This is a genomic window from Devosia salina (assembly GCF_019504385.1).
Classification (GTDB): Bacteria; Pseudomonadota; Alphaproteobacteria; order Rhizobiales; family Devosiaceae; genus Devosia; species Devosia salina.
Genome location: NZ_CP080590.1, coordinates 2,772,076 through 2,881,052, shown reverse-complemented (window position 1 = coordinate 2,881,052; position 108,977 = coordinate 2,772,076). Strand labels below are relative to the sequence as shown.

The window sequence follows — 108,977 nt, the reverse complement described above, 5'->3', positions numbered from 1 at the left end:
CCCCAGCCGCTTCCGAGGCGGAATAGACGCCATAGGGCTGCACCTTGGTGGCGCGATAATAGTGGTCGAGCCGGTCAAGCGTGGCCTGGGCGGTATAGGAGCCGCCGGCGTTTTCGAAGAAGGCCTGACCTGCCAGGCTGGGCTCGGAGAAGGCCGGGAAGAGAGAGCGGATGCGCGCGGGATCGAGGGGGAGACGGGTCATGGACGGCCTGCAGGGAGTGGTACCCTTCTCGTAGTCGAGGCGCAGGCAAAAGCAAACCCCGGCTGTTGAGAGCCGGGGTTCGGCAGCACCCACAATAATGGGGGCGGAGGGGGTGCCGCTATGGCCGCCGACGAAGGAGCGCGGCGGCCGGTTCTCGCTGGCCTAGCGGTTGCCCTGACCCATGGGGCGATGGCTGCCGTCGCGTTGGCCGGGGCCACCCTGCTGCATGCCCATCTGTCCCATGCGCTCGCCACGCTCGGGGATGAGGGCCGCCTTCTGCTCGTCAGTCAGGCTGTCGAAGAAGGCGGTGAAGGCGGGCTGCACGGCTTCGAGGGCCGCAAGACGGGCGGTCTCGATGGCGATGCGATTGTCGAAACGCTCGGAGATGTCCGGGACCGCGGCCGTGTCGCCCTGGGCCGGAGGGGTGGGGCGCAGACCCTCGGTGGCGGCATCGAAGGCGGAAGCGGCAGCCAAGGCATCGGTCTTGAGGGCCTCGAGCAGCACAGTCTGCTCGTCGGTCAAATCGATGGCATGGCTGAGCCGGACAATGGCAATCTCGATGGCTTCCGCGCCGTGCTCGATGCTGAACAGGCCGCCGCCCATCATGCCGCCGCCCTGGCGCATGCCCGGACCTTTGCGGAAGCCGTGTTCGGCGCCGGGGGCCGAGGCGTCAGACTGGGACTGTGCGGCCGGCGTCGCCGGAGTGGCATTCTGGGCCATAGCCGGCGCCACGGCACCAAGGCCGATGGAGGCGGTCATCAGGGCCACGATGGCAGTGGTGGAAATCGTCTTCATGGTCGTTCATCCTTTGCATGGGATCGCCGGGAACCGGCATGAGCACGACCATAGGCAAGGCAAGCTCTTCACGACCTTGCGACTGAATGAAGCTTTGGAGAGGTTGGTAAGGTGGGCAGCGCGATCAGCTATGGCATTGGCGAGCGGCTAGAGCTCGATACCCTGGCGGCATTCTGGCGTCGCTCCTGGGGCGCGCCGCCGCCGACGGATTACGGGGCCGTGTTGGCCCGGAGCCTTGCCTATGTGATTGCGCGCGATGGCGATCGGCTTGTCGGCTTTGTCAATGTCGCCTGGGATGGCGGCATTCACGCCTTCATCCTCGATACGGCGGTGGATCCTGATTATCGCCGGCGGGGCATCGCAACCGAACTGGTGCGGCGCGCGGTCGAAACTGCCCGTCAACAGGGCGTGCATTGGCTGCACGTGGATTTCGAACTCCGGCTCGAGGGCTTCTATCGGGCGTGCGGGTTCGCGCCCACCAGTGCCGGGTTGATGCGGCTGGCTCCCTGAGACCCGAGACCGCTAGCCGGCGATATATTCGCGCAGCGACTCGGCCTCGTGCTCGACCTCGGCGATCTTGAGCTTGACGACGTCGCCGATCGAGATGATGCCGATCAGCTTGCCGTCCGCGGCCACCGGCATGTGGCGGATGCGACGCTGGGTCATCGATTCCATGACATCGTCTATGGTGGTGGTGCGTTCGCACGTGACCACGCCTTTGGTCATGCAATCAGCGATGGACAGGGACAGCGCGCCGCTGGGATTCTTGCCCAACTGGCGGACAATGTCGCGCTCGGACAGGATGCCGACGATGCGGCCTGCATCCTCGGTAATGACGATGGCGCCGATATTGTGAGCGTTGAGCATGGCAACCGCGTCTGCCAGCGTGCCCGTCCTGGGCAAGGTAAAGACGTCTGACCCTTTGGTCTTCAGGATGGCATCGACATGCATTGGTCATTCCTCCTGGTGAGACCGGAAGTGTGGACCCGAGCCGGGTCCACCGCAATAGGCCGAAAGTCAAAAAGAATGGCCGACGCAAGCGCCGGCCAAGTCATTCGTCAGGGGGAAACACAGTCAAGCGGCTCGATTGTCCTCCGGCGAACGGGCCCAATCGGTGGGGCGCGGCGCGCGGGCGGGTGCGTGAGCCGGAAGTGTGCCGCGCCAGGCAAAGCGCGCCACCTCGAAAAGCAGGACCAGCACGAGCAGGGTCAGCGGCACCATGAAGACCGCAATCTGTGTATCAGGCTGCGTGGCAAATTCGGCGGCCTGGGCGGGTGAAACGCCGACAAACAGCGCTCCCGCCATTGCCAGGGTCGCACCGAATGCGCCGAAGGCGGCCGTCAGCCTGAAACTTTTGCGCTGGGGGGACGTAGATTTGTGCATGGGATCGACGTCGTATCCTCGTTTCCGATGGTGGTAAGATCACCACGCAAAAACGGTTCGACTATGAACCGAAGGGGGACAGGGCGGGACCATTTGAGGGCAGAACTGTGGCAGCCGGCCGGCTGTCCGAGCCAAGGGAGGCTGAGTGATGCGCGTATTTCTGGGACTGTTACTGAGTGTTTTGATGCTGATGCCAGGCTGGGCGCAGGAGGCCGAAGCGGCCTGGCGCGCCACGGTCACCGGCCAGATCGTGGCACTGCGCGATGGCGACGCTGAAGCGGCCCTGTCCTTTGCGGGGGCAGGGTTCCGGGCCGCCTACCAAGGCGATCCGCAGCGCTTCGCAGACGATATTGCCCGCTCCGGCTATGCCCCGATTGCCACGTCGCGATCCCATAGCTTCGGTGCGTTCCGCGAGCTCGCGCCGGGCGTGGTGGTGCAATCGGTCGAGCTGGTCGACAAGGACGGTCGCGTCTGGGAGGCGATCTATCAGCTCGCGGACGAGCGCGACGAAGGCTGGCGGGTGCAGGGCGTGGTGCTGCGCAGCACGTCCGGTATCGGAATTTGACCGGCAGAGCCACTTACCCCCTTCGCAGTCCCTGCTCGGGCCGCTAGAAGCGGAACGGCTGTGTGCATGCGGGGCCATGATGCTGCGTCTTGGCCCGTGACATGCCGAATGGGAGGCGTAGATGGGTTTCTTGTCCGATGCACTGGGGCGCGTGGCGCCGTCAGCAACCGTGGCGATCAGCCAGAAGGCGCGGGTGATGGCCGCCGAGGGCAAGGACATCATCGCGCTTTCGGCGGGTGAACCGGATTTCGACACGCCGGAGAACGTCCGTGACGCCGCCAAGCGGGCCATGGACGAGGGCAAGACGCGCTATACCAATGTGGATGGCATTGCCGAGCTCAAGGAAGCGGTGGCGGCAAAATTCCGGCGCGACAACGGGCTCGACGTAACGGCGGCAGACTGCTTTGTCGGGTCGGGTGGAAAGCAGATCATTTTCAATGCCTTGATGGCGACGCTCAATCCGGGCGACGAGGTCGTGGTGCCGGTGCCCTATTGGGTGAGCTACCCCGAAATCGTGCGGTTGTGTGGGGCGGAGCCGGTGTTTGCGGTGGCGGATGCCTTGACCGGGTTCAAGCTGACGCCCGAGGCGCTGGAGGCGGCGATCTCGGAAAAGACCAAGTGGCTGATCCTCAATACGCCGTCCAACCCGACGGGCGCGGCCTATTCGGCTAATGAATTGAAGGGGTTGGCGGAGGTGCTGATGCGCCATCCGCATGTGCATATCCTCACCGACGACATCTACGAAGTGCTGGTCTATGACGGCAAGACCTTCGCCACGATCGCCCAGGTGGAGCCCCGGCTGCAGGCCAGGACCCTCACCATGAACGGCGTTTCCAAGTCGCATGCCATGACGGGCTGGCGCATCGGCTATTGCACGGGGCCCAAGGAATTGCTGGCCGCGATGGTGAAGCTGCAGAGCCAGTCGACCACCAATCCCAGCTCGATCTCGCAATGGGCGGCGGTCGAGGCGCTGAACGGGCCGCAGGATTTCCTCAAGGAGTGGCGGGACGCGTTCCAGGCGCGGCGCGATCTTGTGGTGGCGGGGCTCAATGCCAATACCGGGCTCGACTGCCTGACGCCGGAGGGAGCGTTCTATGTGTTCCCCTCGTGCCAGCGGCTGCTGGGCAAGACCAGTGCCGGGGGCACGAAACTCGATACCGACGAGGATTTCGTGCTGGCGCTGCTCGAAGAGACCGGCGTGGCGCTGGTGCATGGCACGGCTTTCGGCCTGCCGGGGCATTTCCGCCTCAGCTATGCGGCCAGCAATGCGGAACTGGAAGAGGCGGTCAAGCGGATCCAGGCGTTCTGCGCCGGGATCCACTGAACCCTTATTGTGCCCAGGGTGGCGTGAAAGGTGCCTGTCCGGGCAGGATGGCCTGGCCGCCAACGGGGAATATGGTCACGGCGCAGAAATCCGTGTTGCCGACATTGGTGAGCGTCAGGTCAGTATCGGGCGGGACGATCAGGGTGTCGCCCTCTTCGATGTCGTGGGTCTCGGTGCCGATCTGCGCCGAGCCTTGCCCCGCAGTGCAGACGAATATTTCCTCATGGGTGAGGCGATGTGGCGTTGCCTTGGTGCCGGGCGCGATGCGCAGGTGCCAGACGGCGTTGCTGGTTGAGCCGCGGCTGGGCGAGGCCAGTCCGGTGAAGATCGTGCCAGGTAGCTGGAAGGTCGGCGCGGCCGAAGCCTTGGTGATGGGCATGGATGTGACTCATGTCAGTTGAACTGGACGGCAGCGGCTGCTATTCCGTCAAGCAACTTGACTAATAGAGGATTTCAATTTGGTCAAGCAACTTGACGATAATTTGCCGCCGCTCATCGATCATATCGGCTGGCGGCTGACGCGGTTGAGCCGCCTTTGGAAGGCAGAGTTCGACGCGGCAATGGTGGCGCGTGGTCATGACTGGATGACCCAGGCCCAGGGCAGTGTCGTGGGGCATCTGCGCAATGCCGGGGTGCCACAGGGCAAGCTGGCGGGGTTGCTGGGGATCAGCAAACAGGCTGTGCAGCAGCATGTCGACGACCTGGTGGCGCTGGGCGTGGTGGAAAGGGTGCCCGATCCTGCCGACGCCCGCGCGCGCCTTGTGCGCCTGACGGAGAAGGGGGCTGCGGCCCTGGGGGACAGCAATGCAATCAAGCTCGACATTGAGGCGCGGTATCGGGCCCGGTTGGGCGACGACGCGTTTGCGGCGCTGGAGCAGGCGCTCGACCAATTATCCGAGGCGGGATCAGGCACGACTTCCTGATGTGGACCGATAGCGCCGGTGAGAAACTGCGGCCAACGCTGCGGTTAAAAAAATGGCCCCGCCCGAGGGGATGGGCGGGGCCGTTCGGCCTACGGCAGAGCCGCTGACCTTGGAGGGGCGGGTCACCACGAACGCCGCCGTTGAGGGCAATATCCAACAAGGCCGCCTGCGGCACAAACGCGCAATGGGAAGTGCTGCCATGCAGATTCGCGAGGGGCACGGCCCGGGCGCGAATGGCCGGAAAGGCACCCGTCCGTCGCGTGCTGAAGCCCTGGGTTGCGGGCAAAAAAAGAGGCTCCAACCGAAGTTGGAGCCTGATGATAGGGCCGAAGCCAAATCGCAAGTTTTGGTCCTGCGCATGGGAGGAGGATATGCGCCAGACCGGTGGATCGTCGCCGAGGGAGGAGGATTCGGTTTCGATCCGGTGTCGCAAGAAGCGGGTCCGAGGGAGGAGGATACGGAGCGGCTTCACCAGCGACGTTTACGAATATAGGTTTTGACCGTTTGGTCAGCAATGCATGGATCGTCATGACAGCTATGCAATAGGCACAGCGACAAACTGTCCAATTTCTAGGCAACGAGACAGGGTGGCGACAGGTTCCCGCCTGGCGGCGCCGGGACGAAAAAAAGGCCCCATCCGAGGATGGGGCCTGATGATTGGGCCGGAGCCAAATCGAAAGTGGGGCAGAGAGCAAGGGAGGAGGAGTATGCCGCTCTGCCATGGACCTCGGATCAAGGGAGGAGGAGATGATCCTAAGTCCGCTGTTGCGATACGGGGTCCGAAGGGAGGAGGAGATCGGAGCGCGCCTCAGCAACGAGACCTATATGAACTCTACTGGTTTGATAGACAATCCCGAAACTGACATGTCAGCCATGCGTTTTTGCGGGGGACTGTCATGGCACCGGACAAAAAAGAAAGGCCCCGCTCGAGGGGAGAGCGGAGCCCTAAGGAGGACAGGTCAGGGACCTGTCAGGAGGGAACGCAGCAGGCGCAAGGGAGGGAGGAGAAAACACCCGCTGTGATGAAGGGGCATATAGGGGTGTCCGGTGGTTTCGCCAATCCGGCTGGGGTTATGTCAGCCATGCGCCTTGCGCATGCGAGGCGAAATTTCGCAACAATTTCAATGCTACCACTTTAGGCTGCGGCGGGCTGCCACAGGGGTCTCGGGGCTCGAAGGCGGATTCCAGAAGGCCGCGCAATGTCAGGTTGTCGGTCAGGACGATATTGTCGAGGGCCCAGACCTCCCCCTGCTGCAGCAGGATCAGCGTATCGGTATAGGTCGCCTCCGGTGCACCGGCGAAGCCATAGGTGACGTTGACCATGGCCGCGCCATCATAGGCTTCGGTGACTTCCGTCTCGCAAGTGTCAGGCTTGTCCGGCCAGCTCGACCAGGGAACGCCATCGCCCAAAGGCGGCTTCTCGTCGGGCGCGGCGGCCTGCAGTTCGGCATTGCGGGCCATGGCGACCTCTATCGCCTGGTTCAGTGAAGGCGTGAGCAGATCCAGGGGATCGGCCGTGCCGTCCATCATGGCGACGCAAAAGGCGCTGCCCAACGCGTCGGGGGTGGATGGGGCGGCGAGGGCGGGGGTGGCCACGGCAAAGGCGAGGGCGACGACAAGCAGGCTTCGATGCATCTGTGCCTCCAGAATGGCGGCAGACTAGCGCAAGGCCTCAAACCGGTCGATGGCGCTCTGAAGCTGGCCGAGATGTTCGATGCGGGTATAGCGCGGCTCGCCCTCCGGCTCCTCGGCATGTTCATAGGACCAGGTGAGGTCGTGCGGGACATAGGCGGCGCAGGCGCCCGTCGCCAGGGCCGGCAGGATGTCGGATTTGAGCGAATTGCCGGCCATGATGGTGTGTTCGGGCCCCTCGGTGTGACGCTCGAAGATGCGGCGATAGACGGCCTCGGTCTTGTCGGCGACCACTTCGACCGCGGCGAAGTAATCGGCCAGGCCCGAGGCGGCCAGCTTGCGTTCCTGATCGAAAATGTCGCCCTTGGTGACCAGGATCAGCCGGTAGCGGTCCTGCAGGTGCTCAAGCGCCTGGTCGACATAGGGCAGGGTCTCGATGGGAAAGTTCAAGAGTTCGCGGCCGGCGGCGAGGATTTCGGCGATGACGGTGCCGGGCACGCGATGCTCGGTGACCTCCAGCGCCGTCTCGACCATGGAGAGCGCAAATCCCTTGGCGCCGAAACCGTAGAACTGCAGGTTGCGGGCGGTGGCGGAAATCAGCCGTTCGGTGAGGTCCGGTGCGTCGGTGTAATCGCGCAGCAGATCGGAAAAGCGCTGCTCGGTGAGGCGGAAGAACTGCTCGTTCTGCCAGAGGGTGTCGTCGGCATCGAGGGCGATGGTGGTGATGCGGGGCATGTGCAGTCCTCGCGGAAAGGACACCCCCACCCTGCTCGATTCAACGGACTTAGCGAAGGGCCAAGTCCTATCTCGCTTCCCTCCCCACAGGGGGGGGAGGGTGGTGATGGGGCCGAGAGATTGAAGTCGGATCAGGCGGGTGTCAGAACGACCACTCGCGGGCCTTGGAGACCAGGAAGTCGCGGAAAACGCCGACGCGCTTGGAGTTTTTGAGGGCGGGCGGATAGACGAAATAGGCTTCGTAGGCGGGCAATTCGATCTCGGGGAGAATCTGGACGAGGCCATCTTCCTTCTCGGTCACATAGTCGGGCAGCATGGCGATGCCGATGCCGGCACGACAGGCCTGCATCATGCCATAGATGGCGTTGACGCGCAGGGCAGCGCGGCGCGGGCTGGAATCGGCGCGGCCCATGCGTTCGAGATAGTTGATGTCGCCCAGATAGGAGGGCACCGGCTCACCGAAGCTGATGATGCGGTGATTGTCGAGGTCCTCGGGCGATTTGGGCATGCCGTGCTCGTCCACATAGGTGTCGGCGGCATAGAAATGGTTGTGCACGGTGAACAGCTTGCGCTGGATCATTTCGGACTGGTTGGGCCGGTGCAGGCGGATGGCCACGTCGGCCTCGCGCATGGCCAGGTCCAGTTCGGCGTCGTTGAGGCGGATTTCAAGCTGGATCAGGGGATAGAGCTTGAGGAATTCGTCGAGCCGCGAGGAGAGCCAGGTGGAACCGATACCCACGGTGGTGGTGACGATCAGCGGTCCGGTGGGGACGTCCTGGCTTTCGGACATCTGGGTTTCCACCTGCTGCAATTCCCAGTGCATGCGGTGGGCGGTGCGGAACAGCTGCTCGCCCACCTCGGTCAGCACCAGGCCGCGGGCGTGGCGGATGAAGAGCTTGAGGCCCAGATCATCTTCCAGGGCGGAAATTTGCCGACTGACGGCGGACTGGCTCATGCCGAGCTTTTCCGCGGCATGGGTGAAACTGCCCGACTCGGCGGCGGTGTGGAAGATCCGTAGCTTGTCCCAGTCGAGCATGGTGGTGACGCTTTCCCTGTATTTTCTCAGCCAGGTCGAACACTGCCCCTCGCCTGCGGCGAGGGAGGCACAGGAATTGTGACAGCAGCGTGACTTGGCCTTTGATTTTGCACGTCTATTCGGCTGCCTCCGCCAATTCGTGCGCGGCGAGGAACCGTTCGGCATCAAGCGCGGCCATACAGCCCATCCCGGCGGCGGTGACGGCCTGGCGGTAGACATCATCGGTCACGTCGCCAGCGGCAAAGACGCCGGGCACATTGGTCTCGGTGGAGCCGGGCTTCACCTGCAGATAACCGCCGGGCTTCATGTCGAGCTTGCCCGCAAAGATGGCAGTGGCCGGAGCATGGCCGATGGCGACGAAGATGCCGTCAATCGGCTGCTCATAGGTCTCGCCGGTGATGGTATTGCGCAGAGTGACGGTATTGACCGATGGCGGCATGGGCGTGCCGCCGACTTCGGCCACTTCGGTGTTCCAGCGCACCTCGATCTTGGGGTTCTTGAACAGGCGGTCCTGCAGGATGCGTTCGGCGCGGAATTCGTCCCGGCGATGCACCACGATGACCTTCTCGGCGAAATTGGTGAGGAACAGGGCTTCCTCGACGGCGGTATTGCCGCCGCCGACCACCAGGACCTGCTTGCCGCGATAGAAAAAGCCATCGCAGGTGGCGCAGGCGGAAACGCCAAAGCCCTGGAATTTCTGCTCGGAAGGCAGGCCGAGCCACTTGGCCTGGGCGCCGGTGGCGATGATCAGGCTGTCGGCGGTGTAGGTGTCGCCGCTGTCGCCATGCAGCACGAAGGGCCGGACATCGAGATCGACCGAGGCGATGATGTCGTTGACGATGCGCGTGCCGACATGTTCGGCCTGCGCCTTCATCTGGTCCATCAGCCAGGGGCCCTGGATGACATCGGCAAAGCCGGGATAGTTCTCGACATCGGTGGTGATGGTCAGCTGGCCGCCGGGCTGCAGGCCCTGGATCATCACCGGTTCGAGCATGGCGCGCGCCGCATAGATGGCAGCGGTGTAGCCGGCCGGGCCGGAGCCAATGATGATGACTTTCGCGTGCATCGCGACGCCTCTCCAACAGATTCCAGGAATTCTCCCTCGCCTCTAATTAATGGTCGAAGGGGAGAGGTTTCAAGGCAAACTCACTCCCGCAGGGCAGTTGCTCGCGGGAGTGCACATGAAAGACACAGATATTTGCGGAGATGCCCAATAAACCGGCACCTGAGACGCGATGGAACGCGCCGGGCGGCGAAAATGCGGGCTGCTCACCCCGCCGGGCGGCGCCGATTCTCAGATATAGCGAATCTTGAGGATCTCGTAGCTCCGGGAGCCGCCCGGGGCGGCCACTTCGAACGAATCGCCTTCTTCCTTGCCGATCATGGCGCGGGCGATGGGCGAGGAGATCGAAATGCGTCCGGCCGAGGCGTCGGCCTCCGGATCGCCGACGACCTGATAGGTCTTTTCTTCCTCGGTATCCTCATCGATATAGGTGACGGTGGCGCCGAACTTGACCTTGTCGCCGCTGAGCTTGGTCACGTCGATGATGTCGGCCAGCGCCAGGATGGTCTCGAGTTCCTTGATCCGGCCCTCGTTGAGGCTCTGCTGTTCCTTGGCGGCGGAATATTCGGCGTTTTCGGACAAATCGCCGTGGGCGCGCGCTTCGGCGATGGCGTCGATGATGCGGCGACGCTCGGTGCTGGTGCGGTGCTCGAACTCTGCGGAAAGGGCCTTGTGGCCCTGAACCGTCATCGGGATCTTGTCCATAATTGTGCTGCCTCCAATCGGCTCGGCATAACAAGAACCGCCGCGTGGCCGGGTTTGCCGGGCCGCGACAGGTCATAAATGATGTGGGGCCCTGCCGGTGCATCCTGGCTCCGGCATGGCGTCTCCCTGCCAAGCTGCGTTCGGCCACTGCTTCACGACACGTCTTTTCGGGAGATGGGACAAGCTTGCCCGCGCCGCGCCTTGCGGTCAAGCCGCCGTTCGACAAGCGCGCGGGGTCTCCACATTCTCGTGCGGGGCTGTGGACGATGCGGGCCGAAGTGGCGGTCGCCGTTCAAAATTGCGTTGTCGCCTTGCCCCTGCCATGGCGGCAGGGTGTCTGCAGGGACAGGCCAACGAAGCGGAGGACGGACGCAGGATGTTTCAACGAGGGATCGCCGCCACGCTCGCCCTTGCCGGATTGCTGGCGCTGCCGCCGGCCGGGGTGCAGGCGCAGACAATCGGGAGCAGCGCCGGGCGGGTGCAGGCCATGGTGCTGGCGGAGGGGCTCGACCATCCCTGGGCGCTGGCTTTCCTGCCCGATGGGCGGTTTCTGGTGACCGAGCGGTCCGGCCAGTTACGCATTGTCAGCGATGGCGCAATCGGTCCGCCAGTGGAGGGCGTGCCCGCTGTGGTCGCGCGGGGGCAGGGCGGATTGCTTGACGTGACGCTGGCGCGCGATTTTGAGGAGAGCGGCAGGCTCTATATGAGCTTTTCCGAGCCCGCCGCCGATGCGGGAATGGACAGCGGTTCCGGCACTGCGGTGCTCTCCGCGCGGCTCGACCTATCCGGTGAGCGGGCGCGGCTGGTGGATCAGCAGGTCATCTTCCGGATGAACCATTTCGATGGTTCGACGCGGCATTTCGGGTCGCGCGCGGTGGTGGGCAATGACGGCAATCTGTTCGTGACGCTGGGCGAGCGTGGCACCGCTGCACGTGCGCAGGACCCGCAGGACCTGGCTGGCGCGGTGGTGCGCATTGCGCCCGACGGATCGGTGCCGGCGGATAATCCGAAGCCTGAGGGCTGGGCGCCGGAATTGTGGAGCATTGGCCATCGCAATCCGCAGGGCGCGGCGGTGCGGGACAGCGACGGCGCGCTGTTCGCGGTGGAGCATGGCGCGCGGGGCGGGGACGAACTGAACCTGGTCCGGCCGGGGCGCAATTACGGCTGGCCGGAGATCGCCTATGGCACCAATTATGATGGCTCGCCGATCGGCGTCGGGCAGGCCCAGCCGGGCCTGGAACAGCCGCTGCACTTTTGGGATCCCTCTATCTCGCCGTCGGGCCTGGCCTTTTATGAAGGCGAGCTGTTTCCCGCATGGAACGGGGATTTGCTGCTGGGCGGGCTGAGTGGCCAGCTATTGGTGCGGCTCGACATGGAAGGCGATGCCGTGGTCGGGGAGGAGCGGTTGTTCGAAGGGCAGCTGGGGCGCATCCGCGATGTCGGGGTGGGCCCCGATGGCGCCATTTACCTGGTGACCGATGCGGACAATGGCCGGCTCATACGGGTGGCGCCGGAAGGAGAGTGAGGCGCAGTCGACGGGCTGCTAGCGGCGGACGGCCTGCCAGGCGGCATCGGCGAAGAGGTCGGCAATGCGTTCCGCCGCGTCCGGTGCGGTTGGTGGCGCCTGGCGCAGATAGCTATAGACCGGGCCAAGCATCAGTGAATGGGCGATCTCGAAGGGCAGGTCGCGGACGGTGCCCTCCGACTGCATCTGGGCGAAACGTGCCGCAGCGGCGGCGTGGCCCTCGGTGAGCAGCGCCCTGATGGCCCCCAGTTCAGGGTCGATCATTGCCAGGCCGCGCAGTTCATCGAGAAAGCGCGCCTGATCGGGATGGGCCAGTCCCCAGAGTGCGAGCCCCCGCACCGACGCCTTGATGTCCGCCTCGGCGGACTGGCCTGGCAAGACCGTTCGCTCCGACCAGCCGGCAATGGCCTCGCGCAGCAGGGCCTCGGCCAGGCCGGCCTTGCCGGCAAAGAAGTGGTAGATGCTGCCGGTGCTGGCGCCACTGCGTTGCCTTATGTCGCTCATGGAGGTCGCCAGATATCCCTTGGCCAGGAAACAGGCGAGGGCTGCGTCAAGAATCTGGCGGCGACGGTCTGGTGCGGACTTGGGCATGCTGAAGACTAGACGATCCTAGAATGCTGTTCTAGTGTGTTTTCTAGAACGCCGTTCCAGGGAGGGTGCAATGATCGATGCCGTAGCGCTAGTGCAAGCCTATATCCGGGCCGTCGAGGCCTTCGATGCGGAGGCGGCGGCGCCGCTGCTCGCCGAGGAGATGCAGTTCGAGGAATTGCCCAACCGCATCCGGCCCAAGGGCGGAGTGGATGGAAAGGCCGCCATGATGGCGGCGCTGAGGCGCTCCGGCGAGCGCAAGCTCCTTTCGGGGCAGCGTTATGTGCTGGGCGACATCATCGCCAGCGGCGAGCGGGTGGTGGTGGAAGCGCGGTGGGAGGGCGACCTCGTGGTGCCCGTGGGAGCGTTGCCGGCCGGCGGCACAATGGTGGCGCATATCTGCATGGTGTTCGAGGTCCAGCAGGGGCGCATCGTGCAGCAGCGCAATTATGACTGCTACGAACCGTTCGAGGCGGTCTGAGGTCAAAGCAAGGGGCGCGCCCGTTGCCAGGCGCGCCCCTTGTCATTCTGTGCGGATGGATCAGGAGGCCGTGAGATTGTCGGCCGCGGACTTGCCGGTCCGCTTGTCCTTGACGATCTCGTAGCTGATCTTCTGGCCTTCATCCAGGCCATTGAGACCCGAGCGCTGGACGGCGGAGATGTGGACGAACACGTCCGCCCCACCCTCGTCAGGCTGAATGAAGCCATAGCCTTTTTGGCCGTTGAACCATTTAACGGTACCAGTTGCCATGATGCGCGTTCCCTCGTGCAGTCGCTGCTGGAGCGGCCCTGGCCATGCACCCGGCCAGAACCTAGTTGATATCGAAATATCGGAAGATGACGTCAGCAGTTGCGAATGGAATTCGCGTCTTCAGATCAGTCGGCCGCAATATTCGATGCAGGGAAGCGTAGCCTGAAATGCGCGAGGCATCAATATGTCGTGTAGGCGCTACAAAACGCCCGGCGGAACAGGAAGTTCTGACGGGGCGACAACCACTTAGGCTCAATGGCATCCGGCGTCGAGAGGACCCGGACGGGCCGACGCGAAGGTGCGTAGCGGCCAATCGCGAGGCGGATGCGCCGCCGGGGATTGGTCGCCTTCCATTCTAGACGAGTCTGTGTGGATGGAAAGTGAACATTTGCCCAATTACCGGCAAATGCAATTTGCTTGCGTTTCGTCGCGCTTTGCGGCACATCCCGCGCGCCGCGCCAGACGGGCCGGTGTTCTCGAAAGCATTTCGTCTTGACCAAGGCGTTCTTTTCTTCCGGCGACGTGATCGCCGACCGGCGCGCGGACTATGCCCGCATGCTGGCCGAACAGGGTGACCATGCGGCTGCGGCCGAGCTGATGGGCCAGGCACTGGAGCTGGCGCCGGACTGGGCCGCGGGCTGGGACCTGGCGGGCAGCTACCATGAGAAGGCGGGCAATCTGTCGGCGGCGATCGCTGCCTGGCGGCATCTTGAAGCGCTGGACGACGATGGCGTGTTCGGTGCGCGGCTGAAGCTTGCGGCGCATGATGCCGGTCCTGCGGGCGAGGGGACGGCGGTGGGCTATGTCGAGGCGCTGTTCGACCAATATGCTCCGCAATTCGAGGCAGCGCTGGTGGGCAAGCTCGGCTATCGCGTGCCGGACATGCTCGACGCGCTGGTGGACGAAGAGATGGCGCGTCTTGGCATTGCGCATTTCCAGCGCGCGCTGGACCTGGGCTGCGGCACCGGGCTGATGGGGGAGCGGCTGCGCAAGAAGGTCGGCTATCTCGAAGGGATCGACATTTCCGCCGCAATGATCGCGGAGACGGCGCGCAAGGGCATTTATGACAGCCTGCAGAAGGCGGAACTGGTCGCGGCGCTCAACGCGCGGCGGGCCGATGCGGACCTGATGACGGCGGCAGACGTGCTGATCTATTGCGGCGCGCTGCAACCGGTGCTGGCGGCGCTGGTGCCGGCCTTGAAGGCGGGCGGGCTGGTGGCCTTTTCGCTGGAGGCCCACGACGGCGCCGAAGAGGTGTTCCTGCGCCCCAGCCTGCGCTATGCGCATGGCGTGGAAGCCACGCGGAACGCGCTGGTTGTTGCCGGGCTGGAAGTGTTGCGGTTCGAGACCGCGGTGCTGCGTTTCGACCGCGGCGCTCCGATCACAGGCATTCTCGTGGTGGCCCGCAAGCCGGTGGTGGAACTGACCGCCGCCAATGACGAAGCCGAGGGCGGCGACGTCGCGGCCTAGCAATTTGCGCCCGGGCTTGGCAGAAGGGGGAGGATTCTTCGGGAGCCTGCCATGAATGCCATTCGCTACGATTTCCGGTCCGACACGGTGACCAAGCCCAGCGCCGGAATGCGTGCGGCCATGGCCGCGGCCGAAGTGGGCGACGATGTGTTTGGCGATGATCCGACCGTCAACCGGCTGGAACAGCGCATGGCCGGCATGCTGGGGAAGGACGCGGCGCTGTTCGTGCCCTCGGGGACGATGTCGAACCTTTTGGCCCTGATGAGCCATTGCGGTCGCGGTGACGAGTTCATCGCCGGGCAGAATGCGCATTGCTACAAGTATGAAGCCGGGGGCGCGGCGGTATTGGGCTCGATCCAGCCGCAGCCGATTGCGCACCGGGCGGATGGCACGATGGAACTCAATGACATCGAAGCGGCGATAAAATCTGGCGACAGCCACTTCGCCACGACACGGGTCATTGCGCTGGAGAATACCTTTGGCGGGCGGGTGCTGCCGGTGGCCTATATGAAGGCGGTTGCAGAGATTGCCGGGCGGCATGGGCTGGGGCTGCATCTGGATGGTGCGCGCGCCTTCAATGCCTGCGTGGCACTTGGCCTGGATATCAAGGATTTTGCCGCGCCCTTCGATACGGTTTCGATCTGCCTGTCCAAGGGACTCGGCGCGCCCGTGGGATCGGTGCTGGTGGGCCGGGGTGACCTGATCGAGACCGCAAGGCGCAATCGCAAGATGCTGGGCGGAGGGTTGAGGCAGTCGGGCGTGCTCGCAGCAGCCGGGCTCTTTGCAGTTGAGCATAATGTGGCGCGTCTGGCCGATGACCACAGGCGTGCCAAGGCGCTGGCGGAGGGCCTGGCGCGACACGAGGCGCTGCGGGTGACGATGCCCGACACGAATATCCTCTGGATCGACATGGATGCGGCCCTGGGCGAGCGATTCACCGCCTATCTGGGAGAGAATGGCGTGGGCATCACAGGTCGCTATGGCCAGCAACGCTGGGTGAGCCACCTCGATGCCGGCGACGCGGATGTGGCCGCCGCGCTGGCGCTGGTCGACCGGTTTTTCAGTTGAGCGATCTGCTCAGCGCGAAACGCTGGATCGCATGAGATAGACCGTGCCGCCGACTTCGGCGCGGCGGAAGGCGATCTCCGAGAGGGCGTCGTCATTGAGCAGGGTTTCCTGCCAGACCGCGTCGATCGAGGCTTCCTGGCCCAGGTTTCGGTCGATGCCGATGAAACGATAGGGCTCGGCGCCGCGCGCAGCCTCGGGGTGCTCGCCACCGGTCCACTGGTAGTCGCCGCTCTCGGCATTGGCCCAGAAACCGAATACCGCCAGTTGGGCAATTGCATGGGCCGGGGTCGAGGTCTCGTCGGACTGGGTCGCATAGAGTTCGGGCCAGTCGGCGACCTGGCCCTCGATTTCGGTCCATTCGACGGTGTCAAAACCGGCATAGGGGTCGAGGCAGGGCCGGCCCATGCAATCGGCCTTGCTGGCTTCCTTGTCGGAAATGATGCGGCTGCTGGCCTCGAGCAGGATGGCGGCATTGTTCATTTCCGGCGTGAAGACGAAGCGCCAAGCCATATGCGGCCCGCGGCCGAACTCCTCGACCGGCGCGGTGTTTTCGATGCCATAGGCGTCCGCGGTTTCGGCGTGGATGACGGCGGCCATGTTGTAGTGGCGGACTTCGATGAAGCTGTAGGGCGCACCGTTCTCGGCGATCATTTCGCCATAGGCGATGGCGGTGCGGGTGCGGCCGCTTTCGATGGACTTGTCGGCAATCAGCATGGCTTTTTCGAGCGGACCGACGGTGCCGCCGGGCGTGGTGACCGTGAGATCGAACCACTGGTCGATCAGCCGCACCTCGAGCCCTGGGATATCTTCGGCGGCAAAGCCTTGCGCATAGATGAAATCATGGATTGCTTGGTCCAGCGGCTGGGCCGCGGCCAGGGTCGTGGTGGCGAGCAGGATGGCGGCGGTAGCGGCAGCAGTGCGGATCATCGTGTCCCCCGGGCGTGATACGCCTTGATAGCGCGAGGAAAATGAACCGGAGATGACCGGGAAGGGAAGAGAGCTTGACAGTGTCTCCAATTAGTGAGTTAGTTGAATAACTAAATTTACGGGAGCAGGATGAATGGGCATGGAAAAGTGGATGGTGCGGCTCGACGCAAGGCGGTTCGGGCCGTGGGCGGTGGTGACGGGTGCCAGTTCCGGGATCGGGCGCGAATTTGCCCGGCAGATTGCCGCATCGGGGATCAACCTGGTGCTGGTTTCGCGGCGCGCGGAAGCGCTGGAGACCGTCGGGCAGGACCTGAGCCGCGAGCACGGGATCGACTATCGGGTGGTTGCGGCCGACCTCGGCGAGCCGGGAAACGAGCACCTGGTGATGGACCAGACTGAGGACCTCGAGATCGGCCTGTTCGTCTCCGCCGCCGGGACGGGGCAGCCGGGGGCATTCCTGGCGTTCCAGCCAGCTCAATTGCTCCGCCAGACCCAGCTGATGGGCGTGTCGCACATGCTGTTGACCCATCACTTCAGCCGGCGCTTTGCGGCCCGAAAACGGGGTGCGACATTGCTGGTTTCGGCGCTGGGGGCGGATAGCGGTATTCCCTTCCACGCCAATCCAGCGGCGGCGAAAGGCATGGTCAATGCGCTGGGGCGGAGCCTGCATGCCGAACTCAGGGAGCATGGCGTCGGCATAACGGTGCTGATCGTCACTCCGACCGAAACGCCGCTGATCAAGAAGATGGGGCTCGATGCCTCACCCATGCCGATGAAGCCGATGCCGGTGGCCCAATGCGTCGGCGAGGCGCTGGAGGGGGTGAAGCGGCGCAAAATGGTGGTGGTGCCCGGGCGGCTTTACAGGATCATGAATGCGGTGATGCCGCACAGCTTGGTGCGGGCGATGACCGCGAATATGATGCGGCAAAGCACGACATTCGTTGGTTAGGAGCAGCCCTTGGCTGACAAGAGCAAACCGGCCCCTCGCGGCAAACGCGAGCGGCTAACCCAGGCGGCGGTAGAGCTGGCGCATCGGCAGGGCTACCGGAGCACGACATTGGCCGACCTGGCGCAGGCCTCGGACGTGCCGCTGGGCAATATCTACTATTACTTCAAGAGCAAGGACGATATCGGCCGGGCGGTGCTGGAGCAGCGGCTAGGCGAAGTCGCCATGATGGAGCAGATGCTGTCGGCACTGCCCTCGCCGCTGGAGCGGTTGCTGGCCTTCGTCGAAAACTCGATCGGCAATGCGGCGCTGGTGGCAGAGCTTGGGTGCCCGTTGGGCACGCTGAGCGCAGAACTCAGCAAGGATGAGGGTGACTGGACGGCGCCGGCCAGGGGGCTGCTGGGTGGCCCGATGACTTGGATGGAAAGCCAGTTTGCCGAGATGGGGTTCGGCGGGGAAGCCGCCGACCTGGCGCTACAGCTGCAATCGTCATTGCAGGGGGCGTCGATCCTGGCGCATAGCCTGGGTGATCCGGACCTGCTGGTGCGCGAGGGGCGGCGATTGCAGGGATGGTTGCGGGGGCTGGCGACGAACGCCCCGCTTAGTTCTGCCAGGCCCTTTGGGCCGAGTGGCGCTACCTCCCCCTGAGAAGGGGGAGGCGCGCAGGAGCCGCCGGTTCAGCGCCAGAACGCGTAAAGGCCGGCAATATCGGCCGAGGTGAGCAGCGGCATGGCTGAAGTGAGGCTCTCGACCGGCCAGTCCCACCAGGCCAATTCCAGCAGCATGCCGATTTCAGCGTCGCTGAAGCGCTTGCGGATGGGTTTCGCCGGGTTGCCGCCGACGATCGTGTAGGGCTCGACATCCCTGGTCACCAGGGCGCGGGTGCCGATGATGGCGCCATGGCCGATGGTGACGCCGGGCATGATGATGGCTTCCGAACCGATCCAGACATCGTTGCCGATGACGGTGTCGCCGGCGGGCCGAAAGGCATTGTTGGCCGTGGCGAATTCGGGCGCATCGGGGACGAAGGCGAAGGGGAAGGTCGAGATCCAGTCGTTCCGGTGGCCCTGATTGCCCGCCATGATGAAGGCGGCACCCGAGCCGATGGAGCAGAAGGCGCCGACAATGAGCCGATCGACGCCGGGCGTCGTCATCAGGTAGCGGGCGCAGTCGTCAAAGGAATGGCCGTGATAATAGCCCGAATAGTAGCTGTAGCGGCCGACCACGATGTTGGGATTGGTGACCTGGCGGTCGAGCGGGATGCCCAGGAACGGGCTTTCGAAGAAATTGGACATGATTGTTCCATGAAGGTGCGCCGGATGGCGCGGATGTGCAGAGAACCGGATGCGCAGCAGCAATCGCCGGCGCGTCGGCCGGTGAAAGGGCGCTTCCTCCCGCCTGTCATGCGGGCAGAAGCGCTATGCGCTGGTTCGGTCTGCGGACTTCATGGTGGGGTGGTTGTAAGCCCGAAACCCAGAGGTGTCGAGGGTCGGCTAAGGCGTCGTAATTCCAAGCGCGCGAATGGCCCATGGAAAGGCCGTTGACAATTGCTGCTGCTGGACGCGACGGACAAAGGGGGCATCGGGTATCGTCGGCTGGCCGGCACGGGCAGCGAAATACCCTGAGATCAGCGCAGCAACTTCAGGGGCATCTGGCATGACCTGATCGGGTAAGGGGCCACCTTCATACGCCAGGCTTGGCAGGAATCCACCAAGATCTACGGCGGGATTGCCGAGGCCCGCTTCGCTCCAGTCTATGAACTTGACCCCGTCGGGCGCGATACAGATGTTGTCGCTTCTGAGATCGAGATGAACGAGTGCGTCGCCGGTCTGGACGCAAGCTGCCTCGGCGTCAACGAGCGTTTGCAGCCATCTGTCCAGCCAGGCGGACGTGACCAGATTCAGAGAGAGAAAGGGATCGGGGTCCCTGGCAATTTGAGGCCATCCTGCGTGCTGGCCGGACAGAGTTCCTGCAGCCGGGAGCGCAGCGGTGGTTTGATGGAGTTGGGCGATCGCATCGAAAACCTGCCGAATGTGGGGTTTTGTCCAGGGCGGCGGCCAAGTCGCGTCGCTCAGGTCTTCAATGACCAGCATGGGCCGGTCCGTGTCGGCATCCACGCCATACAGCGGCGGCATGAATGGCGCTGAGATCGAGTCGTAGGCCTTGATCTCACGATGTAACATGGCTGCGGTCGTCGGGGTGGTGGCGATTTTGACGAACGCGCTGCGCCTTTCGTCGCTCACCCGAAAGCGAGCGGCAGCCGTGTAACCTCCGGCGACCGGTCGCCAATCGTCTGGCCGCCAGCCAAGAATGCGAGTGATGCGCGCCTCCACTTCGGGCGAAGGCGCGCCCGAACTCATGCCGCGAAGTAGTCCTGCAGGGCGCGGACCTGCAGGCCGCCCTGGCGGTAGGCGATGATCCCTTCCACGGCGGCGAGGGCGCCGTCGATGGTGGTGTAATAGGGGATCTTGGACAGGAGCGCGGTGCGGCGGATGTCGCGGCTGTCGGAGATCGACTTGAGACCATCGGTGGTGTTGATGACCAGCTGCACGCCGCCATTCTTCATGGAGTCGACGATGTGCGGACGGCCTTCGAGCACCTTGTTGATCTTGGTGGCCGGGACATTGTTGTCGACCAGATAGCGCTGGGTGCCGCCGGTGGCGAGGATTTCGAACCCGGCTTCCACCAGGTGACGGGCCATATCGACGATATGTTCCTTGTCGGCATCGCGAACCGAAATGAAGGCCTTGCCCGAGGCGGGAACCTTGGAGCCGGCACCCATCTGCGATTTGGCGAAGGCCATGGCGAAATCGGTGTCCAGCCCGATGACTTCGCCGGTCGACTTCATCTCGGGGCCGAGGACGGTATCGACGCCGGGGAAGCGGTTGAACGGGAACACGGCTTCCTTGACGGCGATGTGCGCGAGCTTCTTTTCGACGAGGCCGAAGCTGGCCAGGCTCTCGCCGGCCATGATGCGCGAGGCAATCTTGGCGATAGGCTGGCCGATCACCTTGGCGACGAAGGGCACGGTACGGGAGGCGCGCGGATTGACCTCGATGAGGTAGATGGTGTCGTCCTTATAGGCGAACTGCACGTTCATCAGGCCGCCGACCTTGAGCGCGAAGGCCAGTTCGCGGGTCTGGCGCTTGAGCTCGTCGATGATCGCGGGCGGCAGGGTGCGCGGGGGCAGCGAGCAGGCCGAGTCACCCGAGTGGATGCCGGCTTCTTCGATATGCTCCATGATGCCGGCGACGAAGACATCCGTGCCATCGGAGAGGGCATCGACGTCGATTTCGGTGGCGCCGGAGAGATAGGCGTCGAACAGCAGCGGGTTGTCGGAGAGGACCGAGTTGATCTGGCCGGTCTTGTCGTTGGGATAGCGCTGGAGAATATCGGGCGGGACCAGGCCGGTGAGGGTGTCCTGCACATAGCGCTCGAACTCGCTGGCTGAATGGACGATGGCCATGGCGCGGCCGCCCAGCACATAGGACGGGCGGATGACCAGCGGATAGCCCAGGCGCTCGGCGACGAGGCGGGCCTGTTCGAGGCTATAGGCAATGCCATTCTTGGGCTGGGTCAGCTCGAGCTTGTTCAAGAGCTTCATGAAGAGGTCGCGGTCTTCGGCCAGATCGATGGCCTCCGGCTGGGTGCCCAGGATCGGCACACCGGCCTTGGCGACGGCTTCGGCCAGGTTCAGCGGGGTCTGGCCGCCGAACTGCACGATGACGCCGTGAAGGGTGCCATTCTGCTTTTCGGTGAGCAGGATCTCGATGACGTCTTCCTCGGTCAGCGGCTCGAAATAGAGGCGGTCGGAGGTGTCATAGTCGGTCGAGACGGTTTCGGGATTGCAGTTGACCATGATGGTCTCGTAGCCGGCATCGGCCAGCGCGAAGGCGGCATGGCAGCAGCAATAGTCGAATTCGATGCCCTGGCCGATGCGGTTCGGGCCGCCGCCGAGAATGACGACCTTCTTGCGGTCGGAGGGGCGGGCCTCGTCATCGACCTTGCCGGCGAAGGGGGCTTCATAGGTCGAATACATATAGGCGGTGGGCGAAGCGAATTCGGCCGCGGAGGTGTCGATACGCTTGTAGGCGGGACGCACTTCGAGGCTGTGGCGCAGCTTGCGGACGTCGGAGGGCTTGAGGCCAGCCAACTGGGCGAGGCGCGCATCGGAGAAGCCCATGGACTTGAGCTGGCGCAGGGTCGCTGCGTCCTGCGGCAGGCCGTACTCCTTGACCTTGGCTTCCATGTCGACGATGCCGCGCATCTGTTCGAGGAACCAGGGGTCGATCTTGCAGGCTTCGTAGATGTCCTCGTTGGAGACGCCCAGGCGCATGGCTTCGGCCACGTGCAGCAGGCGCTGGGGCGTGGCGGTGCCGAGGGCGGCCTTGATGGCGTTCTTGTCCTCGCCTTCGCCGAGGCCCGGAATGCCGACCTCGTTGAGGCCGGTGAGGCCGGTTTCGAGCGAACGCAGGGCCTTTTGCAGCGATTCCTGGAAGGTGCGGCCGATGGCCATGGCTTCGCCCACCGACTTCATCGAGGTGGTAAGGCGATTGTCCGAGCCGGGGAATTTTTCGAAGGCGAAACGCGGAATTTTGGTGACGACATAGTCGATGGTGGGCTCGAACGAGGCCGGGGTGGCGCCGCCGGTGATGTCGTTTTCGAGTTCATCGAGCGTATAGCCGACGGCGAGGCGCGCCGCGACCTTGGCAATGGGGAAGCCGGTGGCCTTGGAGGCCAGTGCCGAGGAGCGCGAGACGCGCGGGTTCATCTCGATGACGACCATGCGGCCGTCCTTGGGATTGATGCCGAACTGGACGTTGGAGCCGCCGGTTTCCACCCCGATCTCGCGCAGAACCGCCAGCGAGGCGTCGCGCATGATCTGGTATTCCTTGTCGGTCAGCGTCAGGGCCGGGGCGACGGTGATCGAGTCGCCGGTATGGACGCCCATCGGGTCGATGTTCTCGATCGAGCAGATGATGATGCAGTTGTCCTTCTTGTCGCGGACAACTTCCATTTCGTACTCTTTCCAGCCGAGCACGCTTTCTTCGACGAGCACTTCATTGGTGGGCGAGGCGTCGATGCCGCTTTCGCAGATGGCAAGATATTCCTCGCGATTGTAGGCAATGCCGCCGCCGGTGCCGCCGAGGGTGAAGCTGGGGCGGATGATGGCGGGCAGGCCAATGACTTCGAGCGCCTGCAGGGCTTCGATGGTGTTGTGGGCGAGCATGGAGCGCGGGGTTTCGAGCCCGATCTTCTTCATGGCGTCGCGGAACAGCTCGCGGTCCTCGGCCTTGTCGATGGCCTCGGCGGTGGCGCCGATCATCTCGACGCCGAATTTTTCGAGCACACCCATTTTGCGCAGCGAGAGGGCGCAGTTGAGCGCAGTCTGGCCGCCCATGGTGGGGAGCAGCGCGTCGGGGCGCTCCTTCTCGATGATTTTTGCGACCACTTCGGGGGTGATCGGCTCCATATAGGTGGCGTCGGCCAGGTCCGGATCGGTCATGATCGTCGCCGGGTTCGAGTTCACCAGAATGATCCGGTAGCCCTCTTCCTTGAGCGCCTTGCAGGCCTGGGTGCCCGAATAGTCGAACTCGCAGGCCTGGCCGATGATGATCGGGCCGGCACCGATGATGAGGATCGATTTGATGTCGGTACGCTTTGGCATTCGGGGCTCGCTCTGGCTCGTTCAGTTCACTGTTGGTCGCGCTGCCGAACCAAAAAGTGGGAGCCACTTTTTCTGGCAACGCTCCGGAACCGGACGACAGGGAGAATCGCCCGGACACACCCGTCCGCGCGAAACCCGCGCTGCAGTTGAGCACTGCGCCGCAGGGGAAAAGACCGAACATGGTGGTTAAGCGGGCTGTCTAGCGGAAGAGGAGGCGGAAGGGAAGGGGGGAGGGTTCAATCGGGCACCTGTGCAATGCGGTCCTCGCCAACGAGGTCCTCATAACCATGTTTGGGCATGGGGAAGCCGTAGCCATCTCCCGGCTTGTCCCAGCGCAGGGCCCCCGACGCGTGGTAGCGGCTGCCATAGATTTCCACGGCGATGCGCTGCAGGGTAAGATAGACGGCCTGCACGCTGTCGTACCCCCGCACGATGCCCATGCGTTGACCCTCGGGCCAACTGATTGAGTAGCTGCACTCCCAGCATCGGTCGCCTTCGGTGGGGGCTTGGATGTGGATGGGAACGGCAACGTTACCGTGAGGCGTTGTGGCGGTCAGAATTCGGGTGATCAAAGTCATCTGAATCTAGAACCTCAGTTTGGGAACGAAGTTGCCCTTCATGCATGCTGCGTGCCTATCCATTGAGAGGGACCAGCATTTCGCGCTTCCGGCCATTCTGCACAGCTCCTCGTCCAACTGAAGTTGGGCATCGCATAGCTCGGCGCGAGCGGGATCATACCTGCCGGCTACATGAATGCTTTCGACATTGGCGTCGCCAAAAGTCCATTGTCCACCATCAGGATTGCCAGCCGGAACTCTCGGCTGGTCCGGCCGATACTTGCTCAGCAACGACTGAATTTGAAGGGACAGGGCGTGCATCTTCAAGTCTAGCAGCGAACTGCGAGCACTTAGAAGATATTCCAGGGTGGGGAGCTTCGTCATCGTCGTCACCGTCGTCACCGTTTGTATTTTCAAGCGATGTTCTCACCGGTCGAGACAGCGGGGATAAATCGTGTTGTGGGTGGGTCTGTCTGGAACGCTTCGCGGCACATCAAGCTGAGGGCCGTGGCTCATCAAATCGCCGGCTTGATGTAACTACCCCAATGGGGTATATGTTCTTTCATGCAGACCGTTGCTGAAACCTCTCTTTTCGTCCGCCAAGCCGAGCGTCTGTTCGATCCGGATGAGAAGGCGGCGGTAATCGCGTTTCTGGCGAGCAATCCCTATGCCGGCGATGAAATCCCCGGCACGGCGGGTGTGCGCAAGGTTCGTGTGGCGGCGCATGGCAGGGGCAAGCGGGGCGGTGCGCGCGTCATCTATTATGTGTTCGACGAGAACGCGCCGATTTTTGCCCTGCTGGTCTATGGCAAGGGCGACAAGACCAATCTGACGGCTGACGAAAAGGCGGCCGTCAAGGCGATCGCGGTCGCGATCAAGACTGCATACAGGAGCAAGGCATGAGCAAGTTTGGCAAAGACCTGATCGAGGCGATGGGTGAAGCGCTGGCACATGTCGAGGGCGCGAAAACGGGTGTGGTCGAGCATCGGGTCGATCTTGAAGCCATTGATGCCCGGTCTATCCGCAAGTCGCTCAACCTGACGCAGGAGCAGATGGCGCTCATGCTGGGCACTAGCACGTCTGGCTATCGCAAGTGGGAGCAGGGGGAGCGGCAGCCAAGCGGCGCGGCGCGGACGCTGTTGCGGGTGATGGAGAAGGAGCCTGAGGCGGTTTTGCGGGCGCTTACGGAGGCTTAGCTCTCGCGAGATGTCGTGCGCGTCGGCACCCCCTCCTAGCTCTGCTACGGCCCTTTGGGCCTAGCGGCGCTACCTCCCCCGTCAAGGGGGAGGTGAAGATCGCACTCCCATCACCCGATCCCCACAATCTCCACCTCGGCCTCGCCTAGCGTGGCCACATCCCCCACAGCCTTGCCCATCAGCGCCCGGGCCAGGGGCGAAGCGAAGGACAAGGTGCCCGCCTTGGGGTCGGCTTCGTCTTCGCCGACGATAGTGAAGGTCTGGGTGCGGCCGTCGTCGCGTTGAAACGTCACGCGGGAGCCGAAGGCGACGGTGTCGTTGCTTTCAGGCGGCGGGACGAGCTGGGCGGTGCGGATGCGCTCGTTGAGGTAGCGCAGGTCGCGCCAGGGATTGGCGGAATGGCGGCGGCGCTCGTTGATGTCTTCGATGGCGAGGGCGGCTTCATAAGCGGCACTGGCTTCGGCCAGTTGTCGCTGGAGTTGCGCCAGCCCGTTGGCGGTCACGAGATTCGGGCCGGCGGGCACGGGCTTTTCCGGCAGCATGGTTTCGGCGGCCGTCTCGGCGCTGTCTTCCTTGGTAAAAGCTACGCTCACTGAGAAAATCCTGGTTCAAGCTTAGGCGAGGGGGCCTCGGGCACGCATTATCGCGGCGCAGGCTGGGGTCGCCATTATGTAGGCGGTCTGGGGATGATGTGAAACGGCCGGCGCGGGGGCGGCTGTCATTTTGAGAGTGTGCGCACCCCCACCTAGCTTTGCTACGGCCCTGCGGGCCTAGCGACGCTACCTCCCCCATCCAGGGGGAGGAGAAAGGGGTTGGGGCGGGTGCGTGCAACGCGGTGCTAGTTGCGAAGTATCTTTTCCATCGGGCGGCCCTTGGCGAGTTCGTCGACGAGTTTGTCGAGGTAGCGGATTTCGCGCATGGTTTCTTCCTCGATCTCCTCGATGCGGACGCCGCAGATGGTGCCCTTGATGAGGGATCTATTGGGGTTGAGCGCGGGGGCCCTGGAGAAGAAGTCCTCGAAGCTGGTCTTGCTGTCCAGCTCGGTCTCGAGCGCGGCCTGGTCGAAGCCGGTGAGCCAGCGGATGACCTGATCGACCTCGTCCTTGCTGCGGCCCTTGCGCTCGACCTTCTTGATATAGAGCGGGTAAACGCTGGCGACGCTCATGGCATAGATCTTGTGCCCGGGCATGGCTTGCCCCTCCAAGCGGTGTCGGTTGTGCGGGAAAGCTAGCATGGTTGGGACGACAAAAAAGTCCGGTCGGTGAACCGGGCCCTTTTCATGATCAGGGATCGATCAGTTCATCTGGCTGGACCAGTCGTCCACTTCCTTGCGGACGTCGTCCTTGGCCTTGCCATAGCGCTCCTGGATCTTGCCTTCGAGCTGCTCGCGATTGCCGTTGATCTGGGCGATATCGTCATCGGTAAGCTTGCCCCAGTTTTCCTTGGCCTTGCCCGAAAACTGTTTCCAGCTGCCTTCGATACGGTTCCAGTCCATGATCAAACTCCTTGTTTGGGTGTGGTGGAAGAACGTCCGGGCTCGGGGGACGTTCCAATAAGTGATCGGATCGGGGAGATGCGGATGCCGGGGCGACGCTCAGGCGGCGCGGCACAAGGCCTGGCGGCGGAGGGCGGCGAGGATGGCGTCGACCGAATAGGGCTTGGCGATGAACATGGCGCCGGGCGGCAGTTCGGCCGGGCTGGGGCAGATGCCGCCGGAGACCACCACGATGGGCAGGCCGGGATGGGCGCGGGCGGCAAGCCGCGCCAGAGCGAGGCCATCGGGACCACTGCCCAGTTCGATATCGGTGACCAGCGCGTCAATCCCGGTATCGAGGAGCCGTGCGGCGGTGCGCGCGCTGCCGGCGGGCAGGGCCTCGAAGCCCAGCTCGGCCAACTGGTCGATGAGATCGAGCAGCAGCAGGGGCTGATCCTCGACGACAAGTATGCGCGACAGCTCGGTCATTTCGGTTCCCCTCGTTACGCGGTACCTGGGAGGGGAAGCCGCTGGGAGGCCAATCGTTGCATGCGCGCGCCGCATGGCTGATCACATGGTTAGCATTTGGTTCAAATTGTCACGGATATGGCGGCGCGCAGGTCACGACGGTCGCTTAAGGATTCCCGGATAGGCTTTGGTCCAATGGAGAGGAAAGCCATGGACGAGCGGAACATCCATCTGTCTGAAGTGGTCGGGGCGCTGAGCTTTGCGCTCGATATCACCGAGGGGCAGCCGGTGGGCCATAGCCTGAGATGCTGCTGGATCGGCATGCATGTGGGCCGGGGCCTCGGCCTGGATGAGGCCGCGCTGTCGGACCTCTATTATACGCTTCTGCTCAAGGATATCGGCTGCAGCTCCAACGCCGCCCGTATCTGCCAGCTCTATCTGGCCGACGATCTGAGCTTCAAGGGCGCCTACAAGGTCGTCGACAACAAGCTGCCCGAAATCCTGCGGTTCCTTCTGGCCAACACGGCGCGGAAATCGGGCTTTGTCGAACGGTTGCAGACGCTGGTGCACATAGCGCGCAATGGCGGGGAAATCTCGAAGGAACTGATCGAAACGCGCTGCCAGCGCGGCGCCGAGATCGCGCGCAGCATGCGGTTCTCCGAAGCGGTGGCGCAGGGCATTCTCGACCTCGACGAACACTGGGACGGCAGCGGGCAACCGCTGGGGCTGGCAGGCCCGGCAATTTCGCTGTTTGGGCGGATCGCGCTTTTGGCGCAGGTGCTGGATGTGTTCTTCATGCGGGGCGGAGCCGAGGCGGCGCTGGCCGAAGTCACGGAGCGGGCCGGGCGCTGGTTCGATCCGGCGCTGGTGGAGCAGATTGTGGCCCTGCGCGCGGATGATGCGTTCTGGTCGGCGTTGCTGGCCAATGACCTGGCCGAGCGGGTGGTCGCGCTGGAACCGGCCGCCCTGGCCCGGGCCGTGGATGAGGATTATCTCGATGATATCGCGGCCGGGTTTGCCCAGGTGGTGGACGCCAAGAGCCCGTTCACGGCCGGACACAGCGACCGGGTGGCGCTGTTTACCGAGCTGATCGCCGAGGAGATGGGGTATGCCCCGGAGCGGCGGCGCTGGCTGAAACGGGCGGCGCTGCTGCATGATATCGGCAAGCTGGGCGTGTCCAACAGCGTGCTCGACAAGAACGGCAAGCCGGACGAGGACGAATGGGCCCAGATCCGCCGGCACCCGGAACTTGGGCGGGTGATCCTGAACAAGATCGCGGCCTTTCAGGACCTGGCCCGCATTGCCGGAGACCACCACGAAAAGCTTGATGGGCGGGGTTATCCGCGCGGGATCAGGGCGGAGGTCATCGACCTCGATACGCGCATCGTGACGGTGGCCGACATTTTCGACGCGCTGACGGCAGACCGGCCCTATCGCAAGGCAATGCCGGTTTCGGCGGCCTTCGAGATCATGGAAAAAGAAGTCGGCTCCGGCATTGACCCGGACGTGTTCGCGGCACTGCAGCGTGGTTTTGTTCGCCTCGAGGGCGTGGCCGAAGCCGGGGAACAGGCGGCCTAGAGACTGGCCCGATAAAGCGCCACGCGGATGCCGCCATGCAGGACGGGTGGCAATGGCGTATCGAAACTCAGGCCGGTGGCCTGGGCCAACTGCTTGTCCGCGGTGACAATGCCGACGCGCCAGCCGGCAAAGCGGGTCTTGAGCACTGTGCCAAGGGTGCGGTGCAGGCCGATCAGCGGCCCCTTGCTGCCGATGCGCGTGCCATAGGGCGGATTGACGATGACCAGGCCGGCCGGGCCATCGGGCGGGGTCAAATCCTCGATGGATTTCTGTTCGAAACGCGTGAGGTCCGCGACGCCGGCGCGCGCGGCGTTCTCGGTGGCCATGCGGATGGCGCCGGGATCGCGGTCGGTGCCATGGAAGCGCAGCGCGGTCGGGGTCAGCGCGGCGGGCTTGCGCAGATCGGTCCAGGCATCGGGGTCGAAACCGGGGAGGTGCTCGAAGGCAAAATCGCGCTCGCGACCGGGGCGCAGACCCAGGGCAATCTCGGCCGCCTCGATGACGAAGGTGGCCGAGCCACACATGGGATCGAGCACGGGTTCGGTGCCGGAATATCCGCATTGCCTGAGGAACATCGCGGCCATGGTTTCGCGCATCGGGGCCTTGGCGACGCCCTCCTTGAAGCCGCGTTTGTGGAGGGAGGCGCCGGTGGTGTCGATGCTGATGGTGACGAGGTCATCCTCGATCCGCACCAGCATGCGCAGGGCTGCATCCTCGGCGATCGGGGCGCCCAGGGTTTGCGTGATGGCGGTGGCGACGCGCTGGGCGGCCGCCCCGGCGTGATAGATGCGCGAGCGCCTGCAACTGGCTTCGACATGCACGGGAATATCGGGTCGCAGCACGCTGGTCCAGTCGACCTTGCGCGCCCGCTTGTCGAGCTGGGCGAGGTGCATGGCGCGGAAGGACGCGACCCGCGCCAGGACCCGGGTGGCGCCGCGAAGCATCAGATTGGCGCGCCACACATCGGGCCAGGTGCCCGGAAAAGTGACGCCGCCATCGGTCACGACAGCGCCGGAGAAGCCCGCGGCAAGGGCTTCTTCGCACAGCGGTGCCTCGAGGCCGGGCGTGGCAACCAGGAAGATGTCGAAGGGGTCGTGGGAGGCGGGGCTGTGCATGGCTGACCAGTAGCTGTGCGCGGATCGACTGGCAAGGTTGCGGAGGAGTGGGTTACGGCCGCGACTTTCTGTGCTTATATCGGTGAAAGGCGATGGATGAATCGCCAGCAATCAGCACACAGCCGGAGAGCCTCGTCATGAACGAATACGTGCCGCCCAAAGTCTGGACCTGGGACAAGGAAAACGGAGGCGCCTTCGCCAGTACCAACAGACCCATTGCCGGGGCGACGCACGACAAGGAGCTGCCACGCGGCAAGCATCCGCTGCAGCTCTATTCGCTGGCGACCCCGAACGGGCAGAAGGTGACCATACTGCTCGAAGAGCTTCTGGCAGCTGGGCATGATGCGGAATATGACGCCTATCTCATCAATATCGGCAAGGGTGACCAGTTCGGCTCGGGCTTTGTTTCGGTGAACCCGAACTCGAAGATCCCGGCGATGGTTGACTACGGTCCGGCCGAGCCAATCCGCCTGTTCGAGAGCGGGTCGATGATGGTCTATCTCGCCGACAAGTTCGACGCCTTCCTGTCCAAGGACATCGCACAACGTACCGAGACGCTGAACTGGCTGTTCTGGCAGATGGGCAGTGCGCCGTTTGTCGGGGGCGGGTTCGGGCACTTCTACGCCTATGCGCCGACCAAGCAAGAATATCCGATCAACCGCTATGCCATGGAGACCAAGCGCCAGCTTGACGTGCTGGACCGGCAGTTGGGCGAGCAGGAATATGTCTCGGGCAGCGCGTACACCATTGCCGACATGGCCATCTTTCCCTGGTATGGCGGGCTGGTGCTGGGCCGTTCCTACAATGCGGCCGAATTCCTCGATGTGGGCACCTACAAGAATGTGCTGCGCTGGGCCAAGCAGGTCGATGCACGCGAGCCGGTGAAACGCGGCCGCTGTGTCAATGCCGGGAATGGCCCGGAAGACGAGCAATTGCATGAGCGCCACTCGGCTGCAGACATCGACAAGGTGCTGGCCGTGCGCAAGGCGCGCGGAACGGTCTAGGGACCGGGCGCCAGGGCGGCGCAACATCGATCTGTCCCCGGGGGGCGACCCGGGGACCGCTGGCCGCGGCCCGCGCAGATGGTTGGAACGCCCAAAAAGTCGGGATGCCTGTCGAAATCTGCCGCCCTCGTTCGTCGCATGACCAGAAGCAGAAATGGAGGACGCGATGCGTTTCATGGCCCTGGTCTATTTCGAACCCGGTTCGATGGATCATCTGACGGCAGAGGATTTCCGGCAGCTCGATGACGCGACGATCGCGCATGACCACAAGCTGCGCCAAAGCGGGCACCTGATCTACGCCTCACCACTGGCCGGACTGGAGACAGCGCGCAGCCTGCGCTTCCAGGATGGAGCGCTTATTTCCATCGACGGTCCCTATGCCGAGGCCAAGGAAGTGGTCGGCGGGTTTCTGCTGCTCGAGGCGGAGAGCATGGAGGCACTCATGCCGCTGTTCGAGGATGACCCGATCCTCAAATACGGCCGAATGGAGATCCGGCCCCTGGTGGTGCACACGCATAGCCGGAGCGGAGAGCAGAGGCCGGAGTTTGCGCTGGACCGCGACTGACTGCCGCGCAGGCCCATCATACACCCCCTGTTAAGCCTGACTGAACCAATATGGCCGCGCGGAGGGGGCGTGTTCCTGCCCCGGTCCTGCGCTTGTTGCGTTCGAGTTCGAGTAAGTCCATGCGTCTGATTGCCGGTATTGTCGTCGTCTTTGCCTGTGTGTTCGGCGGCTATTCGGCGATGGGTGGGCATGTGGAGGTGCTATGGCAGCCCTTCGAATTCGTCATCATTCTGGGCGCTGCGATCGGCGCCTTCATCATCGGCAATACTGGCCCGGTCCTCAAGGCCGTCCCTTCAATGTTCGGTACACTGTTCAAGGGACCGAAGTATAACAAGGCCGCCTATGTCGAGCTGCTGGGCCTGCAGTTCTCAATGTACAAGCTGATCCAGCAGAAGGGTATTCTGGGGATCGAGCCGCATATCGAGGACCCGCACAACTCGACCCTGTTCAACGCCTTTCCCACTTTCGCCAAGAACCACCACGCGGTGGAATTCGTGTGCGACTACATGCGCATGGTGACCATGGGGTCCAACAATGTGCATGAGATGGAAGCCTTGATGGACGAGGAACTGGAGACCCATCATCAGGAGCAGGAACGGATCGTATCGGCCATGCAGTCGATTGCCGACGGCACGCCAGCACTGGGTATCGTGGCCGCCGTGCTGGGCGTGATCAAGACCATGGGTGCCATTACCGAACCGCCCGAGGTGCTGGGCCACCTGATCGGCGGCGCGCTGGTGGGTACCTTCTTCGGTGTTTTCGTTGCCTATGGCTTTTTCGGCCCGATGGCCCAATCGCTCAAGAACATCTTCGAGGCGGAGTCGAAATACTACCTCTCGCTCAAGGTGGGTCTGCTCGCCCATATCGGCGGACAGCCACCAGTGATGGCCATCGAATTTGCGCGCAAGGCACTGATGAGCGAGGTGCGTCCGACCTTTGCCGAAGTGGAGGCCGCCACGGCCGCCCTGCCGGCCACCACCTGATCCTTCCAGAAAGCCGGTAAGCCAGAATGGCGAATTACGACCAGCCGATCATCATCAAGAAGGTCAAGAAGAAGGGGCACGCTCATCATGGCGGCGCCTGGAAGATCGCCTATGCCGACTTCGTGACGGCGATGATGGCATTCTTCCTGCTCATGTGGCTCATCAGCATGACCACGCCTGAGCAGAAGGAAGGGCTGGCCAACTACTTCGCGCCCGCTTCGCTAAGCATGACCACCAGCGGCGCCGGCGGGGTCATGGGCGGCAATGCCATGGACAATTCGGGCAATCAGATGTCCGGCTCGTCGGCCGACATCATCAAGGATGCGCCTGCGTCGCCCCAGAGCTCGACCGACGGAACCGTGGAAACCCATATCGGTGGGCCGGCCCGCGAACAGGGCAGTGAACGTAAGGCCAGCAGCGACAGCGAATTCAACCTCAAGTCCATCGATGCCCAGGCGTTCCATAGCGCCGCCGCCAGTATCAAGCAGGCCTGGCAGTCGCTGCCGGAAGTGACGCCCTTCATGGACAATCTGCTGATCGAGGAGACCGAAGAGGGCCTCGATATCCAGATCATAGACCAGCAGGGGCGGCCGATGTTCCCGGAAGGGTCCAAATATCCGCTCGAGCAGACGCGCGCCGCCATTGCCGCGATCGGGCCAATCCTGCAGCAGCTCAATGCGCAGGTGACGATATCGGGGCACACTGCCGCCGGTGGGCGCTATGACAATCCGCGCTATGGCCCGTGGGAATTATCGGCCGACCGGGCCAATGTGGTGCGCTCGATACTGGGCGAGTTCGGCATGAGCGAGGATCGCTTCAAGGCGGTCTCGGGTCGGGCCACCGATGAACCGTTCTTCCCCAATGATCCCTATATGGCCGCCAATGAGCGGGTTCGGATCACGGTGCTGCACGCGCCGCCGCCGGTGCCGACGGGACTGGAACCCTGAAACACCGGGATAATTCCGGTAGCTGGCATTAACCCTCACTGCGAACGTGAGTGCTCCGACGGCCGCCCAAGCGCCCCCGCTAGGACCCGGTTAACGGTTCAGGCCGCGAAATAGCCTCCAAAACACGGGCAGGAGCCCGATCTGGAGGTAGGAACCATGCATTTCGGCAAGACGGCCCTTCTGGCCGCGCTCATCTTCTCGTCTGTCAGCACGTCGGCCTTGGCCGAGGACTGGATCGCCGAGCGCTTGCGCGGTCAGGTGCTGCAGTTCGAGCATGGGGACTGGACGGCGCTGGAGCGGGGCGACGTCGTGCCGGATGGCCGCAAGATCCGAACCGGGGCGAGTGGCCGGGTCGAACTGGTGCGTGGCGCGGAGCGGATCGCCCTCGCCGGCAATACGGAAGTGGCGGTGCGCGATGCCGGCGGGCAAAGGATGACCAGCGTCCTGCAGTTCCACGGCAGCGTCACCATCGAGGCCGAACGGCGCAATGTGCAGCATTTTTCAGTACAGACGCCCGTGCTCGCCGCCGTCGTCAAGGGCACGCAGTTCACCGTGACCTATCGCAATGGACTGGCCCGTGTGGACGTGGACCGCGGCGTGGTGCAGGTGCAGGACAACGGCCATGACATGGTCGTGGACGTGACGCCGGGCCAAGCAGCGGAAGCCAGCCAGACGGCGCCGGTGGATGTGAGCGGGCCCGGCTCGGACCGGGTGGTTTATCTCATCGAGGGCAATGTGGTGCCGGCGGCGGCGCGTGAAGCCGTGTTGCGCGGCGATGTGGCGGCGGAAGACGCGCTGGACGCGGTGCGGAACGGTCATGTCCCCAATGAGCACGCCAATGCCAATGCGCGGGCCCATGCCGGGGGGCAGGGCAATGCGGTAAGCGCCAATGCACGGACCAGCAATAATGGGAACGGCAATGGCGCAAGCACGAAAGAGAACGGCAACGGGAACAACGGAAACGGCAACGGGAACGGAAACGGCAACAGCGGCAACGGGAACGGAAACGGGAACGGGAACGACGCGGGCAGCGACGGCAACGGGACCAACGGAAACGGCAACGGGAACAGCGGCAACGGCAACGGCAATGGTGGCGGCAACGGAAACGGCAATAGTGGCAAGGGCAATAGCGGGAAGAGTTGACGGGCCGGGCCCGCTGGCCGATTAGCCGATCGCGCGCTTGTTGGCCTCGCTCAGCAGGGCCGCGAAATCCGCGGCCGGTATCGGGCGGCTGAAATGATAGCCCTGGCCGAGGGTGCAGCCCATTTTCGCCAGCATGGCTGCCGTCGCTTCGTCCTCAATGCCCTCGGCAATGGTCATTTTGCCGAGGCTGTGGGCGAGCCCGATGATGCCCGCCAGAAGTGCGTCGTCCGTTGGCCCGGAGCGGCCGCGCACAAAGCTCTGGTCGATCTTGACGATCTCGAACGGGAGATCGCGGAAATAGCTGAGCGAAGAATAGCCGGTTCCGAAATCGTCGATGGATAGACGCACCCCTAGCTCCTGAAGGCGGCCGATAACCGCGCGGGTGCGGCCGGGCTCGGCGATGCGCTCACTCTCGGTGATCTCGAGCTCCAGGCGTGACGCCGGCAGGCCGGAGCGCCGCAGTGCCGCCTCGACAGTGGCCATCATGTCGGCCTGCTGGAACTGTACCGGTGACACGTTGACGGCCACCGTGATCGGCTCCGGCCAAAGCATCGCCTGCTCGCATGCAGCCCACATGACCCAACGCCCGATATCGACGATGAGGCCTGTTTCCTCGGCCAGCGGGATGAATTCTGCGGGCGAGATCATGCCCAGTTCTGGGTGTTTCCAGCGGAGCAGCGTTTCCGCGCCCGTGATCCGGCGGCTGCGCAGGTCGACCTGAGGCTGGAACACGAGATGAAGCTGGTTGCGGTCCAGGGCCTGGCGCAGATCGCGGTCGAGGCGGCCCTGGCGGTCCAGTGCCACCTGGTCGGCGGGGGTGAAACCGCGCGTGGCCATGCGGTTTGTACGCGCCTGAATGAGGGCGATTTCGGCCTGGTTGAGCAATTCGGTACGCGAGCGGGATCCGGCGGCATAGCCGGCGAGCACCTCAACGTGCAGGCTGTGGCCGGCGACGGTGTAGATACCCGAATATTCACCCTGGAGCTGCCTCACTGCGGCGGCGAGACGATCACTGTCGCCATCGTCCATATCGACAAGGGCGAAATTGGCCGGAGCGGTCCGGGCGGTTTGCTGGAAGCCGGCATGGGCAAGGCGATGGGAAAAGCGGACGAGCAGCCGTTCGACCACTTCATGCCCCAGCGTGGCGCGCAACTCGTCCAGGCCCTGGATCTGCAGCAGGACCAATACCAGGCGGACATTGGTGTCAGGCCGGTCGAGCAGACCCTGACGGGACAGCAGCCCGGTCTCGGGATCGTGGGTCGCCAGGAATTCCAGGCGCTGCTGTGCGGTCCGGCGCGCCAGAAAATGGTGATAGCCGTTGTCGGCCAGGGCCAGGCCAAAGAGGAAGGTCAGGCCGATATGGAGGCTGGCCGTGTCGATCATGATGCCGGACTGGCCGTAGGCGAAGAAGGCCAAGGCTTCTCCGAAGATCGCGGTCACCACGAAAAGCAGGGCGGCAAAGGGAATGCTGAGCCGGCGGCGTCGAAGCAGCAGAGCGAAGCCCAGGATAGCGGTGACAAAGATGCCTGGGGCGCTGCCCCAATTGTCGGGGATGCGGCCGATCTTGAGCGTTTCAAGCGCCAGCGCCTGAAGCATCGGTCCCGGGATCACGCCATAGCGCGGGACCGTGAAGAAGTCGCGCAGTTCGATGGCACTGGCGCCGACAAGGACCTGCTTACCCGCGAGGATGGCCGGGTCCACACGCCCATAGAGGACATCGGTGAAGCTCAGACGCTCGATGGCGGAGAGGTCGATGCCGAAATCGATGTCCAGTACTTCCGGCAGCGTATCTGCCGGCCGGGCGAGCTGGACGGCCAGCGCCGGGATAGTGCCCTCGTCGTCGGACGCGGCGGTTGGGATGCTGCGGGCGCGGGCTGTCATGGGGTCGAGCAGCACATTGACCAGAACCGGGTCGGCAACCGCGGCAAATTCGGACAGCGGGCGGGCAAAGGCCATCGTACCATTGGCCTCGGCCTGGGCGAAGGCGGCCAGCCAGGCGTAACCGCCGGCCCGCTCCAGGGCGGCGGCGAAGATGGCGTCGTCGAAGGTGTTGCTGGCGCTGGAGAAGTCGATGTCGAAGGCGACCTCGTCGGCGCCGGCGTCCATAAGCCGGTCGAGCAGGCTGGCATAGAGGGTGCGCGGCCAGGGCCAGACGCCGACTTCTTCAAGGCTCTGGCTGTCGATCGCGACGACGACGGTGTTGCCCGACGGCGCGATGGCGTGGCCGGCGAGGCGCCAGTCACCAAGGCGGCTGTCGAGCGATGCCAGCATGCCGCCCTGGGCGAGAGCCCACAGCGCCAGCATCGCTGCCAGGGCAGCGCTCCATCTGATCAATTGCCGCACGCGTACCGCCTCCAAGCGCCCTAATGTGACAGTGGGGCACTGACAGCAGGTTAAGGAGTGCCGGCGTTTGCGCGCATGCATGGAACGCACGGACGGTGCGGTCCGTTCTCAAAATGTTCAAACAGGAAGGCCGGACCGAACCATGCTGCAATTGCTGCTTATCCTCATCGTCGTGGCGCTGGTCGCCGGTGCCATGGGCTTCACCGGCCTTGCGGGGGCCGCCGCGACACTGGCCAAGGTGGTGGCCGGCATCATGTTGATCGGCATCGTGCTCATCCTGCTCCTCGCCTTCATGGGACTGGCTGTGCTGTTCTAGGCCCGGCGCGTCTCAGAAGTAGAGCTTGAACCCTTCATGCGAGGCGGCAAAGCCCAGGCGCTTATAGAAGCGATGGGCGTCGAGCCTGACCTTGTTGGAGGTCAGCTGCACCATGCCGCAACCGGCCTCACGGCACTGCTGAACCGCCCAGAGCACCATTTCCGATCCCAGACCATTGCCGCGCTGATCGGCACGGATATGGACGTTTTCGAGCAGGCCGCGCGTCATGCCGAAGCGGGGCAGGCCGGGGATCATGGTGATCTGGAGCGTGCCCACCACCTGCCCATCGCGCTCGGCGACGATCAGGCGAGTGTTGGGATCGGCTGCTATGGCCTCGAAGGCGGCACGATAGCGCGGATCGGCTAGCGTTGCGGGGTCAAGCGGTGGCGTGTCTGGCCCTCGCGCGTCACCGGCATGGCTGAGTTCGAGCATGGTGCCGATATCGGCCGGATTAGCGTCGCGAAATGTGAGAACAGGCATTCAGGGCTTCCCGGGCGCGAGTAGCCGAGCCAGGCCGAGCACGGCAAGTGCAAGTAGGGCCGGGCCGATGGCCAGTATGGAGTCTGCGGCCCAGAGCGCTCCGGTGGCGGCCCAGAGGATTGAGGAAAAGGCCTCGCTGAGCGTCGCTGCCCGGGAGGCGACCTGGCGGCGGCGGAACATGGACCGCTTGGCGGCGATGCGGAACCAGAGCTGGATGGCGGTGGAAGCCGAGGCAGCGAGGAGGGCGCAGACGGCAGTGACCACGGCCATCGGCCAGGCGGCGAGCGTCAGCAGTATCAGGATGGGCACCAGAACGGCGAGGATCACGGCCAGCACGGCCTCGATCTTGGCGCGCAGGATGGTGCCCGGACGCAGCGGGGCGGTGGCGACCAGATCGTGCGCGTCTTCACCCGAAATGGCCAGCCAGGCGAGGCCGCCGGCCAGTTGTCCGCAAGCCATGACCAGAACCGGAACGATGACCACGAAGCTGGCCTCGCCCGAACCCGCGCCATAGTTGACCCAGAGCAGCAGGGCCGGCGGCACCAGATAGAGAAGCTGCATCAGGGTTTGGGAGAGAAGCCATGGGTCGCGCTGGAGCAGCTTCCATTCCTTGCGGCGGAGCGCCTGACGTTGGGTCGTTGCGGCGAAGGCGTGCCTGGGGGCGCGGCGCTGGCTGCCGACATGATTGAGACCGGCGGCCGACGTGGCAAGGAGCCCATAGCTGGGGGCGACGAGGGCTATGGTGACGCCCAGGATGGCCAATGCGGTGACCACAAGCAGGAGGGCCGACACTGGTTCACCCAAAGCGGCGCGGACCGGAAGCCAAAGGAGGCTATCCGGCGCGGGCGCGGCGGCGATCAGCGTTTCGGACTGGAAGAAGGCGAGGCGGGAAAACCCCTCATGCGAGAGGATCGCAGCCGCCTGTATGCCAATGACAAAACCGGCGCCGACAATGCCGGCGACGATCTGGGCGATGAGACGGGTGCGGCGGGGTCCGGCGAGGCGAAACAGCAGGCGGGTGATTGCCATGGCAAGGGCGACGGACAGGGCCGCCAGGGCGGCCAGCACCAGGAAAGCGGATAGCCAGCGCGGCCCGTCCTGCAGGGCGAGGGCGATGACCAGCGGGCTGACAAGCACGGCGCCGAGCGCTGCGGTCGAAACGAAGACGGCGCCAGCACGCACGGCAAAGAGCCGGTTGCTGGAGGTGGGCGAGGACAGGATGAGGTCCAGGTCGGAGCGGCCATAGTAGACGCGGGTCACCGCTTCGAGTGCCTGCGACAGGGTGACGGCCCAGAACAGGGCACCCATGCCGGAAATCAGCACCAGGGCCTGTTTGTCGAGGATGATCCCCGCCGCGGTCCAGGGGCGGATGGAAAACCAGGCGATGACCAGCATAAGCCCATAGATGGCGCCCCCGCCGACGATCCAGCCGACGAGGCGCGTGCGCCGGCCGCCCGTCATCATCGCCATGGCGTCGCGCCAGGCGAGGCGGAGTTCATGGGCGGCAAGCCAGGGCAGGGAGGCGGGGGCGAAGCTCACGCGGCGTCCTGATCTTCGTCCTGACCCTGGGCGACCAGATCGAGGAAGATGTCTTCGAGCGAGGATTCGCGGCCCAGGCGGGTTCGGAGTTCAGCCAGGTTGCCCTCTGCGATCAGACGACCCTGGGCGATGATGCCGATGCGCTCGGCCATGCGTTCGGCCACCTCGAGAATGTGGGTGGTCATGATCACCGTGACGCCCGCTGCGGTGCGCTGGCGCAAAACGTCCTTGACCTGGCGGGCGGAGCCGGCATCGAGACCTGTCAGCGGTTCGTCGAGAATGATCAATTGCGGGTCGTGTACCAGGGCACCGGCCAGGGCGACTTTTTGCAGCATGCCCTTGGAGAAACCGCCGCAGAGTTCATTGGCATGCGGGCCAAGGCCGAGCCAGTCGATCAGGTCATTGGCGGACTGGCGGGCGCGGGCGGGCTCGACCTGCCAGAGCCCGGCAACGAAGTCGAGATATTCAAGGGGTGTCAGCCGGTCATAAACCATCGGTTCGTCAGACACCCAAGCCATGACGCGCTTGGCGGAGACGGGGTCGGACAGTGCATCGACACCGAAGACCGAGATCGAGCCCGCATCGGGCTTCAGAAGGCCGGCGACCATGCGCAAGATCGTGGTCTTGCCCGCGCCATTGGGGCCGAGCAGGGCATAGAATTCGCCGGACTGGATGGTCAGGTCAACGCCCTTGACCACGGGCCTGTCGAAGGCCTTTTCGAGTCCGGAAATGGCAAGGGCGGCGGGCATGGCGTGCTCCAATAAGTGCGGAGACGCTATCCTCGCCGCCCTTTCGGGCCGATGAACGGCAATCGTTAACGAAATGGATCAGGCGGCTTCGAGCGCGCTGTCGACGACAGTCAGCGTGACATCGACATTGCCGCGGGTGGCGTTGGAATAGGGGCAGACCTGGTGGGCCTTGTGGGCCAGGTCTTCGGCCTGGGCCGGCTCGAAACCGGGAATGGTCACCTTGAGTTCGACCGCGATGTTATAGCCCGCACCACTAGCGTTCTCGCCGAAGGAAATGGCAGCGTCGATGGTGGTATCGTCGGGAATCTTGACCTTTTCGCCACGGGCGACGGCCTTGAGGGCGCCCAGGAAACAGGCCGAGTAACCGGCCGCGAAGAGCTGTTCGGGATTGGTGCCGGGGCCATCATTGCCGCCCATGGCCTTTGGCGTGTCCAGGCTGACCTCGAGCCGCCCATCGTCGGTCCTGCTGGTGCCGGTGCGGCCGCCGGTGGTGTGGGCATGGGCGGTGTAGATGGCTGACTTGATGCTCATTGGGGAACTCCCTGTTGGTGATGACAAGATACATAGTGCACAATTGAATTGTGTACAATAGAATTTTGTGTGCTAGATTTGGTGAAAGGAGCGGGGCGCGCAATGACCGAAGAAACGATGCCGACGATCGACCAGATGCTGTGTTTTGCCGTGTACTCGGCGGGGCATGCCTTTACGCGGTTCTACAAGCCGCGGCTCGATGCGCTGGAGCTGACCTATCCCCAATATCTCGTCTTCCTGGTGCTGTGGGAGAAGGATGATCTCACGGTCAAGGCGCTGGGGGACAAGTTGTTTCTCGACTCCGGGACCATCACGCCGCTGATCAAGAGGCTGGAGGCCCGTGGCCTTGTCGAGCGCCGACGCGATGAGGACGATGAGCGGCAGGTTCGCATTCGTCTGACCGGCGAGGGCAGGGCCCTCAAGGCCAGGGCCGCTGCCATTCCGCTCGCGGCGGTCGAGGGAAGCGGGCTGTCGCTGGAAGGCGTCGATGCGCTGCGGCGCGAATTGCTGGCGCTGCGGGAGCGGCTGGACAGCGTCGCCGGATAGCGTCGATTACGCTTCGCTAACCATGGCGGCAATCCCAGGTAACGGCGGGGAAGGGAAGAGCGAATAGGCTGGGAACGAATGGAGGTCGCCGTGCAGGTCGGTACCGATTATCCCAGACCCGTAATGGTCAATGGCTACCCATGCCACAATTGCAAGGACGTCAGCGCGGCCAAGCGGGGCGAGGATCCGGCGCAGGCCGCCGGGCACGTCGATCCGGCGGTTGCCTTCGGGGGTAGCCTGGCGGGGCGCAGTGTGTCGCCCGTGCCCGCCGCAGCGGGACCGCAGGCGCTGGTGGACCGGCTGGTCTAGCATCGCAGCTCGGCTGCCTCAGCGCAGCCCGACGGCATCGACCTGCCCCGACCGACAGTCGCTGTCCGCCGGATCGGCCGCCAGCATCAGCGCGCCGAGGTCGTCGGGCCCCGTGATGTCGCCGGTGAGATTGATCTGCAGTTCGGTGATGAGGATGCGGTTGCCATCCCTTTCGCAGGAAAGACTGACGCGTTCGCCGGCTCCCGGACCGAAAGTGGCATCGAAGGCTTCGCGAATCTGGGCCAGAGTGACGCGCTTGCCGATATTGCCGGCGAAGAGTTCGACGACCCTGGAGGTATTGAGCGCCAGCATGAGGTCGAGCGAGTCAGCTATGTATTCACGCTGATCGGCGCCGTAGCAGGTGCCGTGCTTGGTCCATTCGTGCCGGTCGAGACCTGACCGGCTGCCCGGCATGACCTGATCAAGATCGCGGCGCTGGGCGATAGTGAGGTCGAGCCGCGGCAGATCGTGCCAGCGGCCATCGCGGCTGGCCCAGATGTCGCGATCGGACACGCCGCAATATTCATTGTTGCGCGGCTGCGGCCATAGGCCGTGCAGGGTGAAATGACTGGCCTCGAAGCTGTTCGGGCGCTGGTCGCGGCATTCGGTCACCTGCGGTGCCGTCTCGCAAAAGGCGGGTTGCCAGTTGATCGCCAGCACATATTGGGTGCCGCGATAGGTGGGCGACAAGGACGGCTCCGAGGATGTCGCACCGAGATCGGCAGTGGTGGTGCCGCAGGCGGTTTCGACCCAGCGGCGGTCCGGCTGGGCGCCGGGCACGACGACCCAGAGATGGGTTGCCGGTGTCTTGTTGGCGGCGACGAGCGTGTAGGACCGCCCGGGGACGAGGGCGACGTCGCCGGGATTGGTCTGGCGGCTGATGGACTGGTAGGCCGGGCAGGGCCGGGTCGCCACAAGGGTGCCGGAGAGGGGCACTTCGGCATTGGCCGGGATGACGCCGAGGCCGAGGGCGAGCAGGATCAGCAGATGTTTCAACATGTTGGCTCCTCGACCGCCGGGCCCCGGTGGTGGTGGACCGGAACCATGGCAGGGTGGTTGCCGTTGTTGTGTCACATTCAATGGAGGCATGACATGTCTGAACCGGATCGTGAAACCGTTATCGTTGACCGCGGCGGCAGTGGCGCCGGCATGCTGGTTGGCATCATCGTCGTGGTGGCGCTGCTGGCAATCGGATATCTGGTGTTCTTCAATGGCGATGGATCGGGCGGTGGCACGGTCGATGTGGATGTCCCGGCGGTCAGTGTCGATGTGGCTCCGGACGGTCAATAGGCAGAGCCAAGCCGGAAAAATAGTTCGGGCGCCCTGATGGGGCGCCCGTTTTTATGTGCGGTTCGGCTCAGAGCGTGATGCGGTAGATGCCGAAGCCGGCCTCGTCGGTTTCACCGGTCGCCTCGATGCTGACGGCGGTGACGTCGGCAACATGTTCGGCGGCCTTGGGACCGGTGGCGAAGAGCACCGTGGTGTCCCCGATGGGGGCCAGCGACCAATTGCTGTCCGCCTTGGGGTTGATGGTGCCGTTCTCGATGATGAAGCGGACAATGATGTCGCGATTGGTATCGGGGCCGATGAAGATGATGTTTTCGGCACCGGTGCCGGGGAAAGAACCGCCGCCGCCAGCACGGTAGTTGTTGGAGGCGATGACGAATTTCTGGGCCGGGTCGATCGGCTTGCCGTCGAACATCAGGTCGACGATGCGGTTGGCGTCGGGATTGAGAACTTCCTTGCCGTCCGAAGAATATTTCGAGGGCTGGGTCAGGTCGATCTTATAGGTGACCCCATCGATGACGTCGAAATTGTAGGACGGGAAATCGGGGTTGATCAGGGCCGCATCGGTGGCGCCAGCCTCGACCTGGTTGAAGATGCCGGCCGAGCGCTCGAGCCAGTTCTTGACATTCTCGCCGGTGACGACCAGCGCCTGGATGGTGTTGGGGTAGAGGTAGAGGTCGGCCACGTTCTTGATGGCGACAGGACCCACCGGCACATCGGTATAATATTCCGGGCCGCCACGGCCACCGGCCTTGAAGGGCGCGGCCGCCGAGAGGATCGGCAGGCCCTCCCATTCGGTCCCCTTCATCATCTGCTCGATGTACCAGGACTGGGCCTGGGAGACGATCTGCACGGACGGATCGTCGGCAACGAGCGCGAAATAGGAATGCAGCGGCGCGGCGGTTTCGCCAACCGGGCGACGAATATAGTCAAGTGTCTCGGTGTGCTCGTCGGCGACGGCTTCCTCGACCACGGGCAGGGATTCGACGGTCGGCACGTTCTTGTTGTCAACGCGCTCGACGATCGGGCGGGCCTCGGCGGTGTGCGAGACGACCGACCATTTGCCATCGGCATCGACTTCGAGCAGCAGATCGACCAGGCCCATATGCGAGCCCCAGAAGCCGGGCATGACGGCCGGCTTGCCATTGAGCGTACCAGCGACGGTGTCGACGCCTTCGATGCCCTCATAGTTCGGACCGGGGAAGACCAGGTGATGGTGGCCGGTGAGAACCACGTCGATGCCTTCGACGGCCGCGAGCTGGAGCGAGGCGTTTTCCATGCCCGGGACGTGTTCACCGCCGGTGATGCCGGAGTGGGAGAGCGCCACGACGATATCGGCGCCTTCCTCGCGAATTTTCGGTACCCAGGCCTGGGCGGTCTCGACGATGTCGCGGACCACGACCTTGCCGGTCAGGTGGGTCGCGTCCCAGGTCATGATCTGGGGCGGCAGGAAGCCGATGACGCCGATGCGAATGGTGTGGGTGGCGCCCGAGCCGTCGGTCAGTTCCTTCTCGAAGATGCGGTAGGGTTCGAGATAGGTTTCGTCATTGGTGGGGTCTTCGCCAAGATCGGTGCCGCGCACGAGGTTGGCCGAGACCAGCGGGAAGTTGGCGCCTTCCAGGGCACGGTCGAGGAAGTCGAGGCCATAATTGAATTCGTGATTGCCCAGGGTAGCGGCGTCATAGCCGAGCGTGTTGAGCGCGGCGACAGCGGGGTGGACGTCGCCCTGGTTGAGGCCCTTCTCATAGGCCATGTAATCGCCCATCGGGTTGCCCTGGATCAGGTCGCCATTGTCGAAGAGCACGGCATTGCCGGCTTCGGCGCGGATGGATTCGATGATCGAGGCGGTGCGCGCCAGACCCATCGTGTCGTTGGGGGCGTCGGCATAATAGTCATAGGGCAGGATGGCGACGTGAATATCGGTCGTCTCGATGATGCGCAGATGCGCCTGGTTGGCCTGGGCCAGGACCGCGAAGGGGTGCATGGCGACCATGGCGCCGACGCTGGCCGAGCCCGCGAGGAAGCTGCGCCGCGAAATATTCGGGAAGAAGTTCATCTGATCGTCTCCAATGAAGTGCCGCTACGCCGGGGGCGTGCTCCCGGCTGCCGGTTTTCGACCGGTTCTTGGCGCTTCCCCGTCCACGGGGAGCAGACCGCTCATGCCCTCTTCAAATGACGGGCGGATGACGGCTGAGGCGAGACGCTATGAAGTTTTTACCGATTGGTCAATTTATGACATTTGGATGACAGTGAGGGCATGGCTGAGCGCCGGCCGGCCTTCGCCTCCGGTTGTCCTGGGTGTGGACGTATCCCGAGGCGCGTGCGTCTCAGTAAGTTTTAATAGATAGAGACGTCGCCGCCTCGGGATGCCGGTTTTTCGTAAAGGTCTCGGCCCCCATTGAACGCTCGTCGCAGGGTGACCGCTTCCTGGACGCGCAACTGGAGCGACCCGGTTGCGCCCGGCTCCCCCCGCAAAGTTCGCTGCAGTCCGTCCGCGCGGGAGTGATGGGGGGAGTATGGGGGATGGTTGAGGGGGCGGGGATATCTTCATTGCTGACGGTAGACACCGGGGGGGTGAACAAGGGTGGAGGTGGGTGCGGGTTCCTCCCAAGCTTGCGGGGGAGGGGGACCACGCCTAGCGTGGTGGAAGGGGACGCAATGGCGGGAGGCATGGTTGCGGGCACCAGACTTTATCCGGGAGCGTGCCAAGTCTCTGCGGCGGTCGATGACAGGCCCGGAACGGACCCTATGGGCGTTGCTTCGACGGGATCAGCTCAACCTGCACTTTAGGCGGCAGCACCCGATTGGGCCGTTCATCCTCGACTTCTATTGCGCGAAGGCGAAGCTTTGTGTCGAGATTGATGGTCCGGTGCATATGGAACAGGCAGAATATGACCAGCGCTGGACTGAATGGCTCGAGCGAGAGGGCATTCGTGTTCTGAGGTTTACTGCGGAGGATGTGGAGCGTCGGCCTGCGGTCGTCGTGGCTGGCATCGTGCGGGCGGCACCCCCCTCCACCGCCTGATGGCGGTCCCCCTCCCCCGCTCGCGGGGGAGGTAGGGTCGGTGTTCTTCTACTGCACCAGCTTTGGATCGACCAATGCGCCCTTGTGGCCGATGACGATGCCGGCGGTGCGATGGGCGGCCGCGGCGGCTTCGCGCAGGGACTTGCCGTTGAGGCGGGCCGAGAGATAGGCGCCGTTGAAGCTGTCGCCAGCGCCGGTGGCGTCCACCACTTTCGCTCCGGGTGGCGGGGCGAGGCGCACGCGTTCGCTGGCGGTGGCGATCAGGGCTTCCTTGGCGCCGTCCTTGACCACGACTTCCTCAACGCCGAGTTCGAGATAACGATCTGCGGTGTCGTCAATGGACTTGTCACCGAAGAGGGGAGCCTCGTCGGTATGGGTGGGCAGGACGATGTCGCAAAGGCTCGCGGCGGCGGTGAGGACGCCGGCCATGACGCGGGGCGAGGACCATAGGGCGGGGCGGAGGTTCGTGTCGAAGGCGATCTTTGCGCCATTGTCGCGCGCCTTGACGATGGCGCCGAGCAGGCGACCGCGGGCGCGGGGGGCGAGGATGGCGAGGGTAATGCCCGAGAAATAAACGAGTTCTGCGCCCTCGACGGCCCGGGCGAGCGCCGGCTTGTCGTCGGCGAGAAGCTTGGCGGCGGAGGTGTCGCGCCAATAGGTGAAGTGCCGGTCACCCTTTTCCTGGTGGATCAAATAGAGGCCAGGACGGCGATTATGAACGGTCTGAATATGGCCGGTGCCGATCCCGTTAGCATCCAGGAAGTCCCGGATGTCGCCGGAGTAGCGGTCTTCGCCGAGCGCAGTGGCGTAATCGACCGACCAGTCCTTGTCGAGCAGGGCCCGCAGGTACCAGGCGGTGTTGAGCGTGTCGCCGGCATAGCCGAGGCGATAGGAGCGGTCTTCGCCGCCGCTCATCTCGATCATGCATTCCCCGATTGAGACGATGCGCCTGGTCAATGCCTGCTCCTCCGAAAGCTCCACTGGCTTATGCCGCTGCGGGCTTGCCCCGGCAAGGGCTTCCCACTAAAGAGGCTCCTAACCCGCGTCAAACTTCCATACAAGATGGCGCGCAAAGATTGGGAGAGATGCCGTGAGCAGCGTACGCCTTAGCAACAAGAGTCTTGCCAGCGTCGCCAAGGGGACCAAGGTCCCCGGCTATGACCGGAGCAAGGTGACGCCGGGCATCGTGCATCTGGGGATCGGGGCGTTCCATCGCGCACATATGGCGGTCTATGTCGACGATCTGCTGGCCAAGGACCCAAGCTGGGGCATTGTGGGCGCCAGTCTGAGGCGTCCCGACACCAAGGAGGCGCTGGAGCCGCAGGACGGGCTCTACACCATTGCCGTGCGCGATGCGGAGGGGACGCATCCGCGGGTGATCGGGTCGATCCTGTCGGTCATGGATGCCAATAGCGAGCGCGAGGAGCTGCTGGCGCTGATGGCGGACCCGGCCATTCGCATTGTGTCGCTAACGGTGACGGAAAAGGGCTATTGCCACGATCCGGCCACGGGGGAACTGGACCAGAAGCACCCGGACATCGTCCATGACCTGGCCAATCCGACGACGCCGAAATCGGCGCCGGGCATGCTGGTCGAGGCGCTGGCGCGGCGCAAGGCGGCGGGCGTGGCGCCATTCACGGTGATGAGCTGCGACAACCTGCCGAGCAATGGCGAGACGGCCAAGCGGATCGTGACGAAATTTGCCGCGCTGCGGGATGCCAGCCTGGGCGCGTGGGTCAAGGATGTGGCTTTCCCCTCGACAATGGTGGACCGGATCGTACCCTCGACCACCGATGCCGACCGGGCGGAGGTGGCCGGGTTGATCGGGGCAGAGGATGCCTGGCCGATCATGACCGAGCCGTTTACCCAATGGGTGATCGAGGATTATTTCCCAGGTGGCCGGCCGGCGTTCGAAACGGTGGGGGCGCAACTGGTCGAGGATGTCGAGCCCTTCGAGCACATGAAGCTGAGGATGCTCAATGGCTCGCATTCGACCATGGCCTATACGGGCTATCTGGGCGGCTACGAATATATCGCCGAGGTGATGGGCGACCCGGCCTATGTGAAGCTGATCCACGGGTTGATGACCGAGGAGGCCATGCCGACGCTGGACATGCCGGGCGTCGACCTGGGCGCCTATCGCGACCAGTTGCTGGAGCGGTTCCGCAATCCGGCGCTGAAGCACCGGACCTGGCAGATTGCCATGGACGGGAGCCAGAAGCTGCCGCAGCGCCTGCTCGGCACGATCCGCGACAGGCTCAAGGCGGGGCAGGGGATCGAGCGGCTGGCGCTGGGGGTGGCGGCGTGGATGCGCTATGTGACCGGCGTGGCGGAGGACGGCAGCGAGATCGATGTGCGTGACCCGCATGCGCTCAAGATGCATGCCATTGCCGCCGATGCCGGTGACGACCCCGAGGCGCTGTTCGACGGGCTGGTGGCGCTGAGCGAGGTGTTTGGAAGTGACCTTGCCGGGAATGCGGTGTTCCGGGCGGCCGTGATCGGGCATCTGGAGAGCCTGTTCGACGAGGGTGCGCGGGCGACGGTGAAGAAGGTGGCGGGCTAGGCACCAGCCTTCTCCTCTCCCTTTGAGGGAGAAGGGAAGTGGAACCCGTTTCCCCGCGCCACACTTACTGCTAGCGTCCAGCGGGATTTCTGAAAGGCGTCGAGCATGAAGTGGCAGGGTCGGGAGCGCAGCTCCAATATCGAGGATCGGCGCGGACAACGGACGGGCGGGCTCGGCGGCCTGGGTGGCCTTGGCGGGCTCGGGGGCAATCGCGGCGGCTTTCGCATTCCTACGGGCGGGCGTGGCTCGCGCGGCGGGATTTCGAGCCTGATCGGCATCGTGGTGGTGCTGGGCATCATCTGGTTCGCGACCGGCCAGAACCCGCTCGACATGCTCACCGGTGGCTCCGGCGTGGGGCCATCGTCGAGTGCGACATCGACGCAATTGCCGGCCCAGGGCGAGGACGAACTGGCCGATTTCGTCGGCGTGGTGGTCAAGGAAACAGAGAATCTCTGGAACGAGCAATTCGCAGCGATCGGGGAGGACTATCCGGAACCCAAGGTGGTGCTGTTCACCGATGCGGTGAATACCGCCTGCGGCGCGGCGGATGCCTCGACGGGGCCGTTCTACTGTCCGGGCGACCAGAAGGTCTATATCGACCTCAGCTTCTACGACCAGCTGCATCGGCAGTTCGGCGCGCCGGGCGATTTCGCGCAGGCCTACGTGCTGGCCCATGAAGTGGGCCACCATGTACAGAACCTGACCGGGGTGCTGCCCGATTTCAACCAGCGCCGCCAATCCATGAGCCAGGCGGAGGCCAATGCCTGGTCGGTGCGCGTGGAGTTGCAGGCCGACTGCTATGCGGGGGTCTGGGCCAACTATGCCGGGCAGGAGAACCTGCTCGAGAGCGGCGATGTCGCGGAGGCGCTCAACGCAGCCGAGCAGATCGGCGACGACACGTTGCAGAAGCGCATGCAGGGCTATGCGGTGCCCAAGACCTTCAACCACGGCACCTCGGAACAGCGCCGGACATGGTTCGAGCGCGGCTATCGCTCCGGCAATCCAGGAGATTGCGACACGTTTTCGGGCAGTGTCTGAGCGAGCCGGCCGGCAGGACGCACTGTTGGGGTAGCCGGGCGGGCCTTTGCTGGGTAAACCCGGCAGGTCCCTCACGCACCGGTCGGCCATGATCCCCAAGCTTCTCCATTTCACCTGGAAATCCGAACAGCTCCCCCGCCAGATGCAGGCCTATTACGACGCCTGGCGGCGGCTGCACCCGGATTGGGACATCCGTTTGTGGACGGATGAGAGCATGCGGGCTTTCGTCGCCAGCACCTATCCGGAATTCCTCGCCACCTATGACGGCTATCCCAAGATGATCCAGCGGGCGGATGCCTTCCGCTATCTGGTGCTGGGGGCGCTGGGCGGGGTCTATGCCGATCTCGACGTGGAGCCGCTGCAGTCCATCGAGAGACTGCTGGCCTATCCGTGCTTTCTCGGCATCGAGCCGCTGGAGCATATCTTTCCGGACCGCCACCACCAGGGCGTGCCATTCCTCCTGACCAATGCCTTCATGGGCTCGGTGCCCGGGCATCGGCTGTGGCGTGAGATCATCTCGCGACTGCCGAGTCTTGCCGACCAGGAGACCTTCTATTCCACCGGCCCATCCATGGTGACGGCGTCGGTGTTGCGGTTGAAGCAGGAGGACCGGCCAACGCTGCTGTCACCGCTTGTCTGGTCGCCTTTGCTGGCGGACGGGCGCAGGACGCAGCGCGATGCCGAAGCGATCGCGATGCTCGAGCCGATCGGGACCGTGGTCCCCGCCAGCGGCGGCACGCTGGTGTCGCATGTGTGGATGACGACCTGGGTGCCCTGGCACAAGCGCAGCAATCGTATGGTGGACATCCTGCAATTGCCCACATTGGCCAAGTGGGCGTGGCGCCGCCTGCGCAATCCGTCGTTTGCCAATGTCGTCATTCCCGACCCCATCCGCCCCTATACGGACCAGATCGTGGTGCCTGCATCGGAACGGCCACCTATCCAGGTGGCGGTTCGGATTGGAGAGGGTGGTCTTGCGCCGGAACTGGCGCGGGCCCTTGCGGGGCTGGACTATCCGCGGGATCGGCTGACGGTGACAATTCACGGTCCGGCCGGGATGGAGCGGGACGCGATCTCGGCAGTGCTGGGGGGCGCCGGTGTCGAGGCCAGAATTGTGGACCATGCGGTGACCGCCAACGCCGTGCGGGACAATGGTATTCTGGACGGGATGATGCCCGAGGCGGAGCATGTGCTGCTGGTGGATGGCGCGGTGCGGTCCATTCCCGCAGACGCTCTGCAGCGGATGCTGGGGACGGGACGGCCGGTGGTGGCCGCCAATGTGATCGATGCGGCTGGTGCGCCCGCCGACGACCAATTGTTCCGCTACGAGAAAGGTGCGCCGTTCAAGGTGCTTTACAAGGATGGCGGTCGGGACGGCGTGGTGCGGCGTGACAAAGGCTTCCGGACACAGCTCACCGACCAGAGGACCTTCGTGCTGCTGCCGCTCGATGGCGTGGGTGAGAGCTTCGTGCTGATTGCCCGGCCGGTTGTCGAGGCGGGCGTACGCTTTGGCGTGACGCCATACAAACTCCATCTCGGCGCCGAGGCCTTCGGGATCATGGCGCGGGACCGAGGCTTTGAAGTGTGCGGCCTGACCGACCTTGAGGTGGTTCGGACGTCCCCGGAGGCCGCCGGCGGGTAGAGGCCGCGAAGGGTTGAGCTCATGGGCTGCCGATGTGCCGGAACATCGCGGCGTGCGCAACGTTGCCACCAGGACCTGTCGAGACGAGGAGATCGCCATGCCCGGAAATATCAGCGCCATTTCGCTCGAGCACTTTGCCGATGATGGCAGCATTCCGAACAATGTGCTGCCCGTCGTGATCTATCGGCAGGCGATTGCGGGCGAAGAGGTTTCGGCGGAGGCAATGGAGGCGCTGTTTGACGGCAATGGCTGGCCGAGCGCCTGGCGCTGGGGCGTTTATGACTATCACCACTATCATTCCAACACGCATGAGTGCCTGGGCGTGGTCCAGGGGACGGCGCGGCTGCAACTGGGCGGGCCGCAGGGGCGCGTGTTCGAGGTCGGCGCGGGCGATGTGATCGTCCTGCCGGCTGGCACTGGTCACAAGAATGTGGGCTCCAGCCCCGACTTCCTGGTGGTGGGCGCCTATCCACCCGGCTGCAGTCCGGACCAGATGCGGGGCGAGGCGGGCGAGCGGCCCGGGGCCGACAAGCGCATCGCGCAGGTGCCATTGCCCAAGACCGATCCTGTCGGCGGACAGGGCGGGCCGGTCATCGAGAAGTGGGGATAAGAAAAACCCCGGCGGGAGGCCGGGGTCTTGCGGTCGTTTGATCAGGCGGCGGCGCCGGGGGCGACATATTCGGGCTTTTCGGCCTGCCCCTTCTGCTTGCGCACCAGATTGAGGAAGCGCGTAAAGAGGTAATGGCTGTCCTTGGGGCCGGGGCTGGCCTCCGGATGGTACTGCACCGAAAAGATCGGCTTGCCATCGACCGCCAGACCCGCATTGGAACCGTCGAACAGCGAGACATGGGTCTGGGTGACGCCGGCGGGCAGGCTTTCGGCGTCCACGGCAAAGCCGTGGTTCATCGAGGTAATCTCGACCTTGCCCGTGGTCAGGTCCTTGACCGGGTGATTGGCGCCGTGATGGCCCTGGTGCATCTTGGAGGTGGTGCCGCCAAGGGCCAGACCCATCAACTGGTGCCCCAGGCAGATGCCGAACATGGGCTTGCCGGTTTCCATCAGCTTCTGGATGGTGGGAACGGCATATTTGCCGGTGGCGGCCGGATCGCCGGGGCCATTGGACAGGAAGATGGCGTCGGGGTTGTGCGCCAGCACATCGGCGGCCGAGGCGGTGGCGGGCACGACGGTCACCTTGGCACCCTGATCGGCGAGGCAGCGCAGGATATTGCGCTTGGCGCCGTAGTCGATGGCGACCACGTGGAATTCGGGATTTTCGAGCGTGCCGTAGCCCTTGTTCCACTGCCAGCTCGTCTGATCCCAGTGATAGGTCTGGGCGGTGGTGACTTCCTTGGCGAGGTCGAGACCTTCGAGCCCGGGGAAGGCCTTGAGCTCGGCCATGATCGAGCCTTCGTCGAAGACGCCGGTCGGTTCATGGGCGATGACGCCATTGGGCATGCCGTTTTCGCGGATGCGGGCGGTCAGGGCGCGGGTGTCGATGCCGGCAATGCCCACGATGTTGCGCTTCTTGAGCCAGGCATCGAGCTTTTCGGCGGCGCGGTAATTGGACGGGTTGGTGATGTCGGCCTTGAGCACGACGCCGCGGACGCCCGAGAGGGCGGCCATGTTCACCGTCTCGATGTCCTCGTCATTGGTGCCGACATTGCCGATATGGGGGAAGGTGAAGGTGATGATCTGCCCGGCATAGGACGGATCGGTCAGCACTTCCTGGTAGCCGGTCATGGCGGTGTTGAAGCAAACCTCGCCGGCGGCGTGGCCAACCGCGCCAAGCCCATGGCCCTCCAGGCGCGTGCCATCTGCCAGGATCAGAACTGCGGTCGCGGGGGTCTGTTGCCAGCCGGTCACTTTGGGTCTCCAAGCTCGGTTTATCGGGCGCGCGCGACGAGAGCGGTGGCGAAGGGCCTGCCCACGTGTGCGGCGAAGATGTCGGTTGAGGCCTCTCCATAGAAGGCCGAAGCGGGCAGCGCAAGTGGCGAAACCCGCGTTTGTTGCCTATATGGGGACAACAATTTTTGCATCAAGGAGCCGGAACGGACATGCGCGAAGACATCAGCGAAGGCCTCAAACTGGCGCTCAAGGCCCGTGACCAGCGGCGCACCGCGACGTTGCGATCGATCAATTCGGCGATCAAGGACCGCGATATCGCCAATCGCGGCGAGGGCAAGGGCCCGGCCACCAATGACGAAATCCTGGCCATGATCCAGAAGATGGTGAAGCAGCGCGAAGAGAGTTTCGCCATCTATGCCCAGGCAGGCCGAGCGGACCTGGCGACCGTGGAAAAGGAAGAGATCGACATCCTCAACGAGTTCCTGCCCAAGGGCCTGAGCGATGAAGAGGTCGCGGCGGCCATCGCAGCGTCGATCACGGCCACTGGCGCGGAGGGGCCCAAGGACATGGGCAAGGTCATTGCCCAGCTCAAGGCCGACTATCCGGGGCGAATCGATTTCGGCAAGGCCAGCGGCCAGGTGCGCGCGGCGCTCAGCGCCTGAGCCGGACCGTCGCGGGTTCAGGCAACCAGACGGAAGGGCGCGACATGGACGCGGTTGCGCCCGGCCTCCTTGGCCTTGTAGAGGGCCGCATCGGCGCGGCTGAGGACCGATGAGAAGGTTTCCTGGACGCCGCCGGTCGCCATGCCAGCGCTGACGGTGGCGACTTGCCCCTTGCCGTCGATGGGCAGCTGCAGGCGGGCAAAGGCCTGGCGAACCCTCTCGGCAAGGGACCTGGCTGCGTCCCGGTCGCGGCCGGGGAGAATGGCGCAGAATTCCTCGCCGCCCAGCCGGGCAATGACGTCGCTGTGACGGAGTTCCTGGCGCAGCACATCGGCGAATTGCTGCAGCACCAGGTCGCCCTGGGCGTGTCCCTGGCTGTCGTTGATCTGCTTGAAATAATCCAGGTCGAACATGATCACGGCCAGGCCGGTGGCGGGATCGTCTTCGCCGAAGCGCTGGAACAAGGCGCGCCGGTTGAGCACCCCGGTCAGGGCATCGGTATTGGCTTCCAGGTGATGGCGGCGGGCGGCGCGGGCGTGATGCATGGTCAGGGTGATGGCGCCGATGCCGGTGAGCCCGACCAGGGACAGGATGGAGTTAATGTCTTCGGCCAGGTTGTCAGGCGGTCCGTCGATGACCCATTCGCGCTGAACCAGAAGCACCACGGCGCAGGCCAGGAAGGAGGCAGATACCAAGCTGTAGAGCGTGGCGTTGGCGAGCATGGCCATGCGCAATTCGGCGCGGGACCGCCAGTATTCCCACCCGCACAGCAGCATGAACACTGCTGCGCCCAGATTGAGCATGATGGTGCCGGTGCCCGAGAGGCCGAGAATCAGTGGCAGCGCGGTCAGGGGGATAGCCGCCATTGCCACCCAGAGGGCCTGAAGCGGGGACCTGCCGTTGAACAGGCGCGACCCGGAGAGGATGAATGCGAAGCCGGCCAGCATGACCGAAAAGGGAACCAGCTGGTTGGCGAGGGCATAGCTGCCATTGCGCAGGCCAAGCGCGGTCAGCGCCATGACGATGAGGCCAATGCCGAGGGCGCCATGGATCAGATAGGTCTCGGTGCGGGCATTCAGCCAGCCTATCAGGAGCGCCAATACCAGGGAGGCGCCGGAAAAGGCGATGCCGATGAGCAGCGACGCGTTGTCGATCATTGAAGTGTGATCCTTGGCCGAACCCCGGCCATGACGAAGCGCCCTCATAGCGTGGATTCGGCCAAAGGATCGTTACGCCGATCCCGGCAATTGCGCCGATGGTGTGCGAAATCTTACCGCAATCGCTCTATTGTGCGGCAACCCCTGCCGGCAGTGGCGGGGCCATCCGGGCACGACGCTCCCAAAGGCCGGATCCGGCCGCGATGGCGGCAGCGAGGATCAGTGCTACAGCCCCGATCAGCGGCAGGGTGCGATAGCCCAGGCCGGCATCGATCATGGCGGCTCCGAGCACGGCGCCCACGGCAATGCCGAAGTTGAACCCTGCCGGGATGAGTGCCGATGTCAGGTTGGGGGCGTCGGCGGCCCAGAGCAGCATGCGCGACTGCAGTGGAGAGCCGAAGGCAAAGGTTGCGCCACCCCAGAGGCCAATCGCGATGGACATCGGGATCGGGTAGGGGGCAAGGAGATAGAGTCCGCCAAACAGCATTGCCTGGATGCAGAGAATGGCGATCAGCGACGGCATCAGTCGCCAGTCGGCCAGCCGGCCGCCGACGAAGACGCCGATGGTGGCGCCCACGCCATAGAGGAGCAGGACGACGGGTACGGCTCCGGTTTCGAGCCCGGTGACGGTGAGCAGCAGCGGCGCGATATAGGTGAAGAGGCTGTATTGCCCGATCATGACCAGAATGGCGATGGCGAAGCCGAGAAAGACCTGCTGGCGCCCCAAAGCCGAGAATTCGCGCCGGAAACTGCCCTGACTGGCCGAGGCGCCGGCGTGGCGCGGCAGCACGGCCGCGATCACCAGCGCGGCAATCAGCCCCAGAAGGCCAACGGCCCAGAAGGTGGCGCGCCAGCCCAAAGCCGTGCCGATGGCCGTGCCGCCGGGCACCCCGAGCACGTTGGAGACGGTCAGGCCCGACAGGATCAGCGCCATGGCAAGGCCGCGCCGGTCGGCAGGGACAATGCTGGTGGCAATGACGAAGGCGATGCCGAAATAGGTGCCGTGCAGGATCGAGACAAAGATGCGGGCGGCCAGCAGCAGCTCGAAATTCGGCGCAATGGCACACAGGGCCTGACCGAAGGTGAAGCCGATGCCGAGCAGCAGAACGAGCAGCTTGCGGTTCATCTTCTTTGTCAGCACGGCCAGCAGCGGGCCGCCCAGCGCAATGCCGATTGCATAGCCCGACACCAGATAGCCGGCGACCGGAATGGAGACGCCGAGCCCCAGCGCGACATCGGGCAAGACGCCGGCAATGACGAATTCGGCTGTGCCGAAGGCAAAAGCGGCCAGGAAGAGGGCGAACAGGGGCAGGGACATGGCGGTGATTTCGTTCGGGAAGAGCTTGAAAGCTCTTCCATGCAGGGTGGCGCAGGACAATCCACAATTTGCCTGCTGCTTTATAGAAAAACTATAGTGGATCGGCATTGTCGATCGGGCTTGGGCGACTCCGCGGGTCGCGCTAGGCTCGGCTCGTGGATCGGGAAGCGGCATGCCGCTAGGAGGGTTGGAAATGACGGTTTCGTCTCAAACCAGGAAACGCTTTGCGGCGGCGACCGCGCTACGCGGCCTGCTGATGCTGCTGGCAGGGCTCTATGCGGTGATCTGGCCGCTGGAGGCGCTGGCGGTGCTGGTGCTGTTCGGCGGCGTGCTGCTGCTCATCGACGGGGCGCTGGGGCTTTGGAGCCTCACCTTCGGGGGCGGCAAATCGGGCAACTACTGGTTCGACGTGGTGGCCAATGCCGCCTCGCTCATCCTGGGCATTGTCATCCTGATCAGCCCCATGCTGGCGACGGTGTTCACGGTGACCTTCATGTCCACAATGGTGGGGCTGGCGGCCATCTTCGTGGGCGGCATGCAGATCGTGGTGATCGTGCGGGAGCGCGAAAGTTATGCACGCATCTGGCCGGTCGTGCTTTCGGGCGTTTCCTATGTGCTGCTCGGCTTGATCTTCCTGATCTTTCCCCTGCTCAGCGCCTCCATCGGCGTGGTGATCGGCGGCATCCTGCTGATCGTGTTTGCGATCGGCCTGTTCGGCTGGGCCTGGCGTCTCTACCAGGCCAGCAGGGCCTGAGCAGGCCGGTCAGGACGGGAGTAGCGTGATCGCATCGCTGATCCGGGGCCGCTCATACATGTGGTCCCGCATCGGCAGGTCGCCGCCCTGCGTGACAGTGAGCACCAGGCTGACTCTGGACATGTCACAGGGCGCGAGGAGCGAGGCGGCGCCGGCTCACGTGCAGCGGGGTCTTTGGGGGATTTCCTGTCGATCAGACCTGGAAAAGGCGACTGACCACGATTTCTCGAAGTTTTTCGCGTTAGCGATAGGAGACGGCTATCCCGGCCACGTTCGGGTCTTGCCGTAGGATTTCGGCGTCCTTGGGCAGGGTGATGCCGATGGACCCATCGGCGTTCCAGGCGGGCGCTAGGTCGGCTGCGGCGGCCACGGAAACGAAGCTGGCGGCATCGAAGGGGACTGCCTCCCCGGGCGGCACCAGCGCAGCCTGAACATTGGCCGGCGTATCGCCGCAGCTGCGCGAGAACGTCACCAGATCAAACTGGTCGTCGGGTGATGTGAGGCGCTGGGCCTCGGTGATAGTGCAGGCAGGGACGAGATCGTTGACCACCCAGAGCGTGGAGCCAATCATGAGCGCCGGGCCGACGGTCAGGGCCAGCAGGATCGGGACCGGCATCTTGGTCTTGGGCATGGCTGTGGAAAACTCTCTTTAGGTGACTTGGGCGCAGCGAACGCCTAGATAGCATAGCATGCGCTTTTCCGATCAGTTCCTGGACGAGATCCGTCAACGCCTGCCGATCACGCAGGTGGTGGGCGAACACGTGCTCTGGGACAAGCGCAAATCCCAGCCGGGCAAGGGCGACATGTGGGCCTGTTGCCCCTTTCATGCCGAAAAGAGCCCGAGTTTTCATGCCGACGACCGGCGGGGCATCTATCACTGCTTTGGCTGTGGCGCCACGGGCGATCATTTCCGGTTTCTCACCGAAAAGGCCGGGATGAGCTTTCCGGAGGCGGTGGAAAAGCTGGCAGGCATGGCGGGCGTGCCCATGCCGGCGCGGGACGAACGCAGCGAGAAGCGCGAAGCGGCGCAGCGGACGCTGATCGACGTCATGGAACTGGCGACGAAATATTTCGAGGCGGCGCTGGCCCATAATATCGGGGCACGAGCCCGGGGCTATCTGTTCGAGCGTGGCGTGTCGCCTGCCAGCCAGGCGCGGTTCCGCATCGGCTTTGCGCCGGACAGCCGCAATGGGCTCAAGGAGCATCTGGCGGCCAATGGGGTGTCGGCGCAGGCTATGATCGACACCGGCCTCGTCACCAGTCGCGACGACGACCCGCTTACCTATGACCGGTTTCGCAACCGGGTGATGTTCCCGATCACCGATTTCCGGGGGCGGGTGATTGCCTTTGGCGGCCGGGCGATGAGTGCCGATGTGCCGGCCAAATATCTCAATTCGCCCGAGACGCAGCTCTTTTCCAAGCGGCAGACGCTTTACAACGGCTTCACCGCCAAGACCGCAGCGCGGGAGGGCGCCAGCGTCGTGGTGGTAGAAGGCTATCTCGATGTGATCGCGGCGGTGTCGGCCGGGTTCGAGGGTACGGTGGCGCCGCTGGGCACGGCGCTGACGGAGGAGCATGTGCAACTGCTCTGGCGCATGAGCGACAATCCCATTCTGTGTTTTGACGGCGACAAGGCAGGTCTCAAGGCCGCAGAGCGCGCGGCGGACCTGATCCTGCCGCATCTCAAGCCCGGCAAGAGCGTCAGGATAGCGACGCTGCCCGAGGGGCAGGACCCGGATGACCTTATCAAGGCGCAGGGCCGCGGCGCCTTTGCCGAAGTCATCGACAAGGCCCGCAGCCTTTCGGACATGGTGTGGAGTTTCGAGACCGGGGGGCTGGTGCCCGAGGCGCCCGAGGAGCGGGCGGCCCTGCAGGCGCGGTTGCGCGAACGGGCCAACGGCATCCAGGACGCAACGGTGCGCTTCCACTACCAGCAGGCGTTCGACGAAAAGCTGAAGGCGTTCTTTGCGCCGCTGCGACAGGGCGGGCGCGACAACTGGCAGCGCGGCGGCGGCAAGCCGGCCTATGGGCAGAGCGGCGCCTATGGCTATCCGGCGCGGGGAACACCGCGCCTGGTGGTCTCGGACACACTGCGCAATTCGCGGCTGCTGCGCTCGGGCGCCGTGGCCGATGCATCGCCACGCGAAGCCGCCATCATCCTGACGCTGGTCAATCATCCGGCGCTGGTGGAGGACCATTTCGAGGCGCTGGCAGCGCTCGACTGCGAAACACCCGTGGCCCAGAAGGTGCTGGGCGATATCCTGGCGCTGGCGGTACGCCATCACGATATTTCCGCCGACGATTTGCGCGCGGCGCTGGGCGCGCGGGGCCATGGCCCGGCCCTCGATCGCATGACGGAGACACTGACCCGGCAAGGGGTGTGGCAGGTTGGCCCGGAAACGGCGCTGGTGGACGCGGAAACCGGATTAAGCCATGCACTGGCCTTGCATAACAAGAAAGTTCAGCTAAATAGGGAACTCAAGGCAGCCGAAGCCGCGCTGGGCGAAGACCCGAGCGAAGAAACCTTTGAAAGGCTGCGGGACATCAAGAACCAGATTACCACTGTCGATGGCACAGAGGCATTGATCGAAGGATTTGGTTCGCTATCGGGACGCGCAACTCGCAGTTTTTGAGGGGAAACCCGAAGGGCTGGCGACGATGCGCGATTTTGCGTTGTGGCGAATCACCTGCCACGATCCCCGAAGGCGGACTTTTTCGCTCGGCGCGTTAACGCTCCGGTGAACCAACCTTTACCTTGTCTTGAGTTGTCACCACCTATGACACAGCCGGGACCACTCGCCCCGTGGGTCCCGAGGAGTACCAGATGGCCACCAAGGCAGCGAACAAAGCCTCAAAGGAAACCGAGAAGCCCGAAACCGGCGCACCGGAGACCTCCAACGACAGCCCGTTGATCGACCAGAACGATGCGGCCGTCAAAAAGCTGATCAAGGTCGCCAAAAAACGCGGCTATGTGACCTATGAAGAGCTCAACGCCGTCCTGCCGTCCGATGAGGTGAGTTCCGAGCAGATCGAGGACTTCATGTCCATGTTCTCGGAAATGGGCATCAATGTCGTTGACGAGGACGAGGTCGAGGAGACCGAGGTCGAAAAGGACGAGGATGATAGCGGCACCGAAGTCGCCACCTCGACCGGCACGGCCGTCGCCAATACCTCCAATACCAAGTCAGGTTCTGACCGCACCGATGATCCGGTGCGCATGTATCTGCGCGAAATGGGCTCGGTGGAACTGCTCAGCCGCGAGGGCGAAATCGCCATCGCCAAGCGCATCGAGGCCGGCCGCGAGACCATGATCGAGGGGCTGTGCGAGAGCCCGCTGACCTTCCAGGCCATCATCATCTGGCGCGAACAGCTGGCCCAGGGCGAGATCCTGCTGCGCGACATCATCGACCTCGAAGCGACCTATGCCGGTCCCGACGCCAAGCAGGCGGCGCCCGAGGTGCAGGTTGCGCCCAAGCCGGAGCCCGAGCCGGCCAAGGAAAAGCCCAAGGCCGCCCCCAAGCGCGCCTCGTCGGGCGATGACGACGAGTATGTCCCCGAGGAGCCGGAGGCCCCACAGGACCCGGTCGAGGACGACGACGACGAATTCGACAATGCCCTGTCGCTTTCGGCCATGGAAGCCGAACTCAAGCCGCAGGTGGTGGAGACTTTCGATCGCATCGCCGATGCCTATGGCCAGATGCGCGAGATGCAGGATCGGCATGCCGAGGACCGCACCGCCACGGTCTCGGAGGCCGAGACCAGCAGGCTGGCCGCGCTGCGCACCGAAGTCATCGCGGACGTGAAGTCGCTTTCGCTCAATGCCGGTCGTATCGAAAGCCTGGTGGAGCAGCTCTACGACATCAACAAGCGCCTGGTGCGTCTCGAAGGGCGCCTGCTGCGCCTGGCCGAAAGCTATGGCGTCAAGCGTGAAGCCTTCCTCGAAAACTATTATGGCCGCGAACTGGACCCGAGCTGGGAATGGTCGCTGGAGAGCTTTGAAGGCAAGGGCTGGGCGGAATTTGCCCGCCGCGAGACCGACACCATTGCCGAAATCCGCAATGACATCGCGACCATCGCCACTGAAGCGGGCCTCGATATCGGGGAATATCGCCGCATCGTGCACAAGGTGCAGAAGGGTGAGCGCGAGGCGGCCATCGCCAAGAAGGAAATGGTGGAAGCCAACCTTCGCCTGGTGATCTCGATTGCAAAGAAGTACACCAACCGCGGCCTGCAGTTCCTCGACCTGATCCAGGAAGGCAATATCGGCCTGATGAAGGCGGTCGACAAATTCGAGTATCGCCGCGGCTACAAGTTCTCGACCTATGCGACCTGGTGGATTCGCCAGGCGATTACCCGCTCGATCGCCGACCAGGCGCGCACCATCCGTATTCCGGTGCACATGATCGAGACGATCAACAAGATCGTCCGCACAAGCCGCCAGATGCTGCACGAGATCGGCCGCGAGCCGACGCCGGAAGAGCTTTCCGAAAAGCTGCAGATGCCGCTCGACAAGGTGCGCAAGGTCCTCAAGATCGCCAAGGAGCCGATCAGCCTCGAGACGCCGATCGGCGACGAGGAAGATTCGAACCTGGGCGATTTCATCCAGGACGTGAACGCGATCCAGCCGATCGACGCGGCGATCCAATCGAACCTGCGCGAGACCACAACCCGCGTGCTGGCCTCGCTGACCCCGCGTGAAGAGCGTGTGCTGCGCATGCGTTTCGGTATCGGCATGAACACCGACCACACGCTGGAAGAAGTGGGCCAGCAATTCTCGGTGACGCGCGAGCGTATTCGTCAGATCGAGGCCAAGGCGCTGCGCAAGCTCAAGCATCCGAGCCGGTCGAGGAAACTCAGGAGCTTCCTGGACAATTAAGGAGCTGCCCGATGGCGGCTCCCCGTCTCACGCTCACCTCCCTGCGCACGGCCATCCCGTTCAAGCTGGTCGTGACTTTTTCGGACGGCACCTGGGGCACGTTCAACGCCGCCCCGATGCTGGCCGAGCGGGGCGAGGGGACCGAACCCTTGCGCGACCGCGCCTATTTCGCCAAGGTCGACCTGGTCAACGGCAAGCCGATTTGGCCGAACTATTTTGACATCTCCCCGCTTTGGTTGCAGGAGGAGATGGACAAGCGGGGCGAGCTGGAGCGACCACGACCCGCCCGCAGGACACGATCGTAAGGAGGCCCGTCATGTCGTTCTTCAAGAAGCTTTTTGGAGGCGGTTCCGAGGCGCCCGAGCCGCAGGGCGACAAGGTGATGGGCGAAGAGGGCTACAAAGGCTTCACGATCAAGGCCATCGAAATGAAGGCGGGCGGTGAACTGCAACTTGCGGGTCTCATCGAGAAGGACATTGGCGGCGAGCTCAAGAGCTACCGCTTCATCCGCGCGGAGCGCATGAGTTCACGCGAGGACCTGGTGGCTCTGGCCCTGATGAAAGGCCGGCAGATCATCGACGAGCAGGGCGAGCAGATCTACCGCTAGGCCCCTTCTCCAACTGCGCAATTGACGACCGCGAGCCGTCCCGGCTCGCGGTTTCCTGTTTGAAAGGATGCCAGAAATGGCCAAGAAACCGACCGCCCGCACCGAATTCGTCATGTTCGACGTCGTCTATGAAGACGGCTCGCAGCGTTCCAACCGCAAGGTCGATGCCAATCTGCTCGGCGGGCTCGACGGAGATGAGCCGGCGCGCACTGCCATTATGGAGCAGGACCGCGCCATCTCGGAAAAATCAGGTGTGCCACCCCTTGCGATCAAGTCGATCAAGCGAAGCGGCAAGTAGCGCCATGGATGCCGAAACGCTACAGCTGGGCAAGGATGTCGGGGTTCCGCAGCGCCCCGAGGATGCTGTGCTCGACCCGGTGCCCAACCCGCATCCTGATGTGAACTATGTCGCCCGCTATGTGGCGCCAGAATTCACCTCGCTGTGTCCCGTGACCGGGCAGCCCGATTTCGCCCATCTGGTGATCGACTATGTGCCGGACCAGTTCCTGGTCGAGAGCAAGTCGCTCAAGCTCTACCTGACCTCGTTCCGCAATCACGGGGCGTTCCACGAGGGCTGCACCATCGACATCGCCAAGCGGATCATCGAGACGGTCAAGCCGCGGTGGTTGCGCATCGGCGGCTATTGGTATCCGCGCGGCGGCATCCCCATCGACGTGTTCTGGCAGTCCGGTGCGCCGCCGGCCGATGTCTGGCTGCCCGATCAGGGCGTGCCACCCTATCGCGGCCGCGGCTAGAGCGCGGCCGCTCCAGGTCAGACGTTGCTCTGGTCTGGGGTATAGGCCCAGGGTGAGGGCGGGGCGGCGGCTGGCTGAGGTGCCTTTTCGCCGGCCTGGCGGTGGATTTCGGCAACCAGGGCCGGATCAAGCTTGAGCTTGATGGCCAGGGCTTCGAGATAGGCCTGTTCGGAGGCGGTATCGGCACTGATGGCGACCAGCGAGGCCGCATAGATTTCGGCAGCGTGTTCGGGCGTATCGGCGCGCGCAACCACGGCATTGATGTCGAGTGGGGTGGAGAGTTCGTCGAACACCCACGCCTTTTCCTCGGTCGAGAGCGGCATTGTCTTGAGCTTCTCGAAGATCGCTTCCTTTTCCTCGGCATCGATCCGCCCATCGGCCTTGGCTGCCGCTATCATCGCCCGCACCAGCGTCTTGCCCAGTTCTTCCTGAGCAGCACTGTCGGGGGCCGGGATGAAGGCGTCTTCGCGGGCGGCCGGCGGCTGGCCCTGCCCGGACTGGCCCTGCTGATAGGTTTGCCAGGCCTTGTAGGCGAGCCCGCCGACAGCGGCCATGGCGCCGACCTTGACGGCGTTGCCAAGCAGCTTGCCGGGCTTGCCGCCCGCTAGAAGCATGCCGGCAGCCAAGCCCGCTGCGCCGGTCATGGCGGTGCGCTGAGCGTTCTGGTCGGTCTGCAGGGTCTTGAGGATCTGGTCGATGTTGAACATGTCGTCTCCCTTGGCTTTTCTGGGCAGATGGGGATGTTCAATCCGTTTCACAACCGGGGTGAACAAGATGTCACGGGCCGTCACAAAAAAGCGGCCCCGGCAATGCCGGGGCCATCGGGTTCTGGAGGGAGGGGCCAGTACCCTTAGGTGCTGCGCCGATTAGTTGGCGGGCGCAGCAGGTTCAGCGGCCGGGGCGGTCTCGGCAGGCGCAGCCTCTGCCGGAGCATCAGCCGGGGCGGCCGGAGCAGCCTCGGTCATCGGGGCGGCGTCAGTGGCCGGAGCGGTTTCCACGGCGGGTGCCTCGGTCATCGGGGCCGGAGCCATGGCCGGATCGGTCGCCGGGGTTTCAACAGCAGGGGCGCCATTGACATCGACAGTGGTCGACGGGCCGGAATTGGCCGAGAAGACCAGATAGCCGATGGCCAGCAGGGCCAAGGCAACGATGATACCGACGAACCAGCCGGTGCCGTTGCTCTCACGAGTGTAGACGGTGCGGTTGCCGTCACGGGTGTAGACAGTATCGCGTTCGGGGGTAGCCATCATTTGCTCCTATGTTTCAACGCTGGCAAATAAACGCCGGCCAGAGCGCCGAGTTCCCGGAGTTGTGAACTGCTCGATAAAATTGCGTTCTGGCGTGATAAACTGTGCGATGCCAATAGGTTGCGGATGGTTCTGGGGCGTGCTGGGGCACGAATCATTGTGGCAATTTCAAGATTTCGTGTTCCCGGGGGCGGGGAACAGGATAGCGGACGCGAAAAAGGCCGGGCAAACTGCCCGGCCTTTCGTGACTGGTGGCTGGATTTCTGGCCGGCCTAGCGGGAGGTGACCGTAATCAGCGGGGTGATCCGGCGGATGGTGACGCGACGATTCTCACGCTCGGCCGCCTCGGTGCGGATCTTGAGATAGCGCTCGCCATAGCCCTGGGTGGCCAGGTTCTCGGGCGGAACGCCGTAGAAGTCGGTCAGCACGCGGGCCACGGTGGCTGCACGCAGGTCCGACAGGCGCAGGTTGGAGATGTCCGAACCAACCGCATCGGTATGGCCTTCGATCAGGAAGGTCTCGTTGGGGTTGCGTTCGAGCAGCGCCAGCATGGCGTTGGCGACGCCGGAGAGGGCCCGCACCTGGTCACGACCGATGGTGGCGGCGCCGGTGTCGAAGGTGAGGTTGCCCACTTCGAGACGACGGACACTGTCACGCAGGCGAGCCGAACGCTTCACCTCGTCGATCGAATAGAGACGCGCAACGCGTTCCACCGGTGGCTGGCTGAAGAAGACCTCCAGTTCCTGCTCGTCGGCATAGCTGGCATCCAGCACATATTCGCGAACAGGAATGTTGAGGCGCAGCGGTGGCAGGTCGGCGGCCGGGTCGCGCCACTCGGCGAGTTCGTCATAGTAACGGTCGTCAAAATAGGCGAGCACATATTCGCGGCCATCGGGCGTGATGCGCGAGCGGCGCAGGATATCGCCGTTGCGATTGCGCACGGTGATAATCTGTGTGCCGTCCGGACGCGTGATTACCTCGCGGATCCGATCATTGCTGAGGCGCTCATAGTAGATCTCGTCTTCCTGCGGGTTATAGAAGCGATCGGTGTCGAGGCCGACCGAGTTGACGAACAGCTGGGTCCCGACCTGCAGGATCAGTTGCGTGAACGCTTCGCCGGGATCGCTCTCCACGACCGGCGCTTCGACGACAGTCACCGGCGTCTGCTGGACACCCGTGGTTACCGTGTTGTTGTCGCCCGTCACGTTGTTGGTGATGTTGGTGACGTAGTTGTTGACGATCGTCTGGTTGACGGTCGTGCTTTCCTCGGCCGTGACGGCCGTGCCTTCCTCCGCGGTGACCGCAGCCATTGGCTCGGCGGCCATGGTCTGGATCATTTCGGCCTGGGCCTCTTCGTCACTGGCCGGCGGCGGGGCAGCAGGCTCTTCAGCCTGAGTAGCAGGTTCGGCGTCAGCCTGTGCTGCCTCCGCCTCTGCCTCTACGGCCGCTTCGCCCTCGACGGGCTGGGCGCTTTCGGAAGGCGCGGCTTCCTCATCCTTGGCGCTGTCGAGCACGGGCGCGATCTGGTCCTCGGTCACGCCTTCGGGCAGGTCCTCGACCATTTCGGCCGGCTGGCCATCAGACGTGGTTTCCTCGACCGGGGCCGGCTGCTCGTCGCCCGGTGCCGGGACAGCAGGCTGTTCCTCGGTCGGCGCAGCCTCGGGCAGCGGCGACAGGGTCAGGCCGAAATCGGCCACGCAGGTCTGGTTGTCGGTGTAGCCGAGCGTGCCGCAGATGGCCGTGATTTCAGCCAGTGCCGCGTCAATCCGGGCCTGTGCGTCGGCATCGCCGGCGGACAGGTCGGCAACGGCGGCGTTGTAGGCATCAACCTCAGCCGCAAGCTGGGCCTCGATATCGGTCTGGGCAGCGTCCTCGGCGGGCTGTTCGGCCTGCGCGGCCGGCTCCTCTGCCATGGGGTCCTCTGCCACGGGCTCTTCTGCCACAGGTTCTTCTGCCACCGGCTGTTCAGCTGCTGGCTGTTCGGCAGCGGGCATTTCCTCGGCGGCCGGTTCGGGTTCCATGGCGGGTTCTTCAGCCACGGGTTCTTCAGCGACCGGTTCCTCGGCGGCGGGCTGTTCAGCAGCGGGCTCCTCGGCAGCCGGCGCTTCCGCGGCCGGTTCTTCGGCCGGAGCAGGTTCTTCAATGGCCGGTGCCGGTTCTTCCGCCGGGGCGGCCTCGTCCGGGGCGACAGCCGGCTCTTCAGCTGCCGGTTCCTCGGCGGCAGGCGGGGCAGCGGCGGCAGCTTCAAGCGCGGCCAGACATTCTTCCAGGCTCGTATAGCCCCCCACGATGCACAGCTCGGTCAGGCTGGTCTGGGCGGTTTCAAGCGCTGCGGCATCGCCCGATGCCTGGGCTTCGAGATAGGCCTGGTAGGCCGTTTGCAGTTCGGCGTCCTGGGCATTGGCGGCGATGGGCGCAAGGGCCAGCAGGCCGATGCTGGTTCCGGTCAGGAGCCAGGTTTTGAGGCGCATTGTTCTTATCCTTTTGTGTTTGAAACACTTCCCGTCGAGCATCGTGGGCCGTAGCTGAACGCTGTATGAACAGTCCTGTCCGGCCATGGATGGGTCCGTCGGGCCCCGCAATGCCCAGAACGCGGGGGCAAGCGACGGGTTCCGCCGCCGCACTTATTGCCAGCAGGATGTGAGCATTGCGGCGCCAATGCGGCAGGCTGGACGGAACCGCCCACCAGCGACTTTCCGCCGGAGGCGCGGACATGCTAGGCCGGTGGGCATGCAGCAAGCCATCGACAGCGTGGTTGTTTCGACGCGGGGGCCCGGTCTCTATGAGGTCAGTTCCGCCTTGCGCAATTTTGTCAGCGGCGCGGGAATCCAGACCGGGCTGGTGACGGCCTTTGTGCGGCACACGTCCTGTTCGCTGCTGATCCAGGAGAATGCCGACCCGGATGTGCAGACCGATCTCGACGGGTTCTTCCAACGCCTCGTCCCCGAGGGCATGGACTGGCTGGTGCACACCACCGAGGGACCGGACGACATGCCCGCCCATATCAAGGCAGCGCTGACGCAGACGTCGATCGGCATTCCCGTCAACCAGGGCCGGCCGGTGCTGGGCACCTGGCAGGGACTTTATCTTTTCGAGCATCGCAGGCGCCCGCACCGGCGCGAGCTCGTGTTTCACATCATCGGAGAATGAACATGGATTGGGGCACGCTGGTGGGCTATTGGCCATTCGTACTGGGACTGATGGCCACCGGCGTGGTGTCTGGCGTCGCAGCGGGCCTACTGGGCATTGGCGGTGGCGCGGTGATCGTGCCGGCTCTCTCCAACGCCCTGTTGCTGATGGGCTATGATGCCGAAGTGGTCCAGCACGTGGCGGTGGGCACGTCGCTCGCCATCATCATCCCGACCGGGATCATGAGCGCCCGGGCGCACCACAAGCGCGGGGCGCTGGATGTGGCCGTGCTCAAGCTCTGGGCACCTTTCATCGTCGCGGGCACCTTCATCGGCGGGCTGATGGCGGGCTGGTATTCGGGAGACGTGCTGCGCATCATCTTTGCCGTGATGGCCTTCGTGATCGCGGCCAATATCATCTTTGCTTTCCAGACACGCCTGATGGGGCATCTCAGCGGCTCGGCGCCCACCCACCGGGTCTCGGCTTTCATTGTGGGCTATATCTCCTCGCTGATGGGCATTGGCGGCGGCTCGCTGACGGTGCCGACGCTGGTGGCCTTCGGGCAGAGCATGCACAAGGCCGTCGGCACGTCGGCGGCCATCGGTGTCGCCATCGCCCTGTCGGGGACGGCCGGCTTCGTGATCTCGGGATGGGGCGTGGAGAACCTGCCGCCGCTCAGCGTGGGCTATATCAACCTGCTGGCGCTGGCGCTGGTGGGCGTACTGGCGGCCATCTGCGCGCCCTGGGGGGCGGCCCTGGCGCATCGCATGGACCAGAAGACGCTGAAATATGTGTTCGCGGTGTTTCTGGTGGCGGTGGGGCTGAACATGCTGTGGAAGGTGCTGGCGGGGTAGGGAGCACTCAGCCGCCGGTGCATGCCATTCGAGCTGCCACTCGACCATAGGTCTCGTGGCCTTCTCACCTCCGATCTCGCCACTGGCGAGATCGTCCCTCCGGTACGGATCGAAGTCTCATGGCCTTCGCCCCTAGAAACCTTCCACCGGAAGGTTTCTGCCGCGTCGCGGCCGGGGCGAAGTTGGTGGGGACGGAGTGACTACGGTGGAACCGCCCCCACCGCCCAAGCCCCCTCAAAGAGGGGATCGGGTAACTCAAGGGCAGGTCGAAGACTCAACTTGCCCCTGATGAAACACAACGCGCGATTGGCCGCCTGGGTTTGACGGAAACATGGCAAAGCCGTGTTTGTGCACGGATTAGTCGGCGCTGTTGTTCAAATCCCACGACACGTTGACGGTGATGGCGAAGCTCATTTCGCCCGCTTCCACCGGCACATCGGCCGCGGCCGACATCTCTGCTCGTGCGTACATGGGGTAGGGCTGGGGCGAATCAAAGCTCTGCTGCTCGGAAATTGACTGCAGTTCGCCCAGTGTTGCGCCGGCGACACCGGCATAGAGGTCAGCCTTGTGGCGGGCGTCGGCAAAGGCGGCCTTGCGCGCTTCGTCGAGCAGCTCGGACGGGTCCGCGACAGAGAAGCTGACGCCATTGACCGTGTTGGCGCCGACGGTGACGGACTTGTCGAGAATGGCGCCCAGATCCTCGAGATCGCGCACCACCACGGTAACCGTGTTGGATACCTGGTAGCCGTTGATCCTGGGTGGCAGCGAATAACCCAGATCATCGCGGGCGTCCGAATAGACATAGTTGGGATTGACCGAGAAGCCTGAGGTCTGGATGTCGCGCGCCTCGATGCCGGCGGCCTTGAGGGCGGCGATCAGCTCGGACATGGCGGCGGTATTGGCGTCGAGCGCTTCGCGGGCGGTGGCGCCCTGGGTGGTGACACCGGAATTGATCGTGGCCATGTCGGGCGCCGCGCGCACTTCGCCGCGCCCCTCAATGGCGATGGTGCCGGCATAGGCCGGAAGTGCGGTGGCGATCAGGGCGAAGGGAACGAGGACGCTGAGGGCACGCATGGAAAACTCCTTGAGTATCTGCCGGGACCAACGTGTCCCGGGCCAATGCGTCAGTATTGCGGCGCAGATGAACCGGAGTTGAACGGGCGGGGCGGGGGTGGCATTGGTAAAAAGTATGACTTATATGCATGTTTGCTTGCGCATGGCCCGCGGCCTGGGCTAGTCACGGTTCTAACTTGTCAGGGGGCCAGCCATGAGCGTGAACGAAATACCCGAAGGCGTGCTTTTGGGGCGGGCCTGGGTGCCCGGTTTTGATCATCCGCGCATTGTCACGGTGCGCGAGGGGCAACTGGTCGATATCACGGCCCGCGGCATGGCCACCGTGCGCGATATTGCCGAAAGCGGGCACGCGGCCGAGCATGTGCGCACGGCACCTGGCCGCGCGGTCGGCGAGATCGGCGCGATCCTGGATAATGCGGTCGCCGGACGGCAGGTCGAGACGCTGCCGCGCCTCCTGGCTCCCATTGACCTGCAGGCCATCAAGGCATCGGGGGTGACCTTCGTGGTGTCGCTGCTCGAGCGGGTCATCGAAGAGCAGGCGCGGGGCGATATTTCGCGTGCCGACGCGCTGCGCAGCGAAATCCTCGAGCTGATCGGCACCGATCTTTCACAGCTCGTGCCCGGTTCGGACGCGGCCATGAAGGTCAAGGCGGCACTGATCGAGAAGGGCGTGTGGAGCCAGTATCTGGAAGTCGGCATCGGCCCGGATGCGGAAATCTTCACCAAGGGCCAGCCGATGAGCGCGGTGGGCCATGGCGCCGAAGTGGGGCTGCATCCGATTTCGAGCTGGAACAATCCCGAACCGGAAGTGGCGCTGCTGGTGACCAGCAAGGGCGAGATCATCGGCGCCACGCTGGGCAATGACGTCAATCTGCGCGACGTCGAGGGACGCTCGGCGCTGCTGCTGGGCAAGGCCAAGGACAATAATGCCTCAGCCTCGCTGGGGCCGTTCGTGCGGTTGTTCGACGGCGATTTCTCGCTCGAGACCATCAAGCAGGCCGAGATCGCGCTGCGGGTGGAGGGCACCGATGGCTTCGTGCTCGAGGGGCAGTCGAACATGGCGCAGATCTCGCGGACGCCGGAATCGCTGGTTGCCGCCACGGTCGGGGCGCACCATCAATATCCCGACGGACTGGTGCTCTATCTGGGCACCATGTTCGCACCGGTGAAGGATCGTGATGGCGCCGGCAAGGGTTTCACCCACAAGCTGGGCGATCGTGTCTCCATTTCGACACCCAGCCTCGGCAAGCTGACCAATGTCGTCAACCTCTCCACCAAATGTCCGCCCTGGACCTATGGCACAAGCCATTTGCTGCGCGACCTTGCACGCGCCAACCTCCTCTAGTTTCGCGCTGTTCCTCCCGCTTCAGCGCACCAACCGAAAGGCCTTTCCATGACCGAACTGCACAAGAACCTGATCGACGGCGAATGGGTCGGCTCGGATGGGGTCGAGAACATCAACCCGTCCAATATCAATGAAGTGGTGGGCGTCTATGCGCGCGCCACTGTCGAGGAAACCAGGCAGGCCATCGCCGCTGCCAAGGCGGCGTTCCCGGCCTGGTCGCGCTCGGGGATTCTCGAGCGCCATGCGATCCTCTCCAAGACGAGCCAGGAAATCCTGGCGCGCAAGCAGGAGCTGGGCGAACTGCTCAGCCGCGAAGAGGGCAAGACGCTGCCCGAGGGCATTGGCGAGGTGACCCGCGCCGCGCAGATCTTCGACTTCTTTGCCGGTGAAGTGCTGCGCCTTGCCGGCGAGGTGCTGCCGTCGGTGCGCCCGGGCGTGGGCGTCGAGATCACCCGCGAGCCGATCGGCGTCATCGGCATCATCACGCCGTGGAACTTCCCCATCGCCATCCCGGCCTGGAAGATCGCCCCGGCCCTGGCCTATGGCAACACGGTGGTGGTCAAGCCGGCCGATCTGGTGCCGGGCTCGACCTGGGCGATCGTCGATATTCTGGTGCGCGCCGGCCTGCCCAAGGGCGTGTTGAACCTGGTGATGGGCAAGGGCTCGGTGGTGGGCCAGACCATGCTGGACAGCAAGGACGTCAACGCCATCACCTTCACCGGCTCGGTGGGCACCGGCAAGCGCGTCGCTGCTGCTTCCATCGAGGTTGGCCGCAAGTTCCAGCTCGAAATGGGCGGCAAGAACCCGACCATCGTGCTCGATGATGCCGATCTCAAGGTGGCCGTCGAAAGCGTGGCGCAATCGGCCTTCTTCTCGACCGGGCAGCGCTGCACGGCCTCGAGCCGGGTGATCGTGACCGAGGGCATTCATGACGCCTTCGTCGATGCTCTCTGTGAGCGGACCAAGAACCTGCGCGTGGGCGACGCCTTGGCCAAGGACACCGAGATTGGCCCGGTGGTTGATCCCAGCCAGCTCAAGCAGGACATGGACTATATCGACATTGGCCGGAACGAAGGCGCCGAGCTGCGCGCCGGCGGCAACCGCGTCAATGCGCCGACCGAAGGTCACTTCCTGCAGCCGGCGCTGTTCGTGGGCGCCACCAACCAGATGCGCATTGCCCGGGAGGAAATCTTCGGGCCGGTGGCCGCGGTGATCAAGGTCAAGGACTATGAGGAGGCGCTCGCCACGGCCAATGACACCGAGTTCGGTCTCTCGGCCGGTATCGTCACCACTTCGCTGAAATATGCGACGCATTTCAAGCGCAATGCCGAGGCGGGCATGGTGATGGTCAATGTGCCGACGGCAGGCGTTGATTTCCACGTGCCGTTCGGCGGGCGGAAGGGCTCGTCCTACGGCCCGCGCGAGCAGGGCAAGTATGCGGCCGAGTTCTTCACCGTGGTCAAGACGGCCTATACCGCTGCTGGTTGAGGCAGCGACTGAATTCGAGAGAGGCGGGGCATTGCCCCGCCTTTTTTGTGCTCAGGACTCCCGGATCCACACCTGCATCGCGCCCGGCTCCCGGTTGGCCCAGAGATAATAGGGAATGGCGGTGAGCGTGGTCGGAGCGGGCGTTGGCGGGGCCGTGCGATAGAGATCGGGCCCCCAATCGTCGCGGGCAATGGTCTCTGCCTTCGTCGTCAGGGTGACGACGCCGCCGAACAGATCGGGCCGCATCTGTTCCACCAGTTCTGCAGTGCGGGGCAGAAGCAGATCCGCAATCGGCGTTTCGTTGTCGACCTGCTCGGCGCAGTACACCAACGGACCGCGCGCCAGGGCGGTGCGATGGCGGTCCATCTTCACCTTCGGATTGGCATAGATGCGGCGCGGCGGCATGGGCAGGTCGAGGTCGATGACATCGCCATCGATCCAGTCACGGGTGATGGTGAGATAGCCTTTCTCGGTCTGGCCGGGCACATCGACCGGATTGCCATTGAGATTGGCCATGGCGTCCGTGGCCCAGTCGGGGATGCGCAGCCTGAGGGTGAACGGCCCATGCCCGTCGGGATGGACGCTGACGCGCACCTTGCCCGAGAGCGGGTAGAGCGATTCCTCAACGATGCGGATCCGACGACCGTCAAGCTCGAGATCGGCGCTGTTGCCGCCATAGAGATTGATGGCAATGGCGTCCGGGCCAACGGAGTAGAAATAGCCGCCCACCGAGGCGACCAGGCGCGACACATTCATGGTGCAGCAGGGGCAGGGGTGCCAGGGCCAGCGGCGGTGCGAACCGTCGCTCTCGAGCTTGTTCTCGTAGAAATAGAGCTCGCCATCGCGGCTCAGGCCCGAGAGGGTGCCGTTGTATAGGGCCAGTTCCATCAGTTCGGCATAGTGCCCGTCGAGGTCGAGATTGAGCATGCGCTGGGCCCAGAATACGAAGGCGATGGAGGCGCAGGTCTCGCAATAGGCGGTGTCGTTGGGCAGGTCGTAGTCGGTGGTGAACCCTTCATTGGAGGCCGAGGGTCCGAAACCGCCAGTCACATACATGCGGGTGGTGGTGACATCCTTCCACAACATTTCGCAGGCGTGGCGCAGACTGTCGTCGTCCAGCTCGGCAGCAAGGTCCGCCATGGCCGAATACATGTACATGGCCCTGACGGCGTGTCCGACGACCTTGTCCTGCTCGCGCACCGGCTTGTGGGCCTGCGCGTACTGGTAATTGCCATTGGCATAGAAATGGTAGGCCTTGGGATCGTCGCCCCGGGCCACCGCCTCCTCGTCGAAGTAATGCGGTTCGGCCCCGCGCTGATCGATGAAATAGGCAGCCAGGTCGAGCTGCTTGCGCTCTCCGGTGAGGCGATAGAGCTTGACCAGGGCCAGCTCGATCTCCTGGTGGCCGGGATAGCCGCGCTTCTGGCCAGGCCCGGTGCCGAAGGTGGTGCGGATATGGTCGAGATAGCGCTCCAAGACGTCGAGCAGCTTGCGCTTGCCGGTGGCCTGATAGTAGGCGATGGCGCCTTCGAGCAGGTGGCCGGCATTGTAGAGTTCGTGGCGGTCGCGCAGATTGGTCCAGCGCTTTTCGATCTCATGGCCCTGATACCAGAGGTTGAGATAGCCATCGGCCATCTGCGCGGCTTCGAGCTGGTCGACAATCGCATCGACCTTGGCCTCCAGATCGGGGTCGCGGCGATGGCGCAGGGCATAGCCGGCTGCCTCGATCCACTTGCCGATGTCTGAATCCCAGAAAACCTGATGGGTGTGGCCATCGGGCCCGCCAATGCGCGGAATGCGCAGCGGTGGTGGCGGATCCTTGAGTTCCAGAGATTCAAGAATGCCGCTCTCTTCCAGCTTGCGATACTGGCTGGGCACGGTGCGCGTCAGCACGGTTTCGAGCCGCTCGGCCCAGAAAGGGCCGGTAAGGCTGACGTGGGTGAAATCGACGGGTGAATAGCTGCGCATGGGTCTCCTCCGGGCCTTGCTGGCCGTGTTACGCGGTTGGTTGGGTGCTGGCGCGGGGCACCAGTGTGCAGGGCAGGCGCGTGGTGCCGGTCAGTTTCTCCCCCTTGATCATGCGGATCAGGCGGTGACCGGCTTCTTCGCCAAGGGTCTTGAGATTCATGTCGACGCTGGTCAGCGGCGGGCGGGTTGCCTCGGCCATGACGGTCCAGTTGTCGAAGCCGGCAATGGCAATGTCGTCGGGGATGCCAACCTGCCGTTCGCGCAGGGCCTCGACGATGCCGCGGGCAATCTGGTCGTTGCCGGCAAAGATGGCGTCGGGCTTCCGGGGCAGGGCAAGGAGCCTGGCGCCGGCCTCGCGTCCCCAGGCTTCCGACCAGGGGCCGTGCAGGACAAGGTCCGGGTCGAGCGTTGGGACAGCGGCCTCATAGCCGCGGCGGCGCAGGCGCACGGCCTCGAAATCCTCGGGGCCCGACACATGAGCGATGCGATTTCGACCCAGGGACACCAGATGTTCGGTGGCGAGACGGGCGCCCCCCTCATCGTCCGGCAGCAGGCAGGGCGCGCCGGGCTCATCACCCTGGGAAAAGACATAGAGGGTCGGCAGGCCCCCCAGCGACAATCCGGGTGCCGGACGGCGGTCGGCCCGGCGGCCGGTGAAGACCAGCCCGTCGACGCGCTTGCCCAGCAATTGGTCGATGTGGCGCTTCTCGCGTTCCGGATCGTCGGTGGCGTTGCACATGAACAGGGCGATGCCGGCTTCGTGCAGAACGGTTTCGAGCCCCTCCATGATCGGCATGGTGAAGCGACCGAAACTGTCATTGGAGATGAGGCCGACGGTGAAACTCTGGCCGCGATGCAGGGCCTGGGCCAGATCGTTGGGGCGAAAACCCAGTTCGCGGGCGGCAGAGAGGACCTTTTCGCGCGTTTCCTGGCGCAGGGTGCCGGCCTTGTTCAACGCCTTGGAGGCCGTGCCGAGGCTGACACCGGCGTGGCGGGCCACGTCGCGCAGGGTGGGGCGGGTGTTGGTGTCATCCTGGGTCATCTTCGCATCCGGAAATGCTTTTCCTGGGGTGTTGCCACAGTATGCCGAAACGGTCGCGGTCGGTTCGGAAAAGCTTTTCCGAAGTACATCATCACGAAGTGCCTTTCAGCGCAAGTGGGTTTTGTGGCGCCCGGTTCGGGCGCGTGCTGGTCGGGCTGCGACCGGGAAAGGCCCGGGACATCAAGGGCAGGGCATACACAGGTCCATGCCCCAAGGCTTGAACTCGAATGCTGCTTTTCGTTTCCGGATCAAAACCGCAAGATCGGTCGAGCGCGCCGGTCCAGGTGGGGTCTAGATGGGGTCGCCACGGAACGAGAGACGATGACGACTGCTCTTGAAGACTATCAAGCCCGGATGCGACGGGTGCTGGACCATATCGACCGGCATCTCGAGGAAGCGCCCGACCTCGAAACCCTGAGCAGGGTTGCGGCTTTCTCGAAGTTTCATTTCCATCGCCAGTTCACGGCGATCTTCGGGGTGCCGCTGCATCGATATGTGCAACTGGCGCGCATGAAGCGCGCTGCGCAGGAGCTGATGATCAAGGACGCACAGAGTGTCACCGACATCGCGATGGATGCCGGTTACGAAGCGCCCGACGCCTTTGCCCGCGCCTTTCGGCAAAGGCTGGGGCAAACACCGTCCGCGTTCCGCAAGTCTCCCGACTGGGAGGCGTGGCTGTCGGCCTTCGGGCCGCTGGACACTGCAAGGAGCAAAATCATGCAAATCATCTTTGACCACACGGACGTCATGATCCGCGAGGTGCCGCCCACGCCGGTGGCGATCATGGAGCATCGCGGAAACCGCAGCGGGCTGGGAGACACCTTCGACCGTTTCCGCGCCTGGCGCCTGGCTGCGGGCCTGTCGCCGGAAACCAGCCCGACATTCATGGTGTTTCGTTCGGAGCGGGAGCCCGCCGAGCCGGACGCCTACAGCATGGATATCTGTATCGGAACAGACCGGCAGACTCTTCTGCCCTCGCGCGCATAGGTTTGGTTGACCAGTTCAGGCGTTGGCCGCAAACCGCTCGTCGAAGGCGTAGCCGGCGCCGCGAACGGTGCGGATGGGATCGGTTTCCTTGCCGCGGTTGATGGCGCGGCGGAGGCGGCCGATATGGACGTCCACGGTGCGCTCGTCGACATAGACATCATTGCCCCAGACGCCATCGAGCAGTTGCTCGCGCGAATAGACCCGGCCTGGGTGGCGCATGAGATATTCGAGCAGGCGGTATTCGGTGGGGCCCAGATGCACGTCGCGATTGGCCCGACGCACGCGATGGGTGGTGCGGTCGAGTTCAAGGTCGCCAACCTTTAGGGCGGCGGTGACCAGATTGGGATTGGCGCGGCGCAGCAGGGCATGGATGCGGGCGACCAGTTCGGGCACCGAGAAGGGCTTCACGACATAGTCGTCAGCTCCAGTCGAAAGGCCGCGCACGCGCTCCTCTTCCTCGCCGCGGGCGGTGAGCATGATGATCGGCACGCGGGCGGTTTCCTCGCGGGCGCGGAGGCGCCGACAGAGCTCGATGCCCGAGATTTCGGGCAGCATCCAGTCGAGCAGGATCAGGTCAGGCAGCTTTTCGGCAATGGCGTGCTGGGCCTCGTCGCCGCTTTCGGCAGTGACCACGCGGAAGCCTTCGGCCTCCAGATTGTAGCGCAGCAGGATGGCGATATCGCCTTCGTCTTCAACCACAAGAATGGTGGCGGGCATGGATGTGCTCCGTCGGTCGGCGTCCAGTTGGAGCCGATGGGTTTTCTGTGTTCCCATTCCTCCTGAGGGGAGGGATTAGGGGTGGGTGTTCAAGCGCGCTCTCAGTTTGGATGCACCGGTAAGTGGATTGGCCGGAACCCCCACCCTCGGTCCCTCCCCTCAAGGGGGAGGGAGGCGATGAACATTCCCTCTATGATTAAGCCTTGATCTGCTGGCGCTGCAGCTCCTGGACATCGCCGGTGAGCTGCTTGCCCGTTGCCAGGTAATAGGCGCGCTCGGCGATGTTGGTGGCGTGATCGCCGACCCGCTCCAGGCTCTTGGCGCAGAACAGCAGGTGGGTGCAGGCGGTGATGTTGCGCGGATCCTCGAGCATGTAGGTCAACAGCTCGCGGAACAGCGAGGTGTACATGGCATCCACCTCGTCGTCGCGGTTGCACACTTCCACCGAGGCGGCCGCCTCGCGATTGCCATAGGCGTCCAGCGCGTCCTTGACCTGGCGCAGAACCAGCGCGGTCATGTTCTTGACGCCATTGTAGAAAGTCGGCTGCAGATTGAGGCCCTCGAGCTTGAGCGAACGGCGGGCCAGTTGCTTGGCCATGTCGCCGATGCGCTCGAGATCACTCGCCACATGGATGGAGGTGATGATCGCGCGCAAATCGCTGGCCATGGGCTGGCGGCGGGCGATCATGGAGACTGCCATCTCGTCGATATGACGCTGCATATCGTCGATACGCTGGTCGGCGATGATCGTCAGGTCCGCCAGTTCACGGTCCAGCTTGAGCAGGGCGCGGGTGCCGTTCTCGACGGCCTGCTCGACCTGGCCGCCCATCTCGGCAATGGCCTGGGCCAGCGCGAGCAGCTCTTCATTATAGGCGGTGACGATGTGGTCGGTGCCGGTATTGGGCATGGTCTTTGTCCTCGTCCCTCTCGCCTTAGCCGATGCGGCCCATGATGTAGTCCTGGGTCTGCTTGTTCACCGGATTGGTGAAAATGTCCTCGGTATCGCCCTGCTCGATGAGATTGCCCAGGTGGAAGAAGGCGGTCTTCTGGCTGACGCGGGCGGCCTGCTGCATCGAGTGGGTGACGATGACGATGGTGTAGTTCTCGCGCAACTCGTCGATCAGCTCTTCGATGATGGCGGTGGCAATCGGGTCGAGGGCCGAGCAGGGCTCGTCCATCAGGATGACCTCGGGCCCGACGGCGATGGCGCGTGCGATGCACAGGCGCTGCTGCTGGCCGCCGGAGAGGCCGGTGCCGGGTTCGGAGAGGCGGTCCTTGACCTCCTCGAACAGCCCCGCCTTGCGCAGCGAGGAAATCACGATCTCGTCGAGCTCCGCCTTGTTGCGGGCCAGGCCATGGATGCGGGGACCATAGCCGACGTTGTCGTAGATGGATTTGGGGAAGGGGTTGGGCTTCTGGAACACCATGCCGACACGGGCGCGCAGTTCGACCACGTCGAGGTCGGGGGCATAGATGTCCTGGCCGTCGAGCTCGATGCGGCCACCGACCCTAGCACCTTCGATGGTGTCGTTCATGCGGTTGATGCAGCGCAGGAAGGTTGACTTGCCGCAGCCCGAGGGGCCGATAAAGGCGGTGACGGCGCGGTCGGGAATGTCGATGGAGATGCCATGCAGCGCCTGCTTGGTCCCGTAGTGCACGGTGACGTCGCGGGCCGTCAGGCGGATGGGATGGTCCATCATTTCGGCGGGGTTCATGGTCTGGTCCAGGGTCTTGGAGGTCACTTTTACCTTGCCGGCAAGAACGTCCATTTCAAGTCTCCTCAAGCGCGCTTTTCAAGGCGCGAACGCAGGAATATGGCGATGGCGTTGAGCACGATCATAAGGGCCAGCAACACCATGATGGCAGCCGATGTGCGCGCTTCAAAGAAGTTTCGGTTTTCGTTGCCCTGCCAGAGATAGATCTGGACGGGCAGGGCCGTGGCCTGATCGAGCGGAGTGGCCGGAACTGCGGCCACGAAGGCGTTCATACCGATCAGCAGGAGCGGTGCGGTTTCGCCCAGCGCCTGGGCGACGCCGATAATGGTGGCCGTCAGGATCGAGGGGAAGGTGACCGGCAACACGTGGTGGAACACCATCTGCGTCTTGGAGGCGCCCATGCCTAGCGCCGCCTGGCGCAGGGACGGCGGCACGCCCTTGAGCGCGGCGCGGGTGGCGATGATGATGGTGGGCAGTGTCATCAGGGTCAGCACCAGGCCGCCAGCCAGCGGCGCGGAGAGGGGCAGGTGCAGCGTGTTGATGAAGACCGCGGCGCCGAGCAGACCGAAGACAATGGAGGGCACGGCGGCGAGATTGTTGATGTTGACCTCAATGAGGTCGGTCAGGCGCGACTTGGGCGCAAATTCCTCGAGATAGATGGCGCTGGCCACCCCGATCGGCACGGCCAGCACGATGACGATGAGCATCATATAGACCGAGCCCATGAAGGCGCCGGCAAGACCGGCGGCGGCCGGCGCGGCGCGGCTGTCGACGTTGAAGAACAGGCTCCAGGCGAAGTCGCGGGTGATGGTGCCGTTTTCGGCAAAGAGGTCGGCGAGCTCGCGGGCGGGGGCGGCAAGCTGCTGCTGGGCGTCGCCCAGGCTGCGATCGATCGTGCCCTTGAGCCAATTGTCGACATTGGCTGAGGCCAACATGCTGACCTCGACTGTCTTGCCCAGGAGGTCGGGGTTCTGCACGAACATCTCACGCAGCATGTGGCGTTCGCTGGTCTCGGGGATCGAGAGGGCGGCGCGGCTGTCGATGTCGAAGCCTTCGGGCGCGGCGCGGCGGATGGCGTCCTCGACGATCTTGTTCCAGTTCAGCATGGCCAGATTGCGCTGCCACTTGAGACTGGCTGCCCGGAAATCTGCATCGGACTGGCCCGGCTCGTGCACGGGCGCCGGCCCTTCATCGATGATGGCCGGGTCGAAGAAGACTTCCAGATGCAGTCGCGATTGCTGGAACGAGGGCAGGCCCTTGGAGATGATGGTGGTGAACAGGATCGCCACGAAGCCGAGGGCCAGGACCACGGCGAGGATGCCCAGGCCACGGAAGATGGCCTCCCCGCGATGGCGGCGCGCCAGTGTGGCGCGGACGCGGGCGGTAGTGGTCGTGGCGCCGTCGGTGCGGGATGTCATCGAGGTCTGGGACATTATTCGTACTGCTCCCGGAAGCGGCGGACGATGTAGAGGGCCAGAATGTTGAGGACCAGTGTCATGGCGAAGAGGGTGAGGCCCAGCGCGAAGGCGACCAGCGATTGCGGGCCGGCGAAATCGGTGTCGCCAGTCAGCTGGTTGACGATGGAGACGGTGACGGTCGAGGTGGGCTCGAACGGATTGGCGCGCAGGATGGGCGCGTTACCGGCCGCCAGCACCACGATCATGGTCTCGCCGATGGCGCGGCTGACCGCGAGGAGAAAGGCGCCGACAATGCCGGGCAGGGCGGCCGGCAGCAGCACGTTGCGAATGGTCTCGGACTGGGTGGCGCCCAGGCCATAGGCACCGTCGCGCAGGGTGCGGGGCACCTGGTTGAGGATGTCGTCGCTGAGTGAGGAAATGAACGGGATGATCATCACGCCCATCACCACGCCCGCCGTCAGGGCGCTGGTGGCGCGGATATCGACGCCGATCAGGTCACCGAAGCCGGCGAGGAACGGCCCAACCGTCACCAGCGCGAAGAAGCCATAGACGATGGTGGGAATGCCGGCGAGGATTTCGATGACCGGCTTGACCAGGGCGCGAATGCGGGCGGGCGCATATTGATTGAGCCAGATGGCCGACATCAGCCCGATGGGCAGTGCCACGAGGATGGCGATGGTGCTGACCATCACCGTGCCCCAGAGCAGGGGCAGGATGCCGTAGCCGCCGGACGAGCCGGCGCCGGTGGTCGCGAAGCCCGGCTGCCAGACGGTGCCGAAGAAGAAGTCCAGCGGATTGACGAAGCTGAAGAAGCGCAGCGCCTCGGTCAGCAGCGATATGACGATGCCCAGGGTGGTGAGGATGGCAACGGCCGAGCAGGCCAGCAACAGCAGGCCGATGACCTGCTCGACCTGATTGCGGGCCCGCAAGCGCGGCGTGATGCGGGCGCGGGCAAACAGCAAACCGGCAATGCCCAAGGCCGCCGCGGCCAGAAGCATCACCAGCATGACGATGAAATTGAACTGGGCCAGCGCCTGGCCGGCAGGCTGCTCATAGTCGGCCAACTCACCGGCGACACCGTAGCCAGAGGCAATGGAACGCACGCGCTGAATGGCGGTTTCGAGGGCGGGACCGGTCTGGGTGGCGATGTCGGCGGGCAACAGGCCGAGGATATAGTTGCGGCTGAGCAGGTCGCCGAAGACACCCCAGGCCACCAGCACCAGGAGCGCCGGCACCAGCGTCCACAAAGCGAGGCGCGCGGCATGGTATTGTGGGCGGGAATGCAGCTTGGCGCCGCTGGCGCCGGCGCTGGCGAAGGCGCGGGCCTTTGACCAACCCACAGAGTAGCTCAGGCTGAGAAGGACGAGCAGCAGCGCTGCAATGATCCAGGCGTTCACGTCTCCGAGCTCCCGTGTGGAGTGGCGATGAAAAGGGGAGGCGCGGCGCGCCTCCCCCCGAATGGTCTGCCTTAGAGATCGGAGGCGGTGAGCGACACGCCGTTCTCGAAGTTGGACACGACTTCAGCGGTCTTGTCGGCCGGCTGCGGGATCATGCCGGCGCCTTCCAGGGTGCCGCCATTGCCAGCCATGGCATCGGACATGAAGAACTGGACATATTCCTCGATGCCGGGAATGACACCGATGTGCTCGCCCTTGACGTAGAAGAACAGCGGACGGGAAACCGGATATTCGCCGGCGGCGACGGTTTCGAGCGACGGGGTGACGCCGTCCACGGTGGCAACCTTGAGGGTGTCGCGGTTCTGCTCGTAGAAGGACAGGCCGAAAACGCCGACCGTGTCGGGGTTGGATTGCAGACGAGCCAGGGTCTCGGTGTAGTCGCCGGCGATCTCCACGACCACGTCCTGACGGAAGGTGGTGCAGGCGGCTTCCATGTCGTCTTCGCTCATCTCGGGGAGACCAGCTTCTTCACAGCCAGCCGAGACAACCTTCTCCTGGAAGACTTCGCGGGTGCCGTGGTTGGAGGCGGGAACGGCCAGGGCGATCGGCTGGGCCGGGAGCGACGCGTCGATCTGGTCCCAGGTGGTATAGGGATTGTCGACCATTTCGCCGTCAACCGGCACCTTGGCGGCGATGGCCTTGTAGACATGGACGGGCGAGAGGGCGAAATCGCCCTTGTCCGCGGAAGTGGCGAACACGATGCCATCGAAGCCGATCTGGATTTCGCGGATGTCGTTCACGCCGGCAGCGTTACAGGCTTCGACTTCGCTGGCCTTGATGCGGCGCGAAGCATTGGCGATATCGATGGTGTTCTCACCCACGCCTTCACAGAACTGGCGCAGGCCGCCCGAGGAGCCGCCCGAACCCACGACCGGGGTGTTGAACTCGGGGAAGGCGGCGCCGAATTCTTCGGCAACGATCGAGGCGAAGGGCAGCACGGTCGAGGAACCGGCGATTTGGATGGTGTCGCGCGACTGGGCGTAGGCAGCATTGGTGCCGAACGCGGCAAGAGCGATAACGGCGGCACTGGCGTAGAGTGCGGTCTTCATGGAATGTCCCTTCCGGAATTCATTTGCGATTGGCCAGCCAGTTCGTGGGGGCTGCCCTCAGACGCGGCAGACCATAGGAGTGCCTCGCGACAGTTTTATTGCACTTGCATGACTGGTTTGTGACAGGTTTAGTATCTGAAATTGCAGGTGAAATTGAACCGGCTCGCGAATTCTTCCGCGGCGGGTCGAGGCGTTATGTGACGGCACTGTGGGGGCTGCTGCGACTCCGCAGCGTCCAGGCTAGCGCGCGGAGACGACAGTTTTCGGACGCCGGTGCATGGTCCCAGGCAAACTGGGCGCGCCCTGCCAGAACTGCTCAGCGCAGCAGCGGGCGGACCTCGGCCTGCACCTTGCGCATCAGGGGCAGGAAATGCGCAATCATGCGCGAGGTCGGGGCGCGGGCCGTCTGGGCACCGATATTGATCGCCGCCACCACCTGACCAATCGCATTGTAAAGGGGAACGGCGATCGAGCAGAGGCCGAGCTCGAGTTCCTGGTCGATGACGGCAAAGCCCTGGGCAGCGACCACGGCCAGCTCTGTAGTGATGGTTGCCATGTCGGCTTTGGTGCGTTCGGTATAGGCAACGATGTCCGAGCGGTCGAGGATGGCCTGGGCGTCCTCGCGCGGCAGGGCCGCAAGCAGCGTGCGGCCCATGGAGGTGCAATAGGCGGGCAGGCGCGCACCGGCACCCAGATTGATCGACATCACCCGGCGGGTCGAGGCGCGGGCGACATAGAGAATGTCGGTGCCTTCCAGCACGGCGGCCGACGTGCTCTCGCTGGTGGCGTGGGAGAGCTCCTCCAGAAAGGGCTGGATCAGGCGGGGCAGGGGCGTTGCCGCGAGATAGGAATGTCCCAGATTGAGCACCCGGGGCGTCAGCTGGAAGAATTTGCCGTCATAGATGGCATAGCCGAGATGGGCCAGGGTCAGCAGGCAGCGGCGGGCGGTGGCGCGCTCCAGCCCTGTCCGCTGCGCCACATCGGTGATCGACATGCGCGCGTGTTCCTCATCGAAGCATTCGATGACCGTCAGCCCTCGGATCAGCCCCTGGATGATGTCGCCTTCGCGCATGTTCGTGTCCCGAATGGTGTGCGGAGAGCGAACAGACTAGTGCAGGCGCGGCGCAGCGAGAAGCCCTGGGCTCCGTCTCGCTTCATCGCATTTTGAGCATTTGACAGCAGCCGCGACCCTGATAAGACGCGGGCAGGGGCCTATAGCTCAATGGTTAGAGCCGACCGCTCATAACGGTCTTCGGGGCGCTCCGGCGTATTTAGAATTTTCGTTGTAGCTCAAGTGTTTGCCATTGTTTGAGACGGCGATGTTGGCGCCAGGGGGACAGATACGGGGACAGATTGACTTTTTCCTGTTCCCCTATTCACCATCCTGCGGTGATCCCTTATAAGCCGGCTCGGAGGGCGTGTAGCTCAACGGTTAGAGCCGAGTGCTCATAACACTCTGGTTGCAGGTTCGAGTCCTGCCGCGCCCACCACCTCCCCTCGTTATACGCGTTTCGCAGATCACGTACAACTCAGTCAGCGAGTTTTGAACGACCTGCGCTGCTGGTGTCTCTCAACCTCCGCTAGCAATTCGTCATCTTGATCGGGCTTGTCCGCCTCGAACGCCGCAGATTCTCGTTCCACTTGTCGCAGTAATGCGTCGTGGGTTTCATTGGACTGGATAAACGGCAAGTCGAAGCTCGGTACTACCGAACGACCCAACTCCAGAACCAACTCCCGCGCGTGATAGAGCTCTACGGCCTGGGCGTAGAGGATCTGATCGATCTCACTCATCAGCCGCACCAAAAACTTGTTCGAGACAGGCTTCTCGCCGCGTAGCATCTGAGAAATCAGAGAGTGTGACATGCGGAGATCCCGTGCCAACTCGGACCTCCCATTCTCCCCGTAGAGCAGTTGCATGATCTCGAGGAGCTGCTGCCTGCGTGTGGCCTGTTCCTCCTCGTCGTATTTCATCTCAACTCACCTCAACTGGGCCGGAGACCAGCCCCTTCGTGCGCGTACGATGGTGTCTGCTCTCGCCAACTGCAATAGCAAAAAGTGAGAAATTTCAGATAAAAAAGTGTGTACTAGCTGATACTTTTAGGTCATCGTCGTTTTGACCGTCGCAGTCACCTTCGTACCTTCAACACCTGGCGGGGACTCAGGCTACCCGCGCCAACGAAAGCAGAAAGATGACGACTACTTCCACCCTCTCTCGCCCCACTCGCCGCCAGTGCGCTGAAAATATCGTCGACGCCGCGCGCGTCATTGAGATCGCCACCCGTTACCCCGCAATCGAAGTGTCCGCGCTGGCGGAGCGTTTTGGGACCTCCGACCGCACAATCTACAACGTGCTCAAGAGCGCAGGTATGTCACGCTCTGACGACGAACCCGCGACCCCAGTCCGTCAGCCGGCGCACCCATGGCGCCCGGCACCTCGTCGCACGCCGACTGCGATCGCGATGAGCAAGGAAGAGCGCCAGAAGTTGATCGACGATTTCCTCGCGAAAAACCAGGTCACGAAAATCCCGCGCGGCGTCATGACCACCAGCGACGTCATTTTCGCCGACACTATCCACGATTAGAGACCAGCCAATGACACTGAAAATTGATATCCGCACCGTCGAGCACGCCGTTTTCATTATGCATATCCACGATTTCCGGAAACGCGCGGCCGAAGATTACTACAAACCCGACATGCGTAAGAGCTGGTCGGATATCGCCGACTTGCTGGAGCAGGCTGCAGTAATGTCGGTGCCGGAACTCGAGGCTTTCCAAGACACGCTGCCCGACAATGAAGGCCTTGGCATTGGCTCTTTTGCCCGCTCGCGTGCTGCCAACATCATCGATGAGTATCTCGACCGGATCGAGGGCATCAGCCCGAAGTTTCGCCGCCCATTTCTTGCCGCATAAAAATCTTCACCCTCCCTCTTGATGTAGCCATATGGCTACATTATCTTTCAATCATCGCTGACGGCATAGGCCGGTGGCCAAACGGGACACACCCGACAAACCAACCCGTGGAGAATGAGAATGACAGAATTTACCGCTACCCAGATCGCCGCCGATATCTACAAGGGCATGGACGCAAATCGTAAGCACAATGGGGGCAGCTTCCGCACTTGGGATAGCGACCCGATGATTGCGGCTTGCGACGCCATCGCCTGCTACAAGGAGGGCGCAAAATACGAAGACGATCTCGTCGATAACGATCTCCACAATGAGGTCGTCGACGAACTGATCGAGATGATCGAGGACGAAATGGAACTGGAGTACGACCCCGATTTGATGGCTGAGGGGGTGTACGACTTCAAGCCGCTGAACTTCACCCATGTCGCGATCACTTGGGATGATGGCCTCGCCTATGTCGCTGAAGCCAAGACCGCTGCGGAAGCGCTCGATGCGATGCGCAAGGACGTCTCGCCCGACACCGTTACAGATGGTCTGAACTTCTACCAAGTCACAACTTACGAAGCCGGGCGCATCTACGAAATGACTGACTTCAATCGCCTCATCCGCGCCGCAGACGAGCGCCAGATCTCGGATTAAAATGACTTTCACCGGCGATGACATGAAGCGCATCCGCCACGAGCTCGAGCTATCCACGCTCGAGCTCGCTCGCGTTATAGGATACGTAGGCGCCGATAGCACCGTCGCCGTCACGATCCGCCGATACGAGAGTGGGCAGCGCCCGATCCCACCGTGGCTCGCGCGATTGATGCTGATGTTTGAGCGCCATGGTGTGCCGGACGATTTCAGACCGACGCCGGTTGACGAAACCTAAAGATGAGGGTTCTACGATGTGACAGTCGCAGGGCCCTTTGTCATGTCTCAACTCTCAAATTTGAAATTCCGGTCGGCAGTGCACCGTGCGTTCCCGGACAAATCCTCCGCTCGGGCGGCGCGTTTCGTCGACGTCGGACAGCGGACGATGCAAAAATGGATGTCAGGCGAAAGCGACGTCCCCGAGAACATCGCCGCGCTTGTCGAAGTTCAGGGAAACATTGCTGACCAGACCAACGTCCGCCGGCATCTCGAGGAGACGTGCCAGGATTTCTTGGACGCTGACGGCCATCCAGAAGCCCTAGGCTCGATCCTGTCCGCTCTCTACATGAAACACATGGGCAAGCCGATCGAATAACACCCCGTTAACTCCTCTACCGGTCTGACCTCGACATGAGCCTGTCCGGCATGTAGACGGACGCTCCCAAAGTTGCGCTCACGCTTCAGGCGTCTGCGTATCGCTGATCTTAAGAGGCGTGATCATGACCAGCTCGACTGGCAGGCGGAGCGATTCCGCATCCCCAAATGCAGACACGTTGGACGCTCTCAAAGTCCGCGAGCGTCGCATTACCGAAATCCACGACGGCGCGTTGCCTACCACTGACGAGCTCGTTTGCGGATACCCGCCGCGGGGTGACAGCGTGCAGGCTGACGCTATGGCGTACGTCGATTTCTGGCGCCAGCGTCGGTCGGATAACATTTTGCTGGCTGACGAGCTTTTCATCGCGTCGGAAAACGCAAAGGTCACAGCCGACGTGGAGAATCTGGTCGCCCTGCGTGCTGCTGCGCTGCAATCGGCAGACTATTGCTATCACGACTTGCAACTCGCCGAGCGCGTTGATGTTCTTATCGCCCTTTTGGGCGAGGGTGAGGCGACTGGGCGCGTCATGCTGCAGGCGGTTAAGCGGCGCGCGCGGGGGAGAGCCAGCGACCTGGACGTCATCTACGCGATCGCCTTCGCCATAGGCGTGAGCACTACGAGTGGTGACGGTCACTACGAGGCTGGAGATGCTGCTAAGAACCTGAAATTTGGCTTCCGGGTTCTCGGCAATTTTGCCCCCGTGATTGGCGATCTCGCGCTAATCCACAGCGATGGCAAGGGGCTGGCATCTCTAGTGAGGCGACCGCCTGCTGCTTCGGACGACGATTGGGAACTTGAGACCACTGCATCGCTCGATGCGATTTTCGGCGACGTCAAAGAAGACGATGACGACGCTCACGGGGTCATCGTTGTCCCGGTCATAGCTCGGCAATGGGAACGTCGGCGCAATGGTCAACGGTGCGGGAGAGCGTGCCCCTCCAGCTGATCAAGCGAACGGGGTTGGCATCCGTCGCGATCATTTGGGACGAAATCGAAAAGTCGGGCGAGAGCCGGCATAACGGCAATGTCCTCGACGCGATGTTGCCTATGCTCGAGATCGATCAGGCTCGCCGATATCGAGACCTGGCACTCGAAGTCGAGGTGGACCTGAGCGCAGTTACGCACTTCGCGACCGCCAACGACCTCGATCGCGTGCCGGCGCCGCTGCGAGATCGTTTCCGCATCCTGACCATGCCTGAGCCGACGTGGCAGCACCTGGGCGCCCTGACGCGACAAATCGTCGATCGCATCGCCCGCGAGCGGGGCGTCGACAGCCGCTTTTTCGGTGACCTCGCCGAAGACGAAATTGACCTGGTCAAGCAGGTGTGGCCGGGCGGTTCGATACGTCAGCTCACTCGGATCGTGACGACCATTATCGACGGTCGCGACCAGATCCTGGCGAGGTGCTGAAAATGGTGATCCAGGAAAGGGAACGCAGCATCGCGCGAGCCATGTGGGGCGTGGCGGCAGGAATGGTCGAGTCTAGGGATCCATCAGTGAGGGATCAGGCTCGCGACGCTCTACGTGATCCGTCACACCAGTCCATCCGTGCGCTCCTAGCCGTCGGCAGCGGCAAAGACTGGCTGCCGTCAATCCTCGATGCGCTAGCGCAGATTGGCATCGCCGCTGCGGAGGATGTCCTGTCCGACCATCCAACGCATGAAGAAATGATGGCTGCGGCGCGTCTTTTGGATCGCCGTAACTGGTCTGAGGTCATTGCGCAGATGCGGGGCGGCATGACGATCCACGACGTCAACGCTCTCTCGCTCGGAGACGATTGGTGGGACGTAATTAGCGGCTGGGTCGACGAGCAGCGGGGCTTGAGATGAGAGCCTGGGTCATGAGCGATCTGCACGTCGACGCTGCTCCCTACGAGCTGCCACCGACATCCGCCGGTGTCGACTGCATCGTCATCGCAGGCGACGTCGCTGACGGGCACGATCGCTCGTCTCGATGGCTGCGGGAGCAAGCCGTCCCGAGAGGACTGCCGGTCATCTACGTCCTCGGGAATCACGATTTTTATGGCCACGACATCGACGATGATGCAGAGGAGTTGTATCGCGATGCGGGCGTCGAGCTCCTGCATATCGGGCGCCGCAGCATTGAAATTGCTGGAGTGCGGATCATCGGTCTGACGTTGTGGACTGACTACGCTATCGCCGGAGACGTCGACGCCGCGCGGGTCTGGGCGCGTCAGAATATGCCGGATTTCGTCAATATCGACATCGGCCAGAGACGCCTGTCTCCGCGGCATCTGGATCATTTTCATAAGCTCCATCGTGAGCTTATCGAGATGGACCTCGCTGATCCTTTCGACGGCTCGACGATCGTGGTCACGCATCATGCACCGCACCCGAAGTCCCTCAGGTCGCCAATGTTGACGGCAGATGATGCGAGCTACGCGAGCGACCTGACCGCGATCATCGAGCGATATGAGCCTGCGGTCTGGATCCACGGGCACGTGCATTCGAGCCGCAACTATAACGTTGGCGCGACGAGGATCGTCTGCAATCCCAGGGGCTACGCAGTCACCAGTCGCGACGGCCGCCGATTTGAGAATCCCGGCTTCAATCCTCAGCTAGTATTGGAGATCTGACCATGGACTTGCACGACAACGCCGTCGTCGCCGAGCTCGCCAGGCAACAGTCGATCGAGACCGGCAACAAGGTCTATGCCGTCGACCCTTCGGGTATGGATGCGGTTTACATCGACGGGCAGATGCTGCGGTGGGCTTATATCGACGACGTCGAAATCGTCTATGGCGATGCCGATGCCGAGAAATGGGAGGCCTTCTTCCATGGCACCAGACACTGACCACGAAGGCCTAGTGACAGTCCGCGCTATCTTAGAAGCGTGGAGCAATGGGCGCATCACGACGCGCGAAGCCATCGAGATGATGGAGCTCGATGACGAGGCGGAGCTGCTGGAAGTCGCTGCAGACAATGGCGTCGATGCACCAGGGCCTAAGCCGCCGCCACCAGAGGTCCCCTGAGTTCTACCAAAGCATCCAGGACCTTTTCCTTCAGCTCCCGCAGGCCCGCGTCATTGTCGATCCACACGTCGACCAGGCTCCGCCCAAGGATTTGTAGACTTTTCCTTGGTCACGGCGGACGCTGCCGAAGGAATACCGCGCATCCGGATCAAGGCTCTGGACCGCGAGCCAAGGCAAAATATGGTCTCCGAAGGCACTTTCCAGCGCATTCCCAATGCGCCCCAGGATGTCGCGGTTTTGAATTCTGGCGCCAGTCACTGAGGTCCAGCGGGCTTTGCCGAACTGCGTGGACACGTCCTCCATAGTCAACCCGAAATGCCTGATCGCGAAATCGCGCAGCGGCCAGCCATCGTCGGCGGCTTCGTACCCGTGGGGGGCGCGCAGGATACGCTGCACTTCCGATTTGCCGGCGCCTGGATTTCCACAGATGCCAATTAGGCGGGGCATGCTCATGCTGCGCGGGCTCCCTGCCGGCCGAGTAGATAGAGATGTGACGGCGTCACCCAGGACCAGCGCTCGATGCAAACTTCCAGGCCGTGGGTGCTCGCCAGCCTGGCGACCTGGTCGGCCGTAGGGGTCATGCGGACGCGGGCGTCCCAAGTGCTCGGTATATGATGACCGGCCGGGCGGCCGGATTTCCGACGCTCACTCATGCCGCCAGCCTCGCGTTCTCGGCCCTGGTCTGTGCGATTGAAAGGATGCGTGAGGGCATCTCTGTCTCGGGAACGAGCTCGCGATCGACGATACGGAAGACGGGCAGACCGTGCAGATGGGCTTCCAGGATTTCACGCGCGACACCGGCGCCGACTGAGCCATCAGGATAAGTCATGTAAGCCAGCGCGTCGGCCTCGTCCTCGATCAGGCTTAGGAACCAGGCCATTCCGCTGGCGCGATATCCCAGCTGGTGCAGCGGTAGGTTGGGATCGACGATGCTATAGCCGGCGGAGAGCAGAACCGCGTACCCGTGTATGTCGGCGGCGCTGTCGTAGAGCGCGGTGGGGCGCGAGCGGAGTAGATGGATGGGGTCATGCTGCGATCGCCATTTCGTCGGCATCCAGCATCGCGACCCGGACGCGACTGATCTCGCCCAGACGATCATCGTAGGTGATGCCCTGCAAGGAGCGGCCGGAAAGGAAACCGGCGCCGTACCGCAGCGATCAAGGTACTGTCGTGAACTACCTTTGATGGATAGTTGGCGCCACGATCCTGTTGCGAACTTGCCCTTTTTTGGGGGAGTTCGCGACACGACCTTCGCTATACGTTACCCCCTTGGGGGGTGTTTTCGCGTAGTGATATCGTCGAAGGATTAAGTCTGTAATCCAAGCGTCGTGTTGGCCGTTTCTTCAGTCAAGTAACTCGTGTGCAGAAATCGAAAAAAATTCAATGTTGACACCACGCCAGCCTGATGGGGCCAATGTTGACACGCCGCCGAAGTGAGCGGGCTTTCACTTCCGAAGTGAACGGCCACTCACTTCGGGATGGCATCTTTATTTAGGGGTTGGTGTCGAATCCGCTTGATCCATGCGTACCAGGACACCACCATCACTAGACGAGCAGCCCGACAGAGGCGGCCGATCACGATACGACGGATTAGATATGACCGACGCCCTCGACGATGCCCTTGCGTCGTCCTTCCCCATCGACACCACTGGCACGTCCCGCCGTGGCACGGAATGGTTGACCACCCCCGGTCAGCTGTACTTTGGCGTCGTCGCATCGCGCATGCGGAAGCTCGGCTGGGCTGTCCTACCGCAGGACCGTGACGGCCGCCGGCTGCCATCCATCATCGCCGGTGAGCGTATCAAGTGGAAGCAATACCAGACTACGCCGCCGACCCAGGAAGTCACCGATCGCTGGTGCACTCTGGCGCCGACGGCCAATGCCGCCATCCTTCTCGGTGAGGTCTCTGGCAACACGATCTGCCTAGATCTCGACATCACCGATTTCGATCTTTCCTTGCAGATCCAGGAGATAGCCGAGGAAATCCTTGGTCTCTCTCCGTTCCGCCGCGTCGGAAAACGCCCGAAGATGGCTTTGTTCTACAGGATGGAAGCCGCCGAGCTGCCACGGAGCGCCGTCTATTATCTGATGGAAGCCGACGGCCAGACGCGCTCCGACCACATGATCGAGCTGCAGACCAGCGGCAAGATGATGACCGTCTATGGTCCGCACCACGAAACCGGCGACATGCTTAAATGGCGCGCTGATCTGCCGTGGCATGTTGGGCCGGAGGCGGCGCCCCTTATTACACCCGATCAGCTCCAGGCGTTTCTCGACGCTGTCGAAGCGGTCCGCGCCTTCCACCGAAACGCCGGCGGCGCCGATGTCACGTTCGACTATGTCGACGCCGACGGCATCGATCTGCCGCGCGTGCGAAGTGCCGGCGGTGCCTGGGTTGAAGATGCCGATGGCTTCGTCGAAGGTGGCCGCGAAAAGTACATTTTCTCGATCGCCATGCGTACGGTCCGATCGAATCCGAGCGCCTGCATCGACGAGCGAGGCATCGCGAAGCTCAAGAAGGCCATCTTCGATGAAGCGCTCCGGACGATGCGGACTACCGGCAAGTGGAGTGAGGCTCACATCCGCAGCGACGTGTCGGAGAAGGTAAGCCGGTTTGCCGCTCAGGTCGCGGCTGGGACGCTGTCGCCGATCGTTCGCGAGACCACTGTCTTGCCGACGGACGAGCTTTCGAAGCAAATTTCTAAGGGCAAGAACAAGATCTGCGGCAGCGACGAAACTTTTGCTTGGCTCCCGGCTGGTCGAAAACTGATCAGCCTCGGCTTCACCAAGGCATCGGAGGATTACAAGCAGGCCTGGGCGCTCAAATCTGATCGTAGCTCGATCCATGCCATGGTCGCAGGCACTATCAGGTCGGGGCTTGACCACTTTTTCGATGACATACGCCTGCAGCGGAAGAACGGCGCGGTCTACCTCGTCAAAGCTCCGACCGGCGCCGGTAAGACGGATCATACTCTCAAGAGAATTCTCCGCGACCCAGATGCCATCGCCGACGGCAGCCTGCCGCTCGACCAGCGTCGTGGACCGTTGCTCTTCCTCATGCCTACATACAACAACATCTCGGAAATCCGCGACCGAGCGCTCGCTATGGGCCTCGACCCGGAGATGTCCGATGCCGAGCTCGAATCCGCTGCGGCCGAGCGTGGTGTGGTGTTTGAAGGTGAGGTAGACAAGGAAATTGAGCGTCTACGCGGTCTTGCCGAAGGCAGTCCGGTCAGGACTATGGTGTACCGGGGCAAGAAGGCCGCAGGCTGCGCATTCCCCGAGCGGATGCAAATGTTGATCGACGCGGACATCGGCTCCAGCGGCATGTGCAAGTCAACCATCAAGAACCAGGACGGTGAGCGCGAGGACAGCTTCTGCGTCCACTATTCAACCTGCGAGGCGATCAAGCAGCGAGCGGAAATCGCGAACGCGCACGTGGTTTTCATGGCACGCGCGTTCCTGACGCTGACCATTCCCGAAGAGCTCAAGACGGTGCGCGGCGTCATCATCGACGAAGCGATCTGGGACATGCTCGCGCACACCAACGTCTTCCCGATAGCAGCTCTCCGTGGAACTCGTCCAAATCCTTCTCAGACGAAGGCTGAGAAGGAAGCTGGGGTGAACCCACACGAGCTTGTCGAGCGTCGTGGGGAAGTTGCTGATTTGGTCATCAAGGCGCTCGAAAGCGGTAAGGATCCAGCCCTGCATATCCGCGACAAGCGTCCGATAAACTGCCTGGAGCTCGTACGAGACGCGATGAGGGTTTGCAGTTCGGCGATTCAAAATGGCCAGACCGTCAGGCCTGGAATGGCTGATCACGACTTCCTTGATCTGATCGCGCAGCCCAAATCCAACCACGTTAAGGCCGAGCACAGGTTGTGGTCGCTGGTGCTTGAGCGGCTTGAAACAATCGTTCTCGATGAGCTTTCCGGTCGTGAGCCGCGCCGTGACACTCGCATCCAGTTTATCCGACACGACGATGCGGAACCCGTTGTCCGGCTGTCCTGGCGCACCGAGCCTAATTGGGCAGAAGTCCCTGTGCTGTTGCTCGACGCATCCGGCAACAGGCTGATCCTCGAGCGGGTCTTCGGTGGTCGCGAGATCAAAGTCTTCGAATGCGAAAACGATCCGAACCTGAGGGCGATCGCGTTTCCAGATCGTTCGATGGCAGTCACCAAATTGCTGGGTCGCGCGGGGCAGGACGAGCTGGAGACCGCGAAGGCGCTCCTGGCGATCCGGCGTATGATCACGGCGATCTGTGCCGCACATTCGATCGGCCGGGTTATCATCGCGACAACGAAGCCCGTTCGTCAGATAATTTGCGCCGAGTGGGTGCCGCCTGCGAATGCTGACTTCATGCACGACGGCGCGACGGCAGGCCTGGATTTCGCCAAAAGCCACGTCGCCGCCATCAGCCTTGGGCGGACCGAACTCCCCATCACAACGGTGGATGGCCTTGTCGCTGCACTCACATATGACCTTCCCGAGCCCGAGATGCCGATCGACTATTTGGGGACGGGTAAAGACCTACAAGACAACCCCCTGCAGCCCCGCAAAGTCGGCCGCAAGACCCGCATGCGTGACGGGCGACACCTCATTACGCAGCACCAGGCACATGCTGGGACCTACGCTCGCGCGGTCCAGGAGCAGGCACGTGAGGAAGCCATCCGGCAGCGTGTCGGTCGGTTGCGCGGCGTCTACCGCGACGATCCAGCGGCGGTATACCTAATCGGCGAAGCGATGCCGGACGACGTGGTGTTAGATGACATTCGGTCGTATGCGGATATGGAAACTGGCTTCGGTCTGCTCGATATCGCTCGGCGCTGCGACGGAATCCTCTGCGCAGACATGATCGCCAAGCTGGCGCCAGATCAATACACGGTAGGGGCGGCTCAGAAGGACATCGACAAGCTGTCGCCTCACTTGCTGAAGAGCTACCGCTGGATCGGCTACGCCACGGATGCTGGAGAACAAAAGCTGGCTCACGTCCCGATCCATTTCGATGACTTTGCCGACGAACGGACCTTTGTTAAGTGGGCCAAGGCTCTGAAGCTTCCGCATGGTCAGGTCAACAAGGGCGAACAATTGATTGCGACAGTGCCGCCTCATGCTCCACGTCCCCATGATCAGATTGAGGAATCGCTTGGCACCGTGGAGGAGCGTCGGGAGGAAGAGGAGAGCTTCCGTCGCCGTATCTTCGAGAGCGCTATGTCCCTAGGCGAATACCGCCCGGCGTCGATGGCACCGATTGGAAAACAACCGGCACTGTACCGTGTCCACCCACATGAACCGGAGAAGGCGGAAATTGGCGCCATACACCTCATGCGCCTGATTAAGGGTATTACCGATGTTCCAGCGGATACCGGTATCGAAGCCAATGCGATCGCGATGGAGACAAGCGACGACTTCAGCTTGGGCGCCTGTATCTCGGCAACCATACAAAAGGCTGGCAAAGTGTCGCCGCTTATCGCGACAGTCGTCCCCAAAGAAGTTCTTCAGGCCGCAAAGACTCCTTGCCTTCGCCGCGAAATAAATAGGAGGTTGTAAAGTTTGTGGTTGCAGCATCAACGACCAGGATGGTCGCGTTGCGGTCCGGCTGTTCCCGACCCCGTTCTTTCTATCAGCGGGATCTTCATAAACGACAGAAAGGGGCCGACAGCGGTCCGGCAGCAACGCGCCCAATTCTGGCCATTTATCCGGCATTAGCGAACGCCCGTCGGCGGACCGGCGGCTATCTCCGCACATAACGTAGACCGGAGCGAAGGAAAGGGCGCTGGTCAATCATGGGAGACCGTCTAGCGAGCGATGGCCGCAATCGTATGGAGGGCATCCAGACAGGCGGCGGCGGCTTCGCGACCCTTGTTGTGCTCATCCATTCGGCTGCGCAGGATGGCCTGTTCATCGGTATAGGTGGTCAATATGCCGAAGGTTATGGGCGTGCCGGTTTCGAGCCCGTCCTGTACCAAGCCATGGCCCGCCGCCTCGCTGATATATTCGAAATGGGCCGTATCAACCTTAATGACGCAGCCCAGGCAGAGTTGGCGTAAGGGTTCTTGAATCTGGGCATACAGTGATTGTCGAGCAGGCACCAGGTCACTACCCGGATCACCTGGTGCCTTTTCGCGACCTATCTGCGACCGCTGCTCGCCGCGGACGCACCGCCAGCTGCGTCTGAACTTCCGGCGCCTTCGGGTGGGCCGGCGTGATCAGGTTTGTTCTGCTCACTCATGACAGCACCCATTTCACCCGCTGATGCGACGGCGTTGCGGGCCGTGTCGCTTGCCTGCTCGGGCAGTTCCGGGCGCTCTCCCGCTTCCTCCACTAGCTCGGCCACAGGTCTGTCGCCTGCCTTGGCGGCTGCGTCACAATGCACTTCACCACGGATATCCCGACCATCGGCCAAGGTTAGCGCTGCTGGTGTCGAACTGCCAAGTGCGCGGTCTGCGCAGAAACTAGCGAGCGCGCCGGGACTGGCAAATTCATTGAGCGATTGGGCAAGAACAGGCCCGCTCAACGACAGGACGAGGGCCGCGGTGGCGAACTTGGTGGCTATGCGCATGAGGTATTCTCCTTCCAGACCAATTTAGAATCTACGGAAGAAATTAAAAATCCCACTCTCCGATCAGCCAAATTACAGCTTTAAGCGGCAACCCTACAGCATCGCATCACGCCCCGACGGCACCATCAATTGCCCGCAGCACGGCCAGCGCCTCCAGACAGGCAGCGGCTGCTTCCCGGCCTTTGTTGTGCTCGTCCTTGCGGCTGCGCAGGATGGCCTGTTCGTCCGTATAGGTGGTCAAAATGCCGAAAGTAATAGGCTTGCCGGTTTCCAGGCCAGCCTGCATCAATCCGTGGGCGGCCGCCTCGCTGATATATTCGAAATGGGCCGTATCGCCCTTGATGACGCAGCCGAGGCAAATCACGCCGTCGAAGCCTGATTGCGCCAGGCGCTTGGCGATGAGTGGAATTTCGAAGGCGCCAGGCGCCGAATAGACGTGGTCCGGTGCAATCGAAACGCCGTTTTCGGCGAGATAGGCCAGTGCTCCGTCGCGCAGGCCGTGGGTGACCTCGGGATTGAACTGGCTGACGACAAGGGCAAGGCGATATGTGCTTTCAGACATTCTGGTTCTCATGTTCCTGATGGGTGAAGGTGTGGCCGAACTTGTCCCGCTTGGTCGCGAGATAGCGCCAGTTGTAGGGATTGGCCGGAATTTCGAGCGGCACGCGCTCGGCGACATCGATGCCGAACTGTTCGAGCGACAAGGCCTTGTCCGGATTGTTCGACAGGAGCCGCAGGCGTTCGATGCCGAGCGCGCGCAGGATCTGCCCGGCCATGCCATAGTCGCGGGCATCGGGCGCAAACCCAAGGGCCTCATTGGCTTCCACCGTGTCGTGCCCCTGGTCCTGCAGGGCATAGGCGCGGATCTTGTTGGCAAGGCCGATGCCACGCCCTTCCTGCCCGCGCAGATAAATGAGGGCGCCGCCATCACCAGTGGCGATCTGGCGCAGGGCCTCCTGCAATTGCGGTCCGCAATCGCATCTGAGCGAACCCAGTGCATCACCGGTCAGGCACTCCGAATGCAAACGAACCAGCGGCGTGCGCCCCACAGGATTGCGGATCAGCGCCAGATGCTCGGTGCCGTCCAACCGGCTGCGGAAAGCGCGGACCTCCAGGGGAACCGGGGAGTGTTCGGTGGGCAATTCGGAGCGCGCCACTTCATCCACCAGAGTCTCGTTGGCGAGGCGATGGGCGATGATGTCCCTTATGGTGAGGATGGGCAGCTTGTGTTCCCGGGCAAAGACCTCGAGATCGGGCCGTCGCGCCATTTGTCCGTCGTCCCGCATAACCTCGCAGATCACCCCGGCGGGCCGCAGTCCGGCCAGCCGCATCAGGTCGATCGCCCCTTCGGTATGGCCATCGCGCGCCAATACGCCATTGTCGGCGGCCCGCAGCGGAAAGACATGGCCCGGCGAGGCAATATCGGCGGGTCTGACACCGGGGTCGGTCGCAATCTGAATTGTCCGGGACCGGTCATGCGCCGAAATGCCCGTGGTAATCCCCTCGACGGCCTCGATGGAAACGGTAAAGGCGGTCGAGCGGCGGGCCCGGTTGTTGGCCACCATCGGGGGCAGGCCAAGCCGGTCGACCTGTTCGCCGGTGAGCGCTAGGCAGATCAGGCCGCGGCCGAACCGGGCCATGAAGTTGATTGCTTCAGGGGTGGCGAATTCGGCGGCAATGACCAGATCGCCTTCATTTTCGCGATCTTCGTCATCGACCAGGATCACCATGCCGCCATTGCGCAATTGGGTCAGGGCTTGAGATAGGGCAGACATAGGCGCTCCACATATTTGGCCATGACGTCGACCTCGACATTGAGATCGTCGCCAATGGCGAGCGTGTTGAGATTGGTGTGGTCCCAGGTGTGTGGGATGATGGTCACCAGCACGGCAACGCCCCCGTCCCGCCGTTCGAGACCGTTGATGGTGAGGCTGATGCCGTTAAGGGCGATGGAGCCTTTTTCGACGCAATAGCGTCCAAGGGCGTCGGGCAGCACAAAGACGTGCTTGTAGGCGCCATCGGCCTCGACACGCTCCACCAGTCGCGCCAGTCCGTCGACATGACCCTGCACCAGATGTCCGGAAAGCCGCGTGTCGAGCGTTACCGCACGTTCCAGATTGGCGTATTGTCCGACGGCCAGGCCACCCAGATTGGTGCGCGCCAGCGTTTCGGGGCTGATGAAGAAACGGGCGCGGCCGGCGCCATCGAATTGGGTGACCGTCAGGCACACGCCATTGACTGCAATACTCTCGCCCAGCGACAAGTCCGGCCAGCCGCTCTCAAGTTCGATCTCCAGCGAGCCGCCATTGGGCGCGGCCAGAGAGACGCGTGCGCGTTTTTCAATGATGCCCGAGAACATCTTTTTCCTTTCCGTGTGAATAAGCTTGGGAAGCCGGGTTGTGCCGAACGGTTACCCGGTCGGTCCCGTCGGGATTGGCGGCCTGTTCGATCAGGACATGCTCGTCCCAGAGGCCGCTTGTGAGCAGATGCGCGGTCAGGGTCGGACCAGCTTCGACCAGCACTTCCATGCCGCCCGCCATGCCAATCGCTTCCAAGGCGTGGTGCACGTCATCGGCCAGGTGCAGGGCAAAGCCGCGCTCTCGGGCAGCATCCAGATAGGTCTCGGTGATCCGCCGGCGCCGGTCCAGAATGGCCAGCATGCGTTGCTTTTCCGGATGGTCTGGCACCCGCCGCACGGTAAAGAGAGGGTTGTCGGCCAGCACTGTCCCCGAGCCGGTCAGGATGGCATCGGCCCGGCGCCGCAGACGATGGGCCAGGTCCAGCGATGCAGCGCTGGTAAAGGTCTTGCGCCCGGCAGCCGGTACCATGCTTCCCGACGCGGAAATGGCCTGCTTGATGGTGATGAAAGGCAGTCCGGTCCGGACGCGTTTTGCGAATGGCGCGAGCAGCCGGTTGGCTTCTCCAAACAGCACAGCGGCTTCGGGGTGGTGCAGACCGGACAAGAAGTGCACATCGAGCCCCGCTGCGCGCAGGCGTTCGGCGCCTCCGCCCGTGACCTTGGGATTCGGGTCACGGCAGGCAATCCAGACCTGGCGTGCGCCGGTGCTCAGAATGGCCTCAGCGCAGGGTGGCGTGCGACCGTGGTGATTGCAGGGTTCGAGCGTCACCACGACACTGTCGATTTTATCGGCAAGCCCGGCGGCGCGAGCCTTGTTGATGGCGTCAGCCTCGGCATGAGGCATGCCTGCCCGCCGATGTGCGCCGGTAGCCAGTTCCCGCCCATTGGCGTCAAGCAGCACGCAACCGACCGGCGGATTTGGCGCGGTTGCGCCTTCATGGGCCCGCGCCAGATCCAAGGCACGCGCAAAGGCGCGCAGGATCGGCTGCGGCGGAAAGTCTGGATTGGGGTAAACTGCGCTTTCGTCCATGCCCGTCCCGTCGTCACCAAAGACGCGTTCCAGGGCAAATGACGACAAGCACGCGCTGTCCGGTGAACGGAAAGCGCGCGTCGACAATCATCGGTTCTCTTCCATCCGGACTATACCGTCGGCCCCGGAATTACACCGGGTCTGCTGACCCCATCCCGAAGGATGGGCGCTCGCGGGCTGATGTGTGCAAAGACACAATTACCGCCGGTGGGGAATTCCACCCCGCCCTGAGAACACTTGCAGGTAACCTGCTTCAATTTGACTTAGAGCAAGGGCGGCAACAGATCAAGAAGGCACATCAACGTGCCCTTATCCCGGGCATGTGCATGCAAGTTATCTCAATAGCAATTCAGTTCGAATAGGAACCGTACGTGAGTCTGACCAGACACTGCGAGACCGGCCCTGTTGAGCCGAAATCCTATGAGGGTGTTTATGAAAAAGTCTCTTCTTCTGTCTTCCGCGCTGTCGGTCGTCGCGGCGATTGCGATCGCCAGCCCCGCATTGGCCATTGGTTCTGGCGACGTGCCTGCTCCTGTCGATTTGATTGACATGGCAGGTCCGGGCCAGAGCCACACCAATGACAGCGGCATTTCCGGCTTTGACGGAAACCAGGGAAATGATCGCAAGGTGGGCAATGCCGGCGGTGGGTCCGTGTCGGAGCCCATCGAACAACCGGTTGAGGAGCCGGCGGACGACGGTGGGGTCTGGTAATATTGCCAAACCTCGCAGGGCAGCCTCAAGTTGCGAGACTGCCCTGCGAGTCAATTCTCGAGTTCAGTTGCACGCTCGCATTGGTTGGCGCACGAACAAACTGAACCTAGCCACGGCCGCGATAGCTGGGGACGCCAGTGTCTGGTAGCCAGAGATGGCTCGGCGGAGTCCCGGTCTGCCAGAAGACGTCAATCGGGATGCCGCCGCGCGGATACCAGTAGCCGGCAATTCTGAGCCAGCGCGGCTCGAGCAGGCCCACCAAACGACGCCCGATCCCGACTGTGCAATCTTCATGGAAGGCCCCGTGATTGCGGAAAGCCGTCAAATAGAGCTTGAGGGATTTTGACTCTACCAGCCACCTGTCCGGAACGTAGTCAATGACCAGGTGGGCAAAATCCGGTTGACCTGTGACCGGGCAAATTGACGTGAATTCAGGCGCGGTGAAACGGGTCAGATAATCGGTATCCTCGTGAGGATTGGGCACGCGTTCCAAAACGGCCGTCGTGGGGTCAGTGGGTGCCGGAATGTCGCGCCCAAGCTGGCTCAGGCCAAGATGCTGCTCGCTCATGCCTGTGCTCCCTCAATGGGAGCCGCCGACGTGCGGCGTGTCTGCAACAGATGAAGCAGCGGCAACGCAAGTACCACCATCCAGCCTTTGCCCACAACCTGACCCCACATCAAGTCTGTGCTGCCAAATGCCAGTTGCAGAAAGATCAGCGTATCCACAAAGAGCCCGACGATGCTCGAGGTGAACACGGCGAGAAGCAAGCCGCGACGCCGCAAGGGCGTGAATACCGCCATGTCTGCCAGTTCGGACACCAGAAATGCTGCGGTCGACGCAATCACCAGGGCGGGCGGCGCTATCGTGGCTGAGATGGCTGCACCAGCGATGATGGCGGCGATGGCCCAGATTGCGCCAAGACGCTGTTGCACAAAATCCCGGAGGACAAATGCAAGGCCGGCCACCAGCACACCGCTGGGCGCCAAGAGGCCGGGCGCCACTGGCACAAGACAAGGGCCATCCGGAACGCAGACGGTTCCAACATTGCCAATCATCCAGTTGGCCAGCGGCACTGTCAGGGTGAAGGCAGCAATAAGGGCTATGCCCTCGACCTTCCAACGAAGGTCAGGCGTATTTGACATGGTTTTCTCCTGCTTTCAGGCAACACAGACCTGAGCGGAGCTTTCATTGCGGGAATTGGCGGTTCTTCGCAAGGGCCGAGCCCCGGTGTACCACCTGGCACCGGAGCTCGCTGACCAACTGGAAAACTTCGGAAAAGGAGCGATGCAACGCTCGCTGATCCTATATCTTATCGGACTTAGGGACGCACGCCCCCTTTTCCGCCAGCATTTTCACTGCCGGAATTGCCGCGGTCCTCATTGTCGTTGCGCCGTTCGTGAGCAGCCTCGACTGCGCCGTTGCTTTTGTCGTTCGCGTGCGCCAGTGCAGCTTCTCGATTGTTGCCCGGCAGTTTGGCAGCGGTCGCCACCGGGTTGGCGCTAACCGTGTCCTCTTCGTCAGCGACTTCGTCGCCAAGGCTTCCGTCGGGTTCGCAGCCCTCTACGTCTTCAAGGCCAAAGGCTTGAAACAGCGTGGTCGGCGCGCATTCGTCAGTGATCAGCTCTTCCTGTGCAAAGACAGGTGCGGACAGGAAGCTGATAGCAAGCAGTACAGTGGGAAGGCGGATCATATGAAACAACTCCAGATCGTGTTCGTTCGACAGATACCGGCAACAGCTAAATCAAACGTGCCGATATAGAGAAAATTGCATTCGGTTTGGACAGCGGTAGGCCAATAGGCCTGCCTTGGGGATAAAGGGTGTCTAGCAGGCTGTTGAAGAAGTCAGTCGGGTTCGCAGACGAAGCCTGAGTGATCGGCGTTGTGGATGAAGAAGTGGCCAACCAGGCGGCCCGCCGTGCCGATGATGACCCATCCGCGGCCGCAGGCTGGGTCGTTGTCGTCGTAGCCCTGCCATGAGAACTCGGCGCAGGCTGCGCCGTCGCGGGCGCCATAGCGAACGTCGAGGAAGCCCTTGAGCGCGCCGAAGGCGATTTCGCCGCCGGCCGCGCCCTCAAAAGTGAGGTGCGCTTGTTCGACGAGATCGAGGACGTCGTTGTCCCAGACATCCATCTCGACGATGCGCCAGCGGCCGGCGAAGGCCTTCGCGAAGGCGGGCACCTTTGCCATCAGCCGGTCTCCGCAATCAGCTTTGGCAGCCGCACCAGATTGTAGGCGGCGGCAGCGAAGGTGAAGGCCCAGCCAACCCGTTCGAGCCCCTTGAACCTGGTCTTGCGCTGGCCGGCCACGGTCTTGATCCAGCCGAAGGCTTCTTCGATCCGCTTGCGGATGCGCAGGCTCACGGCGTAGCCGGAATGGCGCGCCGTGCGTCCATCGATCGCGGAGCGGCGGCCGCTGATGTTCCGAGCCACATGCGGCGTCACCTGCATCGAGCGCAGCTCGTTGACGAAGTCCTCGGCGTCATAGCCCTTGTCGGCGCCAAGCGTGATGGCCCGCGGCCGATCGGCATGGGGTTCGATCATGTGCAGCGCCGCCACTCGTTCGGCATGGCCGTCCGCCCGCGTCAGGCAGGCATCGACCAAAAGCCCGTGGCGGTTCTCCATCAACCCGTGTCCCATGAAGCAGAGCTTGGCCTCCTTGCCCGCACCCTTCTTGTACAGCCGGGCTTGTGGATCGGTGCTCGAGGCGTGCGTGGCGTTCGACCGCTTCTGGCCATGAAAGCTCGCATCCGGATTGCGCCCGCCACCGCTCGTGGGCGGCTCATCCGCATTGTCCTCCGGGCTCTTGGGCCGGACACTCTTCATCGACGCCCACACCTCGATCAGCGTGCCGTCGACCGAGAAGTGTTCCGTGGATAGCAGCTTCTTGACCGGGGGCTGCGCCAGAACCGCTGCCAGGAACTTCGCCGCGATATCGCCCTCGAGCAGTCGGTCGCGATTCTTCGAGAAACTCGAATGGTCCCAGACAACATCGTCGATCCCCAGGCCCACGAACCAGCGGAACAGCAGGTCAAACTCCAGCCGTTCCATCAACTGGCGCTCCGAACGGATCGAGTAGAATGCCTGCAGCAGCATAGCCCGCAGCAGCTTCTCGGGCGCGATCGAGGGCCGCCCCAGACCCGAATACAGCGAAGAAAACTCACCTTCTAGCGCCGACAGCGCCTCGTTCACCAGCCGGCGGATCGTGCGCAGCGGGTGATCCTTCCGCACCCGCGTCTCCAGATCCACATAGCTGAACAAGGCACCAGTTCTCTCGTCCGATCCCCGCAATCCCGCCTCCCCAAATCAGCCGAGACCATTGAATCACGCAACAAGCGATCAGACGAGAGACTTCTTCAACAGCCTGCTAGAGCTGATGGGTCAGGCCGACTGACGCGTTGCATCGCGCAGCAAATCTGTCAGGGCTTCGGCCGGCATGGGTCTAGAGAGCAGATAGCCTTGCAACTGGCCGCATCCCAGTTTCTCCAACAAACCGCGTTGTCCCACGGTCTCGACACCTTCGGCCGTCACAGTCATGTTCATCGCCTTTGCCAGATCAATGATCGCGCGAACAATGCTGTCCACCTCCGTGTCGCGTCCCAGTTGGGCGACGAAGGACTGGTCGATCTTGAGCTTATCCACCCCATAGGTGCGCAAGTAGCTGATCGAGGAGTAACCGGTTCCGAAATCATCTAGGGCAATCCGAATACCTCCGGCCCGAAGCGTGCGAAGCGTCTGCTGAATGCCAGGAGAATTCTGGAGCAGCAGTCCTTCGGTTATTTCGATCTCGAGCCTTTGGGGCGGCAGGCCTATCTCCTCCAGCATTGCGAAAACGTGTTGCGCAAAGCGGTCGTCTCGAAATTGGACCGGAGAGACATTGACCGCCACCCAGGGTATATCGGAGGTCAGGGCATAGGTGCCCGCAGTGCGCAAAACCCACAATCCAAGCTGATTGATGAGCCCTCTTTCCTCGGCAAGCCCGATAAACTTGTCTGGCGAAAGTCTTCCCCTTGATGTGTGTTCCCAGCGGACCAAAGCCTCCGCGCCTAGGATACTCCCAGTCACGGTGTCATAAATGGGTTGGTAGGCGAGCGTGAGACCGGTACCACCATTGAGCGCTTCACGCAGGTCCTGTTCCAGGGCGCGGCGGTCGCGAACGGCATTGTCTAGCTCACCGGCAAAAACCTGTAAGCGTCCCCGACCGTTCGCCTTGGCCTCATAAAGAGCGATATCAGCCTGCCTGATCAGGTCATCGGGATCCTGATTGACATCCTCAGAGTAAGCGATGCCGACACTGCATCCGGTCCGCACTTCATGATCCAGGAGATCGAAAGGGCGTTCCATTTCGTCGACGATCCGCTGACCGAGGCCAACGGCGTCATCGCTTTTCTCGACCGCGACCTGCAGTACCGCAAACTCGTCGCCGCCAATCCGCGCAACCGTATCAACCTCACTGACCAGGTCGGTCAGCCGAGATCCGACCTGCCGGATCAGTTCGTCCCCGACCGGGTGCCCGAGCGTGTCGTTCACATACTTGAACCTGTCCAGATCAATAGATAGCAGTGCCAGACGAGCGCCTGACCGCTTCCGGTTTGCGATTGCACGGTTGAGCCGGTCTTCGAACAGAAAGCGGTTGGGGATACGGGCAAGTTGATCATGGAATGCCAGATAGTTTGCCTCGGCCTCGCTCAGTCTCAACCTTGCTGATGTTTTGTCCAGATGACGCAGCAGCAGTGCGAACATAAAGAGCACGATGATCAGGGTTGCGCCGAGGACCGGAGCCGTTTCCCGCATGAGTTGTGTCGCAGGGCGGAAGGGCTCCCAGCTGAAATAGCCCAAGGTCTCGCCATCGCTGGCTAGAACCGGTGTGTGGGCGCGTCCGGCCTCCTGAGCGCGTTGTGATGCAAAATTTAAGTCCGCAATGCCGTATTGCTCTGCAATGGCAGCGCTGACGGACGCGTCGATCAGCTTGACGGAGACATGTAGGAACTCTTCACCCGGCCGTTGAGCCAGTTCCTCGCTGTCGTCAGGAACGACCGGTCGAATGCTGACAATGCCGACTTCTCCATCAGCCAGTCGAGCCCGCTCAACCGAACCAAGTCCAACTATCGCGTCCGTTGAATCGCTTTGGCCTGCAGAGACCATCGCCATTTCTGCTCTTAGGCGCATGACCATCGGCTCGACCACCGCACGGTCGGCGTCATAGACCCCAATCGGCCGAAGTTCCCCCAAGCTTACCGATCGCATCGGTTCGTTTCTGGGATCAAGGAGGTGGACGCGGTCGTGACCGAAATAGCTGCTGACCCACTCGGCCAGGTTGTCGGCGATCCAATCTTGATTTCCGGCGCGAAGATTCACAACGGCCTCGTTCCACACGGCGGAGGTGTCTTGCTCGAATGGAACGCGGACTTCAAGCTCGGTCAGTCCCCTGTTAATGGATCGGATTTGCCGTTGGAGGGCTCCGTCGTCGATGCGATTGGCTGCCCACCAACCCAGACCCGCAACGAGCAGCAGACCCATCGCGAAGATCAGTACAGACAGGTTTCTGAAACGGTGAATGAGGTCTAGAAATGTCACAAGAAGAAATCCTGTCGAGCGCCGTTGGCGACATCATCCACAAACAACCGTAAACGGTTCGGTGGGCATGATGGTTAACAGCGCCTGTCGGTGGGTAAGATTAAGCAGTACTCGCTCTCTGCGAAGATGCCTCGGCTGATTGTGGTTGGTCTCGCTCAGAATCGATCTTGTCAATCAGCGCCTGAAACTGCGCGATGAGGGCGAGGATGTCGGGCGCGTGCCGCGGATCTTCCAGGGCGAGGGCCCCGAGCACGGCGACCTCCAAATGCAGATAGCGAATGACTTCGTCGGGCCTGGTCGACACGACGGCCATCCAGCCCCACCCTGAGAGCGTTTTCCGGGCGCGCTCGATGCGTTGTTCCGGTGTTTCGATCTCATTCATGGGCTTTGACGGGGACCTGGTAGGCGTTGAAGGCGCAAGACGGGAGGCATGCCCGTCCACGCTGCGTAATCTCTGGGAATTAATGCGAAGCTGGATTGCCCGAACAATTTTATTAGAACAGTAGCGGTCCGTCCGAGTGCTGAATGGATGCGGGCTCGCATTGCCATACAGGAAATGCGGGCTGACGCTGCCGATCGAAATCGTGATCAATTTCATAACGAGAAAGGGTGCCGGGCCCAGCAAAAATGCTGCATAAATCTCGCGGCTAGATTTACTCCCTTGGGAGGATTCGGCCCCGCCCCAGCTTAATCCTCGGACGCATACGCGTGAAAATTTATGACTTGGCCAGGATGCTGGCAATGGCGCTCCCCGTGCTCGTGGCCGCGTGTTCCGGCGGTACATCTGTTCCTCCTGCGGACGAGGTGTCTCATGCGCCAGCTCCGCCGAATACCGTTTTCTCCCCCGCACCAAGTGCCGGATGGGCTGGTGCGTCGGTCACTTTCAATTCGACGCAGGCTGCTGTCATTTCCGCCTCAAGCGAATTCCGCGCCGTGGATGCCAGTTGCGCGACAGTTATCTGTGGCATCACCGCGACTGGCACACAGTCCAGTCCGTTTCAGTTACATAACGTTCATTGGGCTCATTCGGCCGGTCTGACGGGCACAGGGACCGTGGTGGCTATTGTCGACGATGGTTTTCGACTGACCCATCGCGAATTCGACGGGAAAACCATCAACCAAACTGGAACGCTACCGATCGAGGGCCACGGAACCTTCGTCGCATCACTGGCAGCAGCAAACAAAGATGGCTTGGGCATGCACGGCGTAGCGCCCGGCGCCGATCTACACCTGACTTCTTTCCAACCGACCGGGTCGGGCTTCAGCATTGCCAATGTCACAGCTGGTACTTTGGATGCAGCCGGTCTCGACGCAGTGGTTCAGAACAATTCATGGGGTTTCAACGTCTCGGCGCAAAACCTGAAAACCTTCCTCGCTGCCAATCCCGGTGCCTCGGTGGCCCAGGGCATGGATGCGATGGTTGGTTACGGTTCGGGTAACTGGCAAAACTATATCAATGCGCTCGACAGTTTTCAGAACAACGGTGTCGTGGTCTGGGCGCTGTCCAATGATAACAGCATGACATCTGGCGATGTCATGGCCGCCTTGCCCCATTTCGAAACCCGCCTTGCTGAATCTTGGATCGCGGCAGCAAACGGCTATTTCGAGGTGAATGGCAGTGGCGACATCACCCGTGCGGTCCGGCTCTCGGCGGCCTGCGGGCTGGCAGCCCAATTCTGCATTGCCGGCGACGGTATTGCCACAGGTGCCTGGGACACCAGCGATACCAGCTATGCGAGTGGATTTGGCACTTCGTTCGTCGCGCCCCAGGTCGCGGGCGCCGTGGCCTTGCTGGCAGAGGCCTTTCCTGACATGACCCCTTCCGAATGGGCGCAGCGTCTACTCGCCAGTGCCGACAACAGCTGGTTTGACGCTGAAGGCGTGCCGGTTGCCGGCACGATGGACTATGGTAATGGCGTTATCCATGCCTATTCGACCGAATGGGGGCACGGGGTCATGGACATCAAGGCTGCCCTGAGCCCCATCGGCTCGGTATCAGTGCTCAGCGGCGCCAGCGTCACCAGCGCCGAGAGACACAGTCTTGCACAAAGCACCCTCGTCGCGCCTTCAAGCTTTGGCGACTCGCTAAACCTCGCACTGGCGCCCCAACAGATGGCGGTGTTCGATGCCCTTAATCGTGCCTTTCCAGTTTCAGCGGTGTCCGCCGTTGCGACGCCGCCCGCAGCCATGCTGCCGCACCTTCCGGGCCAGGCCAGCCTCGACCAGAGCGGGGAAGGGCTGAACCTTTTGCATACTGGCAACCTCGCGGGTGCCGTGGGCGGTTTCTCGGGAAATGGCGGTAGGGCTTCAGTCCTTTCCATGGCCGGCGAGAGCCTGCTCATCGCTTCAACGACTCCAGTTGGGTCGGTGGCCGAGTTGACCACCTTTGGGTTCACTGCCGAGCATGGTGCCGTGGAAAATGGCAATCTGGCAGGTGGTGGCATCACCCTGTCCCTGCCTGCCGGAAATGGCACGGTTCGCATTGGGGCGACTTTCGCCAGCGAGCAGGGCGCTCTCATGGGCCTTGATGGTGGCACCGCCTTCGATTTCGGCACGGGTAGCACTATCGGGGCGGTCAATCTGGGCCTTGAACAACAAGTGGCGCCAGGTCTTTCCTTGTTCAGTCGCTTCGAGTATGGCGCTGCAAGACGGCAGGGCAACGCAGGTGGCCTGGTGACAGATCTGTCGGGCCTGACCTTCTCGGGCATGGAGATCGGTGCCAGCTTCTCCGACACCATCAGAGACGGCGACCGCTTGACGCTATCGGTCTCACAGCCCTTGCGCATCGAGACGGGAACACTGGAGATGAACCGTCCCGTGGCCCGGCTTGCCGACGGTAGGATCGTCAATGAAGCCTCGAGCGCCGATCTCAACTCCTCAGGCAGGCAGCTCGACCTCGGCCTCACCTACCAGGCCAGCCTTCCCAACAGTGCTTCATTCAGTTTCGGGCTAAAACACGCTGTCAGCGCCGGGCATGTCGCAGGACAAAGCGGCTCCGGGGTTATGCTTGGGTACCGGCAGGGGTTTTGAAACCAAACTGGTAGAGCCGGGGCAACCGAGTTAATCCAAGGCGGCCGCTTAAATTATTTACCTTGTTGAACTGAAACTGGGTACCGTCTGCTCCACCGCAGCCAGATGTTTTGGGAGGATATCGAAGCACTGGTCGCGCTTCTCTGACAGATCGCCTCAATGAAGAAAAAGATGTTAGGCGGATCAAAAAGCGCCTGGGTGGTTTCCGATCTCACCGCGCCTCAATCTTCAGGACGTCCTTCAAAACCCTTATTGCCTTGTAAAGCTCGCCTTGCGAAACAAGTTTCATAGCGCTTGATATGCTAACTGAGTTTTCCCAAGTAGTACTGAGATAAACGTGAAAGATACTACTGACGGAATATTGTTCTGGAACGAGATAGTGCATCTGGACAGCATGCATGAGGCTTAGG

The 108,977-nt window shown here is 63.1% G+C and carries 117 protein-coding genes, 1 tRNA gene, 1 pseudogene and 1 riboswitch (2 of these 120 only partly in view); of the genes and pseudogenes, 55 read left to right on the top strand and 64 right to left on the bottom strand.

From position 1 onward, the window contains the following. On the bottom strand, nt 1-202 hold the start of the coding sequence (locus K1X15_RS14110; RefSeq protein WP_220304253.1) for an aminotransferase class V-fold PLP-dependent enzyme. Its footprint begins 1,031 nt before the window's first position; the window shows 202 of its 1,233 coding nt (coding positions 1-202); it begins with the start codon at nt 200-202; the stop codon falls past the left edge of the window. Nucleotides 203-364: 162 nt separating this feature from the next. Beyond that, nucleotides 365-997 (bottom strand): Spy/CpxP family protein refolding chaperone, encoded by a 633-nt coding sequence (locus K1X15_RS14105; protein ID WP_220304252.1) that lies wholly within the window; start codon nt 995-997, stop codon nt 365-367. 135 nt (nt 998-1,132) lie between these two features. On the opposite strand from K1X15_RS14105, the gene K1X15_RS14100 reads away from it, so the two are divergent. Beyond that, entirely contained in the window at nt 1,133-1,507 is a 375-nt protein-coding gene (locus K1X15_RS14100; RefSeq protein ID WP_420828379.1) for a GNAT family N-acetyltransferase, read from the top strand. Between the two features lie 12 nt (nt 1,508-1,519). Here K1X15_RS14100 and K1X15_RS14095 read toward each other — a convergent pair whose 3' ends face one another. Together K1X15_RS14095 and K1X15_RS14090 are read right to left on the bottom strand one after the other, a co-directional pair. Beyond that, on the bottom strand, nt 1,520-1,948 hold the full coding sequence (locus tag K1X15_RS14095; RefSeq protein ID WP_220304251.1) for a CBS domain-containing protein: 429 nt from the start codon (nt 1,946-1,948) through the stop codon (nt 1,520-1,522). A 123-nt stretch (nt 1,949-2,071) separates the two neighbouring features. Next, nucleotides 2,072-2,380 (bottom strand): hypothetical protein, encoded by a 309-nt coding sequence (locus K1X15_RS14090; protein ID WP_220304250.1) that lies wholly within the window; start codon nt 2,378-2,380, stop codon nt 2,072-2,074. Between the two features lie 148 nt (nt 2,381-2,528). On the opposite strand from K1X15_RS14090, the gene K1X15_RS14085 reads away from it, so the two are divergent. Next, nucleotides 2,529-2,945, top strand: a complete 417-nt coding sequence (locus K1X15_RS14085) for a DUF4864 domain-containing protein (protein ID WP_220304249.1) — start codon at nt 2,529-2,531, stop codon at nt 2,943-2,945. Nucleotides 2,946-3,066: 121 nt separating this feature from the next. Next, entirely contained in the window at nt 3,067-4,269 is a 1,203-nt protein-coding gene (locus K1X15_RS14080) for a pyridoxal phosphate-dependent aminotransferase (protein WP_220304248.1), read from the top strand. A gap of 4 nt (nt 4,270-4,273) precedes the next feature. On the opposite strand, the gene K1X15_RS14075 is transcribed toward K1X15_RS14080, so the two are convergent. Then, the gene (locus tag K1X15_RS14075; RefSeq protein WP_220304247.1) at nt 4,274-4,648 is read right to left on the bottom strand and encodes a cupin domain-containing protein; all 375 of its coding nucleotides are present in this window, start codon (nt 4,646-4,648) and stop codon (nt 4,274-4,276) included. A 79-nt stretch (nt 4,649-4,727) separates the two neighbouring features. Between K1X15_RS14075 and K1X15_RS14070 the strand changes: the two genes are divergently transcribed. Then, complete coding sequence (locus tag K1X15_RS14070; RefSeq protein WP_220304246.1) at nt 4,728-5,192, top strand: MarR family winged helix-turn-helix transcriptional regulator; 465 nt, start codon at nt 4,728-4,730, stop codon at nt 5,190-5,192. A 1,071-nt stretch (nt 5,193-6,263) separates the two neighbouring features. Here the strand turns inward: K1X15_RS14070 and K1X15_RS14065 are convergent. The 5 genes from K1X15_RS14065 to greA (K1X15_RS14045) all read right to left on the bottom strand — a co-directional run bounded on the left by K1X15_RS14065 (nt 6,264) and on the right by greA (K1X15_RS14045) (nt 10,363). Further along, entirely contained in the window at nt 6,264-6,827 is a 564-nt protein-coding gene (locus tag K1X15_RS14065; protein WP_220304245.1) for a hypothetical protein, read from the bottom strand. Between the two features lie 24 nt (nt 6,828-6,851). Continuing rightward, a complete protein-coding gene (locus K1X15_RS14060; protein ID WP_220304244.1) occupies nt 6,852-7,559 on the bottom strand; it encodes an HAD family hydrolase in 708 nt (235 codons plus the stop codon). 142 nt (nt 7,560-7,701) lie between these two features. After that, nucleotides 7,702-8,595: a LysR family transcriptional regulator gene (locus K1X15_RS14055; RefSeq protein WP_220304243.1), complete on the bottom strand. Its 894-nt coding sequence runs from the start codon at nt 8,593-8,595 to the stop codon at nt 7,702-7,704. Between the two features lie 115 nt (nt 8,596-8,710). Further along, nucleotides 8,711-9,661: a thioredoxin-disulfide reductase gene (trxB, locus tag K1X15_RS14050; protein ID WP_220304242.1), complete on the bottom strand. Its 951-nt coding sequence runs from the start codon at nt 9,659-9,661 to the stop codon at nt 8,711-8,713. A gap of 228 nt (nt 9,662-9,889) precedes the next feature. Further along, nucleotides 9,890-10,363: a transcription elongation factor GreA gene (greA, locus tag K1X15_RS14045; protein ID WP_220304241.1), complete on the bottom strand. Its 474-nt coding sequence runs from the start codon at nt 10,361-10,363 to the stop codon at nt 9,890-9,892. 376 nt (nt 10,364-10,739) lie between these two features. On the opposite strand from greA (K1X15_RS14045), the gene K1X15_RS14040 reads away from it, so the two are divergent. Beyond that, a complete protein-coding gene (locus K1X15_RS14040) occupies nt 10,740-11,888 on the top strand; it encodes a PQQ-dependent sugar dehydrogenase (RefSeq protein ID WP_220304240.1) in 1,149 nt (382 codons plus the stop codon). An 18-nt stretch (nt 11,889-11,906) separates the two neighbouring features. On the opposite strand, the gene K1X15_RS14035 is transcribed toward K1X15_RS14040, so the two are convergent. Next, entirely contained in the window at nt 11,907-12,479 is a 573-nt protein-coding gene (locus tag K1X15_RS14035) for a TetR/AcrR family transcriptional regulator (RefSeq protein WP_220304239.1), read from the bottom strand. A 70-nt stretch (nt 12,480-12,549) separates the two neighbouring features. Here K1X15_RS14035 and K1X15_RS14030 point away from each other — a divergent pair, with 70 nt between their 5' ends. Further along, on the top strand, nt 12,550-12,957 hold the full coding sequence (locus K1X15_RS14030) for a nuclear transport factor 2 family protein (protein WP_220304238.1): 408 nt from the start codon (nt 12,550-12,552) through the stop codon (nt 12,955-12,957). A 60-nt stretch (nt 12,958-13,017) separates the two neighbouring features. On the opposite strand, the gene K1X15_RS14025 is transcribed toward K1X15_RS14030, so the two are convergent. After that, complete coding sequence (locus K1X15_RS14025; protein ID WP_220304237.1) at nt 13,018-13,227, bottom strand: cold-shock protein; 210 nt, start codon at nt 13,225-13,227, stop codon at nt 13,018-13,020. A 492-nt stretch (nt 13,228-13,719) separates the two neighbouring features. Here K1X15_RS14025 and K1X15_RS14020 point away from each other — a divergent pair, with 492 nt between their 5' ends. Both K1X15_RS14020 and ltaE read left to right on the top strand, forming a co-directional pair. Then, on the top strand, nt 13,720-14,697 hold the full coding sequence (locus K1X15_RS14020) for a class I SAM-dependent DNA methyltransferase (RefSeq protein WP_240549497.1): 978 nt from the start codon (nt 13,720-13,722) through the stop codon (nt 14,695-14,697). Between the two features lie 51 nt (nt 14,698-14,748). Next, nucleotides 14,749-15,765 carry a low-specificity L-threonine aldolase gene (gene ltaE, locus K1X15_RS14015; protein ID WP_220304236.1) on the top strand — a complete coding sequence of 339 codons (1,017 nt, stop codon included), beginning with the start codon at nt 14,749-14,751 and terminating at the stop codon, nt 15,763-15,765. A 9-nt stretch (nt 15,766-15,774) separates the two neighbouring features. Here ltaE and K1X15_RS14010 read toward each other — a convergent pair whose 3' ends face one another. Next, on the bottom strand, nt 15,775-16,692 hold the full coding sequence (locus K1X15_RS14010) for a hypothetical protein (RefSeq protein ID WP_220304235.1): 918 nt from the start codon (nt 16,690-16,692) through the stop codon (nt 15,775-15,777). A 139-nt stretch (nt 16,693-16,831) separates the two neighbouring features. Here K1X15_RS14010 and K1X15_RS14005 point away from each other — a divergent pair, with 139 nt between their 5' ends. Next, nucleotides 16,832-17,641, top strand: coding sequence for an SDR family NAD(P)-dependent oxidoreductase (locus K1X15_RS14005; protein ID WP_220304234.1), 810 nt, complete (start codon nt 16,832-16,834; stop codon nt 17,639-17,641). Between the two features lie 9 nt (nt 17,642-17,650). After that, nucleotides 17,651-18,286: a TetR/AcrR family transcriptional regulator gene (locus K1X15_RS14000; protein WP_220304233.1), complete on the top strand. Its 636-nt coding sequence runs from the start codon at nt 17,651-17,653 to the stop codon at nt 18,284-18,286. A 29-nt stretch (nt 18,287-18,315) separates the two neighbouring features. Here the strand turns inward: K1X15_RS14000 and catB are convergent, their stop codons facing one another. The 4 genes from catB to K1X15_RS21645 all read right to left on the bottom strand — a co-directional run bounded on the left by catB (nt 18,316) and on the right by K1X15_RS21645 (nt 23,884). Next, nucleotides 18,316-18,933, bottom strand: coding sequence for a type B chloramphenicol O-acetyltransferase (gene catB / locus K1X15_RS13995; RefSeq protein ID WP_220304232.1), 618 nt, complete (start codon nt 18,931-18,933; stop codon nt 18,316-18,318). A 198-nt stretch (nt 18,934-19,131) separates the two neighbouring features. After that, nucleotides 19,132-19,998, bottom strand: coding sequence for an aminoglycoside phosphotransferase family protein (locus K1X15_RS13990; protein ID WP_220304231.1), 867 nt, complete (start codon nt 19,996-19,998; stop codon nt 19,132-19,134). Further along, on the bottom strand, nt 19,995-23,306 hold the full coding sequence (gene carB / locus K1X15_RS13985) for a carbamoyl-phosphate synthase large subunit (RefSeq protein WP_220304230.1): 3,312 nt from the start codon (nt 23,304-23,306) through the stop codon (nt 19,995-19,997). The genes K1X15_RS13990 and carB overlap by 4 nt, the downstream gene beginning before the upstream one ends. A 236-nt stretch (nt 23,307-23,542) precedes the next feature. Then, nucleotides 23,543-23,884 (bottom strand): DUF6968 family protein, encoded by a 342-nt coding sequence (locus K1X15_RS21645; RefSeq protein ID WP_420828340.1) that lies wholly within the window; start codon nt 23,882-23,884, stop codon nt 23,543-23,545. Nucleotides 23,885-24,427: 543 nt separating this feature from the next. On the opposite strand from K1X15_RS21645, the gene K1X15_RS13975 reads away from it, so the two are divergent. After that, nucleotides 24,428-24,766: a type II toxin-antitoxin system RelE/ParE family toxin gene (locus K1X15_RS13975; protein ID WP_220304228.1), complete on the top strand. Its 339-nt coding sequence runs from the start codon at nt 24,428-24,430 to the stop codon at nt 24,764-24,766. Continuing rightward, the gene (locus K1X15_RS13970; protein WP_220304227.1) at nt 24,763-25,059 is read left to right on the top strand and encodes a helix-turn-helix domain-containing protein; all 297 of its coding nucleotides are present in this window, start codon (nt 24,763-24,765) and stop codon (nt 25,057-25,059) included. The genes K1X15_RS13975 and K1X15_RS13970 overlap by 4 nt, the downstream gene beginning before the upstream one ends. Nucleotides 25,060-25,169: 110 nt before the next feature. On the opposite strand, the gene greA (K1X15_RS13965) is transcribed toward K1X15_RS13970, so the two are convergent. The 4 genes from greA (K1X15_RS13965) to K1X15_RS13950 form a co-directional block, all read right to left on the bottom strand. Beyond that, entirely contained in the window at nt 25,170-25,652 is a 483-nt protein-coding gene (greA, locus tag K1X15_RS13965; RefSeq protein ID WP_220304226.1) for a transcription elongation factor GreA, read from the bottom strand. 245 nt (nt 25,653-25,897) lie between these two features. Next, on the bottom strand, nt 25,898-26,248 hold the full coding sequence (locus tag K1X15_RS13960) for a DUF2200 domain-containing protein (RefSeq protein WP_220304225.1): 351 nt from the start codon (nt 26,246-26,248) through the stop codon (nt 25,898-25,900). A 105-nt stretch (nt 26,249-26,353) separates the two neighbouring features. Beyond that, complete coding sequence (locus K1X15_RS13955) at nt 26,354-26,554, bottom strand: CsbD family protein (RefSeq protein WP_220304224.1); 201 nt, start codon at nt 26,552-26,554, stop codon at nt 26,354-26,356. 99 nt (nt 26,555-26,653) lie between these two features. Continuing rightward, nucleotides 26,654-27,022, bottom strand: coding sequence for a response regulator (locus K1X15_RS13950; RefSeq protein WP_220304223.1), 369 nt, complete (start codon nt 27,020-27,022; stop codon nt 26,654-26,656). 189 nt (nt 27,023-27,211) lie between these two features. On the opposite strand from K1X15_RS13950, the gene K1X15_RS13945 reads away from it, so the two are divergent. Then, nucleotides 27,212-28,579 (top strand): HD-GYP domain-containing protein, encoded by a 1,368-nt coding sequence (locus K1X15_RS13945; RefSeq protein ID WP_220304222.1) that lies wholly within the window; start codon nt 27,212-27,214, stop codon nt 28,577-28,579. On the opposite strand, the gene K1X15_RS13940 is transcribed toward K1X15_RS13945, so the two are convergent. Further along, on the bottom strand, nt 28,576-29,694 hold the full coding sequence (locus K1X15_RS13940) for a THUMP domain-containing class I SAM-dependent RNA methyltransferase (RefSeq protein WP_220304221.1): 1,119 nt from the start codon (nt 29,692-29,694) through the stop codon (nt 28,576-28,578). The genes K1X15_RS13945 and K1X15_RS13940 overlap by 4 nt on opposite strands. Before the next feature lie 137 nt (nt 29,695-29,831). On the opposite strand from K1X15_RS13940, the gene yghU reads away from it, so the two are divergent. The 5 genes from yghU to K1X15_RS13915 all read left to right on the top strand — a co-directional run bounded on the left by yghU (nt 29,832) and on the right by K1X15_RS13915 (nt 34,336). Further along, nucleotides 29,832-30,698 carry a glutathione-dependent disulfide-bond oxidoreductase gene (gene yghU, locus K1X15_RS13935; protein ID WP_220304220.1) on the top strand — a complete coding sequence of 289 codons (867 nt, stop codon included), beginning with the start codon at nt 29,832-29,834 and terminating at the stop codon, nt 30,696-30,698. Between the two features lie 166 nt (nt 30,699-30,864). Next, nucleotides 30,865-31,263, top strand: a complete 399-nt coding sequence (locus K1X15_RS13930) for a YciI family protein (protein ID WP_220304219.1) — start codon at nt 30,865-30,867, stop codon at nt 31,261-31,263. A gap of 119 nt (nt 31,264-31,382) precedes the next feature. Beyond that, the gene (motA, locus tag K1X15_RS13925) at nt 31,383-32,246 is read left to right on the top strand and encodes a flagellar motor stator protein MotA (protein ID WP_220304218.1); all 864 of its coding nucleotides are present in this window, start codon (nt 31,383-31,385) and stop codon (nt 32,244-32,246) included. A 26-nt stretch (nt 32,247-32,272) separates the two neighbouring features. Then, the gene (locus tag K1X15_RS13920; protein WP_220304217.1) at nt 32,273-33,193 is read left to right on the top strand and encodes a flagellar motor protein MotB; all 921 of its coding nucleotides are present in this window, start codon (nt 32,273-32,275) and stop codon (nt 33,191-33,193) included. 156 nt (nt 33,194-33,349) lie between these two features. Then, entirely contained in the window at nt 33,350-34,336 is a 987-nt protein-coding gene (locus K1X15_RS13915) for a FecR domain-containing protein (protein WP_220304216.1), read from the top strand. Nucleotides 34,337-34,357: 21 nt separating this feature from the next. Here K1X15_RS13915 and K1X15_RS13910 read toward each other — a convergent pair whose 3' ends face one another. Continuing rightward, nucleotides 34,358-36,679, bottom strand: coding sequence for a putative bifunctional diguanylate cyclase/phosphodiesterase (locus tag K1X15_RS13910; RefSeq protein WP_220304215.1), 2,322 nt, complete (start codon nt 36,677-36,679; stop codon nt 34,358-34,360). A gap of 142 nt (nt 36,680-36,821) precedes the next feature. On the opposite strand from K1X15_RS13910, the gene K1X15_RS13905 reads away from it, so the two are divergent. After that, complete coding sequence (locus K1X15_RS13905; protein WP_220304214.1) at nt 36,822-36,995, top strand: DUF1328 family protein; 174 nt, start codon at nt 36,822-36,824, stop codon at nt 36,993-36,995. Nucleotides 36,996-37,007: 12 nt separating this feature from the next. Here K1X15_RS13905 and K1X15_RS13900 read toward each other — a convergent pair whose 3' ends face one another. From K1X15_RS13900 to K1X15_RS13885, 4 genes are all read right to left on the bottom strand, one after another. Further along, nucleotides 37,008-37,475 (bottom strand): GNAT family N-acetyltransferase, encoded by a 468-nt coding sequence (locus tag K1X15_RS13900; protein WP_220304213.1) that lies wholly within the window; start codon nt 37,473-37,475, stop codon nt 37,008-37,010. After that, entirely contained in the window at nt 37,476-39,014 is a 1,539-nt protein-coding gene (locus K1X15_RS13895; protein ID WP_220304212.1) for a permease, read from the bottom strand. It lies immediately after the preceding gene. Continuing rightward, nucleotides 39,011-39,763, bottom strand: coding sequence for an ABC transporter ATP-binding protein (locus K1X15_RS13890; RefSeq protein WP_220304211.1), 753 nt, complete (start codon nt 39,761-39,763; stop codon nt 39,011-39,013). The genes K1X15_RS13895 and K1X15_RS13890 overlap by 4 nt, the downstream gene beginning before the upstream one ends. 78 nt (nt 39,764-39,841) lie before the next feature. After that, nucleotides 39,842-40,294, bottom strand: a complete 453-nt coding sequence (locus tag K1X15_RS13885; RefSeq protein ID WP_220304210.1) for an organic hydroperoxide resistance protein — start codon at nt 40,292-40,294, stop codon at nt 39,842-39,844. Nucleotides 40,295-40,396: 102 nt separating this feature from the next. Between K1X15_RS13885 and K1X15_RS13880 the strand changes: the two genes are divergently transcribed. Beyond that, nucleotides 40,397-40,840, top strand: a complete 444-nt coding sequence (locus tag K1X15_RS13880) for a MarR family winged helix-turn-helix transcriptional regulator (RefSeq protein WP_220304209.1) — start codon at nt 40,397-40,399, stop codon at nt 40,838-40,840. A gap of 90 nt (nt 40,841-40,930) precedes the next feature. Further along, nucleotides 40,931-41,149, top strand: a complete 219-nt coding sequence (locus tag K1X15_RS13875) for a hypothetical protein (RefSeq protein WP_220304208.1) — start codon at nt 40,931-40,933, stop codon at nt 41,147-41,149. 18 nt (nt 41,150-41,167) lie between these two features. Here K1X15_RS13875 and K1X15_RS13870 read toward each other — a convergent pair whose 3' ends face one another. After that, nucleotides 41,168-42,148, bottom strand: a complete 981-nt coding sequence (locus K1X15_RS13870; RefSeq protein ID WP_220304207.1) for a ribonuclease T2 family protein — start codon at nt 42,146-42,148, stop codon at nt 41,168-41,170. A gap of 93 nt (nt 42,149-42,241) precedes the next feature. On the opposite strand from K1X15_RS13870, the gene K1X15_RS13865 reads away from it, so the two are divergent. Continuing rightward, entirely contained in the window at nt 42,242-42,439 is a 198-nt protein-coding gene (locus K1X15_RS13865; protein ID WP_220304206.1) for a hypothetical protein, read from the top strand. Between the two features lie 67 nt (nt 42,440-42,506). On the opposite strand, the gene K1X15_RS13860 is transcribed toward K1X15_RS13865, so the two are convergent. After that, on the bottom strand, nt 42,507-44,492 hold the full coding sequence (locus K1X15_RS13860; RefSeq protein WP_220304205.1) for a bifunctional 2',3'-cyclic-nucleotide 2'-phosphodiesterase/3'-nucleotidase: 1,986 nt from the start codon (nt 44,490-44,492) through the stop codon (nt 42,507-42,509). A gap of 618 nt (nt 44,493-45,110) precedes the next feature. Here K1X15_RS13860 and K1X15_RS13855 point away from each other — a divergent pair. Continuing rightward, nucleotides 45,111-45,461 (top strand): endonuclease domain-containing protein, encoded by a 351-nt coding sequence (locus K1X15_RS13855; protein ID WP_240549496.1) that lies wholly within the window; start codon nt 45,111-45,113, stop codon nt 45,459-45,461. A 48-nt stretch (nt 45,462-45,509) separates the two neighbouring features. Here K1X15_RS13855 and K1X15_RS13850 read toward each other — a convergent pair whose 3' ends face one another. Continuing rightward, entirely contained in the window at nt 45,510-46,418 is a 909-nt protein-coding gene (locus tag K1X15_RS13850) for a sugar kinase (protein ID WP_220304204.1), read from the bottom strand. Between the two features lie 133 nt (nt 46,419-46,551). Here K1X15_RS13850 and K1X15_RS13845 point away from each other — a divergent pair, with 133 nt between their 5' ends. From K1X15_RS13845 to K1X15_RS13830, 4 genes are all read left to right on the top strand, one after another. Beyond that, complete coding sequence (locus K1X15_RS13845; RefSeq protein WP_220304203.1) at nt 46,552-48,024, top strand: mannitol dehydrogenase family protein; 1,473 nt, start codon at nt 46,552-46,554, stop codon at nt 48,022-48,024. Nucleotides 48,025-48,129: 105 nt separating this feature from the next. Then, the gene (gene ypfJ / locus K1X15_RS13840; protein WP_220304202.1) at nt 48,130-49,062 is read left to right on the top strand and encodes a KPN_02809 family neutral zinc metallopeptidase; all 933 of its coding nucleotides are present in this window, start codon (nt 48,130-48,132) and stop codon (nt 49,060-49,062) included. A gap of 88 nt (nt 49,063-49,150) precedes the next feature. Beyond that, on the top strand, nt 49,151-50,704 hold the full coding sequence (locus K1X15_RS13835; RefSeq protein WP_220304201.1) for a glycosyltransferase family 32 protein: 1,554 nt from the start codon (nt 49,151-49,153) through the stop codon (nt 50,702-50,704). A gap of 97 nt (nt 50,705-50,801) precedes the next feature. Next, nucleotides 50,802-51,314: a cupin domain-containing protein gene (locus K1X15_RS13830; RefSeq protein WP_220304200.1), complete on the top strand. Its 513-nt coding sequence runs from the start codon at nt 50,802-50,804 to the stop codon at nt 51,312-51,314. Between the two features lie 41 nt (nt 51,315-51,355). Here the strand turns inward: K1X15_RS13830 and carA are convergent, their stop codons facing one another. Further along, nucleotides 51,356-52,567, bottom strand: coding sequence for a glutamine-hydrolyzing carbamoyl-phosphate synthase small subunit (gene carA / locus K1X15_RS13825; RefSeq protein WP_220304199.1), 1,212 nt, complete (start codon nt 52,565-52,567; stop codon nt 51,356-51,358). Between the two features lie 191 nt (nt 52,568-52,758). On the opposite strand from carA, the gene K1X15_RS13820 reads away from it, so the two are divergent. Then, a complete protein-coding gene (locus K1X15_RS13820) occupies nt 52,759-53,211 on the top strand; it encodes a GatB/YqeY domain-containing protein (RefSeq protein WP_220304198.1) in 453 nt (150 codons plus the stop codon). A 17-nt stretch (nt 53,212-53,228) separates the two neighbouring features. Here K1X15_RS13820 and K1X15_RS13815 read toward each other — a convergent pair whose 3' ends face one another. Both K1X15_RS13815 and K1X15_RS13810 read right to left on the bottom strand, forming a co-directional pair. Further along, entirely contained in the window at nt 53,229-54,368 is a 1,140-nt protein-coding gene (locus K1X15_RS13815) for a GGDEF domain-containing protein (RefSeq protein ID WP_220304197.1), read from the bottom strand. Nucleotides 54,369-54,495: 127 nt separating this feature from the next. Further along, on the bottom strand, nt 54,496-55,686 hold the full coding sequence (locus K1X15_RS13810) for an MFS transporter (protein ID WP_220304196.1): 1,191 nt from the start codon (nt 55,684-55,686) through the stop codon (nt 54,496-54,498). A gap of 193 nt (nt 55,687-55,879) precedes the next feature. On the opposite strand from K1X15_RS13810, the gene K1X15_RS13805 reads away from it, so the two are divergent. Further along, entirely contained in the window at nt 55,880-56,440 is a 561-nt protein-coding gene (locus K1X15_RS13805; protein ID WP_220304195.1) for an HdeD family acid-resistance protein, read from the top strand. Between the two features lie 241 nt (nt 56,441-56,681). On the opposite strand, the gene K1X15_RS13800 is transcribed toward K1X15_RS13805, so the two are convergent. Continuing rightward, nucleotides 56,682-57,071, bottom strand: a complete 390-nt coding sequence (locus K1X15_RS13800; RefSeq protein ID WP_220304194.1) for a hypothetical protein — start codon at nt 57,069-57,071, stop codon at nt 56,682-56,684. A 58-nt stretch (nt 57,072-57,129) separates the two neighbouring features. On the opposite strand from K1X15_RS13800, the gene dnaG reads away from it, so the two are divergent. The 6 genes from dnaG to queF (K1X15_RS13770) all read left to right on the top strand — a co-directional run bounded on the left by dnaG (nt 57,130) and on the right by queF (K1X15_RS13770) (nt 62,678). Continuing rightward, nucleotides 57,130-59,073 (top strand): DNA primase, encoded by a 1,944-nt coding sequence (dnaG, locus tag K1X15_RS13795; protein WP_220304193.1) that lies wholly within the window; start codon nt 57,130-57,132, stop codon nt 59,071-59,073. Nucleotides 59,074-59,264: 191 nt separating this feature from the next. Continuing rightward, nucleotides 59,265-61,316, top strand: a complete 2,052-nt coding sequence (gene rpoD, locus K1X15_RS13790; RefSeq protein ID WP_220304192.1) for an RNA polymerase sigma factor RpoD — start codon at nt 59,265-59,267, stop codon at nt 61,314-61,316. A gap of 11 nt (nt 61,317-61,327) precedes the next feature. Then, nucleotides 61,328-61,621, top strand: a complete 294-nt coding sequence (locus tag K1X15_RS13785) for a DUF2442 domain-containing protein (RefSeq protein WP_220304191.1) — start codon at nt 61,328-61,330, stop codon at nt 61,619-61,621. A gap of 11 nt (nt 61,622-61,632) precedes the next feature. Beyond that, nucleotides 61,633-61,923, top strand: a complete 291-nt coding sequence (locus K1X15_RS13780; protein ID WP_220304190.1) for an HlyU family transcriptional regulator — start codon at nt 61,633-61,635, stop codon at nt 61,921-61,923. A gap of 76 nt (nt 61,924-61,999) precedes the next feature. Next, nucleotides 62,000-62,221 (top strand): hypothetical protein, encoded by a 222-nt coding sequence (locus K1X15_RS13775; RefSeq protein ID WP_220304189.1) that lies wholly within the window; start codon nt 62,000-62,002, stop codon nt 62,219-62,221. 4 nt (nt 62,222-62,225) lie between these two features. Beyond that, the gene (gene queF / locus K1X15_RS13770; RefSeq protein ID WP_220304188.1) at nt 62,226-62,678 is read left to right on the top strand and encodes a preQ(1) synthase; all 453 of its coding nucleotides are present in this window, start codon (nt 62,226-62,228) and stop codon (nt 62,676-62,678) included. Between the two features lie 17 nt (nt 62,679-62,695). Here queF (K1X15_RS13770) and K1X15_RS13765 read toward each other — a convergent pair whose 3' ends face one another. The 3 genes from K1X15_RS13765 to K1X15_RS13755 all read right to left on the bottom strand — a co-directional run bounded on the left by K1X15_RS13765 (nt 62,696) and on the right by K1X15_RS13755 (nt 66,396). Continuing rightward, nucleotides 62,696-63,385 (bottom strand): tellurite resistance TerB family protein, encoded by a 690-nt coding sequence (locus tag K1X15_RS13765; RefSeq protein WP_220304187.1) that lies wholly within the window; start codon nt 63,383-63,385, stop codon nt 62,696-62,698. 159 nt (nt 63,386-63,544) lie between these two features. Continuing rightward, a complete protein-coding gene (locus K1X15_RS13760; RefSeq protein ID WP_220304186.1) occupies nt 63,545-63,925 on the bottom strand; it encodes a hypothetical protein in 381 nt (126 codons plus the stop codon). A gap of 272 nt (nt 63,926-64,197) precedes the next feature. After that, the gene (locus K1X15_RS13755; RefSeq protein ID WP_220304185.1) at nt 64,198-66,396 is read right to left on the bottom strand and encodes an OmpA family protein; all 2,199 of its coding nucleotides are present in this window, start codon (nt 66,394-66,396) and stop codon (nt 64,198-64,200) included. 259 nt (nt 66,397-66,655) lie between these two features. On the opposite strand from K1X15_RS13755, the gene K1X15_RS13750 reads away from it, so the two are divergent. After that, nucleotides 66,656-67,075, top strand: coding sequence for a secondary thiamine-phosphate synthase enzyme YjbQ (locus tag K1X15_RS13750; protein ID WP_220304184.1), 420 nt, complete (start codon nt 66,656-66,658; stop codon nt 67,073-67,075). Nucleotides 67,076-67,077: 2 nt separating this feature from the next. Continuing rightward, on the top strand, nt 67,078-67,908 hold the full coding sequence (locus tag K1X15_RS13745) for a sulfite exporter TauE/SafE family protein (RefSeq protein ID WP_220304183.1): 831 nt from the start codon (nt 67,078-67,080) through the stop codon (nt 67,906-67,908). 357 nt (nt 67,909-68,265) lie between these two features. Here the strand turns inward: K1X15_RS13745 and K1X15_RS13740 are convergent, their stop codons facing one another. Beyond that, nucleotides 68,266-68,982, bottom strand: coding sequence for an SIMPL domain-containing protein (locus K1X15_RS13740; RefSeq protein WP_220304182.1), 717 nt, complete (start codon nt 68,980-68,982; stop codon nt 68,266-68,268). Nucleotides 68,983-69,175: 193 nt separating this feature from the next. Here K1X15_RS13740 and K1X15_RS13735 point away from each other — a divergent pair, with 193 nt between their 5' ends. Both K1X15_RS13735 and K1X15_RS13730 read left to right on the top strand, forming a co-directional pair. Then, on the top strand, nt 69,176-70,327 hold the full coding sequence (locus K1X15_RS13735) for a fumarylacetoacetate hydrolase family protein (protein WP_220304181.1): 1,152 nt from the start codon (nt 69,176-69,178) through the stop codon (nt 70,325-70,327). 48 nt (nt 70,328-70,375) lie between these two features. After that, nucleotides 70,376-71,815: an aldehyde dehydrogenase family protein gene (locus tag K1X15_RS13730; protein ID WP_220304180.1), complete on the top strand. Its 1,440-nt coding sequence runs from the start codon at nt 70,376-70,378 to the stop codon at nt 71,813-71,815. Nucleotides 71,816-71,866: 51 nt separating this feature from the next. Here the strand turns inward: K1X15_RS13730 and K1X15_RS13725 are convergent, their stop codons facing one another. Next, a complete protein-coding gene (locus tag K1X15_RS13725) occupies nt 71,867-73,783 on the bottom strand; it encodes a glycoside hydrolase family 127 protein (protein ID WP_220304179.1) in 1,917 nt (638 codons plus the stop codon). Between the two features lie 28 nt (nt 73,784-73,811). Continuing rightward, the gene (locus tag K1X15_RS13720; protein WP_220304178.1) at nt 73,812-74,825 is read right to left on the bottom strand and encodes a LacI family DNA-binding transcriptional regulator; all 1,014 of its coding nucleotides are present in this window, start codon (nt 74,823-74,825) and stop codon (nt 73,812-73,814) included. A 321-nt stretch (nt 74,826-75,146) separates the two neighbouring features. Here K1X15_RS13720 and K1X15_RS13715 point away from each other — a divergent pair. Continuing rightward, nucleotides 75,147-75,785 (top strand): annotated as a pseudogene (locus K1X15_RS13715) (AraC family transcriptional regulator); the annotation flags it as partial. 42 nt (nt 75,786-75,827) lie between these two features. Here the strand turns inward: K1X15_RS13715 and phoB are convergent. From phoB to K1X15_RS13680, 7 genes are all read right to left on the bottom strand, one after another. Continuing rightward, nucleotides 75,828-76,529, bottom strand: coding sequence for a phosphate regulon transcriptional regulator PhoB (phoB, locus tag K1X15_RS13710; RefSeq protein WP_220304176.1), 702 nt, complete (start codon nt 76,527-76,529; stop codon nt 75,828-75,830). A gap of 196 nt (nt 76,530-76,725) precedes the next feature. Continuing rightward, a complete protein-coding gene (gene phoU / locus K1X15_RS13705; RefSeq protein ID WP_220304175.1) occupies nt 76,726-77,436 on the bottom strand; it encodes a phosphate signaling complex protein PhoU in 711 nt (236 codons plus the stop codon). A 25-nt stretch (nt 77,437-77,461) separates the two neighbouring features. Beyond that, entirely contained in the window at nt 77,462-78,244 is a 783-nt protein-coding gene (gene pstB / locus K1X15_RS13700) for a phosphate ABC transporter ATP-binding protein PstB (RefSeq protein ID WP_220307549.1), read from the bottom strand. 65 nt (nt 78,245-78,309) lie between these two features. Next, entirely contained in the window at nt 78,310-79,677 is a 1,368-nt protein-coding gene (gene pstA, locus K1X15_RS13695; RefSeq protein ID WP_240549495.1) for a phosphate ABC transporter permease PstA, read from the bottom strand. Next, nucleotides 79,677-81,047 carry a phosphate ABC transporter permease subunit PstC gene (gene pstC / locus K1X15_RS13690; RefSeq protein ID WP_220307547.1) on the bottom strand — a complete coding sequence of 457 codons (1,371 nt, stop codon included), beginning with the start codon at nt 81,045-81,047 and terminating at the stop codon, nt 79,677-79,679. Before pstC ends, pstA begins: the two co-directional genes overlap by 1 nt. A gap of 83 nt (nt 81,048-81,130) precedes the next feature. Next, nucleotides 81,131-82,168 (bottom strand): substrate-binding domain-containing protein, encoded by a 1,038-nt coding sequence (locus K1X15_RS13685; RefSeq protein WP_220304174.1) that lies wholly within the window; start codon nt 82,166-82,168, stop codon nt 81,131-81,133. Nucleotides 82,169-82,484: 316 nt separating this feature from the next. Next, entirely contained in the window at nt 82,485-83,240 is a 756-nt protein-coding gene (locus K1X15_RS13680) for an IclR family transcriptional regulator domain-containing protein (RefSeq protein ID WP_220304173.1), read from the bottom strand. A gap of 342 nt (nt 83,241-83,582) precedes the next feature. On the opposite strand from K1X15_RS13680, the gene K1X15_RS13675 reads away from it, so the two are divergent. Further along, nucleotides 83,583-83,658 (top strand) — tRNA-Ile (locus K1X15_RS13675). A gap of 43 nt (nt 83,659-83,701) precedes the next feature. On the opposite strand, the gene K1X15_RS13670 is transcribed toward K1X15_RS13675, so the two are convergent. Continuing rightward, nucleotides 83,702-84,139 (bottom strand): hypothetical protein, encoded by a 438-nt coding sequence (locus K1X15_RS13670; RefSeq protein ID WP_220304172.1) that lies wholly within the window; start codon nt 84,137-84,139, stop codon nt 83,702-83,704. A gap of 218 nt (nt 84,140-84,357) precedes the next feature. Between K1X15_RS13670 and K1X15_RS13665 the strand changes: the two genes are divergently transcribed. From K1X15_RS13665 to K1X15_RS13615, 11 genes are all read left to right on the top strand, one after another. Continuing rightward, complete coding sequence (locus K1X15_RS13665; RefSeq protein ID WP_220304171.1) at nt 84,358-84,750, top strand: hypothetical protein; 393 nt, start codon at nt 84,358-84,360, stop codon at nt 84,748-84,750. Nucleotides 84,751-84,760: 10 nt separating this feature from the next. Next, nucleotides 84,761-85,078, top strand: coding sequence for a hypothetical protein (locus K1X15_RS13660; protein ID WP_220304170.1), 318 nt, complete (start codon nt 84,761-84,763; stop codon nt 85,076-85,078). A 120-nt stretch (nt 85,079-85,198) separates the two neighbouring features. Then, nucleotides 85,199-85,714, top strand: a complete 516-nt coding sequence (locus K1X15_RS13655; protein ID WP_220304169.1) for a hypothetical protein — start codon at nt 85,199-85,201, stop codon at nt 85,712-85,714. Nucleotide 85,715: 1 nt separating this feature from the next. Then, nucleotides 85,716-85,949, top strand: a complete 234-nt coding sequence (locus tag K1X15_RS13650) for a helix-turn-helix domain-containing protein (protein ID WP_220304168.1) — start codon at nt 85,716-85,718, stop codon at nt 85,947-85,949. 42 nt (nt 85,950-85,991) lie between these two features. Next, nucleotides 85,992-86,306 (top strand): hypothetical protein, encoded by a 315-nt coding sequence (locus K1X15_RS13645; RefSeq protein WP_220304167.1) that lies wholly within the window; start codon nt 85,992-85,994, stop codon nt 86,304-86,306. Between the two features lie 124 nt (nt 86,307-86,430). Continuing rightward, on the top strand, nt 86,431-87,255 hold the full coding sequence (locus K1X15_RS13640; protein ID WP_220304166.1) for a hypothetical protein: 825 nt from the start codon (nt 86,431-86,433) through the stop codon (nt 87,253-87,255). Then, on the top strand, nt 87,240-87,719 hold the full coding sequence (locus tag K1X15_RS13635; RefSeq protein WP_220304165.1) for a P-loop NTPase family protein: 480 nt from the start codon (nt 87,240-87,242) through the stop codon (nt 87,717-87,719). Before K1X15_RS13640 ends, K1X15_RS13635 begins: the two co-directional genes overlap by 16 nt. A 2-nt stretch (nt 87,720-87,721) precedes the next feature. Further along, a complete protein-coding gene (locus K1X15_RS13630) occupies nt 87,722-88,138 on the top strand; it encodes a hypothetical protein (RefSeq protein WP_220304164.1) in 417 nt (138 codons plus the stop codon). Nucleotides 88,139-88,149: 11 nt separating this feature from the next. Continuing rightward, nucleotides 88,150-88,905, top strand: coding sequence for a metallophosphoesterase (locus K1X15_RS13625; RefSeq protein ID WP_220304163.1), 756 nt, complete (start codon nt 88,150-88,152; stop codon nt 88,903-88,905). 2 nt (nt 88,906-88,907) lie between these two features. Further along, nucleotides 88,908-89,123, top strand: a complete 216-nt coding sequence (locus tag K1X15_RS13620) for a hypothetical protein (RefSeq protein WP_220304162.1) — start codon at nt 88,908-88,910, stop codon at nt 89,121-89,123. Continuing rightward, the gene (locus K1X15_RS13615; RefSeq protein WP_220304161.1) at nt 89,107-89,301 is read left to right on the top strand and encodes a hypothetical protein; all 195 of its coding nucleotides are present in this window, start codon (nt 89,107-89,109) and stop codon (nt 89,299-89,301) included. The genes K1X15_RS13620 and K1X15_RS13615 overlap by 17 nt, the downstream gene beginning before the upstream one ends. A 30-nt stretch (nt 89,302-89,331) precedes the next feature. On the opposite strand, the gene K1X15_RS13610 is transcribed toward K1X15_RS13615, so the two are convergent. Together K1X15_RS13610 and K1X15_RS13605 are read right to left on the bottom strand one after the other, a co-directional pair. Next, nucleotides 89,332-89,754 carry a nucleoside/nucleotide kinase family protein gene (locus K1X15_RS13610; protein WP_220304160.1) on the bottom strand — a complete coding sequence of 141 codons (423 nt, stop codon included), beginning with the start codon at nt 89,752-89,754 and terminating at the stop codon, nt 89,332-89,334. Nucleotides 89,755-89,950: 196 nt separating this feature from the next. Continuing rightward, the gene (locus K1X15_RS13605) at nt 89,951-90,355 is read right to left on the bottom strand and encodes a hypothetical protein (RefSeq protein ID WP_220304159.1); all 405 of its coding nucleotides are present in this window, start codon (nt 90,353-90,355) and stop codon (nt 89,951-89,953) included. A gap of 542 nt (nt 90,356-90,897) precedes the next feature. Between K1X15_RS13605 and K1X15_RS13600 the strand changes: the two genes are divergently transcribed. Beyond that, on the top strand, nt 90,898-94,851 hold the full coding sequence (locus K1X15_RS13600) for a bifunctional DNA primase/polymerase (protein ID WP_220304158.1): 3,954 nt from the start codon (nt 90,898-90,900) through the stop codon (nt 94,849-94,851). A gap of 248 nt (nt 94,852-95,099) precedes the next feature. Here the strand turns inward: K1X15_RS13600 and K1X15_RS13595 are convergent, their stop codons facing one another. From K1X15_RS13595 to ribD, 6 genes are all read right to left on the bottom strand, one after another. Next, nucleotides 95,100-95,393, bottom strand: a complete 294-nt coding sequence (locus K1X15_RS13595) for a 6,7-dimethyl-8-ribityllumazine synthase (protein WP_240549494.1) — start codon at nt 95,391-95,393, stop codon at nt 95,100-95,102. A gap of 38 nt (nt 95,394-95,431) precedes the next feature. Continuing rightward, nucleotides 95,432-95,863 (bottom strand): hypothetical protein, encoded by a 432-nt coding sequence (locus K1X15_RS13590; RefSeq protein WP_220304157.1) that lies wholly within the window; start codon nt 95,861-95,863, stop codon nt 95,432-95,434. A gap of 106 nt (nt 95,864-95,969) precedes the next feature. Continuing rightward, on the bottom strand, nt 95,970-96,425 hold the full coding sequence (gene ribH, locus K1X15_RS13585; RefSeq protein ID WP_220304156.1) for a 6,7-dimethyl-8-ribityllumazine synthase: 456 nt from the start codon (nt 96,423-96,425) through the stop codon (nt 95,970-95,972). Next, a complete protein-coding gene (ribB, locus tag K1X15_RS13580) occupies nt 96,418-97,638 on the bottom strand; it encodes a 3,4-dihydroxy-2-butanone-4-phosphate synthase (protein WP_220304155.1) in 1,221 nt (406 codons plus the stop codon). The genes ribH and ribB overlap by 8 nt, the downstream gene beginning before the upstream one ends. Further along, nucleotides 97,614-98,222 carry a riboflavin synthase gene (locus K1X15_RS13575; RefSeq protein ID WP_220304154.1) on the bottom strand — a complete coding sequence of 203 codons (609 nt, stop codon included), beginning with the start codon at nt 98,220-98,222 and terminating at the stop codon, nt 97,614-97,616. The genes ribB and K1X15_RS13575 overlap by 25 nt, the downstream gene beginning before the upstream one ends. Further along, nucleotides 98,203-99,300, bottom strand: coding sequence for a bifunctional diaminohydroxyphosphoribosylaminopyrimidine deaminase/5-amino-6-(5-phosphoribosylamino)uracil reductase RibD (gene ribD, locus K1X15_RS13570; RefSeq protein ID WP_240549493.1), 1,098 nt, complete (start codon nt 99,298-99,300; stop codon nt 98,203-98,205). Before ribD ends, K1X15_RS13575 begins: the two co-directional genes overlap by 20 nt. Before the next feature lie 41 nt (nt 99,301-99,341). Further along, nucleotides 99,342-99,491: riboswitch (FMN riboswitch) on the bottom strand. Nucleotides 99,492-99,684: 193 nt separating this feature from the next. Here ribD and K1X15_RS13565 point away from each other — a divergent pair. Beyond that, a complete protein-coding gene (locus K1X15_RS13565; RefSeq protein WP_220304153.1) occupies nt 99,685-99,963 on the top strand; it encodes a hypothetical protein in 279 nt (92 codons plus the stop codon). A gap of 106 nt (nt 99,964-100,069) precedes the next feature. Here K1X15_RS13565 and queF (K1X15_RS13560) read toward each other — a convergent pair whose 3' ends face one another. The 7 genes from queF (K1X15_RS13560) to K1X15_RS13530 all read right to left on the bottom strand — a co-directional run bounded on the left by queF (K1X15_RS13560) (nt 100,070) and on the right by K1X15_RS13530 (nt 105,919). Further along, nucleotides 100,070-100,531 (bottom strand): preQ(1) synthase, encoded by a 462-nt coding sequence (queF, locus tag K1X15_RS13560; protein ID WP_220304152.1) that lies wholly within the window; start codon nt 100,529-100,531, stop codon nt 100,070-100,072. Continuing rightward, the gene (locus K1X15_RS13555) at nt 100,528-101,106 is read right to left on the bottom strand and encodes a VUT family protein (protein ID WP_220304151.1); all 579 of its coding nucleotides are present in this window, start codon (nt 101,104-101,106) and stop codon (nt 100,528-100,530) included. Before K1X15_RS13555 ends, queF (K1X15_RS13560) begins: the two co-directional genes overlap by 4 nt. A gap of 176 nt (nt 101,107-101,282) precedes the next feature. Next, nucleotides 101,283-101,654: a hypothetical protein gene (locus tag K1X15_RS13550; protein WP_220304150.1), complete on the bottom strand. Its 372-nt coding sequence runs from the start codon at nt 101,652-101,654 to the stop codon at nt 101,283-101,285. A 152-nt stretch (nt 101,655-101,806) separates the two neighbouring features. After that, nucleotides 101,807-102,151 (bottom strand): hypothetical protein, encoded by a 345-nt coding sequence (locus K1X15_RS13545; protein ID WP_220304149.1) that lies wholly within the window; start codon nt 102,149-102,151, stop codon nt 101,807-101,809. Next, nucleotides 102,151-103,251 (bottom strand): IS5 family transposase, encoded by a 1,101-nt coding sequence (locus K1X15_RS13540; RefSeq protein ID WP_220304148.1) that lies wholly within the window; start codon nt 103,249-103,251, stop codon nt 102,151-102,153. The genes K1X15_RS13545 and K1X15_RS13540 overlap by 1 nt, the downstream gene beginning before the upstream one ends. Before the next feature lie 90 nt (nt 103,252-103,341). Beyond that, the gene (locus K1X15_RS13535) at nt 103,342-105,537 is read right to left on the bottom strand and encodes a putative bifunctional diguanylate cyclase/phosphodiesterase (protein ID WP_220304147.1); all 2,196 of its coding nucleotides are present in this window, start codon (nt 105,535-105,537) and stop codon (nt 103,342-103,344) included. A gap of 100 nt (nt 105,538-105,637) precedes the next feature. After that, on the bottom strand, nt 105,638-105,919 hold the full coding sequence (locus tag K1X15_RS13530) for a hypothetical protein (protein WP_220304146.1): 282 nt from the start codon (nt 105,917-105,919) through the stop codon (nt 105,638-105,640). 326 nt (nt 105,920-106,245) lie between these two features. On the opposite strand from K1X15_RS13530, the gene K1X15_RS13525 reads away from it, so the two are divergent. Next, on the top strand, nt 106,246-108,567 hold the full coding sequence (locus tag K1X15_RS13525; protein WP_220304145.1) for a S8 family peptidase: 2,322 nt from the start codon (nt 106,246-106,248) through the stop codon (nt 108,565-108,567). 211 nt (nt 108,568-108,778) lie between these two features. Here K1X15_RS13525 and K1X15_RS21640 read toward each other — a convergent pair whose 3' ends face one another. Then, nucleotides 108,779-108,977: the 3' portion of a flagellar biosynthesis repressor FlbT gene (locus K1X15_RS21640; protein ID WP_220304144.1), read on the bottom strand. It continues 161 nt past the right edge of the window; the window shows 199 of its 360 coding nt (coding positions 162-360); the start codon falls outside the window, past its right edge; the stop codon is at nt 108,779-108,781.

Excerpts from the sequence above, each read along its gene's own strand:
- phoU (WP_220304175.1), bottom strand. The coding sequence starts at position 77,436 with ATGCCCAATACCGGCACCGACCACATCGTCACCGCCTATAATGAAGAG.
- motA (WP_220304218.1), top strand. The coding sequence starts at position 31,383 with ATGCGTCTGATTGCCGGTATTGTCGTCGTCTTTGCCTGTGTGTTCGGC.
- K1X15_RS13750 (WP_220304184.1), top strand. The coding sequence starts at position 66,656 with ATGCAGCAAGCCATCGACAGCGTGGTTGTTTCGACGCGGGGGCCCGGT.
- K1X15_RS13550 (WP_220304150.1), bottom strand. The coding sequence starts at position 101,654 with ATGATCCGCCTTCCCACTGTACTGCTTGCTATCAGCTTCCTGTCCGCA.
- K1X15_RS14080 (WP_220304248.1), top strand. The coding sequence starts at position 3,067 with ATGGGTTTCTTGTCCGATGCACTGGGGCGCGTGGCGCCGTCAGCAACC.
- K1X15_RS14005 (WP_220304234.1), top strand. The coding sequence starts at position 16,832 with ATGGAAAAGTGGATGGTGCGGCTCGACGCAAGGCGGTTCGGGCCGTGG.
- K1X15_RS14035 (WP_220304239.1), bottom strand. The coding sequence starts at position 12,479 with ATGCCCAAGTCCGCACCAGACCGTCGCCGCCAGATTCTTGACGCAGCC.
- catB (WP_220304232.1), bottom strand. The coding sequence starts at position 18,933 with ATGTCCAATTTCTTCGAAAGCCCGTTCCTGGGCATCCCGCTCGACCGC.
- K1X15_RS13590 (WP_220304157.1), bottom strand. The coding sequence starts at position 95,863 with ATGCGCATAGCCACCAAGTTCGCCACCGCGGCCCTCGTCCTGTCGTTG.
- K1X15_RS13765 (WP_220304187.1), bottom strand. The coding sequence starts at position 63,385 with ATGTTCAACATCGACCAGATCCTCAAGACCCTGCAGACCGACCAGAAC.
- K1X15_RS13810 (WP_220304196.1), bottom strand. The coding sequence starts at position 55,686 with ATGTCCCTGCCCCTGTTCGCCCTCTTCCTGGCCGCTTTTGCCTTCGGC.
- K1X15_RS13665 (WP_220304171.1), top strand. The coding sequence starts at position 84,358 with ATGACGACTACTTCCACCCTCTCTCGCCCCACTCGCCGCCAGTGCGCT.
- K1X15_RS13900 (WP_220304213.1), bottom strand. The coding sequence starts at position 37,475 with ATGCCTGTTCTCACATTTCGCGACGCTAATCCGGCCGATATCGGCACC.
- K1X15_RS13735 (WP_220304181.1), top strand. The coding sequence starts at position 69,176 with ATGAGCGTGAACGAAATACCCGAAGGCGTGCTTTTGGGGCGGGCCTGG.
- K1X15_RS13720 (WP_220304178.1), bottom strand. The coding sequence starts at position 74,825 with ATGACCCAGGATGACACCAACACCCGCCCCACCCTGCGCGACGTGGCC.
- phoB (WP_220304176.1), bottom strand. The coding sequence starts at position 76,529 with ATGCCCGCCACCATTCTTGTGGTTGAAGACGAAGGCGATATCGCCATC.
- K1X15_RS13575 (WP_220304154.1), bottom strand. The coding sequence starts at position 98,222 with ATGTTCTCGGGCATCATTGAAAAACGCGCACGCGTCTCTCTGGCCGCG.
- K1X15_RS14065 (WP_220304245.1), bottom strand. The coding sequence starts at position 6,827 with ATGCATCGAAGCCTGCTTGTCGTCGCCCTCGCCTTTGCCGTGGCCACC.
- K1X15_RS14025 (WP_220304237.1), bottom strand. The coding sequence starts at position 13,227 with ATGGCAACTGGTACCGTTAAATGGTTCAACGGCCAAAAAGGCTATGGC.
- K1X15_RS13880 (WP_220304209.1), top strand. The coding sequence starts at position 40,397 with ATGACCGAAGAAACGATGCCGACGATCGACCAGATGCTGTGTTTTGCC.
- K1X15_RS13885 (WP_220304210.1), bottom strand. The coding sequence starts at position 40,294 with ATGAGCATCAAGTCAGCCATCTACACCGCCCATGCCCACACCACCGGC.
- K1X15_RS13890 (WP_220304211.1), bottom strand. The coding sequence starts at position 39,763 with ATGCCCGCCGCCCTTGCCATTTCCGGACTCGAAAAGGCCTTCGACAGG.
- K1X15_RS13680 (WP_220304173.1), bottom strand. The coding sequence starts at position 83,240 with ATGCGCGAAGGCGACATCATCCAGGGGCTGATCCGAGGGCTGACGGTC.
- K1X15_RS13725 (WP_220304179.1), bottom strand. The coding sequence starts at position 73,783 with ATGCGCAGCTATTCACCCGTCGATTTCACCCACGTCAGCCTTACCGGC.
- K1X15_RS21645 (WP_420828340.1), bottom strand. The coding sequence starts at position 23,884 with ATGACTTTGATCACCCGAATTCTGACCGCCACAACGCCTCACGGTAAC.
- K1X15_RS13625 (WP_220304163.1), top strand. The coding sequence starts at position 88,150 with ATGAGCGATCTGCACGTCGACGCTGCTCCCTACGAGCTGCCACCGACA.
- K1X15_RS13940 (WP_220304221.1), bottom strand. The coding sequence starts at position 29,694 with ATGCACAGCCCCGCCTCCCACGACCCCTTCGACATCTTCCTGGTTGCC.
- K1X15_RS13600 (WP_220304158.1), top strand. The coding sequence starts at position 90,898 with ATGACCGACGCCCTCGACGATGCCCTTGCGTCGTCCTTCCCCATCGAC.
- ypfJ (WP_220304202.1), top strand. The coding sequence starts at position 48,130 with ATGAAGTGGCAGGGTCGGGAGCGCAGCTCCAATATCGAGGATCGGCGC.
- trxB (WP_220304242.1), bottom strand. The coding sequence starts at position 9,661 with ATGCACGCGAAAGTCATCATCATTGGCTCCGGCCCGGCCGGCTACACC.
- greA (WP_220304241.1), bottom strand. The coding sequence starts at position 10,363 with ATGGACAAGATCCCGATGACGGTTCAGGGCCACAAGGCCCTTTCCGCA.
- K1X15_RS13800 (WP_220304194.1), bottom strand. The coding sequence starts at position 57,071 with ATGCCCAAGACCAAGATGCCGGTCCCGATCCTGCTGGCCCTGACCGTC.
- carB (WP_220304230.1), bottom strand. The coding sequence starts at position 23,306 with ATGCCAAAGCGTACCGACATCAAATCGATCCTCATCATCGGTGCCGGC.
- K1X15_RS13615 (WP_220304161.1), top strand. The coding sequence starts at position 89,107 with ATGGCACCAGACACTGACCACGAAGGCCTAGTGACAGTCCGCGCTATC.
- K1X15_RS13970 (WP_220304227.1), top strand. The coding sequence starts at position 24,763 with ATGAGCAAGTTTGGCAAAGACCTGATCGAGGCGATGGGTGAAGCGCTG.
- K1X15_RS13960 (WP_220304225.1), bottom strand. The coding sequence starts at position 26,248 with ATGCCCGGGCACAAGATCTATGCCATGAGCGTCGCCAGCGTTTACCCG.
- K1X15_RS13730 (WP_220304180.1), top strand. The coding sequence starts at position 70,376 with ATGACCGAACTGCACAAGAACCTGATCGACGGCGAATGGGTCGGCTCG.
- K1X15_RS14085 (WP_220304249.1), top strand. The coding sequence starts at position 2,529 with ATGCGCGTATTTCTGGGACTGTTACTGAGTGTTTTGATGCTGATGCCA.
- K1X15_RS13745 (WP_220304183.1), top strand. The coding sequence starts at position 67,078 with ATGGATTGGGGCACGCTGGTGGGCTATTGGCCATTCGTACTGGGACTG.
- K1X15_RS14075 (WP_220304247.1), bottom strand. The coding sequence starts at position 4,648 with ATGCCCATCACCAAGGCTTCGGCCGCGCCGACCTTCCAGCTACCTGGC.
- K1X15_RS13860 (WP_220304205.1), bottom strand. The coding sequence starts at position 44,492 with ATGAACTTCTTCCCGAATATTTCGCGGCGCAGCTTCCTCGCGGGCTCG.
- K1X15_RS13915 (WP_220304216.1), top strand. The coding sequence starts at position 33,350 with ATGCATTTCGGCAAGACGGCCCTTCTGGCCGCGCTCATCTTCTCGTCT.
- K1X15_RS13830 (WP_220304200.1), top strand. The coding sequence starts at position 50,802 with ATGCCCGGAAATATCAGCGCCATTTCGCTCGAGCACTTTGCCGATGAT.
- K1X15_RS13945 (WP_220304222.1), top strand. The coding sequence starts at position 27,212 with ATGGACGAGCGGAACATCCATCTGTCTGAAGTGGTCGGGGCGCTGAGC.
- rpoD (WP_220304192.1), top strand. The coding sequence starts at position 59,265 with ATGGCCACCAAGGCAGCGAACAAAGCCTCAAAGGAAACCGAGAAGCCC.
- dnaG (WP_220304193.1), top strand. The coding sequence starts at position 57,130 with ATGCGCTTTTCCGATCAGTTCCTGGACGAGATCCGTCAACGCCTGCCG.
- K1X15_RS13605 (WP_220304159.1), bottom strand. The coding sequence starts at position 90,355 with ATGCCGACGAAATGGCGATCGCAGCATGACCCCATCCATCTACTCCGC.
- K1X15_RS13565 (WP_220304153.1), top strand. The coding sequence starts at position 99,685 with ATGAAAAAGTCTCTTCTTCTGTCTTCCGCGCTGTCGGTCGTCGCGGCG.
- K1X15_RS13620 (WP_220304162.1), top strand. The coding sequence starts at position 88,908 with ATGGACTTGCACGACAACGCCGTCGTCGCCGAGCTCGCCAGGCAACAG.
- yghU (WP_220304220.1), top strand. The coding sequence starts at position 29,832 with ATGAACGAATACGTGCCGCCCAAAGTCTGGACCTGGGACAAGGAAAAC.
- K1X15_RS14010 (WP_220304235.1), bottom strand. The coding sequence starts at position 16,692 with ATGATCCGCACTGCTGCCGCTACCGCCGCCATCCTGCTCGCCACCACG.
- K1X15_RS13775 (WP_220304189.1), top strand. The coding sequence starts at position 62,000 with ATGGCCAAGAAACCGACCGCCCGCACCGAATTCGTCATGTTCGACGTC.
- K1X15_RS13670 (WP_220304172.1), bottom strand. The coding sequence starts at position 84,139 with ATGAAATACGACGAGGAGGAACAGGCCACACGCAGGCAGCAGCTCCTC.
- K1X15_RS14060 (WP_220304244.1), bottom strand. The coding sequence starts at position 7,559 with ATGCCCCGCATCACCACCATCGCCCTCGATGCCGACGACACCCTCTGG.
- K1X15_RS14040 (WP_220304240.1), top strand. The coding sequence starts at position 10,740 with ATGTTTCAACGAGGGATCGCCGCCACGCTCGCCCTTGCCGGATTGCTG.
- K1X15_RS13755 (WP_220304185.1), bottom strand. The coding sequence starts at position 66,396 with ATGCGCCTCAAAACCTGGCTCCTGACCGGAACCAGCATCGGCCTGCTG.
- ribH (WP_220304156.1), bottom strand. The coding sequence starts at position 96,425 with ATGTCTGAAAGCACATATCGCCTTGCCCTTGTCGTCAGCCAGTTCAAT.
- K1X15_RS13780 (WP_220304190.1), top strand. The coding sequence starts at position 61,633 with ATGTCGTTCTTCAAGAAGCTTTTTGGAGGCGGTTCCGAGGCGCCCGAG.
- K1X15_RS14030 (WP_220304238.1), top strand. The coding sequence starts at position 12,550 with ATGATCGATGCCGTAGCGCTAGTGCAAGCCTATATCCGGGCCGTCGAG.
- pstA (WP_240549495.1), bottom strand. The coding sequence starts at position 79,677 with ATGTCCCAGACCTCGATGACATCCCGCACCGACGGCGCCACGACCACT.
- K1X15_RS13650 (WP_220304168.1), top strand. The coding sequence starts at position 85,716 with ATGACTTTCACCGGCGATGACATGAAGCGCATCCGCCACGAGCTCGAG.
- K1X15_RS13805 (WP_220304195.1), top strand. The coding sequence starts at position 55,880 with ATGACGGTTTCGTCTCAAACCAGGAAACGCTTTGCGGCGGCGACCGCG.
- K1X15_RS14105 (WP_220304252.1), bottom strand. The coding sequence starts at position 997 with ATGAAGACGATTTCCACCACTGCCATCGTGGCCCTGATGACCGCCTCC.
- K1X15_RS13975 (WP_220304228.1), top strand. The coding sequence starts at position 24,428 with ATGCAGACCGTTGCTGAAACCTCTCTTTTCGTCCGCCAAGCCGAGCGT.
- K1X15_RS14095 (WP_220304251.1), bottom strand. The coding sequence starts at position 1,948 with ATGCATGTCGATGCCATCCTGAAGACCAAAGGGTCAGACGTCTTTACC.
- ltaE (WP_220304236.1), top strand. The coding sequence starts at position 14,749 with ATGAATGCCATTCGCTACGATTTCCGGTCCGACACGGTGACCAAGCCC.
- K1X15_RS13920 (WP_220304217.1), top strand. The coding sequence starts at position 32,273 with ATGGCGAATTACGACCAGCCGATCATCATCAAGAAGGTCAAGAAGAAG.
- K1X15_RS13870 (WP_220304207.1), bottom strand. The coding sequence starts at position 42,148 with ATGTTGAAACATCTGCTGATCCTGCTCGCCCTCGGCCTCGGCGTCATC.
- K1X15_RS13865 (WP_220304206.1), top strand. The coding sequence starts at position 42,242 with ATGTCTGAACCGGATCGTGAAACCGTTATCGTTGACCGCGGCGGCAGT.
- K1X15_RS13760 (WP_220304186.1), bottom strand. The coding sequence starts at position 63,925 with ATGGCTACCCCCGAACGCGATACTGTCTACACCCGTGACGGCAACCGC.
- K1X15_RS13990 (WP_220304231.1), bottom strand. The coding sequence starts at position 19,998 with ATGAGTTCGGGCGCGCCTTCGCCCGAAGTGGAGGCGCGCATCACTCGC.
- K1X15_RS13905 (WP_220304214.1), top strand. The coding sequence starts at position 36,822 with ATGCTGCAATTGCTGCTTATCCTCATCGTCGTGGCGCTGGTCGCCGGT.
- K1X15_RS13685 (WP_220304174.1), bottom strand. The coding sequence starts at position 82,168 with ATGAAGACCGCACTCTACGCCAGTGCCGCCGTTATCGCTCTTGCCGCG.
- K1X15_RS13815 (WP_220304197.1), bottom strand. The coding sequence starts at position 54,368 with ATGATCGACAACGCGTCGCTGCTCATCGGCATCGCCTTTTCCGGCGCC.
- K1X15_RS13955 (WP_220304224.1), bottom strand. The coding sequence starts at position 26,554 with ATGGACTGGAACCGTATCGAAGGCAGCTGGAAACAGTTTTCGGGCAAG.
- K1X15_RS14055 (WP_220304243.1), bottom strand. The coding sequence starts at position 8,595 with ATGCTCGACTGGGACAAGCTACGGATCTTCCACACCGCCGCCGAGTCG.
- queF (WP_220304188.1), top strand. The coding sequence starts at position 62,226 with ATGGATGCCGAAACGCTACAGCTGGGCAAGGATGTCGGGGTTCCGCAG.
- K1X15_RS13950 (WP_220304223.1), bottom strand. The coding sequence starts at position 27,022 with ATGACCGAGCTGTCGCGCATACTTGTCGTCGAGGATCAGCCCCTGCTG.
- K1X15_RS13630 (WP_220304164.1), top strand. The coding sequence starts at position 87,722 with ATGGTGATCCAGGAAAGGGAACGCAGCATCGCGCGAGCCATGTGGGGC.
- ribB (WP_220304155.1), bottom strand. The coding sequence starts at position 97,638 with ATGTCTGCCCTATCTCAAGCCCTGACCCAATTGCGCAATGGCGGCATG.
- K1X15_RS13835 (WP_220304201.1), top strand. The coding sequence starts at position 49,151 with ATGATCCCCAAGCTTCTCCATTTCACCTGGAAATCCGAACAGCTCCCC.
- K1X15_RS13645 (WP_220304167.1), top strand. The coding sequence starts at position 85,992 with ATGTCTCAACTCTCAAATTTGAAATTCCGGTCGGCAGTGCACCGTGCG.
- K1X15_RS13820 (WP_220304198.1), top strand. The coding sequence starts at position 52,759 with ATGCGCGAAGACATCAGCGAAGGCCTCAAACTGGCGCTCAAGGCCCGT.
- K1X15_RS13785 (WP_220304191.1), top strand. The coding sequence starts at position 61,328 with ATGGCGGCTCCCCGTCTCACGCTCACCTCCCTGCGCACGGCCATCCCG.
- K1X15_RS13640 (WP_220304166.1), top strand. The coding sequence starts at position 86,431 with ATGACCAGCTCGACTGGCAGGCGGAGCGATTCCGCATCCCCAAATGCA.
- K1X15_RS14090 (WP_220304250.1), bottom strand. The coding sequence starts at position 2,380 with ATGCACAAATCTACGTCCCCCCAGCGCAAAAGTTTCAGGCTGACGGCC.
- queF (WP_220304152.1), bottom strand. The coding sequence starts at position 100,531 with ATGAGCGAGCAGCATCTTGGCCTGAGCCAGCTTGGGCGCGACATTCCG.
- K1X15_RS13930 (WP_220304219.1), top strand. The coding sequence starts at position 30,865 with ATGCGTTTCATGGCCCTGGTCTATTTCGAACCCGGTTCGATGGATCAT.
- K1X15_RS13660 (WP_220304170.1), top strand. The coding sequence starts at position 84,761 with ATGACACTGAAAATTGATATCCGCACCGTCGAGCACGCCGTTTTCATT.
- K1X15_RS13530 (WP_220304146.1), bottom strand. The coding sequence starts at position 105,919 with ATGAATGAGATCGAAACACCGGAACAACGCATCGAGCGCGCCCGGAAA.
- K1X15_RS13545 (WP_220304149.1), bottom strand. The coding sequence starts at position 102,151 with ATGGCAAAGGTGCCCGCCTTCGCGAAGGCCTTCGCCGGCCGCTGGCGC.
- K1X15_RS13655 (WP_220304169.1), top strand. The coding sequence starts at position 85,199 with ATGACAGAATTTACCGCTACCCAGATCGCCGCCGATATCTACAAGGGC.
- K1X15_RS13555 (WP_220304151.1), bottom strand. The coding sequence starts at position 101,106 with ATGTCAAATACGCCTGACCTTCGTTGGAAGGTCGAGGGCATAGCCCTT.
- K1X15_RS13740 (WP_220304182.1), bottom strand. The coding sequence starts at position 68,982 with ATGCGTGCCCTCAGCGTCCTCGTTCCCTTCGCCCTGATCGCCACCGCA.
- pstB (WP_220307549.1), bottom strand. The coding sequence starts at position 78,244 with ATGAACCCCGCCGAAATGATGGACCATCCCATCCGCCTGACGGCCCGC.
- K1X15_RS13610 (WP_220304160.1), bottom strand. The coding sequence starts at position 89,754 with ATGAGCATGCCCCGCCTAATTGGCATCTGTGGAAATCCAGGCGCCGGC.